The sequence below is a fragment of the Nocardia citri genome, from assembly GCF_054065835.1.
The window spans coordinates 115,344-230,686 of the sequence record NZ_JBSUQM010000004.1 but is presented as its reverse complement, the minus strand read 5'-3'; the positions used below and the strand labels follow the sequence as shown (position 1 = coordinate 230,686).

Genomic DNA, 115,343 nt, shown 5'->3' with positions numbered 1-115,343 from the left:
CACCAGCACATCGGCTTGGCGGAGCTGCAACGGGCCACCGGTATCACCGATATGTTCGACACCGCGACGGTACTCGAGTCCTATCCGCTGGACCGGGAACTGTTGGCACGCAATCTCGCCGACGCCGGATTGCGGCTCGTCGAGATCGACGCACACGATGCCACGCCGTATCCGTTGAGTTTGCAAGTGACCCCGCCGCGGTCGAGTCGCGACGAACGTCCGGATGCCGACGTACCCGGCACCTATACGGTGACACTGAAATTCGCCACCGACCGATTCGAATCGGATGCTGCCCACACATTGCTCGACCGGTTCGAGTTGCTGCTCACACAGATCGTCACCGATCCCGCACGGAAGGTCGCCGCGATCTCCTCCTGCCGGGATGCCGAACGCGCGGAACTGCTTTCGATCGGCGGCACGCAGCCGGCCGCGGAGCTCGTGTTGCGCGACATTCTGTGGGGGACCGCGCGCAGCTATCCGGATGCCGTGGCCGTTCGATGCGGTGACATCACCTGGACCTATCGTGAGCTGGAGCGTCGCGCCGACGCGTTCGCTCGCCTGCTGGCCGAGCACGGTGCTCGCGCCGAGTCGATCGTCGCGGTGACCGTTCCTCGTTCGGCCGAACTGGTCGTCGCGATCTGGGCGGTGGCGAAAACAGGTGCGGCTTTCCTGCCGTTGGATCCCGACAATCCCGCCGCGCGCATCGAGGAGTTGTTGTCCGACTCGCGGACCGGTCTCGGCGTGACGACGAGCGCTGTGGCACAGCGGCTTCCGGATACCGTCGACTGGTTGCTGCTGGACGCTTCGGCTTCGCAGGCTCATGATGGTCCACCTCGTCCGGCCGGGGCCGATCGGCTCTCGGCCGACAATGCGGCGTATGTGATCTATACGTCCGGATCGACCGGCAAACCGAAGGCGGTCCACCTCAGCCATCGCGGTCTGGCGGACCTGGTGGCGGCGCAGGTCGAGGCCTTCGGCGTGCGCCCGGATGCGCTGGTATTGCAGGTCGCGTCGCCGGGATTCGACGCCTGCCTGTCGGAGTTGCTGTTGGCGCATGGCAGTGGCGCCTGTCTGGTGGTGGCGCCGCCGGAAGTGTATGCCGGCGCCGACCTCGAGGAATTGCTTCGGTCGCAGCAGGTTTCGCATGCGATCCTCACCCCGTCCGTGCTGAATACGATGGCTCCGTCCCGGATACCGTCGCTGACATCGCTGGCGGTCGTCGGCGAAGCGACCGGGCCGGACACGGTGCACCGGTGGGGGCACGGACGACGGCTGATGAATCATTACGGACCGACCGAGTGCACGATCTGGGCGACGGGGTCGGATGCCCTCGTACCCGGCGCGCCGCTGACGATCGGTGGCCCGATCCGCGGTACGTCCGCGATGGTGCTCGACACGTGGCTGCGACCGGTGCCGGTCGGTGTCGCGGGCGAACTCTATATCGGCGGGCCCGGAGTCGCGCGCGGGTATGTCGATCGACCGGGCATGACCGCGGCGCGCTTCGTCGCGGATCCGCGATCCACCCGTGGCGAGCGGATCTACCGCACCGGCGATTCCGTGCGCTGGGTACGCGGATCCGCCGGGTTGGCACTGGAATACCTGGGCCGCTGCGATCAGCAGATCAAGATTCACGGCCTGCGGATCGAGCCGGGGGAAATCGATGCCTACGTGGCCCGGCACCCGGATGTGGCGAGCGTCGCGACAGTTGCGGTGCAAGGGCCTGCCGGCGAACCGGTTCTGGTGTCCTATGTCGTTTGCGCGCCGGGCGCTGCCGTGGACGTTGCGGCACTCGGCGACGACCTCGCGGACCGGCTACCCCGCTATATGAATCCCGCGGCGATCGTGCGGCTCGATGAGATGCCGCGCACGCCTACGGGCAAGATCGATCGGAAAGCCTTGTGCGAGCGCGTTTTCGAGTCGCACGCCGCTGCGGCCGGCAGGCCGCCGCAGACGCATACCGAGCAGGTCGTGGCGCAGCTGTTCGCCGATGTGCTCCATCTCGACACGGTGTCCGCCGACAGCAACTTCTTCGCACTCGGTGGGGACAGCATCGTCTCGATGCGGCTGGTGGCGCTGGCGAGATCCGCCGGGCTCACGTTCACGCCGCGAGATGTGTTCGAAGGCAAGACGGTTGCCGCCCTCGCCGCACTGGCGGAGCGCGATGCGGCTGCGGTGACCATCGAGGAACCCCCGCGAGATCGCACCTCGGATTATCCGCTCATCGCGTTGACAGAACAGGACATCGATCGGCTCGAACGGCAGTACCGCGGCCTGTCCGACATTTGGCCGTTGTCGCCCATGCAATCCGGGATGCACTTCGACTCGACGTTCGACCCGGATGCCGGGGACAACTACACCGTCCAGACGATGATCGGATTCTCCGGCGAGGTAGACGGTAAGCGCCTGCGACGTGCCGCCCAGGCCGTGGTCGACCGCCACGATATCCTGCGGGCCGCATTTGTGGAGACGGCGGCAGGGCCGTGCCAGATCGTGCTGGACCATGCCGAAATCCCGTTCCGGGAGATCGATCTCGCCGATAGCGGCGATGCGGAATCCGGCCCGGAAGCGATTGCCGCGGCGGACGCGGCGTCGGGTTTCGACCTGTCGGCTCCACCGCTGCTGCGCTTGACGCTGATCCGTCTCGATGCGAGTTCCTACCGTCTGCTCGTCACGAATCACCATGTGATTCTGGATGGCTGGTCGATGCCGCTGCTGATGCGAGAACTGCTCGACTACTACGGATCGCCCGCGCATATCGACTCCGCCGGACCCGCCCCCTCCTACCGCGACTACTTGTCCTGGCTGGGTCGGCAGGACGGCGCCGCGTCCAAAGCGGCTTGGGCACAAGCCTTTTCGGATGTCGATGCGCCCACCCGGGTGTCCCGCGAGGCCGCCGCGACGGGTTCGATATCCGCCGCCGAGGTCACGGCCGAACTCACGGCGGATCGTTTCGCAGAACTCCGTCGAGTGGCTGCGGAGACGGCCGTCACCATCAATACGGCGGTCGCCGCGGCCTGGGCCTTGAATCTGCGCGTATCGACCGGTGCGACCGATGTGATCTTCGGCGCTGCGGTGTCGGGCCGGCCCCCGGAGTTGCCGCTGGTCGATCAGACGCTCGGCATGTTCCTGACTACGGTTCCGGTGCGAGTCCCGCTCGAACCCACGATGACGGTGCGCGCGTTGCTGACCGACATTCAGGCGCGGCACGCGCGCATGCTGGAGCATCACCATATCGGCCTACCCGAGATTCACCGCAGCGTCGGCCTGCCCGAACTCTTCGACACCGTGCTCACCTTCCAGTCGTTCCCTGTCGACCGCGCGGCGCTGCAGGGACTCGTCGATTCGGCGGGCCTACGGGTGGACGAACTCAGCGGCGTGGACGCGACGCCGTACCCGCTGAGCCTGGTCGTGGAACCGAAGCCGTCCGAAGACGGTGAGACACAGGGGCTGCGGATCATCCTCCGATTTCACGAGAGCGCATTCGACACCGCCGCGGCGCGCCGCATCCTCGACCGTTTCGTCGAGTTGCTGCGCCGGATCGCCGCGAACGCGGACGTGCGACTGGGCGAGCTGCCACTCGACGAGGAACCGGGGCCGTTGTGGCCGGCTTCGGATCCGGCGGTCGCGATTGCGGACACGTTGGATCGCATGCTCGCCGCTTCCGCTGCCGCCGAACTCGACGCGATCGCCGTCCGGTGCGGCACGGCCACCATGACCTACCGGCAGCTCGACGAGCGCTCCGCACGTCTGGCTCGGGTCCTGTTGCGGCACGGCGCCCAGCGGGGACAGGTCGTCGCCTGTGTGCTTCCGCGATCCCTTGCGGCGACGGTGGCACTGTGGGCCGTGACCAGAACCGGCGCCGCCTTCCTGCCGATTGATCCGGCCCTGCCGTCGGACCGCATCGAATTCCTGTTGTCGGATTCGAAAACCATCCTCGGGCTCACCGATACGTCCACCAGGAAGCACCTTCCGGATGGCGCCGACTATCTGATCCTCGACGCGGAGCAGACGCTCGGCGCCCTGGACTCGCTCCCGAGCGCGCCGATCACCGACGCCGAACGCGGCGGGCCGATTCGGCGGGATCAGACCGCGTACGTGAGTTACACCTCCGGGTCGACCGGAACGCCCAAGGGCGTTTTCGTCAGCCACCGCGGTTTGGTCGATATCGTCGCGGCGCAGCGGCGAATACTCGGCGTCGACCCGACATCGGTGGTGCTGCAAGTCGCCTCGCCCAGCTTCGACGCCTCGGTATTCGAGCTGTTGATGGCGCACGGCTCGGGCGGTCGGCTCGTCGTCTCGCCTGCTGATGTCTACGCCGGCCCCGAGCTGGCGAATCTGATCCGGCGAGAAGGTATTACGCATGCCATAGTGACCCCGTCGGCGCTGGCGACAGTCCCGTGCGACGGTCTCGACCGGCTGCGCGTGCTGGCAGCAGCCGGTGAGCCGGTCGGCCCGGAGTTGGTCGAGCGGTGGGCGCCGCATCGCGCCATGGTCAATGTCTACGGGCCGACGGAATGCACTATCTGGGCTACCTCCGGCGACGCTCTGGCGCCGGGTGCCGCCATCACGATCGGCAGGCCGGTCGGACCGGTCGCGGCCGTGGTCCTGGATACCTGGTTGCGGCCCGTGCCGACCGGTGTCGCGGGTGAGCTGTACCTGTTCGGACCCGGCGTGGCCCATGGGTACGTCGGCAGGATGGCGTTGACTGCGGCGCGGTTCGTCGCATGCCCGTTCGGTGAGCCGGGACAGCGCATGTACGCGACCGGTGACGTGGTGCGTCGCACCGTTGATGGTGAGCTGGAGTTCTTGGGGCGCAACGATTTTCAGGTGAAGGTGCGCGGTACCAGGATTGAGCTGGGGGAGATCGACGCGGTGCTGGGCGCGCGTGCGGATGTGGCATACGCCGTCACCGTGCCGCGCAGCGCCGCGGGGCGAGCGGTGCTGCTGGTGTCCTATGTCGTGCCCGCGACCGGGGCTGAGGTATCGGCCGAGGATGTGCGTGCGGCGCTGGCCGAGGCGTTGCCCCGGTACATGGTCCCGTCCGCGGTGGTGGTGCTGGACGAGGTGCCGCTGACCGCCAACGGGAAGTTGGATCGTGAGCGGCTGCCCGAACCGGTCGCCGTCGCCCGCGAATTCCGGGTGCCGGCGCCGGGATTGGAAGAGTTGATCGCGCGGACATTCGAGCAGGTACTCGACGTGGACCGGGTGGGAGTCGACGACGACTTCTTCGCGCTGGGCGGCGATTCGCTGAGCGCCTCGCTGGTGGTGGCGCGCATAGGTGCGGCCATGGACGTGCACGTGCCGGTGCGATCGGTATTCGAGGCGCCGACGGTCGGCGAATTGGCCACGCTCGCAGGCACACTCAGCGGTGGAGGCCGGCTGCCCCTGCTGGCCGGAGTGCGCCCCGACCCCGTGCCGCTGTCACTGGCACAGCAGCGGATGTGGCTGCTGAACCGGTTCGAACCGGACTCTGCGGCATACAACATTCCGGTGATGCTGCGGCTGTCGGGACGGCTGGACACCGGGGCGCTGGCGGCCGCGCTCGCGGATGTGATGGCACGTCATGAGGTACTGCGAACGATATATCCGGAAGTCTCCGGTGCGCCGCGGCAGGTAGTTCTCGACGAGCCCGCGGTACCGGTGGAACCGGTGCGAGTGCCGGTGGATTCGGTCCCGGAAGTGGTGAGCGAGTTCGTGCGGCGCGGATTCGATGTGACGGCCGCAGTGCCGATGCGAGTGGGACTGTTCGAGCTCGACGGTGACACAGGAGAATTCCTGCTGGTGCTGGTGCTGCATCACATCGCAGGCGACGGTCAGTCGATGGGGCCGCTGGCCCGTGACGTGATGGCCGCGTATGCCGCGCGACTGGCAGGGCACGCGCCGGACTGGGTGCCGCTCGCCGTGCAGTACGCGGATTTCGCGTGGTGGCAACGGCAGATGCTGGGGACCGAGGACGATCAGGCGTCGTTGATGTCCACGCAGCTGGAGTTCTGGCGCTCGACGCTCGCGGGCGCACCGGACCGGCTGGAACTGCCGGTGGACCGAGCACGCCCGACCGTCGCGTCACTGTCGGGAAGCCGGGTTCCGGTGGAGATCGATGCCAGGCTGCACGAGCGGTTGCTCGCGCTGGGACGGACGCGCGGGTCGTCGCTGTTCATGGTGATACATGCCGCGCTGGCAACGGTATTGGGCCGTCTCGGCGGCAGCGATGATGTAGTGATCGGCACCCCGGTCGCGGGGCGCGGCGAGCCCGCTCTGGACGATCTGGTGGGGATGTTCGTGAACACCCTCGCATTGCGGACCCGGGTGGATCCGAGTGAACCGTTCGCCGAGTTGCTGATGCGCACTCGCGAGACGGACCTGCTTGCGTTCGAGCACGCGGACGTGCCGTTCGAGCGGGTCGTGGAGGCGTTGAGCCCGGAACGATCGGCGGCACGGCATCCGTTGTTCCAGGTGGCCCTGGCGTTCCAGAACCTGTCGACGGTCGATATCGCACTGCCCGATGTCCGGGTCACCCGAGCGGATGTGGATACCGGGGCGACCCAGTTCGACCTGCAACTGGTGCTGTCCGATTCGTCCGGCAATGCCGGTGTGGTGCAGGGCATCTCGGGAACGATGACCTATGCGCGGGATCTGTTCGACGAGGCGACCGCGGCGGCGATCGTCCGACGGCTGGTGCGGGTATTGGAAGCCGTCGCCGATGATCCGGCCGTGGTGATCGGGGATATCGACTGGCTGGAGGCCGACGAGCGCTCGGCGCTCACGTCGCGGGTGGGGGCGCACACCGTGGCGGTGCCGGAGTCGTCCGGATTGCTGCCGGAGGTGTTCGGCTCGGCCGTCCGGGACAACGGCGACGGACTCGCCGTCATCGCGGGGGATGCCACGTTGTCATATGCACAGCTGGACGAGCGGTCGAGCCGACTGGCGCGGTCACTGATCCGCAGCGGCGCTGGACCGGAGCGTCCGGTGCTGGTGGCGGCAGCGCGGTCGATGGAGTCCGTGGTTGCGTGGTGGGCGGTGGTCGCGGCGGGGGCGGCATACGTGCCCGTGGATCCCGGCTATCCCGCGGCCCGGATCGAACAGATGGTGTCGGATTCCGGCGCGACGCTGGGGGTTACGGTGTCATCGGTGCGTGCCCAGCTGCCCGATTCGGTGCACTGGATCGTGCTCGACGACCCGGCCGACGCCGCGCGGATCGATGCGTCGGCGAGCGGCCCGATCAACGATGACGAGCGGACGCGGCCGCTGCGGGCCGCGGATATCGCCTACGTGGTATTCACCTCCGGATCCACCGGAGTGCCGAAGGGCGTCGCCATCACCCATTCCGGCATTGCCGATTTCATCTCGTGGTGGCGCGCCGACCCCGAGTTCCGGTACCCGTCCAGGGTGTTGCATTTCGCGTCACCGTCGTTCGACGCCGCACTGATGGAGATCCTGATCGCGGTCAGCCGGGCCGCTGCCCTGGTCGTGGCGCCGACGGGGATCTACGGCGGTGGTGAGCTGGCCGAGCTGCTGCGCGTGCAGCGGATCACCCACGCTTTCCTTACCCCGGCCGCGCTCGCGTCGGTGGATCCGGCTGGGCTCGACGACTTGCGGCTGGTGATGTCCGGTGGTGAGGAGGTCCCGGCGGATCTGGTGAGCCGCTGGGCGGGCACCGACATCGCTGGCGTCCGGAAGTTCCAGGTGCTGTACGGGCCGACCGAGGCCACGATCGTCGCCACGGCGACCGGTGCGCTGCGACGGGATGAGCGGCCGACGATCGGTGCCCCGGTGCCGGGAATACAGGCGCTGGTCCTGGATACCCGATTGCAGCCGGTGCCGGTAGGGGTGGCCGGAGAGCTGTATGTGGCGGGCCCGGCGCTGGCGCGCGGATACCTGAACATGGCGGCGACGAATGCGGCGCGGTTCGTGGCGCACCCGTTCGGGGAACCGGGACGTCGCATGTACCGCACGGGTGATGTGGTGCGCTGGAACGCCGCCGGTGCCCTCGAATTCTTGGGGCGCAACGATTTCCAGGTGAAGATCCGTGGTTACCGGGTCGAGCTGGGCGAAATCGACGCGGTGCTGAGCGCGCGAACGGATGTGGCATACGCGATCACCTTGGCGCGGCGGGAAGATACCGGTCCGGTGATATTGGTGTCTTACGCGGTGCCCGAAACCGGGGCGAGTCTGTCGGGCGAACGACTGCGGGCAGCGTTGGCCGAAGTGCTGCCGTCGTACCTGGTGCCGGCCGCGGTGATGATCCTGGACGCGATCCCCTTGTCGCCGAACGGAAAGCTCGACCGCGCGGCCCTGCCCGCACCCGTCGTCCAGGCCAAGCGGTTCCGGGCCCCGGTGTCGCCGGTGGAGGAGATAGTGGCCGGCGTATTCGCCGACGTCCTGGGCATCGATGGTCCGGTCGGCGCCGACGACGACTTCTTCGAACTGGGCGGCAACAGCCTGGTGGCCACCCGTGTCGCCGCCCGGATCGGCGCCGCGCTCGACGCGACCATTCCGGCGTCGATGATTTTCGAGGCTCCGACGGTCGCACGGTTGGCCGCGCGCGCCGAATCCCGAGCTGACACCGGGCGGGTGGCGCTGACCGCACAGCAACGGCCACAGCGAATTCCGCTGTCGTACGCACAGCAACGAATGTGGTTCCTGAACCAGCTCGAACCCGGCTCGACCGCCTACAGCATTCCAATCCTGCTGCGGCTGTCCGGACAGCTGAACCTCGACGCGCTGCGCGCGGCCGTCGAGGACGTGCTGAACCGGCACGAGGTACTGCGGACCATATACCCGTACACCGAGGGCGAGCCGTCGCAGGTTGTTGTTCCTGCCGCCGAGGTGATCGCGCCGGTGACCGTGACCTCGATCGCGGAATCGGAACTGGCCGAGTCGCTGTCGGCGTTCATCTCCACGGTGTTCGATGTGACGGTCGAGGCGCCGGTGCGGGTGCGGTTGTTCGAGCTCGGTCCGAACCAGTGGGTCCTGGCCGTGGTGGTGCACCACATTTCCTGCGACGGGTCGTCGCTGGGCCCGCTGGCCCGGGACATGATGACCGCGTACGCGGCACACCTGCTCGCGCAGACACCGAGCCGGCCGCCGCTGCCGGTGCAATACGCCGACTACGCGATCTGGCAGCGGACGGTGCTGGGAACCGAGGACGATCCAGAATCGCTACTACGCGCCCAGATCGACTACTGGACACTCGAATTGGCGGAACTCCCGGTTTTGCTGGAGCTGCCGACCGACCGACCGCGTCCGCCCATACAGACCTATGCGGGCGCGAGCGTGCCGATAACTGTCGGTGCCGATCTGCATGCGGGATTGCAGCAGATCGCGCGAGCGCACAACACGACCCTTTTCATGGTCTTCCACGCCGCGCTGGCGGCCACCCTGGCCCGGCTGGCCGGTACCGACGATATCGCGATCGGCAGTCCATATGCTGGACGTGGCGAGCCCGAACTCGACGATCTGGTCGGCATGTTCGTCAACACCCTGGTGCTGCGGACCCGGTTGACCCCGGGAATGACGTTCACCCAGTTGCTCGAGCAGGTGCGCGGGACCGATCTGGCCGCGTTCGGGCACGCCGACGTTCCGTTCGAACGGCTGGTGCAGGAGTTGAACCCGGTGCGGTCGCACGCCCACCATCCACTGTTCCAGGTGATGCTGGCATTCCAGAATGTCGGCAGCGCCCAGTTCGAACTGCCGGGGCTCTCGGCGTCGGCCATGACCGCCGATACCGACACCGCACTGTTCGATCTGCTGATCACGGTGTCGGATTCCTACGACGCCACCGGTGCCCCGGCCGGCATCAGCGGCGCGGTGACCTACGCGAGCGACCTCTTCGACGCGACGACGGTGACCACGATCGTCGATCGCTTGCTGCGGTTGCTCGGCGCACTGGTCACCGATGCGGAACAACCGGTGTACGCGGTTGATCTACTCAGCGCCGCTGAACGGGAAGCCGTTCTGACGCAGTGGAATTCGACCGATCGCGCGCTCCCGCCCGGTGAGACGCTCGCGTCGGTCTTCGCCGACTCCGTGCGGGCCTACGCGGACCGGACTGCGGTGACTTTCGGCGAACAGTCGTTGACCTATGCGGAATTCGCGTCTCGCGTATCCCGGTTGGCGCGGTGGTTGATCTCCCGTGGCGTGGGTCCGGAGTCGTTGGTGGCGCTGCGGATGCGGCGTTCACTGGACCAGATCACCGCCATGTACGCGGTGCACGCCGCCGGCGGTGGGTACGTGCCGGTCGATCCGGACCTTCCGGCCGACCGTATCGCGTACATGATGTCGATCGCCGCACCGGTGCTGGAGCTGTCGTCCCTCGATGGGCTCGAGTTGTCCGGATTCGATGACGCACCGGTCACCGACGCCGATCGGCTCGCACCGCTGCGACCGCACAACCTCGCGTATCTGCTCTTCACTTCGGGGTCGACCGGTCGACCGAAAGGTGTTGCGATATCGCATTGTTCGGTGGTGAACCAGGTGCGGTGGGTCAACGATTCCTACGCACTGATGCCCGATGACGTGGTGCTGCAGAAGTCTCCGGCCACGTTCGATATGTCGGTGTGGGAGCTGTTCGCGACACTGGCGATGGGGGCGAAGCTGGTGATCACGCGAGCCGACGGGCATACCGACCCGGCCTATATCGCCGAAACCATTGCCACCCAGGGGGTCACGATCACCGCGTTCGTGCCGTCGATGTTGGCGGTATTCGCGGACGCGGTACCGGCGCGGTCCCTGGCATCGGTGCGGACGCTGCTGGTCGGCGGTGAGGCATTCGGCCCCGAGGTGGTGGACGCGGCGCGGCGAACCGTGCCCGGGGTCGAGTTGCACAATCTGTACGGGCCGACCGAGTTCACGGTGTGCGCGACCGCGCATCGGGTCACCGAAGCCGACAGCGGGAGCATGCCGATGGGCACACCGGTATGGAATGCGCGGGCGTATGTCCTGGACAACCGATTGAATCCGGTGCCGCCCGGTGTTGCGGGGGAGCTGTACTTGGCGGGCGCCCAGCTCGCGCGCGGCTATCAGTCACGTCCGGGGCTCACCGCGGAACGGTTCTTGTCCGACCCGTACGGTGCCGGCGGGCGCATGTACCGCACCGGCGACTTGGTGCGCTGGCGCCACACCGGCGAATTGGAATACCTGGGCCGCACCGATTTCCAGGTGAAACTGCGCGGCCTGCGTATCGAACTCGGTGAAATCGAGGCGGTACTCGCCGAGCACCCCAGCGTCGCCAGGGCGATCGCCGTGGTGCGCTCCACCGGTGCGGTCGACCACCTCGTCGGCTACCTGGTGCCCTCCGCGGGCGCCACGGTCGACACTGCGGCGGTCTTGGCGCACGCGGCAACCCAACTGCCCGACTACATGGTGCCCACCACGGTGATGGTGCTCGACACGGTGCCCCTCACCGCGTCGGGCAAGCTGGACCGCCCCCGGCTACCGGAGCCGGAGCTCGCGGTAGGGAAATTCCGGCAACCCGCGTCGTGGCTGGAAGGGGAGGTCGCGCGGGCCTTCGGAACAGTACTCGGCGTAGATCGGGTGGGCGCCGACGACGACTTCTACGCATTGGGTGGTAATTCGCTGAAGTCGGTGCAAGTGGTGAGCGAGTTGCGCAAGGAACTCGACTACGAGGTGCCGATCAGCTGGATGCTGTCGGATCCCTGCCCGGCCGACCTGGCAAAGCGGATCGAATCCGGGATGCGCTCGGGTCCTGCCGTCGACCGCACCGATTACGGTTTCGACGTACTGCTGCCGATCCGGACCGGCGGTGCGCGGCCACCACTGTTCTGTATCCACCCGGCGGTGGGCCTGTCGTGGTGTTACCGCACACTCGACCGGTACCTCGCCGACGGTCGACCGATCTATGGCCTGCAGGCGCCGCAAATCGGCGGTGAGGTGCCCGGCCCGACGTCGATCGAAGAAATGGCCGAACGCTATTTCGACGAGATTCGCGTGGTTCAGCCGCACGGCCCCTATCACCTGCTCGGCTGGTCGCTGGGTGGTGCGATCGCCCATGCCATTGCCGTCGCGATGCGCGCCGCCGGTGAACAGGTCGCGCTACTGGCCTTGTTGGATGCCGAGGTGGGCGGTGTCGACGAGTCGATGCTCTCCGCCGTCACGGCCGGAGAACTGATCAGCAATCTCGGCCCGGTGATGGGTGTCGATTTCGTGAATCCCGATGCGACCGCCGAGGAGGCCGCCGATCTGATCGAACAGCACCTGGGGCAGAGCCTCGGTATCGACGCGGCAAAAATCGAGCGCCTGACCGATGCGTACAACGTGGCGGTGCGGGCAGCCGGCGCGTGGCGGCCCGCGGTCTTGGACAGCGACATGCTCTACTTCACCGCGACACGGGAAAGGCGATCCGATGCCACGGGTCATGAGGGATGGCAGCAGGTGGTCCGCGGGCAGATTTCGATTTTCGACATCGATGCGACCCACCTGGCGATGACCGAACCGGGTGCGGTTGCCCAAATCGCCAGGATTCTCAACGCACGATTGGCACGATGACCGCGTGTCAACTCGGCGAGGTGGTGGGCGCGCCGGATCCATCGGTTCGGCCGTCCGCTTGCGGGCCGGGCGTGGTGATGCCCATGATCGCGCCGACCGCCGCCCCGAGCGCTCCGCCTAGTATGGCGGCGGGTACGGCGACGACGGCGACGCCGACGGCCGCACCGAGGAGCGGGCCGGCAACCAAGCCGGTCGGCAGGAATGGGATACCGGCGACGAATCCGGCGGCGGCACCCACCAGCCCGATGGTTATCGCGACCGGCGCGGACGCGCCCGCGGCGACGCCGGCACCGATTGCCGCACCGAGGCCCGCGTCGACAGCGGTGGCGGTGCATCTGCCGGGATCTACGGGGATGTGCGCACAGAACGCCTGGATCGGCTCCTGATCCACGGCCGGCGGTGCTTGCGGAGCGTCCACCGCCTGGGCTCGGCTCCAACTGTCGGCGGCGAACGGATTCCCTCGGCCGACAGCTCGATCGCCGCGCTGTGTGCCGAAAGGTACTGCGATGCCGACCGGCGACCGACCCGATAGCGGCTTCTGCGGTAGCCAGCCCGCTGTCAGCGGCGGTGTGGCAGGTATCCGCGCGGTCTCGTCCGGGTATGCGGTGGCTACTCCGGTTCCAAGGACAACCGCAAATGGCAACATGCTCGCAATCAATATCGGACGTGATCGCCGCCAACGACGGACTTCCGGCATTCCGCACCTCCTAGACGTCTGTCTCTCAGAGTTTGTCGACTTCGAGTGTGTGTTTCGTGTTGCGGCGCAGTCAGCTTAAGCGGCGCGCACGGCCGAATCGGTGCAAATTGTTGAACACTCCGGCAAATTCATGGCTGCGCGCGGCCGGTGTGCGACACGCCCGGCTAACTGGAGGCTTTGGGCCGATATCAAGCTACGCTTGCCAGTCATTAGCCAAGTGGGCCTGTGTAAGCGATTTCGCCGCCGTTGGTGTACATCCGATTCGGAAACGGGATCAGGTATGCGACCTCCATCCGTTGTTATCGCGACCGGTGTGGTCGCGGCCGCCCTGGCTGTTGTGGTTCTGCGGCCAGGTGGCACCGAGCCGAGCCATGCCCAACCGCCGCCCGGTGCAGACGTGTCCGGAGCCGGGATTCATCTGATGGCATCGGTAGAAAACGTCAGGGTGGACCCAGCCGGCGACCGAACTCCGAACTACCTCATGACATTCGCGCATGCCGCGCAGTTGTCCGGCGACTACTCGCTGAATGTGGAGGGCGATGGGGTGACGTCCGGTCAGGCCGTCGCAGGGTTTATCCTCGGCTGCGCGGTCAGTGTGGCCGGCGGCGTCACGGTCGGAATCGAACCGAATCAGGGGGTGGTGGGCAACATTACCCCCACTTTCAGCAATTCGAATATTGCCGCCAGCCTGCCGAATGTGACGCCCACACCGGTGCCCACGACATCGAGTGTGACGGTCACGGTGCCCACGACATCGAATGTGACGGTCCCGGTGCCCACGACATCGAATGTGACGGTCCCGGTGCCCACGACATCGAATGTGACGGTCCCGGTGCCCACGACATCGAATGTGACGGTCCCGGTGCCCACGACACCGAGTGTGACGGTCACGGTGCCTACAACACCGAGTGTGACACTCCCGCCGGTGCCCACAACATCGAGCGTCGCCACCACCTCGCCGAGTATCGAGACCACCTCGCCGAGTATCGAGACCACATCCCCGACGAGTACCTCGGCCAGCCCGCCCAGCTTCAGCCTCGGACCGTCTGTCGGCGGGCTCTTGGGCGTGACAGAGGTCCTGGAAGCCACCTTGGCACCCGGCCAGATCACCACCGTCACGACGGTGACGTCCAATCTGGACGAAAAGACCGCGTTCCCTTACCACTTCATTTTCAACAACGCCGCGTTGAACATCGGCCAGTGTGCGTCACCGGTGTCGGCCGTCCCGTTCATCACCGCCTCGGTCGGTACCCCGGTGGGAACTGTGCAGACCACCGCCTACGGCCGCCAGTTCACCTTCTGATTCCAGGACACGAAGGCTCGAGGACGCGCTAGAGGAATTCGAGCTGGTCGGGCCAATACCTGCTGTTGCGATGGGCCCTGGTAAACGTCGAGCGGGGCGGCCGTAGCGCGGGACGCCCCTCGCAATTGCGGACTATCGTCGGAGTATGGGTGTTATCGGTGAACTGTTTCCGGGACAGAAGCTGGCCGATGAGGGCAGTGCGGACAGCGACGGTCAGATGCACCGACCGCGCGTCGAGATCGACCTCGACGCGGGTGTGGTGCGCCTCGGTCCAACCGCGAAACAGACTGCGGATGAATCCGAATAGGACTGTGCCGCAATTAATTCCGCGCAGGTAGCTCGCATCCGTCGGGACCGCAGAGGTCGGCCCCGCCGACGGTCTGGATGACCGGTTCCCGATCAGCCCACGCCCGGTCCAGCGCCTGGGCGAAGACCTCGGATGGTTGTGCCCCGGAGACGCCGTATTTGCGATCGAAGACGAAGAACGGTACGCCGCGGGCGCCGAGTTGGGCCGCTTCCTGCTCGTCGGCGCGTACGGCATCGGCGTAGGCATCCGGGTCGTCGAGGACGGTGCGTGCCGCTGCTTCGTCGAGTCCGGCGGTGACGGCGAGTCGTATCAGGCGCTCGTTATCGGCGAACAGGGATTGTTCTTCGGCGAAATTCGCGTGGTAGAGGGCGTCGAGCAGGGCGTCCTGTTTGCCTTCGGCGAGGGCGAAGTGCAGCAGGCGGTGCATATCGAAGGAGTTGCCGTAGTCGCGACCCTCGGTCAGATACGGCAGGCCGATCGCGGCGGCTTGTGCGCCGATGCCGCGTTCATTGGCGGCGACCTGCGCCTCGGTGATGCCGTATTTGTGCGCGATCTTGGTGATCACCGGGCCGGATTCGTCGGCGGGCACGGTGGGATCCAATTCGAACGAGCGGTGCACCACCTCGACGTCGGCACGGTGCGGGAAGCCGGTCAATGCCTGTTCGAACCGCTTTTTGCCCAAGTAGCAGAAGGGGCAATTGATATCGGTCCAGATCTCGACCCGCACTGTCGACCTCACTCTCGTTGGAACTCCCGAGTTCACAACACCTCGGTTACCGGATGTGTTCCCCGGTGACCGTGCCTGCGAACGAGCCGCCGCGGGCGACGGTGAGCGTGAAACAGGGGCCGGCGAGCGGTACTCGCCGGCCCCTGTTTCGGCGCGACGTCAGGTGGCGCCGACCCCGCCGCGGCGCCAACTGCCGTTACGCGGCCGGTGTGGTCGGTACCGCGATGCGGCAGTCGGCGTCGTTGCGGCGTCGGTCGCGTTCGACGATGCGAGCGTGCAGCAGCACGACCGCCTGGGACAATTCGAGGCCGAGGTCGGCGGCCCGGATGGCGGCGATTTCCATGGCGAGCACGTAATCCGCGGGATCCGGATCGCTGAGGGTTTCGTCGAGGATCATGCCGGTTACGGCCTGCTCCCGGGTCAGCAGTCGGCCGGGCAGCCAGCTCAGTACCCAGCCGCTGCCCGTGTCGTGGGCGGTTTCGGGGGTGGTGTCGCTGGTGATCAACCAGTCGGTTAGCCGCAGTGTCATGACCCCTCCCGTGGTCGATCGAAACCATCTGTCCCGGAATCGGTCTCCGGATCAGATATGACGCTGAAAGCAATGCTATGGATCGCTACTTCTGGATGTCAACTAAGCATAAAAGCTATCCTATGATATTTTTCAATCAAAATTGCTTAGATTAAAGCATATTGATTGCAATATATCTGAAATATGTTCCAATAGAGCAGCTTTGAGTGAGGCGATGTGCGAAACGGGGCGTAGGTATCGGAGCGGCCTCGCGCAATATCCGCCCGTCCGAACGGTTTCCAGCGATCGACCAGAAAACTTTCGCCGCTGCTACCGATGGCTCGCGGCGTAACGTAGCTATGATGACGTCGGATGACACATCGTGAGCATTGAAGAAACCGACCGCAGGGATCAGGAGGCGTGGCATGGCTGGCTCAGGGCCGGACGGTGAGCAGGTCGGGGATCTGGTCCGTCGGCTCCGCACCGAACGCGGGTTCACCCAGGCCGCACTCGCGACCAAGGCAGGTTGTTCGCGCAGCCTGATCCAGCAGATCGAGAATGGGTCTCGAGTGCCGCCGCTACCGCTGCGCGAACGTCTGAGCCTGGCACTCGGCCAGGAACTGCCCGCCACCGACGGTATCGCCGACGATCTCGCCGGCGGCGCGTACCACGATCTGCGGATGCGCTTCAATGTCCTGCTCGGCAAGGACCCTGAACTCGTCGAGCGGGCGCTCGGCATCGCGGGCAGTCTGATCGATGCGACCTTCGCACGGGAGGAGATCGAACCGCTGCGCATGATCGCGGATCGACAGCTGGAGCGGGCCGAGGAGATTTTGGCGCAGATCCCTTCGCGCAGTGCGACCGTCTGGGAATGGAATACCGTCAGCGACTGGTTGATGATCCTCGAGCAGGCGAAGTCGTCTGTCCGCGCAATCCACACCGCCGACCTGGGCACCATCGGCGGCGATGTCGGCGACGACTATCACGCCGCGATCCTGCGCCTGGCCGATAAGACCCATCCGCCCCGAATCGATGTGCGGCGCATGTATGTCCTCGACACGATCGAGGATGTCTGGCCCTATGACGACAAATTGTGGAAACAGGCGCGTGCCGGTGTGGAGAGCGTGCTGGTCAAGCGCGAGCACGCGCGCAATGCGCAGAGCATGTTGATCGTCGACGAAAAGTACGTCGCGGTAGGTGAATACGACTATTCCCGGCAGGCTCGCGTCGCGACCCGGTTCTCGGCGTTGAAGCACGATGTCGGATTCGCAGTGCGCCGGTTCGAGCGCCTGTACGAGCTCAAGGTCGCCGGTTCGGGCATTGTCGTCAGCGATATCGTCGCGTCACCGGAACTGGCGGGTTACGAGCGCCTCACCGAGGGCGATTGCCGTGATCTGTTCCGTGCGGCGCTGGAACAGAGTTGGCGCGAGATGACCGCGCCGGGAGAGCCGCCCGTCGAAAGTGAGGTGTCGTGACTCGGCAAGCTGATACCGATCGGCTGCCTTGGCGGACACCGGCACCCAGCCTTGCCGCGCGCACCAATCGCTCCGAGGAGCGCAAGCGGGAAGTGCGTCGACATCTGGGTGTCCGGCCGCAGTTCGCGGGAACGGGAAATCGGACATATTCGGATGTGCTGGACGCCTACCACGGCGAGACGGGGCTGCCACTGGCCGAAAGTGCCCGCGCCGCACTGGATCTGGCTTGGCGTGAGCTGTTGCACACCCAACCGCCGGACGAATATGCCGACGGTACGCTCTATCACAAACGACAGCCGCTGGTCTTGCGAGAGTTGGCAGCGCACAGGCTGTTCGGGCGCTTGACGGAGCCGGACGACGCGGTGCCGGGCGTTCGGGTGTCGCCGGAGGAGGTCATCGTCTGCCCGTACTCGAGCACCATGCTGCTCGAAGAGGCGGTCGCGACGCTCGCCCGCCCCGGCGGTGTGATCGTGTATCCGGAAGGCCTGTACAAGAGTTCGGGCATTCATGTGGAGAAGTACGGTCTGCGGATGCAGGCGTGTCCGGTCGCGCCGGACGACTCCTTCAAGATCGATCCGGATTTGCTGGCTTCCTGCCTGGACTACTTCGCCGAACGTGGCGAACTGTGCGGGGTGCTGCTCACATTGCCCGGAAATCCGGTATTCACCGATTATTCGGCCGTGGATTTGCTGGCGATCGGCGAGGTGCTCGCGGCGCGGCGGGTGCCGGTCATCTGCGATATGGCCTTCGATTGCCTGGTGGCGCAGCATATTCCGATCGCCGCATTAGAGGTCGCGACCGACACCGGTGTGTGTCGACTCTACGACCAGGTGCTGACCATTACCGGAAACTCGAAGGGCTACAACGCCTTCGGGCCGTGCAAGCTGGGCGCCGCCTGCTCGGGTGACGCCGAATGGCTCGCCAGGATTCGCGAGCGGCTGACCATTTCGTTCCAGCGCGAGTCGACGCATCTGGCGCGGGCGATCGTCGAACACACACCGGAGGATTACTTCGCGAACAACCGCGTACGGATGCTCGCCCAGCTGGAACGCGCGCACGGCCATATCGATGCGATCAATGCGCGCCTCGGTGCGAAAGTAATTCGGCCGTTGGGTAGTCGCCAGGGCATGTTCCTCAGCGTGGTATTCGACCACGCGGTCCTCGACCAGGCGGGCGTGGGAACCAGTGCGGAGATCGAGGATCTGCTGCTCGCCGGTGCCGGGATCGATAGTGTCGCGCTGGATCGGACCGGGTCCGAGCGCCTCGGCGTTCGTTTCAATGTGCTCGCCGCGCGCAAGGCACCGGGGCAGGAGTCGGCGGATCTGGTCGACGAATTATTCGACCGGCTCGAGCGGTTGCTCGAGGAGATCCGGGGTGGGCTGACCTATCCCAAGGTGCTTGCCGAATGTGGCTTGCCGGTGATCGAAGGCGCTGCCGTGCGATGATTATCGGAGTTCTTCGCGAGACGGCCACTGCGGAGCGGCGCGTCGCGCTGATTCCAGACGATGTGCGCGGGCTCGCGGGCGGGCGGGTCATCGTCGAGCACGATGCGGGCAGGTCCGTAGGGTTCGAGGATGCCGACTACGTGGCAGCCGGGGCGCGGGTGGGTGAGCGTGCCGAGATTTTCGCGGGCGCCGATGTCGTGGTGTGGGTTAAACCTCCGGTGTACCGATTGGATTCGGTGCGGCCCGGTATGACCCTTATCGGATTCCAGGATCCGATGCATCGTCACGATGTTATTACTGGACTACGTGCGCGAGGTATCGAATCCGTCGGCTATGAAACCATTCCACATTCGCGCCCCGATATCGACGCGCTCTCCGCGATGAGCCGAATAGCGGGTGCGGTCGCCTACGAGCAGGGACGAGAGCTTTTATCGATCAATGGCCCCGTGCGTGCGCTGATCCTCGGTTGCGGACAGGCCGGACTCTCCGCTGTCACTGCCGCGGCCGTCCATGGTGACGAGCCGACCGCGATGGGCAATCGTCCGGAACAGGAATCCACGGCAGTCCTGCACGGTGCCAAGACATTCCTGCCGAATCCGGATGCGCTTGTTGGGCACTTGGCTGCGGAATCGCCGGCCCTGCTCATCTGCGCCGCCGTGCACCGCGGCGCCCCTGGCCCGCTGCTGCTGGACGCCACCGCACTCGACGCACTCCGCCCCGGCGCGGTGATCGTCGATCTCGTCGCCAAATCGGGCGGCAATTGTGTTGCCACTGTCCCGGATCGCACCGTGACCCTGCCGAACGGCGTAATCGTCACGCATCGCTCGAACTACCCGACCCTGCGTCCGGTGGAAGCCAGCCACGCCTACAGCGCGGCCACCGCAGCCCTGCTGAAGAGTCGTTTCGCGACTGCTTTCAGCGCGCAACCGTGACCGGATCGATGCAGCTGGCTGCCGCGTCGACCAGTGAGCAGGGCTGAGGTGCCCGGGTGGGGCGGTAGTCGCCGGGGACACCATTGTCGTGGGTGAGCGCCGTATAGGCGGGTACCGCGTCGGTGGCCTTGCGGGTGAGCGTGGGATCGGTGAGCACATCGACGGTATAGAGGCCGAAACGCGGTGTGTAGCTGCCCCATTCGTAGTTGTCGGTCAGGCTCCAGTAGTTGTAGCCGATGACGTTCATACCATCGGCCTTGGCGCGCTGGACCCAGTAGATGGTGTCGCGTAGATCGTCGGCACGGGTGTAGCCGTCGGCGCGTGAATTACCGTTTTCGGTGGGCATGCCGTTCTCCACGACATAGAGCGGCTTGCCGGGGAACTGGCGCGAATAGTGTCGCAACGCATAGTAGATGCCCTCGGGCTGCAGCGGGTTGTTCCAGAGCGCGGTCAGGTTCGCCACCTGCACGGTTGCGGTGTCGGGGGTCAGGCCGTAGTAGTAGTCGATGCCGATGTAGTCGAGCTTGGCGGCGACCTCATCGATGAACGGCTTGTCGACCGCATCCTCGGCCGCCGGGATGTAAGCCACGTTGCTGGTGACCATGGCACCGGGCTGCACGTGGTGGATGTGGTCGTAGATAATGTTGTGCGCCTGGGCGACCCGGTCCAGCATGGTGGACAGGTCGGTGATCTGCAGTCCGCCGTGGCGCAGTTCGTTGAGGCCGTAAAAGGTGGGTTCGTTGAAGGTGACCCACAGTGGGTTGTGCGCGGCGTAGCGGTCCACGACCGTGCGGGCATTGGCGAGCCAGTCCGCCACCATATCCGGGTTGCGCCAGCCACCCCGATCGACCTCCCAGCCCGGGAACACCCAGTGATCGAGGGTGATCATCGGCCGCATACCGGCCGCCTCGATCTTCCCGAGCACATTGTCGTAGAAGCGAAATCCCTCGTCCGACCACATGCCTGGCCGCGGCTGCACGCGCGCCCATTCGATGCTGATCCGATATATCTTCACTCCCAAGCCCGCGGCCAGATCGATATCGGAGGCAGAGCGGCTGTAGAAGTCGACCGAATCCCGGTACGGGTCATCGGTTTCGCCGGCCGCGACATAGCGGCTCCAATTGCTGTCCGGCGCATGGCCTTCGGACTGGAAGCCCGAGGCCGCGACACCCCAGAGGAAATCCGGGCCGAGCGGCGCGACCTGCGCGGGCGGCTCGGGCTGTGCGAAGGCGGGTGAACTCGGCAGGAGTGCGGCGGCCAAGGCGGCCACCCAGAGGGCACGGACTCGCATCGGATGGCGCTCCTGTTCGTCGGGGCTTGCCGCGCTGAGCCTCGGCGCGCCAACTATTGTAGGGGTGCACTCGGTGGCGCGGCCGAAATCACACGCAAGCCGCTGTCGCCCGGCTGGTTTCGGTGACGGAGCGATCGGATTACATTCCGGTGTGCGGCGAGTCGTGATCGTGCCGGGTGTCGGGGGCGCCGTTCATCATCCGCAGCATCGGGATTCCTCCGGTGCGCACGAAGATGGTGATCAATGCGGCGGCGAGGGTCAGGAAGGCGATATCGAGCCAGGTGGTGTAGTCCCATCGGATCCCTTCCGCCATCACCATGGCATTGCGCTCGGACGGGATGAGATTTGTTGTGCCGAAGAGGAATTCGACGACATACCCGGCGCCGACCATGGCGGTGTAGAAAATCGCGAGCAGGGTGAGGGTCATGCGGGTGCCGTAGTACTTGCGGTAGATATTGAGGATCGGCAGGATCAGCAGGTCGGCGTAGATGAAGGCGATTACGCCGCCGAAACTGATGCCGCCGTTCCACAGCACCGCGGCCAGCGGCACATTGCCGATAGAGCAGACAAACGACAGGATCGCCACCAGCGGCCCGACGATCGGTCCCCAAATGGCCGACAGCAGTGGATGATCGGTGAGGAAGAAGTTCTGCCAGAACGTCTCCGGCACCCACGCACCGATCGCGCCCGCGATGAGCAGACCGAGGACGAGATCGCGCAGAATCGCGGCCCATTCCATCACGAATACGTGGGAGACCGCGGTCAGCCCCGGCCGCGAGAGCAGCCTTCGCGCGAAGGAGCCTTCGGCGGCGACCGCCATATCCATGGCCGCGTGGCCCTCCATCGATCCGGCGTGTCCGCGATCGGCTTGGCGGCGGGCCTCGTCGACGAGCTCGGACCGCACGAATACTCGGAAAAGCACCGCGAGCAGCACGATCATGACGGGTCCACCGACGAATTCGGCGGCGGTGAACTGCCAGCCCATCAAAAGCGCCAAGATGATGCCGAGTTCGATGACGAGATTGGTGGAGCCGATTTCGAACGCCATCGCGGCGGTGAAGTTCGCACCTTTGCGGAACAGTGAACGCGCCAGGGCCACGGCCGCATACGAGCACGACGAGGAGGCCGCGCCGAGTCCGGCGGAAATGGCCAGGGTGCGCGGCCGATCGTCGCCCATCAGTCGCAGAATCGTCGACTTACGCACCACCGCCTGCACGACGGCCGAAAGCGCGAAGCCGAGAATAAGAGCCCACAGGATCTCCCAGGTCATCGACCCAGCGAGGGACAACGCGTGCCAGATAGCGTTCACCACAACCTCGTCTCGGTGGGATGCGACTGCTCTGGACGCGAAGCTATACCCCTATCGGGCAACTCGAGCTCAGACGCTGCGCAAGACGAGGACGGTGATTTCGCTGGGCGCGAAGACGCGGAATTGCGGACCCCAGAAACCGGTGCCACGGCTGGTATAGAGCTGGGTTTCGCCGTGGCGGCTCAGCCCCGCGACAACGGGTTGTTCGAGCCGGACCAGATAGTGGAAGGGCCAGATCTGCCCGCCGTGGGTATGGCCGGAAATCTGCAACGCCACCCCGGCCGCGGCGGCCTCGGTGACCTGCCGGGGTTGATGAGCCAGCAGGATGACCGGCGCCTGCGGGTCCGCGCCGGCGAGGGCGGCCGGGAGGTCGGGCCCGTGCCCCGGCAGGGCGACGCCGGTGGGGTCGTCGATGCCCGCGAGCACCAGCCGGTCGCCGCCGCGGGTGATCGTCTCGTGTTCGTTGTGCAGCGGTTGCCAGCCGATCGAGCTCATATGTTCGATCCAGCCCGGGGCGTCGCCGAAGTATTCGTGATTGCCGGTGATGTAGAACCGCCCGAGCGACGCCTCGATCTTGCCGAGCGGATCGACCTGCGGATGCCGCTTCGCGACCGAGCCGTCGGCGAGATCGCCCGCATGGCAGGCGATATCGGGCTGCTGGGCGTTCACCACGTCGACCACCTTTTCCGACCAGCGCGATCGGTCGAGCGCGGCGTAGTGGGTATCGGTGATGACCACTACGCGCAAACCGTCGAGTCCGGGTCCGAGCCCGCGGATCGTGACGTCGAGGGTACGAACCCGCGGCACCCGGCGCGCCTCGATGACACCCCGGACCGACAGTGCGGCGGCGACCGCCAATACCCCGGCGGCGACGATTCTGGAGCGCGCCGGATCGTCGACTCCGCTGACCGCCAATCCGAGCCCGATCACATCGCCGATCACCGACCAGCTGAAAACCACCCACATCAGGCCGAGCAATGTGTCGCCGACAATGGCTGCCGCATCGTGCTGGCTCGGCCCATGGCCGAGAAATATCGCCGCGGGCAGACATATGAAACCAGCCAGGAATACTGCCGAGCCGAGCCACAACAGCGGCCCATCTGTCGTGGCACCGATCAAGGTCCACCACGGCACCAGGAAAAGTAGGGCGGGAATCGCCAGAAACAGGACGATACGCGGAACGTATTTCACGAATGTTCATTCCTCGCGGGGGGACGGCGCGGCGCACGGTCCCACCACCCGGAGCACCATGGGCGCTGTCGACGATAACAGCGTTGACGCAACCGTGTCGGTCCCGGTAATCCGCGCAGGTCAGCCCAGGCAGGGGAGTCCGCGATACGACGGATCCAGAGCTTTTTGCACGACGTAGCCGACGGTGGGGGATTCCGGTAGCGCGCCATGGTCGAAATCGTCATCCGGGCACAGGTCCTGCACCCAGACATTGTCGACTATTGCCCCGATTCCGGCGGTGAGAAAGGTGGCCTCGGGCGGGGTGACGACCCGATCGACGTGGCTGGCGATAACCGTGTACTTGACTCCGGGCTCGGTATCACCCCTGGCATTGAGGCTGCGCAGGAATTCACTATCGATCAGTTGTTGCGGCGCGGCCGTGCCCAGATATCTCGCGATCAGGCCGAGGACCGGCGCCTGCGCACTACCGGTCGGCAGCAGAAAACCGAGCCCTTCCGCGGTGGTGCCGTGATTGGTCGCCGCGATGGTGACCAGATGGTCGACCTTGTTATCCGCCGGATTTTCCTCATTCGCGCCGCCCTCGAAACGCATGAAATGCCGCACCAGCGGACCGCCCTGGGAATGCGCGACGATATCCACCTTCGGTGCTCCCGTGGCCGCCCGCACCCTATCGACGAATCCCGCGATTTCTCTGGCCGAGCTGCGCATATCCGCGGTGCCGTAGACGCCGGGTTGCGCACCGCGGATGCTGGAAAGCGCGCGCCCATAGCTCAGCGAGAATATGCAGTAGCCCTGCGCTTTCAACTGCGGTGCGAGCACATCCCAGGAGTTCTGATTGCCCCAGGTGCCGTGCACCAGGACAACGGGTTGCGGATGCGCCGCCGACGGGCGACAGGTCCAATCATTGGCGCCGGCCGGTGGCACGCTCCCGTCCGGATGGGCATCGTCGGCGTGCGCCGGAGCGCGCACGCCGACGAGGGTGCCGATGAGTACCGCGGGCACGATAATCGTTAGGAGAAGAAGCAAATTTTTCGCAAACACTGCAGCGCTCCTTCGGTCGCAAATCGGGACCTGCGAACAAAACAAACCATCAGCTCGGTGATCGGGGCCGAAACGACTGTCAATCGCCCGGTAATAGCACTTCAGCGAATATATAGCAAATATATTTGTTCGGTTGGCGAGTCGCGGAAACCGCGAGCGCGCGGTGTCGCGACGGTCCGTGCGCTCGTTCGAGAGGAACCCGAATTCATGTGCAGCACAAAGTATTCGGCAATCGTACTACTCGCCGCGGCCCTGCTCGTGGCCCCGGCCTGCGGATCCGATAACGCACCGACGGTGCCGCGCGGCGAGGTTGTCAGCACCACGCCGGTCGCGCGGCTGTCGGCGGAACAGACCACGACCTATTTGGCCGATGTGAATACCGGCACTCCCGCACGCAATGGCATCGACGCCTATCGCGTCGTCTACCGAACCGTCACTGCGTCCGGTGACCCGACGACGGCGAGCGGTCTCGTTGTCCTGCCGCGCACCGATACCCGGCGGCTGCGGGTCGTCACCTATGAGCACGGCACCCTGGTGCGCAAGAGCGACGCGCCCTCGGTGAACGACACGCGTGGCGATCGGGCCCATACCATCATGTTCGCCGCGGCGGGCTACGCGGCCGTCGCACCGGATTACCTCGGTCTCGGCGAAGGGCCTGGCACACATCCCTACATCCACGCGCCATCAGAGGTCAGCGCCTCGGTCGATCTGCTGCGCGCCGCCCGCACCATCGCCGCCGGACAGCGGCACGACCTGGACCCGGATGTCCTGGTCGCCGGTTTCTCCCAGGGCGGCCAGGCCGCGACGGCGCTCGGCAAGGCGCTACAGGGTGGCGCCGCCCCCGGCTTCGGGCTGGCCGCGCTGGCACCGATCAGTGGCCCCTACGACATCCAGCACGTCGAGACACCCGGCGCCATCGAGGGACGGGTCCTGCCGGCGTTCGCAGTCTTCTATCTCGCCTACTGGATCACCGCCATGAACCGGATCTACCACCTCTATGACCGGCCTGTCGACGCCTTCCAGGAACCCATCGCCGATCGCATCGAACAACTCTTCGACGGACATCAGAACGAGATCACCATCGGCACCGCGCTGCCCGTGCGCCCCGAACTCATGTTGACGCCGAAATTCCTCGCGCTGACACAAGCTCCGACCGGAGCCGCGCGTGAAGCGGTGGCCGCCAGCGACGGCACCTGCGACTGGACCCCACGCGTCCCGGTCCACCTCTACGCCGCCACTGGCGATCGAGTTGTGCCTTTCGCCAATGCCGAACACTGTCTGCAGGCCATGCGCACGGACCGGGCCACCCTCATCGATCTCGGCGATATCGACCACTCAGCCACCGCCCGCGTCGCGCTCCCACAAATCCTCGACTGGTTCCAACGCGAAATTCCAGCCACCTGAAGGAGGGGTGGTGAGGCATTGAACGGCTCGAATCCCATGGTCAGAGGGGGTTGGGGCCCCAGGCTCACAGCGGACTGACAGGAAACGCAAAGGAGGTCCACCGAGACGGCTGTGATACTCCTCGGGTGACAGTGACCAGTGCCCCGGCGTCCCTGCCCGAAACGACCCCACCCGACACGACGCCGCCAGATACGACCCCACCCGCATCCACGACCGAGTTGCCACCGATCCGACGGTGGGAGCGCGTCGGGTTGGCGGTGCTGCTGCTCGGGACGGCGGCGGCCTATCTATGGAATATCACCGTCAATGCCATGGGCAACGGTTTCTATGCGGCGGCGGCCTGGTCGGGCTCGCGGGATTGGAAGGCGCTGCTGTTCGGCTCACTGGATCCCGGGAATTTCATTACGGTCGACAAGCCGCCGGTATCGCAGTGGGTGATGGGACTTTCGGGTCAGCTGTTCGGTTTCAGCAGTGCGAGCATGCTGATTCCGCAGGCGCTCATGGCCGTCGCGACGGTCGCGCTGATATACGGCGCAGTGACCAGGACGGCACAGAGCCGCGGTGCGGGACTGCTCGCCGGTGCCATCTTCGCGGTGACACCGGTGGTGGCGTTGATGTTCCGTTTCAACAATCCCGATGCGGTGATGGTCCTGCTGATGACGGCGGGCGCGTACTGCACGATCCGAGCACTGCGGCAGGCCGGTGTGCGCTGGCTGATGCTGGCCGGTGTCGCGCTCGGCTTCGCATTCCTGGCGAAGATGTTGGAGGGATTGATGGTGTTGCCCGCATTGGGTATCGCCTATCTGATCGTCGCGCCGACAAGTCTGCGCAAGCGGCTGCTGCATCTGCTGGCCGCGGGAGCTGCCCTGATCGTCTCGTCCGGCTGGTATGTCGTGCTGACCATATTGTGGCCGGAATCCTCGCGGCCGTATCTGGCCGGATCGACGAATAACACCTTCATGGATCTGGTGCTCGGATACAACGGATTCGCCCGCTTCCTCGGCCGAAACCACAAGGGCGGCAACCGCTTCGACCTGCCGCCTGGTTACGAAATGCCGCACGGGCCGCCTGGACAGGGCTTCGGCGGTTTCGGTTCGGGACCGTACCGGCTGTTCACCGGCGAAATCGGCTATGAAATATCCTGGCTGCTGCCTGCGGCGATCCTCGCTTTCGTGCTGGTACTGGTATCCAAGTGGCGCGCACCCCGCACCGATCTGGTCCGCGGCGCGGCATTGACCTTCGGCTTGTGGCTGATCATCGACGGCATCGCCTTCTCGACCATGAAGGGTGGCATGCACGCGTACTACACCCTGGCGATCGGGCCCGCTGTGGCGACAATGTTCGCACTCGGTGTGCACGAAATGTGGCTGCGCCGCGCTCACGCATTCGGTCGAATCGGCTCCGCCGCACTCATTCTCACCGCCGGTGTGTGGTCATTCATTGTGCTGCAGCGGAATTCGGATTGGCAGCCGTGGCTGCGTTGGACGATCGTCGCGATCTCGGTGCTCGCGGCAGTCGGTCTGCTCGTCGCATCGCTGCCGGCGGCCGGGCGAGTACGCCTGCGGAACCGAGCGACCTCGGTGCTGGTGATCGCGGGCGTCATCGCCGGTCTCGGTGGTTCGACAGCCTATGCGGTGGCGACGCTGCCACAGTCGCATACCGGCGGCAGCCCGACGGTCGGTCCGGCCAAGGCGCGCAAGCCCGATTCCCAACAGCAATCCGCGATGGGCCGGATCATGGGCGGCAATATCGCGCAGCCGCGGCTGGTGAGTCTGCTGAGCGACACCGATACCCGCTGGTCGGCGGCTGTGGACCGCTCCTCGACCGCGGCCACCCTCGAATTGGCCAGCCACACCGCGGTTATCGCGATCGGCGGCTTCACCTCCGATGATCCGGTGCCTACCCTCGATCAGTTCCAGGAACTGGTCCGCACCCACCAGGTTCGCTATTACCTGGCACAGGAAGTGCAACTGCCTGATTCCTGGCGAGTGCCCAACCAAGGTGATGCCGCGACGCCGACCCCGGAAGATGAGCCGTGGCGACCTATCGGCCATAAGGACATCGGTGACTGGGTCGCCCAGCACTACCAGGCCACCCATATCGGCGATGTCGCGGTCTACGATCTGGCCGCGACACCGAACTGAGGTGTCCGCGCCGGATACCGCCGCGTCCAGGGTCCGAATTCGACTCGGGCACTGCTGATCACGGTGCTGAGCAAGCGATACCAACTCGCGATGATGATCAGCTCCAGGATCTGATCGTCGGCATCGCGTTCGGCGAGTCGCGTCCAGACGGCATCGGAGATATCCCCGGTGTCGTGCAGTTCGTCGGCCAGCCGAACGAGCACGCTGTCCGCGGCGGTCCGGGCCGGATCATCGGCCGGACCGCGTGGGCGGCTTCGATTTGGGCAGTGGTCAGGCCGACCGCGGGCCCCTGGACTTTCGCGCGTAGTCCGCGAGGACCCGGACTGGCTGAGGCAAGTCGGAATCACCACCCGCGGTGCACTTCTCGTGCGACCGGATCAGATCATCGGCTGGCGTGCGCCGACCACTCCGCCGGATCCGGCCGACGATCTCACTCACGCACTCGCCCGAGTGCTCGGCCGCACCGTCGGCTAACCCACTGTGCTGTTTCGGATCGACACGTCGGGGCACCTTATAGGCATCGGGCATCAGCACCGGTGCCTGACGGCGAAATATGAGGTACCACCATGACAGCGGAAGGGCCGTGGGAAATTCCCCCGCTCGACGACGCTCCGGATATCGCCCGCCCTGCCGAGCCGCAGCCGGGAATCACGTTGGCGGACGACAGAAATTGGCCGGGATTCGTCCTGCTGATCGTCGGCGGACTCGTCGCGATCGCCGCCGTGGTAATCGGTGCGGTCGGCTTTGGCGGCACCGCGTTCATCTTCGCGCTCGCCGCAGTCGCCGCTGCACTGACCGGTATCGCCCTCGTATTCGTCGAGCGACACAGCCGTCGTCCACGGCCGCGCGCTCCTCGGCGACCGCTCGTTCCACCCGGTGCCTGACTTATCCTCGGCATTCGACCGTAACCCCATCGCACTGACGAGAACGCGAAATAGCCTGCGTCAGTGGCCTTTACAGGCATCCTCGGCGACGTTCTTGGTGGCATTGAACTTATCGATCGCGGCATTGAGGGTATCGGTCGGCGCGCGTCGGTCGAGGGTGTCGGCCAGGGCGTTGGTGTCGTCGCGGTAGCTGCGCAGCGGGCCCGCGACGGCCAGCGCCACCTCGGAGGTCACTTTCGAGTCGATGGTGCGCGCATTGTTGCGCAACGCGGTCACGGCGTCATTGGCCTTGGCGTTGGTCTCCGGATCGTTGACGCCCTTGTTGTTGCTCGCGTCGATGTAGTCGTTGAAGGTGTGGATCGAGCTGCTGTTCGCGGTGGTGAAGGTGTCGCAGGCGGCGCCGGTCGCGCGTTCGGCCGCCGCCGCGCGTGAGGAGGATGCGGCCACCGACGATGCCGTGACCTCGGAGGCGTATGCGGCCAGTTCGGTCTGGTCGACCTGCGCACTGCCGTTGATCTGCTTCGAGCACGCGCCGATCGTCAGGACACCCACTGCGGTGGCGGTCGCCGCGGCGACGAGGCCGGTCCGCTCTAGTCGTCGCATGTGGTCTCCTTCTCTCCCCTCCGAACGTCCGGCCGCTGGAGGCGCGAAGGAGGCCGGACGTAAAAGACCGTACTTGTTCGCGACCTTCGACGTCAGCCGACCGAACCGATATCGATGACCAACTGATATCGAAAGGACGAAAAAGCACTGGTCAGGAATCGTGCGGTCGGTGCGGATCACACCGGGAACGCGGCGGTTCCGGTGTGATCCGCACCGCGGTGTCAGCGCTGGCCGAGCAGTCCGCGCATGGTGTCGATTTCGGTCTGCTGCGCGGCGACGATCGCGGTGGCGAGTGCCTTCGCGTCCGGATTGACGCCGCCGGCGAGTTCAGTATCGGACATGCTGATCGCGCCGGTGTGGTGCTCGATCATCATCGCCAACCACTGCCGGTCGAAATCGGCGCCGGAAGCCGCCGCCAGTGCATTCATCTGCTCGGTCGACATCACGCCGGGCATATTCGAGGTGCTCGGCATCGTGGTCATACCGGGCATATTCATGGTGGTGGGCATCTGCATGCTGTGCCCGCCATGGCCGGAGTTGGTGGGCGCGGGTTTACCGAAGCTCTCGAGCAATGTGGTGATCTGCTCCATCTCCGGGGACTGCGCCTTCTCGATATCCGCGGCGAGCGCGCGCACCTGCTCGTTCTGGGTGCGGCTCGGGACCAGTCGTGCCATCTCGACCGCCTGCGCGTGGTGCGGGTACATCATCTGCAGGAAGGTCACATCGGCGTCGTTGAAATCGCTTCGGGCAGCGGGCTTTCCGGAACTCATCGGACTCGATGAGGCGCCGTGATCCGTGCCGGGCGAGGTCGATTCCTTGTCATTGCTACAGCCTGCCGCGAAAAGGGCTGCGGCGGTGGTGGTTGCGGCGATGGCGATGGTGATTCGGTTGCGAGTGTTGAACATGTCTGTACTCCTGAGGAATTGCGAATGAACGGCTTTCGGGCAGGCGGCAGCCGCGACCATGGTTACGGGCGCGGCGGGTCTGTCAGATCCGCAGAATCGACAATTCGGCCAGGGACAGCACGGTCCACGGTGGTGCGCGTTCGCGCATCGGCCGCCACTGGCGCGGTTTCGATATGCCGCCACCCGGTCGATCGAGGGTGATCCAGTAGAGCAGGACGAGCATCAAGGCAACCGCGACGGCGGTCAGGATGAAGACGCAGGCGTGCATGCCGCCGTGCGCGTGGCCGCAGCCGTCATCGGTGCAATCCGGTCCGGCGGCCGAGTTGTGGTCGACGGGCAATGCCATGGTCGCCGTGGCGTGGTGGTCGTCGGCGGGTGTGACCGCGAAAACTCCGGCGTGCATGGCGACAATGCCTGCGAGCAGCACCAATACGCCGAGCATCCGGATGAGTCCGGAGGTGCGCGAAGGCGGCTGCGGTTCGACCACAGCGCCATTCTAGAGCGCACCCCACGCCGTCCGCTGATACCCCCCGCCGTATCGGCACCGGCTAGGTATTCGCGATATCGATGACCAGCCGGGTGGGATCGCGCAGCGTGCTGACCTCGAAGGCCGGGCGATCGGTGTGCACCCCGATGAACGATTGGGTCGTGCCCTCGAAGACGCCGCTGCCGTATACGCCCGCGATTACCGGCGCGCTGGGATCGGTGGCTGGATCGGGACCCGAATACGGCGTCACGCCATTGTCGAACGGATAGGCCGATCCGGTGATCTGGATCTCCAGAATCGAGCGGCCCGCGACATCGACGACCTTGCCGCTGCCATCCTGGACGGCCTGCTCGGTGTACTGCGCGATCCAGCCGGGTGTGCCCGCGCCGCCGAGTTCGTAGACCACGCGATCGAAGCCCGCATGATGCCCGATCCGGATACCGGTCACGGTCAAACCCGCGTCATCGGACGGGGTTCCACGTTTGGGCAGCGCATCACGCGGCGCGGTACCGAGCGCATCGGTGAAGGTGCTGGTCGTGCTCGGCCCCGTGGTCGTGGTGTTCGACCTGGATCCGCCGTCGCCACAGCCGACGAGCACCGTCGCGACGGCGACCAGCAGCACCATCCTGTTACGCATGTGGCTGATGGTATTGGCCGCGCCGCACACCGTCGGGGATTTGCGATGACCCGGTGTTTGGCGCCGCGGTATCGCCGACATGCCGGGGTGGCCGCGATCCGTCGGCAACGATCTAGCACACTTGAGGTGTGGGAGATGTCGAGGACGTACTAGGCCGACTGCGGCGGTACCCGGATGTGGAGGCACTGAACCTCTATGCCGTCGATGCCGCCGATCGGCTGATTCTCGATGTCGCCGCCGATGCCATCGATGCCGCTGGCAGCGGCCGGATCACGGTGATCGGCGATGCCTACGGCGCGCTCACCCTCGGCGCGATCGCCGGACACGATCTGCGCGATATCCGGGTCCATCAGGACCTACTCACCGGCGAACTCGCATTGGCCAACAATGCCCGCGCCCTCGGTCTCGCGGATCGTTATGTCGCACACGCGCTTTCCGAAGATTTGCTCGCCGACGCGAAGGTCGTGCTGCTGCGACTACCGCGCATGCTCGCCGGACTGACCGAGGTCGCCGATGCCATCGCCCGCTTTGCCGATCCGGAAGTGGTCGTATTCGCCGGGGGGCGCGACAAATATCTGACCAAGTCGATGAACGATGTACTGGCTGAATCGTTCTCGCGGGTGCGGGCCAGCCGGGGTCGCCAGAAGTCTCGCACGCTATTGGTCAGCGGGCCGAAATCCGTTGCCGCACCGCCATTTCCGGTGCGCGAGCGAATCGACGATATCGATATCGACGTGGTCGCGCACGGTGCCGCGTTTTCCGGCGCCAAGCTGGATATCGGGACCCGATTCCTGTTGCAGCACTTCAAGTGGATGAAACCCGATGCGCGCGATGCCATCGATCTCGGTTGCGGCACCGGCATTCTGGCGGTCGCGCTGGCGAAGGCCCGGCCCGGCATCCGGGTCGTCGGCACCGATCAGTCGGCTGCCGCGGTGGCATCGGCGCGGGCCACCGCCGAGGTCAACGCCGTCGCCGATCGGGTGACCGTGGTGCGCGACGACGCCATGTCCGCGGCCGCCGACAACAGCGCCGATCTGGTGCTGTGCAATCCGCCGTTCCATATCGGCGCGGCGGTGCACACCGGATCCGCGATCAAGATGTTCGCCGAAACCGGTCGGGTACTGCGGCCCGGCGGTGAACTATGGACGGTTTACAACTCGCATCTGAACTATCGCGGCGTGGTCCAGCGGATGGTCGGCCAGACCGAAGTGATCGGCCGCAATCGGAAATTCACGGTGACGCGGTCCGTGCGTGGACTGCGTGACGTCCAGCGGTAGTAGAGTCCGATTTGTCTGTACCGAAGGGTCGCTCGGGAACTCCACCGGGCCGATGCACGTTGGACAACCTAGTTGGATATCGAGCGACCGGCTCGGCATGAGACGGCTCGACTGATCTTTTCGAGCGACCTGCAAGCAGTCGCTAGCGGCCGGCCACGGCGACGTGAGCCACGACTCAGAAAGGCATTCACGGTGCGCACCACCAGCAATCCGGTTTTCAGACAGCTCCCTCGGCAAGAGGGCAGTGGCTATGCCAGCTTCGGGTCAGGGGTGACGGGCGCGGGCCAGATGAGCCAGCAGTACGGCCAGTACCCGCAGTACCCGCAGTATCAGCAGGCCCCGACCACCCGGGCCATGACCATCGACGATGTGGTCACCAAGACCGCCATCACACTCGGTGTGCTCGCGCTGTCGGCGATCGTCTCCTACGGTCTGACGAACGCGAACAACGCGCTCGCACCGCTGTTCGTCTTCGGCGGTGGCCTGATCGGCCTCGTGCTGGTGCTGGTCGCGACCTTCGCCAGGAAGATGGACAACCCGGTCGTCGTGCTCTCGTACGCGGTCTTCGAGGGTCTGTTCGTCGGCGCGTTTTCGTTCATCTTCACGAATATCCAATTCGGCGGCGTCGGTGGCAAACCGCTGATCGCGCAGGCCGTACTGGGCACCTTCGGCGTCTTCGCGGGCATGCTCGTGGTTTACAAGACCGGCGCGATCCGCGTCACGCCGCGCTTCACCCGGATGATCTTCGGCGCGATGATCGGCATCCTGGTCCTGATCGTCGGCAATCTGATCGCCAGCTTCTTCATCGACGGCGGCCTCGGTCTGCGTGACGGCGGCCCGATCGCCATCATCTTCAGCCTGGTGGCGATCGCGGTCGCGGCCTTCAGCTTCCTGCTCGATTTCGATGCCGCAGACCAGCTCATCCGCGCCCAGGCCCCGGAAAAGGCCGCTTGGGGTGTCGCCCTCGGCCTGACCGTCACCCTGGTCTGGCTGTACACCGAAATCCTGCGCCTGCTGAGCTATTTCAATAACGATTAGTCCGACCGCAAAGGCGGCCACCGGAATCCCGGTGGCCGCCTTTGTCGTATCGCGAAACTAGCTCAGGCGCTCGATGACCATGGCCATGCCCTGACCGCCACCGACACACATCGTCTCCAGACCGAACTGCTTGTCGTGGGTCTGGAGGTTGTTGATCAGGGTGGCGGTGATGCGAGCGCCGGTCATGCCGAACGGGTGGCCGAGGGCGATGGCGCCACCGGACACGTTCAGCTTGTCGAGGTCCATATTCAGCTCGCGGGCGGAGCCGAGAACCTGGACGGCGAATGCCTCGTTGATCTCGTACAGGTCGAGGTCGTCGATGGTCATCTCGGCGTGCTTCAGGGTCTTGCGGACCGCCTCGATCGGGCCGAGGCCCATGATCTCGGGGGACAGGCCCGAGACGCCGGTGGCGACAATGCGCGCCAGCGGTGTCAGGCCCAACTCCTCGGCCTTGGTGTCGCTCATGACGACCAGCGCGGCGGCACCGTCGTTGAGCGGGCAGGCGTTACCGGCGGTAATGGTGCCGTCCGGACGGAACACCGGCTGGAGCTGCGAGACCTTCTCATAGGTGGTGCCGGCACGCGGGCCGTCGTCGGTGGTGACCACGGTGCCGTCCGGCAGGGTCACCGGCGTGATCTCCCGCTCGAAGAAGCCGGCCTTGATGGCCGCTTCGGCGCGGTTCTGCGAACGCACGCCCCAGTGGTCCTGATCTTCACGGCTGATGCCGGTGTACTGGGCGACGTTCTCGGCGGTCTGGCCCATGGCGATGTAGACGTCGGGCAGAGTGCCGGCCGCACGCGGGTCGGTCCACACGTCCGCGCCACCTTCGGCGCGTTTGGCGGTGCGTGTCTCGGCCTCGGCGAACAGCGGGCTGTGGGTGTCCGGCCAGCCGTCGGCGGAGCCCTTCGAGAACCGCGATACGGTCTCGACACCAGCGGAGATGAAGACATCGCCCTCACCGGCCTTGATGGCGTGGAAGGCCATCCGGGTGGTCTGCAGCGAAGAGGAGCAGTAGCGGTTCAGGGTGACGCCGGGCACGGTGTCGTATCCGAGTTGCACGGCCACAGTGCGGGCCATATTGAAACCGCCCTCACCGGCGGGCTGGCCGCAGCCCAGGATCAGATCGTCGATCTGGGTGGGGTCGAGGGAGGGCACCTTGTCCAGGGCCGCGCAGACCATCTGGGCCGTGAGGTCGTCCGGCCGCATGCTCACCAGCGAGCCCTTTCCGGCGCGGCCGATCGGCGAGCGAGCATAGGAAACTATGACGGCCTCAGGCATGAGGACTCCTTTGTCGGACGGTTGGGTGCGCCCGGACAGTGTCCGAAACGCGATCTTCGAACCGTTTATTACTTGTGCGTTCGAATCGAATCTACGTCGCGTTCTGATGGACGGGAAGCCGGGGTCGCCTGCGCGAGTGCCTCGATCAGGACCGGCAGCAGCAGACCGGCCGCCAGTTCGTAACCCGCCGCCGACGGGTGGAATCCGTCCTCGGAGAACAGCTGCTCGGGCGCGGCGAAGAACTCCGAGGCCAGCCGATCACCCATGGCCACCGGGATACCGCCGGCCACCGCGGTCGCGACGGATTGGGCCCTGGCCAAGTGCACGCTCCAGTTCCGCACCACGGTCCGCAGCGGCTGCGGAATCGCCGCGACGGTGCCGAGATTCGGACAGGTGCCGACCACCACGATGCTCTCGGCGCGGCGCAAACGGGCCACCGCGGCGGCGAGGCGGCGCGCGGAGGCGCGGACGGAGTGCTTCTTGGTGACGTCGTTGGCGCCGATCAGAATTACCGCGGCATCCGGCGGCGGCCCGGCGATGAACATGGCGTCGACCTGACCGGCCAGACCCTTCGAAGTCGCACCGGAAATGGCCTTGGTACTCAACCGGATTCGCTGTCCGGTGGCCTCGGCGAGGCCGCGGGCGATACGCACGCCCGGAACTTCCTCGGGTGACACGCAACCGACCCCGGCCGCGGTCGAATCACCGAAGATCATCAGATGCACGTCGGCATGCAGACCGGTGCGCCACGGCTGTGGCGCGAGGCAGCCCGCGGTGTAGACGCCGTCGGCCTCGGGCGGTCTCGAGGTATCACGCCCGATGACCCCGCGCGCGACTCCGGCCTGTGCCATGAGCAGCCGATAGGTTGCCCACCATGCGGTCCCGGCGCCGGAACCGGCTAATACGGTTGCGGCACCCGTCGCAGCTGCGGTCTTCCATACTCCCCCGCCTCCCCGCGCCTTTTGCCGGTCGTTGGGGGTCACGGCAGTCGCGTTCCGGGCTGGCGGTTCAGTGCGCCACGGCTGTTGGGGGTACCCAATGAGTTACCAGTGTGCTCTCTAGAGGCATCGCCGCTGGTCATGGTGTGACAGTACCGCGTGTTCTGTGGCCAATTGCCATTTAGTCGTCGAGAATTCGGCTCATGCGTGTCGGGCGGACTACTTCGTCTGTGTGAGGATGTCTCGGCGAACAGCGGGCCGTTGAGATGGTGGGCCGCATACATCAACTCGTCGCTGAACGCGGCGGTCGCGTCGGTGACCAGATATGCCAATTCCATGGCATGCGGGCGGTGTCCTCGACACGCTCGGTCACACCGTGGCGCACGAAATCATCGACCCACCGATACACGTGATCAGTGCCCGAGAGGTCCTGGGATTGCGCGCGTGGAGATTCCGGGCTTCGCTTCGGTCGGTGTGGCCATGACCACTCCCAAGATAGATTCATATGAATCTATCATAAGATTGCGACATGTCTAGCGGCGATGTGAAGTCGGTTGAGCTGCGTTTGGGGTTGCTGTTGCGGCGGGCGCAGCGCCGAGCTGCGGCCGTCGTGGCGACGGCGCTCGCGCCCCTCGACCTCAGCGGACGGCATTTCGGCGTCATGCTGCTCCTCGCCCGCGATGGCACGTCGACACAGAAGCAATTGCTCACCGACCTGGGCAGCGACAAGGCGGGCATGGTGCGCACGGTCGACGAATTGGACCGCCGCGGATTCGTGCGCCGCACCCAGTCACCGCATGATCGGCGCCTGTACCACTTGAGCTTGACGGACGCGGGCCGGGCCACCTTTACGAACGCCCGCGAGCTGGCTGACACCGCAGCACAGGATATCTTCGCCGGGCTGACGCCCGACGAGCGAGCAACCCTCGCCGACCTGCTGTCCCGAGTCGCCGAGCCGCCCGCGTCCTAGCGCGACGATCCGGTGACAGCGATGAAGCCGGGCGTCGCGCGCGAGGACCTCATCATGAAATATCAAGAGGCGGGGACGTCGAACCATCCGCGCACGGGGACGTTGGCGGTATCGGTGGTGACCGTGACCTCGATTCGCCCTGGACCGGTGTCCTGGAATAGGGCGTACTGAATGCTGCCGTAGAGGCCGGTGACCACGTTGTTCTCGTAGCTGCCCGTTGCGCCGGTGTTCAGATTGCGCCATGCGACGGTGGTGTAGACCTCACAGAGCGGGGCCAGCGGATAGTCACCGGGCCCGAGACCCATCGCCGGATCCGCGCGCACATTCAGTACAGCCCGGCCCGGCCACTGCGGACTGGTGTCGGCCCAGGTGTGGATGGTCGTCCAGCAGAGGCCGCCGTGCGCCAGTGTCGGCACCTGTGGAAATTGCACCGTCGCGGCCTGGGCGGGCGCCGCCCCGACGACTCCGGCGGCCACTGCCGCTCCGGCCAGAACTGTCGCGGTACGAGCGATGTTCGGCTGCTTCATATTTGCGATCCTAAGCATGTGATCACCGTCATGTGCGATTTGTCGGGCCAGACGCGCGCGCACCCACGTGAACCCCTTCTGCAACGATAGAGGCATGCGCATCGCTGATCACGTCGTTGACCTCATCGGCAATACGCCGCTCGTTCGATTGAACTCGGTGGTGGAGCCCAACGCGGGCATTGTGGCGGCCAAGATCGAATATCTGAATCCGGGCGGTAGTTCCAAGGACCGCATCGCCGTGAAGATGATCGAGGCGGCCGAGGCCTCCGGCGCGCTGCGGCCCGGCGGCACCATTGTCGAGCCGACCTCCGGTAATACCGGTGTCGGGCTCGCGCTGGTCGCGCAACAGCGCGGCTACAAATGCGTCTTCGTCTGCCCGGACAAGGTCAGCGAGGACAAGCGCAACGTGCTGCGCGCCTATGGCGCCGAAGTCGTGGTGTGCCCGACCGCGGTGCCCCCGGACCACCCGGACAGCTACTACAGCGTCTCCGACCGGCTGGTCCGCGAGATCGACGGCGCGTGGAAGCCGGATCAGTACTCCAACCCGGGCGGTCCGGACAGCCACTACGAGACCACCGGCCCGGAGATCTGGCGCGACACCGACGGCAAGGTCACCCACTTCGTAGCGGGTGTCGGTACCGGCGGCACCATCACCGGTGCGGGTCGTTATCTGAAGGAGGTCTCCGGCGGCAAGGTGCGGATCGTCGGCGCCGATCCCGAGGGTTCGGTGTACTCCGGTGGCACCGGTCGGCCATACCTGGTCGAGGGCGTCGGCGAGGACTTCTGGCCCTCGGCCTACGACCCCGCCGTGCCGGACGAAATCATCGCCGTCTCCGATGCCGACTCCTTCGATATGACGCGCCGGCTCGCGCGCGAGGAGGGCCTGCTGGTCGGCGGCTCCTGCGGGATGGCGGTGATCGCGGCCATCGAGGTCGCTCGCCGCGATCCGGATGCGCTGGTAGTCGTACTGCTGCCGGACGGCGGTCGCGGCTATCTGTCGAAGATCTTCAACGACCAGTGGATGAGCTCATACGGCTTCCTGCGCGATGAAGTGGACAGCGTGGCAGAGCCCCTGGTCGGTGATGTGCTGCGCGGCAAGTCGGGTGCGCTGCCGGATCTGGTGCACACCCATCCGTCGGAGACCCTGCGCGATGCGATCGAAATCCTGCGCGAGTACGGGGTTTCGCAGATGCCGGTCGTCGGCGCCGAACCGCCGGTGATGGCGGGCGAGGTCGCGGGCAGCGTGACCGAGCGGGATCTGCTGTCGGCGGTCTTCGAAGGCCGTGCGCACCTGACGGATTCGGTCGCCGAGCATATGAGCCCGTCGTTCCCCCTGATCGGTTCGGGCGAGCCCATCTCGGCCGCAACCAAGGCATTGTCCGATTCCGACGCTTTGATGGTCGTCGAAGACGGCAAGCCCGTAGGCGTCATCACTCGCCACGACCTGCTCGGCTTCCTCAGCACAGGCTCCATCTGAGCTCGAGGCCAGGTGGAATCCGTGGCGGCTGTCGAGTAGCCACGGCCACCGGCGCCACCTGATCTCGAGTGCGCTATGCGGTTCGGCGTGGGCGCGAGTTGTCTTGGGGGGCACCGATGATGAGGTCGGTCCAATGGTCGGCGAGTAGGGCCAGGCGGTACCAGGCGGCGTGGACGCGGTCGTCGGAGACTTTTTCGGCGGTATGCAGCGCATGGCTGGCATGGACGTAGGCGGCGGCCATGCGATCGATCGTCGCGCCGATGGATTCGGCGCGGATATGCGCGGTCGACTGCCGCTGCGGAACTCGCCTGATCACCCAGGTATCGATGGCGGAGACGAGTTCGGCTCGGCGGCAATCTATTCCGGCGGTGGCGAGTGGGTCGCCGCGCCGCTGCCGGTGCAGATCGGCGAGCGTGTGCGCCAGCGGAATGAGCGGATGCTCCTGACCAGGCTCGACCGGATGTCCACCGAAGGCAGCGACCAATTCCCGTTGACCCGGCAGTGTTCTGGCGCCCTCGATGATCGGTGCGCGATTACGCACGAACATGGTCGGCTCCCATCGATTCGACAGGGGCCATCCGGTCAGCGGAGTCGAATGAGAGCGCGTGCATCGTGTACCTCCGACGGAATTTCGGTGCAGATAGTTTGCGCCTCTTGCCTTGGCGAATCGGTGACACGCAGATGGCACCGCGATGACAGATAGCAACAAACTTCTCCCCACCGCGTTGAATAGCACGGTGAGAAATACCGACCAGTCTGCGTCGTCAATAATTCAGTCGCACACCATGATTCGGCGATCACCCCCCGAATCCGCAATCACTGAATCAGCACAGTGACACCGGTGTCGCGATGAGGCACGGCACCGCGTAGTTCAGCCACTGCGTCGAAGCCGAAGGCGCAGAGGTCTCCGGTGCGCTGACTGTGCTGTTCCAGAGTCTGCGTGAAAACAGTTGCTACCGAAACGCATTCGAATCGGTCAGTGCCTTTCCGAACACCAACTGGTGCACCTCTGCCGTGCCCTCATACGTGAGCACCGACTCGAGATTGTTCGCGTGCCGCAGTACCGGGTAGTCCAGTGTGATGCCGTTCGCGCCGAGGATGGTTCGGCATTCGCGGGCGATCGTGATGGCCTCCCGGGTGCTGTTCAACTTGTCGGCGCTATTCTGTTCCGCCAGCAGTGCGGGCGGTATCGCGGATCTCGCGCTCGTCCTCGGTCAACAGGGCATCGATCGCGAACAGTTCAATCAATGCTCAGCATGAGTTCAACCTGCCGCCGTCGCCGCGGTGAAAGTCGGGATCGGTGCGGCAATGGACGACGCGGCCCGACCGGCCGATAGCCCGCTGATCGTCCGAGGCTAGGCTGACCCCATGAGCGAGCGCAGCGAGCAACAAATGAACACAGCTGAGCTGGGATTCTCCACCAGAGCCGTGCATTCCGGATACGAACCCGAGGCGCGGACCGGTGCGGTGAACGTGCCCATCTACGCGAGTTCGACGTTCGCCCAGGACGGGGTGGGTGGGTTGCGTGAGGGCTACGAATACGGCCGCACCGGCAACCCGACCAGGACCGCACTGGAGGCGAACCTCGCCGCGCTCGAATCGGGCCGCTACGGACGCGCCTTCGCCTCCGGCATGGCCGCCACCGACTGTGCGCTGCGGGCCACGCTGCGCCCCGGTGACCACATCGTCATCCCGGACGACGCCTACGGTGGCACCTTCCGGCTGATCGACAAGGTCTTCAGCCAGTGGGGCATCGAACATTCGCCCGCGCATGTATTCAATGTCGACGAGATGCGTGCCGCGATCCGCCCGAACACCAAACTGATCTGGATCGAAACCCCCACCAACCCGCTGTTGAGCATCGGCGATATTCCGGCGCTGGCCGAGGTCGCGCACGTCGCGGGCGCGAAGCTCGTAGTGGACAACACCTTCGCCACGCCGTATCTGCAGCAGCCCCTGCTGCTCGGCGCCGATATCGTCACGCATTCGACCACCAAGTACCTCGGCGGGCATTCCGACGTCGTCGGCGGCGCACTGATCACCAACGATCCGGAACTCGATGCGGCATTCGCCTTCCTGCAGAACGGTGCGGGTGCGGTGCCCGGCCCGTTCGACGCCTACCTCACCCTGCGCGGCACCAAGACCCTCGCGGTGCGGATGGATCGGCACTGCGACAACGCCGAGACCATTGCCGAATTCCTCACCCGGCATCCGGCCATCTCGCAGGTCATCTATCCCGGCCTGGCCGAGCATCCGGGCCATGCCATCGCCGATAAGCAGATGAAGCGCTTCGGCGGCATGATCTCGGTGCGGCTCAACGGGGGTCGGGACGCGGCGCAGGAGTTCTGCTCGCGCACCACGATCTTCACCCTCGCCGAATCGCTCGGCGGCGTGGAATCGCTGATCGAACATCCGGCCGCCATGACACACGCCTCCACCGCGGGATCGCAGCTGGAAGTGCCGGATGATCTGGTGCGGCTCTCGGTCGGCATCGAGGACGTCAGCGATCTGCTCAGCGATATCGAACAGGCACTGGCGAACTAGGCCATGGAATCGAAGAGCGGCCGCATCCGTACTTTACGGATGCGGCCGCTCTTTATGGCTCGGGACGGGCTCCCGGCTCGGGATCAGCTGTGGTACGGCTCGGCGCTGACCAATGTCACCTTCATGGTCTTGCCATTCGGCAGCGTGTACTCACGGGTGTCGCCGACCTTCGCATCGATGAGCGCGCCACCGAGCGGCGAATTCGGCGAGTAGGTCTCGAGCTTGGAATCGTTCAGACCCTCTTCGCGGGTCGCGATGAGAAATGTCTCGGTGTCGGATTCGTCACCGTCGTAGTAGACCTTGACGACCGAACCGGGCAGTGCGACGCCGGACTTGGTGGGCGCAACGCCGACCTTGGCATTGTTCAGCAGCTCCTGCAGCTGCCGGATGCGCGCCTCCTGCTGACCCTGCTCTTCACGCGCGGCGTGGTATCCGCCGTTTTCCTTGAGGTCGCCCTCTTCGCGGCGTTCGTTGATCTCGGCGGCGATGACCGGACGATTGGCGATGAGCGCGTCGAGTTCACCCTTGAGCCTGTCGTGCGACTCCGGGGTCAGCCAAGTCACTTGCGTCTCAGTCATCTCGATCACTCCCTAGTAGTTGTTCCCGGCCGAGGCCGGGTTCCCTGATCCGCTGCAGTGCCCACAGGGGGCGGGCACGCACCAGCCGACGGCTAGTGCCATCCTGGGGAAGTTCATCGAACCCCGACAGGCCTCAGATCCGGCAAACTCACACACCCGGAACTGACAGCGCTGGCCGCTGATGCAGCAAACACGGCTCCGAGCCCCGGAACCGTGTATCACGCTATTTTAGCATGAATCACAAACATGCAGGTCGGCGTTCCTTTTGCGGACGGCTTCGGTGGTGTCTCGTCCGGAATCAGCCCGCCCGGAGGTACTTGGGCACGTTGTCGCTACAGCCGTAGATGCCGCTCGAGACCGGCCGTGCGGAGGCGCGGACGGTGGTCGTCAGCTCGATGGTGCCGCTGCCGGACGGTTCGATCAGCACCTCGCGCCGCCCCAATTCGGACCCGTCCCTGGCCATCGCGCGGACGAAACACACCACCGGCTGCTGCGGATCCTTACGGGTGACCTTGAGGTGGACCGAGATGGTCGAGTCGTCGACGACGGTATAACCGAGTTGTTCGGCGTCGATATCCTCTGGTCCGTACTTCTGGAAGCCGAGGTAGGCGACCCCGAGGCCCGCGGCGAGTACGACCGCGCCGAGTGCGAACGGAATCCAGCGGCGCGTCGGGCGTGGCGTGGCTCCGTACCGGTCGGCAGGTCGGTCGATCGGCGTGTCACCGGGCGTTTCACTCATGCCGTTTCACTCCCGGGGGGTACGTCGGAACAAAAGTCTGTCGAATGAAACTATAGGGACAGGTAGATCGGACCCCGGCGGCGGAGAGTACGAGGTATGACGGTGGCTGATGAGGTGAACGAGACGTGAGTGGCTTTCGGCTCATGGCGGTTCATGCGCACCCCGATGACGAATCGAGCAAGGGCGCTGCGACGACCGCACGGTATGCCGACGAGGGCCACGATGTCCTCATCGTCACGCTGACCGGCGGCGAACGCGGCAGCATCCTCAACCCGGCGATGGACACCCCGGGCGTGTTGGAACGGATCGATGAGATCCGGCGCGAGGAGATGGAGGCCGCGGCCGCCGCGCTCGGTGTGCGCCAGACCTGGCTCGGTTTCGTCGACTCCGGCCTGCCCGAGGGCGATCCGCCGCCACCGCTACCCGAGGGCTGCTTCGCCCTGGTCCCGCTGGAGGAGGCTGTCGAGGCGCTGGTCCGCGTGGTGCGCGAGTTCAGGCCGCATGTGATGACCACCTACGACGAGAACGGCGGTTATCCGCATCCGGATCACATCCGCTGCCATGAGGTGTCGATGGCCGCGTTCGAGGCGGCCGGTGATCCGGCGCGCTTCCCGGACGCGGGCGAGCCGTGGCAGCCACTGAAGATCTACTACGACCACGGTTTCACCATGGCGCGCCTGGACGTATTCGCCGCCGAATACGAGCGGATCGGTGAGTCGTTCCCGCTGCAGGAGTGGCTGGAACGCACGCGCGCCTACCGGCGGGGCCGCCCCGACGGCATGACCAGGGTGACCACCCAGATCGAATGCGCCAAGTACTTCCCGCAGCGCGATGACGCCCTGCGGGCACACGCCACGCAGATCGATCCCAACGGTGCGTTCTTCGCGATTCCGATGGAAATGCAGCAGCGGCTGTGGCCCACCGAGGAGTTCGAACTGGCCAAGTCCAGGGTCGACGCCACGCTGCCGGAGACCGATCTGTTCGCCGGTATCGAAGACGAGTACCGGTGATGTTGGCCTTCCTCGCGCAGTCTCCCGGCACGCCCACCGGACCCGAATTCGGTAAGGCGTCGCCGCTCGGCCTGGTGATCGTCCTGGTGTTGCTCGCTGGGACGGTCCTGCTGGTGCGTTCGATGAACCGGCATATCAAGGGTCTGCCCACGACCTTCGAGCCCGAACATCCGGAACCGGATCAGGCGGCCGACGATGGCACGGAACCGGGGATCGCCCGGCTCGAGAACAAGGATGCCGAATCCGACGATGGGCCTGATAAAACCTGATTTCACAGCCGTTGCTCGAAAAGCGCGGCATGCTGGCGCTGGCCGACCTCGGCGAAATCACGCCGGAGCCCCGAGCCCGGCCCGGCCCAGTCCCGTGCCGAACTGCTCACCGACCGGTGACGCGGTGGTGCAGACCCGGCTCGACGAGCCGGTCGCACCGTTGGCCGATATCCAGATCCGCCATCTCGGCGCCGTGTTCGCCAGGGGGCCGTTCACATCTCGGCGCCCCCGATCATGTGCTGCTCAGGAAGGTATCGGCGCAACCCTTTCGGGTCCTCGTCGTGCTGGATTCCGTGATCTGGGCGGCGTTGGATCGAGTTTGGATGTCACCCGGTTGTGCTACATCTTCTGCTGAGTCTTCGAGTGAAGGATGCCCATGGACACTGTGATCGGACAGATCGACCGCGCACTGGATATGGCGGGTGCGATCGTGATCGCCGCCGTCGACGGCGACCGGCTCGCGGCGCCGACGCCGTGTCAGGATTGGGATGTGCACGCGGTGCTCAATCATGCCGTCGGCAATATGCATCGGTTAGCGGCTCAGGTGAGCGGTACCGATGCGGGTGCCGGACTCGAGGATGACTGGCTGGGCATCGATCCGCAGGGCGCGTTCGCGGCGGCCGCCGAAGTCGACCGCGCCGCCTGGCATCGCCCCGACGCCCTGACCGGCACCGTGCACATGGCGCTCGGTGAGCTACCCGGTCCGGCGGCCGCCATGGTCCATCTCACCGACGTTGTCGCGCACGGCGTCGATATCGCGGTGGCCATCGACCGGCCCGACCTCGCCGATGACGAACTGTGCGCCGAAGTGCTGACCACGATGCACGCCATGGGCGGGCTGGACGGGTTCCGCAAACCGGGCATGTTCGACGAGGAGGTCACGGTACCCGCGGACGCGCCCGCGCACCGTCGACTGCTCGGCTATCTGGGCCGCGCCTGGTAACCGCTTGTCGCACGGTGACGAGCGGGAGCCCTCCATCAGCGCGACAGTCGACTGACTCGAAGCGATCGCGGCAGTCGTGCAGGAGATCTTCTGTGAGGCCGGCGTGCGTGGTGGGGTGTCCGTCCGATGTTTCGATTGCGCTGGTGAGGCGGGTTCGGTGCCGATGAACCGGTGGTGCTGGCATCGGTGGTGATGGTGCCGTTGGTGCTGGAGTTCGCTCGGTAGGTGGCGACGGGTCAGTTCGACCCGACCGATCGGGTGCGGGCGTGGGCGGCGGACCGGCTCGGTGGCGTCAGCTCGAGCGATGCGGCGTTCTGCGCGCTGACCGTGAGCGATAACACCGCCCACCATGGGGTCGGGCTGCGCCTATTCCGCGTCGTGGTGGCCGCGACTGCTCTGCGTGCGGCCGAGCCGACGGTCTCGACCTCGGTCATGGGTATGTGGGTGGCACCGTGTGCTCGTCCGATGTGGAAGGCTGGCACTTGTGAACAGACTGGTCAGTGCTACTTCGCCTTATCTGCTTCAGCATGCCGACAACCCGGTCGAATGGCGTGAGTGGGATGCCGGTGCCCTGGCGGAGGCGGTTGCGCGGGACGTGCCGATCCTGCTGTCGATCGGCTATGCGAGTTGCCACTGGTGCCATGTGATGGCGCACGAATCGTTCGAGGATGCGCGGACGGCGGCGCAGATGAACGAGAACTTCGTATGCATCAAGGTGGACCGTGAGGAGCGTCCGGATCTGGACGCGGTCTATATGAACGCGACGGTGGCGATGACCGGGCAGGGTGGCTGGCCGATGACGTGCTTCCTCACGCCGAAGGGTGAGCCGTTCTACTGCGGTACCTATTACCCGAAGGTGCCCCGTGGCGGGATGCCGTCGTTCACGCAATTGCTCACGGCCATTACCGATACCTGGAAGACGCGCCGTGACGAAGTGGACAAGGCCTCTGCTCAGGTGACCGACGCCTTGCGCGCACAGGCCGCCGGGCTGGCCTCGGCCGATGTGACGATTTCGGCCGAATTACTCGATCATGCGGTCGCCGCGGTGCTGCGTGATGAAGATCCGAAGCACGGCGGCTTCGGTGGTGCGCCGAAGTTTCCGCCGTCGGCATTGCTGGAGGGGCTGCTGCGGAGCTGGGAGCGTACCGGCGATGCCGCGACCTTCGATGTGGTGCATCGGACGGCCGAAGCCATGGCGCGCGGAGGTATCTACGATCAGTTGCGCGGTGGGTTCGCTCGCTATTGCGTCGATGCCGCATGGGTGGTGCCGCACTTCGAGAAGATGCTCTATGACAATGCGCAACTGCTGCGCGCCTATGCGCATCTCGCTCGACGGACGCCCCCGCGGGAGCGAGAGTCTTTGGCACACAGGGTTACCCGTGAGACGGTGCACTTCATCCTCGATGACCTCGGCACCGACCACGGGGGGTTCGCATCCGCATTCGACGCCGACACCCATGTGGAGCCGGGTGGACCAGGCGTCGAAGGCGCGACCTACGTTTGGACACCGGCCGAGTTGATCGGGGAGCTCGGCGCTATCGAAGGTGCTTGGGCCGCAGAGGTTTTCGGGGTCACAACCGCCGGGAACTTCGAGCAGGGCACCTCGGTGCTCACCCGGTATGCCGATCCGGATACGTTGTCCGACAACGGGCCCGCCGCCCGCGAGCGCTTCGCACGTGTCCGCGCCACGCTAGGCGAGGCCCGTGCGCGACGCCCACAGCCGGACCGTGATGACAAGGTGGTGACCGCCTGGAACGGTATGGCCATTACGGCCCTGGCCGAGGCGGGTTCCGCACTGCGGCAAGATGATTGGGTCGAGGCCGCGGCCCGCTGCGCCCGCTTCCTGCTGTCCGAGCATGTTGTCGACGGCCGCGTACGCCGTGCCTCGCTCGGTGGTGTGGTCGGCACGTCTCCCGGGGTGTTGGAGGACTACGCCTGGTTGGTCACCGGCCTGCTGGCCTTGCATCAGGCCACCGGCCGAATCGACTGGCTCGAACATGCACAAAGCCTGCTGGACAAGGCAATTCAACACTTCGCCGACCCAGCCGCGCCCGGCAACTGGTTCGACACCGCCGATGATGCCGAAACCCTCGTTACCCGCCCGCGCGATCCCATCGACGGCGCGACCCCCGCGGGCGCGTCCGCCTTGGCCGAGGCCCTCCTCACCGCTGCTGCCGCCAGTGGTCCGGAACCCGCCCTCCGCTACCGCGAACTGGCCGACCAAACCCTCCAACGCGGTGCCGTTGTCCTGGCCCGCGCGCCTCGCTCGGCAGGCCAATGGCTCACCGTAGCCGAATCCGCCCTCCGCGGCCCCCTCCAAGTGGCCATCGCCCTACCCGACAACTCCGCCGCGGCATTGGAATTGATCGCCACCGCCCGCACCGAAGCCCCCGGCGGCGCCGTAATCATCGCTGCCCCCACCAACTCGGTCCCCCTCCTGACCGACCGCCCGCCGGTCAACGGCGCCCCCTCCGCATACGTCTGCCGCGGCTCCATCTGCGACCTCCCCGTAACGGCCCCACCCGACCTGCGCACCTCCCTGAACCGCCGATAGTGGGTGAGGTTCGCCACGATGGCGATCGGCGCGAGCAGTCCGACGCGCGTAATCGCCCGCGGCGACCTCGCCGACTTGATATCGGCGGATACGCTCAGCGCAGTACGAGTAGCCAGATGGCGGCGTAGTGGCAGAGGGCGGCGAGGACGGTTGCGGCATGGAAGAACTCGTGGTGGCCGAAGACGGTGGGCCACGGGTTCGGCCATTTCGTCGCGTAGAGGATGGCGCCGCCGCTGTAGACCAGACCGCCGATGAGCAGCAGGATCAGCGGCGCGATGCCGATATTCGCATCGAGTTGCCCGGCCACCGGCACGATCGCCCAACCAAGCAACAGATAGAGCGGCACCCCGACCCAGCGGGGAGCGGTGGGCCGCAGCAGTTTCAACGCCACACCGGCCAGTGCGCCCAGCCACACCACCAGCAGCAGTACCCGGCCTGTCCGCCCCGGTAGGCCGAGTAATGCGAACGGTGTATAGCTGCCCGCGATGAACAGGAAGATCATCGAGTGATCGGCGCGTTTCATCTGGACGCGCGTTTTCGCGGTCGACCAGGTCACCCGGTGGTAGACGGCGCTGATGCCGAACAAACCGCACACGGCCAGCCCGTAAACCAGAGTGGACCAGCCAGCCGTCGCCGAGACGTCCGCCGCTGTCGAAACCAAGACAACTACCGCGATTGCGGCGATGCCGACCGCCCAGGTATGGATCCAGCCCCGCATCCGCGGCTTGATCAGAGTCGCTGTGCCCGGGACGGCGACCGGTGTCGCATCGGCGGCGTCGATCATTTCGGACACGAGTTACCTCCTAGTGGTACTTGTCAGTAACCTACGGTGCCGTAAGTGCGGTGTCTCGTCACTGTACCCGGAAACCCACGGCGTGTGCGACGCCCGGAGGTGGTGGCGCAGCATGAGCTCGGAGGGCAGTGCGCGTCGCGAATCGAATACCCGCGCGGGGTGCCGTGACGGGTCTGGAGGCGGGATAGCGCAGCGTAACCCGAGGGCTTCGCGGCATGCCGCACATCGAACACAGTCGATGTGGGGCTCGCGCCGCGCAGGCGTAGGGTTGGTCGCCGTGGAGCTTCCGAGTCGGGTGCGTGGATTGCCATACCGCATCTACGAGGCACGGCTGTCCAAGCAGCTGGCCGGCAAACAACATCCTCGGCACGTCGCGGTGATGTGCGATGGTAATCGGCGCTGGGCCAGAGAAAACGGTTTCACCGATGTGAGCCACGGGCATCGGGTCGGCGCGCTGAAAATCGCCGAACTCGTCGGTTGGTGTGCGGACGAGGGCATCGAGATGGTGACCGTCTATCTGCTGTCCACCGAGAATCTGCAGCGCGATCCCGACGAACTGGAGACCCTGTTCGAGGTGATCACCGATGTCGTCGAGGAGCTGTCGGCACCGGAACAGAACTGGAGTGTGCGCATCGTCGGCACGCTCGACGGCTTTCCGGAACTGGTCGCCAAGCGTCTGCGTACCGCGGCCGAACGCACCAGCGGACGCGACGGTGTGCACGTGAACGTCGCGGTCGGCTACGGCGGTCGGCAGGAGATCGCGGATGCGGTCCGCAAACTGGTCCGCCAGGAGATCGCGGCGGGCGAGACGGGCGAGGACCTGGTCCAGTCGATCACCGTGAACTCCATCGGTCAGCACCTCTACACCTCCGGTCAGCCCGATCCCGATCTGGTCATCCGAACCTCCGGTGAGCAGCGGCTTTCCGGGTTTTTGCTGTGGCAGAGCGCATACTCGGAGATCTGGTTCACCGAGGCGTACTGGCCGGAATTCCGGCGGGTGGACTTCCTGCGCGCCTTGCGCGACTACGCCGCTCGACATCGCCGGTTCGGTATCTGACGCAACGGTATTCACGTACAGTCCGGTTTGTGGGTAAGGCGGGCGTGTTGCCGGGGCCGGAGGGGAATAGATGCCCTACGTCGGCTACGAGGACTTCGGTCGGCGCTTCCTGGAGTACGCGGCTTACGAACAGCGCATTTCGGACGCGTTCGCCCAGTTGACCGGTGCCGCCTTCGATTTGGGCCCGATCGGTGTCGGGCCCGCCGAGTTGGCGAAGGTCGCCGCGCAGGTGCGACTCGGTGAGCCGAAGCTGCAACGATTCGTCGACCAGGTCATTACGGCTACAGCTTGCGCAACCGCAGGCGGTTGATGCTGTGGTCGGCGTCTTTGCGCAGTACCAGCGTCGCGCGCGGACGCGTGGGCAGGATGTTGTCCACCAGATTGGGCCGGTTGGTGGAGTTCCAGATCTCCTTGGCGGTGGCCGTCGCCTGGTCGTCGGTGAAGCCCGCGTAGTGGTGGAAATGCGAGTTCGGATCGGCGAAGGCCGTTTCGCGCAGGGTGAGAAACCGTTGCACGTACCAGTTCTCGATGTCTTCGATGCGCGCGTCGACGTAAATCGAGAAGTCGAACAGATCCGAGACCATCAAACGCGGACCGGTCTGCAACACGTTGAGACCTTCCACGATGAGAATGTCGGGCTGGGTCACGCAGTGGAACTTGCCCGGCACGATGTCGTAGGAGATATGCGAATACACCGGCGCACATACCTCGGCCGCACCGGATTTCACCTCGGTGACGAAGCGCAGTAGTTTGCGGCGGTCGTAACTTTCCGGAAAACCCTTGCGGTCCATGATGCCGCGCCGAGTCAGTTCCACGGTGGGATATAAGAATCCGTCGGTTGTGACCAAATCCACACGCGGATGGTGATCCCACCGCGCGAGCAGGGCCTGTAGTACACGTGCGGTGGTCGATTTTCCGACCGCGACACTGCCCGCGACACCGATCACGAATGGCACCTGCTGATCGGGATGGGTCTCCCCGAGAAAGGTCGCGGTCGCGGCGAATAGCCGTTGACGTGCGGCGACCTGCAGGTGAATGAGGCGAGCAAGCGGGAGGTAGACCTCGGCGACTTCTTCCAGATCGATCTGTTCGCCGAGGCCGCGAAGACCGATCAGTTCTTCCTCGGTGAGTACCAGGGGAGTCGACTTACGCAGGGTCCGCCACTGTTTCCGGTCGAATTCCACATAGGGACTCGGCTCGCTCATTCGTGCCACTTACCCGACACTCCGTTCAGACAAACACGCGTAGGTCGCACGCCGACTGTATGAGATTCGGTCCAGCTCTCGCATAGCCGAATTCTGCTCTGCCTCAACATCGTGTGAGACGCGGGGTGCCGATACCGGGTGGTAACCGGTCGATGACGTGGCCATCAGCGGCTAATGTCGGCGGACATGGAAGCGCATCCCCTTGTGACCGAGTACCTGCGACTCGGCTTGGCATTCGACCGGTTGGAGGAAGGTTTCGTCGACGCGTATATCGGTGATCCGGCGCTGCGTCACGAGGTGGAGAACGCGCCCGCGCCCGAGCCGCGCGAGCTGGCTCGGCGGGCGGTGGCATTGCGTGCGGAACTGCCCGCGGCCGGATTGTCGCCGCAGCGGACCGAATTCCTCGATGTGCACCTGCGCGCGCTGGCATGCTCCGGTCGCAAGTTCGCCGGGGACGACATCGGGTTCGTAGAGGAGGTGCGCGCGTATTTCGATGTCGATATCGCATCCGGCGATATCGCGGACTACCGCGACGCGCACCGGCAGATGGACGAGGTGTTGCCCGGCGACGGCCCGCTCGCCGAGCGGGTGACGGCATTCCGCAAGGCCGACGAGATTCCGCCGGAGCGGTTGCGGGTGTGCGTCGAGGCGTTCTCGAGTGCGCTACGGGAACGGGTGCGCGAGCGTTATCCGCTGCCCGACCACGAGCACGTCACCTATGAGGTGGTGGGGGATAAGCCGTGGTCGGGCTTCAATTACTACCTGGGCAACTACCACTCCCGGGTCGCGATCAACTCGGATCTCAAACAGCATATGGCGCATCTGCCCAGCCTTGTCGCGCACGAGTCCTATCCGGGACATCACACCGAGCACTGCCGCAAAGAGGCCGGTCTGGTCGCGAACGGGCAGGCCGAGCAGACGCTGTTCCTGGTGAATACCCCGCAATGCCTGATGGCGGAGGGGCTGGCGGATCTGGCGCTGCGCTCGATCGTCGGACCCGGCTGGGGCAAGTGGGCGCAGGATATCTACGCCGATCTGGGTCTGCGTTTCGAAGGTGAACGCGCCGAACAGCTTTCGAATGCCTCGGCCGAATTGCTCGGGGTCAGGCAGGATGCCGCGCTGCTGCTGCACGATCAACATCGCGACGCCGACGAGGTCGTCGAATTCTTGCAGCGTTGGAGCCTGACCACCCAGGAACGTGCCCGCCAGTCCCTGCGCTTCCTGTCCTCACCGCTCTGGCGCGCCTACATCAGCACCTACGTCGAGGGCTACCGCCTGCTCGGCGGCTGGCTGGACCGCGCCGTCGACGCCGATGACCGCGCCGACCGCTTCCGCCGCCTCCTCGACGAACCTCTCACCCCCGGCGCTCTGCGCGCCATGTGATGCGCACCGAGATGGGGTCGGATTCCAACGCCTTGATCGTCCATGCCGTGGCGGATTCGGCGGCGCGGCCCCTGGCGAAGGTGTGGGCGCGGGCGGCCACATCGTCATCGGGGACGAAGGCCGCGGTGCCGGTATACCAGCGCTTGCCCTGGCGCAGCCGGACCTCCGGATGCACGGCGATATTGCGGGCCCAACCCGCGCGGTGGCCGTGCTGGGAGATCAGCCACGCGCCCTCGTCATCCATGGAGACGGTGACCGGCACGCGGCGCGGCTGACCGGATTTGGCGCCTATGGTCTCCAATTCGGCGAGTATCGAGGAGCGGATGCCGATCCGATCGAGCAGTCCGACCGCGGGATTGACGAGATAGCGGCCGATCAACCGCTCCCGACGGAACTTGCGTGCGGCGGCTGCGGCGGAGCGTTGGCTCATAGCTGTCTCCTTCAGCGGAAGATGACGCAGGTCGTGGAGCCGTGCGCGACCAACTTACCCTGGTCGTCCACGACGCGGCCCTCGGCGGTCGCGGTGGTGCGGCCGACATGGATGGTGGTGCCGGTCGCGATCAAGCGACGGTCGTCGGTGGGTACCGCGCGGATGTAGTTGATCTTCAGTTCCAGCGTGGTGTAGCCGACACCGGCATCGAGCGTGGTGTGCACCGCACAGCCCATTACCGAATCGAGCAGGGTGGCGCAGATGCCGCCGTGCGTGGTCCCGAGCGGATTGGCGAAATCGGGCCGGGTCCGCAGCGCGAAGACCGCCTTGCCGAACTCGAGTTCCTCGACCTGCAAACCGAGCAGATCGCCGATGAACGGTGGCCGCGAGTCCGTCGTCATCGCGGTACGCAGCAGTTCGAGTCCCGACAACTGCGCCGGATCGGTCGGAGCCTTCATTGATCTCGTCCTTTCGATGAACCGATCGGTCCACATCTGTCATGATTGGAGCATGGACCGATCGGTTCACGCAAGCATGGTTAGGAGGATGGCGATGACCTCGGGTCCGCGCGACCGGCTGATCGACAGCGCCATCGACCTGGTGCGCGAACAGGGCGTACACGCCGCCGGGCTCGCCACCCTGCTGGAACGCAGTCGCGTCTCCCGTAACTCGCTCTACCAGCACTTTCCATCCGGTAAGGGTGAGCTGGTCGAGATCGCGACCAGGACGGCGGGTGAGCGTCTCGCCGCGATGATGGACAAGATCACCGGCTCCGGATCGGCCGAGCAATGGATCGTCGCGCTGGTCGGCCGGTGGCGGCGCGCGCTCGAAAGGTCCGCGTTCACCGCGGGATGTCCGATCGTCGGCGCCGCACTCGCCGAATCCGAACCGCGGGTGCAGGCCACCGCGGGCGCCGTCTTCACCGACTGGACCGACCAACTCGCGAAAGGATTGTGCGACAAGGGGCTATCGGCCGAGGAGGCGCGATCGCTGGCCGGGTTCGTGATCAGTGCGCTGGAGGGAGCCATCATTCAATCCCGGGCGCTGAAATCCACGCGGCCGCTCGACGATGCGCAAGTCCATCTCACCGCCCTGTTGCGCTCCGCGGTCCCTGAGGCTTGACGGGTCTGTCGCCGGATAAGATGAGTCCACGCGACTGGCGCACTCGAGGTGGAAGCAACCACCGGGAAGCACCCTCGCCCCGCACCGCGCGCCTGGGTGCCGGGCTCATGGGCTTCGGGGTGCGCGCCCCGGGGCATCCGGACCACGGAGGTTGCGATGCAGACCGAGACACAGAACCCCCTGATCGGCGCGGCGCGGATGGCAAATAGACTCGACCAGGTGACGCAGACGACCGCCTCTGTCAATACTCGATCCCTCGGTGAGCTCGATCCGGAGCTCGCTGCCGCGATGGCAGGCGAACTCGCCCGCGAACGCGACACCCTCGAGATGATCGCCTCGGAGAACTTCGTGCCGCGCGCGGTGCTGCAGGCGCAGGGCAGTGTGCTCACGAACAAGTACGCCGAGGGGTACCCGGGCCGTCGCTACTACGGCGGCTGCGAGCACGTCGATATTGTCGAGACCCTCGCCCGCAATCGCGCCAAGGAACTCTTCGGCGCCGAATTCGCCAATGTGCAGCCGCATTCGGGCGCGCAGGCGAATGCCGCGGTGCTCATGGCGCTGATGGAGCCGGGTGACCGGTTGCTCGGCCTCGACCTCGCGCACGGCGGTCACCTCACCCACGGCATGCGGCTGAACTTCTCCGGCAAGCTCTACGAGGTGCACTCGTATGGGGTCAGCAAGGAAGATCACCGCATCGATATGGATGAGGTGCGCAAGACCGCGCTCAGCTCGCGGCCGAAGGTGATCGTCGCCGGTTGGTCGGCCTATCCGCGGCACCAGGATTTCGCCGCGTTCCGGGAGATCGCCGATGAGGTCGGTGCGAAGCTGTGGGTCGATATGGCGCACTTCGCCGGTCTGGTCGCGGCTGGTCTACATCCCTCGCCGGTGCCCTACGCCGATGTGGTGTCCTCCACCGTGCACAAGACCCTCGGCGGCCCGCGCTCCGGACTGATTCTGGCCAAGCAGGAGTATGCCAAGAAGCTCAACAGCTCGGTGTTCCCCGGCCAGCAGGGCGGTCCGCTCATGCATGTGATCGCCGCCAAGGCCGTCGCGTTCAAGATCGCGGCGAGCGCCGAATTCAGGGAGCGTCAGGAGCGCACCCTGTCCGGTTCGAAGATTCTGGCCGAGCGGCTCGGCGGCGCGGATGTCAAGGACAAGGGCATCAGCGTGCTCACCGGCGGCACCGACGTGCACCTGGTGCTGGTCGACCTGCGCAACTCCGAGATCGACGGTCAGCAGGGTGAGGATCTGCTGCACGAAATCGGAATCACGGTCAACCGCAACGCCGTTCCGTTCGACCCGCGCCCGCCGATGATCACCTCCGGCCTGCGCATCGGCACCGCCGCCCTCGCCACCCGCGGCTTCGGCGATGTCGAATTCACCGAGGTAGCCGACATCATCGCCACCGCATTGGCGGGCGGCTCCGACATCGACGCTCTGCGCGCCCGCGTCACCAAGCTCGCCCGAGATCTGCCCCTCTACAACGGGCTCGAAGACTGGCGCCTGCTCGGCTGAGCCGCTGATTCCGATTCGCCTGGGAATCCAGCTGCGCGTCAACGGCATCCGTTCGCGTGCGGGGATTCCCAGGCGAATTCGTTTGTGGACAAGGCCGAAGCCTTCTCCATCGCGATCTGATGGTTGAAGGCCGGGAGGATGCGCAGGCGCGCGACGGCGCGGTTTCGAGGACAAGGTCTAGGCCTCGATCACCGATCGCGTGCGTATGCCGCTGTGCTACCGGTCCACGCGGGCTTTCGCGCGGACGATGGATTCGTCGAGGTAGCGGGTGATATCGGCGCTCGAGCCCGGGCGGATCATGAGTGCGCGGTTGGCGGGGACCTCGCAGTAGCGCCCGGCCTTGGTATCGATCCAGCGGAGCTTTCCGGTCCGCAGGGGTTCGGCGTTGCGGGGGCCGACCAGGACGGTGGCGGTGCCGCTGGTATCGCAGGGTTGGTGCCAGAAGCGGCGGTAGCGATCCTGGATGGCGCGGGACGGGGAGTTGCCGAAGGGGTCGGGGTGTTCGTCGTTGAGATCGTCGAGGAGATAACTCTTTTCGGCTGCCGTCCCGGGCGGAGAATCGGGGAGCAGTCGAATCAGCTCGGTGGCGAGCTGGTCGACGCGCACGCGCCGCACCTGTACGGTGCCGCCATCCGGTGCCGCCGCCTGCAGTGCGATGACGCCCGGTCCAGTGCGGGTGGCGCAGCCGATCGCGCGCAGTTCGATCGCTCTGCCGGTGTTATCGATGCCGAAGAGTTCGATGCGCCACTCTGGTTTGGCGAGCACACCGATGGCGCGCAGCAGTGGCGCATTGTCTTCGCGGGCCAGCTCCGCACGGAATTGTCGCTGGTAGGCGCGATATTCGTGGAGTCCGGGGAAGCGGCTGGTGAAGCGAAACGGAAAGGGCATGCGATCGAGGCCGGTGCCGAACCAGGCCGCCGCGAACTGCTCGGCGGACAAGGTCCACTGCGTCATCATTGCCCCCCGAGCACGGGCGGTACGGTCTTGTCCACCTCGCCGATGAGGTGCTCGCCGTGCTCCTCGGTGCGCAGGTAGGCCGCCGACTTATGGTCACCGTCCTCGGCCCGCCGGCTACGCGCGCCCGGCGGAAACATCCCGGAGTATCCGGCGGATCCCGTCGCGCCAACCCGACTCGGTGCACTGGTGCCGGGTTGAGCCGCCGTCGGTTCCGGTGTGGTGCCCGGCACCGACTTGCCAGGACTCGGAGTTGCGCCGGTGTCGGACGCGCTGCCGGGGCTCGGGGAGGCAACCGTCGGGCTCGAGGTCACCGGCGTGCTCCCGACCGACGTGATGGTGGTCGGCGAGATCTGCGGGCTGACCGTCGCTGGGGCGGTCGAGGTGGTGGAAATATGCGTGTACGAGCTCAGGGTGGTCGGTGTGCCGCTGCCAGTCGTCGATGAAATTAGTTGCGGGCCAACAGCTTCGGATTGATCCGACTTACTCGTATCCCCGTTCGGCCCGGAGCGCTTACGGGTGTCCACCGACTTCTCTATATCCCCAGCCCCGCCGCTGCCCGTACCCTCGGCCGTACCAGAGTCCCCGCCTGTGCTCTCCGCCTTACTCATTTCCTGACCGGAATCTCCAGCCTTGTCGCTGCCCTCCGGCTTCCCTGTTTCACCACCCGCAGCGGAATTTCGGCCCCTGCTCGAGGAATCGCCGCTCCCACCCAGTGAACCCCCCAACCCTGACACCCCGGAAATCGGATCAACCACCGGCGGCAACGTCGGAATCAACGGCGCGGTACTCCCATACGGCTGGATATAGAGCGTGCTCATATCATCGCGAGCCTGCTCCTCCTGCGCATGCCGGGACTCCGGATTATTCGAGGTATCCATCACCGGCGGCACCGCCACCTTGAACCGCCCCGCCGCACTCGCGGCCGCCGATAGCGGCGTCGACTGGTGAGCCAGCGACTCACCCAGCTCACCGACGCGCGCGGCATACTCCCGAATGCCGCGTACCGCCCGGTCGGCCGCCGTGCCCTCCCAATGTTGATCCACCGCTTGCTGAATCGCGGTTTCGAACTGTTGTCCGGCCTTGGTCACCGCTGCCGCGATGGCGGCCCAGGCATCGAACGCGCTGTTCAGTCCGTCCGGATTCATCTGGTCGGCGGCCTGTTTGATCTCCTCGTGTGAAAAGTTCTGCGCGTTCTCGGGATTGGTGATCGCGCGGCCGTCCATCTGTGCTGTCATGACCGAGCCAGCCCCTTCCGTCAGTGCGGTCTGACCCTATAGACGCACTCGACTCCACGCCGGTTCCCTCGAAAACCAGCCGGTTCCATACGGTCCGCTGACGGGTGTCGGTATCAGTTCGCAGTGGCGGCCGCGACCAGCGCCGGGTAGTCCGGCAGCTCGATGGTCTTGACGTTCTCGGTCATTTTCACCATCTTGTCGAACATCCACGAGTGCAGGAACCAGTTGCGGAACTTGATGCCGAGCGCGGTCTTCGGCGCGAAGAAGCGGCCCGCATTGCTGTAGTCCACGAGTTTGCCGAGCGAGTGCATGAGCTCGTCGTAGCGCGCGAAAGCCGTCCGGTAGTCGCCGTCGGCGAGCGCGAGTTCACCGGCCATGATGTAGGCCCCCTGCACCGCGAGGCCGGTTCCGAAGCCGCCCAGAGTGTTTCCGTAGCCCGAATCGCCGACCAGCGCGACCCGGCCCCGGCTGTAGCTGTTCATCTTGCGCACCATGCTGATCGAGTCCAGGAAGAAGTCGTCGAACTCCGCCATTTCGGCGAGCATGCGGGGGGCCTCCCAGCCGACGTCGGCGAAGGTCTCCTCGATGATGCGTCGCTGCGTCTCGATGTCGTCACGGGCGTAGTCGAGTTCGGGCGAGGCGAAGATGTAGAGCTGCTGTGCCTTCGAGCCGTCGGTGATGACACATTTGCCCGGCTCGTTGTAGCCGTGGGCCGTCATCCGCTCGGGGATGCCTTCGGACTCGGTCGCCCACGGGCTCGCGCCCGCGACGCAGTAATAGTGGCCGAGGTGCTTGACGAATTCCTTTTCCGGCCCGAACGCCAGACGCCGTACCCGCGAATGGATTCCATCGGCGCCGAAGACCAGATCGAAGCCGCGCGGCGCGCCCTTCTCGAATTCGACCCACACGCCGTGGTCGGTCTCGGTGAGCGCGCTGATCGAGTCGCCGAATACGTATTCGCAGTCCTGGTAGGTCTTTTCGTACAGGATCCGCGACAGATCCCCGCGCAGGATCTCCACGTCGCCGCCGGTGAAATCGCCGGAAATGAGCGCCTGCTGCTCGCCCTTGCCGTCGACGATCGCGATATCGGTGGTGCCGGTGCGGTGCGCGTAGATCTCGTCCAGGATGCCCATCCTTTCGAGCACCTTGTGGTGCGTTTCGCCGGTGAAGTCGACGGCCTGACCGCCCGGCCGCGGCTGGGGTGCGCGCTCGACCACCGTGACGGCGAATCCGTAGCGGGTCAGCCAGTAGGCGAGTGCGGGGCCGGCGATGCTCGCGCCGGAGATGAGAACGGTCTCGTTACGCATGGTGTCTCCTGAACGTCGTTATCTGCGTCCGATGGAATCTGTATCCATAGGACACAAATTAGTGTGTGATGTACACAGTTACTTGTCAACATGAAATGCGTAAGGATGTGGAAATGCCTGCACCGACCACCCTCGAACTGCTCTGGGGCACCCAGCGGCGGCCCAAGCGCGGCCCCAAGCCCGCGCTGTCACTGGAGGGGATCGTCGCGGAGGCCATTGCCCTCGCTGATGCCGAAGGCCTGGCGAACCTGTCCATGCAGCGCCTGGCCGAACGCCTCGGCTTCACCAAGATGTCGCTGTACCGATATGTGCCGGGCAAGGATCAGTTGACCGCTCTGATGGTGGACGCCGCGATCGGAAGTCCGCCGGATATCGTTGCAGCGCAACATGGTTCGGGCGATGAGTCGTGGCGAACCGGACTGCGCCGCTGGGCCGAGACGATCTTCGAGCGCTACAGCGCACACCCCTGGTCGATCGGCCTGACCATCGGTGTGCGCGCCATCGGCCCGAATGAAATGGGCTGGATGAATGCCGCGCTCACCGCGCTCGACGGCACCGGATTGACCGGTCCCGAGCAGCTGGACACCATCGTGCTGCTCAACGGGCACATCCGCAGCCTGGTGCAACAGGTGACGACCGTGGACCGGAGGGAGAGCGCGCAGCAGATCGCGGGTCGGTTCGCCGAGATGATGGCCGCCGTTGGCGACCGGTTTCCCCTGGTTTCGGCCGCCTTCGCCGAGGAGGCCGCTGCCACCGGCGAACCACCCGCCGCGGGGGGCCCCGGTGCTGCGCTGAGCTTCGGCATCGACCGAATTCTCGATGGTCTGGGTGTCCTCATCGCCGACCGCCGCCGACAGTAGCGGCTTAGGCTCGGTGCATGAGTGAGCGCAGCGAGCGAACATCGAACACAGCGACAACGTCGGTCATGCTCGAGCCGAGCGCTAGCGAGGCACAGGCATGAGTGACGAACTCGAACTCGAGCAGGACGCGGTTACCACGGTGCGGGAGTTTTTCGCCGCACTCGAGATCGGTGCGGTAGCGGAGGCACTGGACCTGCTGCACCCCGATGTCGTCTGGAAGAACACCTCACTGCCGACGGTCGGTGGGGGCCTCACGCGCAAGATCCTGCGCGGGCTCAATCGCGACACCATCGGCTTCGCCGCCGAAATGCATCACATCGCCACGAACGGCGACTTCGTACTGACCGACCGTACCGATATCCTGCGCGTCGGTCCGCTGCGGATCGCGTTCTGGGTGTGCGGCACCTTCGAGTTGCGCGACGGCCGAATCATCCTGTGGCACGACCACTTCAGCTGGGAGAACTTCCTGCGCGGCACCGCCGTCGGCCTGTTCCGCGCCGCGCTGCCCCAGCGGTGAGGTCAGGCGTGCTTGGCGAGGTAATCGAGGTAGTAGGGACGCAGGACTTCGGCGATCTTGCCGTCGCCGGCGTGGATGTAGTCGTCGATCATCGGCAATACGTATTTGATATCGGCCTCGCTCTCGCCGAGATCGCCCGCGGCGGCTTCGGCGGCGGGGATCGATTTCAGTAGCCGCCACAGATATTTGATGTCGCCGCGCCGCGCCGCGAGCCGGACCGCACGGTCGTGCAGTTCCTTGGACGACAGCTTCTCCAACTCCTCGTTACCGGCCATACCTGCGACTCTATCGCTCCGACGATGAAGGGGTTAACGACAAATTCACGGACGCGCCTACCTGCGCCCGAGCGCGAACCGTGCAGTCGGCGGTAGCGTCGTTGGTGCGGGCCGCGTCGGTGTGGCTCGTACGGGAGGTCCTGAACCGTGACTGAGCTATTCAGTACGAGGGGGCCGGCACCCGGCCCTTGTGGCATCTGACGCAAGTCGGATCCCATCAGGACGGACCGGTCCAGCGAGATCGTTCGTGCGGGTGCCGCGCGGACATAAAGGAGCCCACCGTGACTGCTGCACGCTCCGTTCCCGCTCCCTCGGCGAAATCCAGCTCCGCGAAATGCGAAGCCGCCGCGAAGGGGGCCCGCCCCTCGCATTCCCAGAAATCCTTCGTCATCGACACCTCGGTTCTCCTCTCGGATCCCTGGGCTTTCACCAGGTTCGGCGAACACGATGTCGTATTACCGCTGGTCGTGATCAGCGAACTCGAAGGTAAGCGTCATCATCACGAACTGGGCTGGTTCGCGCGGGAAGCCCTGCGCAACCTCGATGATCTGCGTCTGCAGTACGGCAGGCTGGATCAGCAGGTGCCGATCGGCACCGAGGGCGGAACGCTGCAGGTGGAACTCAACCACACCGACCCCGCGGTACTCCCGGTCGGATTCCGCACCGACACCAATGATTCCCGCATCCTGGCCTGTGCGCTCAATCTGGCGGCCGAGGGCCGTCAGGTGGTGCTGGTGTCCAAGGACATTCCCTTGCGCGTCAAGGCGAGTGCGGTGGGTTTGCACGCCGACGAATACCACGCCCAGGACGTGGTGACCTCCGGCTGGTCCGGAATGGCGGAGATCGATGTCTCCAAAACACTGATCGATCAGCTTTACGCCGAGGCTGTGATCGATCTGGACGAAGCGCGGGAACTGCCGTGCCACACCGGAATCCGGTTGCTCGGCGCAAGCTCCAGCGCCCTGGGTCGGGTCACTCCGGACAAGCGAGTGCAGCTGGTACGTGAGCGCGAGGCGTTCGGACTGCACGGCCGCTCGGCCGAACAGCGCATCGCGCTGGATCTGCTGCTGGACGAAAGCGTCGGCATCGTCTCGCTCGGCGGCCGGGCTGGTACCGGCAAGTCGGCGCTGGCCCTGACAGCTGGTTTGGAGGCGGTGCTCGAGCGGCGCACACAACGCAAGGTGGTGGTGTTCCGTCCGCTGTACGCGGTCGGTGGGCAGGATCTCGGCTATCTACCGGGATCGGAGAGCGAGAAGATGGGCCCGTGGGCCCAGGCTGTCTTCGACACGCTGGACGGATTGGCCAGTCGCGAGGTGATGGAGGAGGTGCTCAGCCGCGATATGTTGGAAGTCTTGCCGCTCACCCACATTCGCGGTCGCTCGCTACACGATTCGTTCGTGATCGTGGACGAGGCGCAGTCGCTGGAGCGCAACGTGCTGTTGACGGTGCTCAGCCGACTGGGCACCGGATCGCGCGTCGTACTCACCCACGATGTGGCCCAGCGTGACAATCTGCGGGTCGGTCGGCACGACGGTGTCGCCGCCGTGATCGAAAAGCTCAAGGGGCACCCGCTTTTCGCGCATATCACGCTGACCCGTAGCGAACGGTCGCCGATCGCGGCGCTGGTGACCGAGATGTTGGAGGAGTACGGCCCGAGCGCCTAGCGCTATCAGCAACCATCCAGGGTGTGTTTCCTATCACAATCAAACGGGTAATATCCGCGTGATACCTGTTCAGTGGCGGCCCGGCGATTCTATAAAGATTCGCCGGGCCGTTGCCTGGCATCGGCCTAGGCTACGCGCGACGTCACCGCGTCCGCGGTGGCATCGGTAGCCACTTTCGAGAGGATGGAAATGCACCACTTCGCTCGACGAACGGCTGGATTCACAGCGGTCACCGCGGCCGCGGCACTGCTGCTGGCCGCCGGCTGCAGCAAAGACGACGACAAGGACAACAACTCCGCCGCGTCCATGACCACCACCACGGCGGGCGCCCACGGCGAGGAGCATATGTCCGGCGCCGCCGAGGAGACCAAGATCGCCACCCAGGGCGGCGATATCACCGTCTCCGGCGTCATCTTCGATAAGTATGTGCAGTCCGGAGGTCCGACCGGTGCGCTCGGCGCCCCGCTGAAGGCGCAGGAGGATGCCGCCAACGACGGCAAATGGCAGGACTTCACCGGCGGTGCGATCGTCTGGAGCAAGGACAACGGCGCGCATATCGTCTGGGGCGAAATCCGTCAGGCGTGGGAGGACAACGACGGCCCCGAGGGCAAACTCGGCTACCCGACCAGCGACGAGAAGGACATCCCCGGCGGTAAGCAGAGCGATTTCGTCGGCGGCACCATCACCTGGGTGGACGGCAATACGACCGTCACACCGAACTCCTGATCCAGCCCCGGCGTCCGGGCGTTCGCGTGCCAGATGCGCGCGGTTCACTCGAAGGACCTGGTGCTTGTACGCTGGGACGCCGGTACTCATTTTCCTATTCGTAGATCCCGCGCATCGCGGGCCCAGCCGCTAGGTTGTGCTAGTGCAAATTCTCTTGACCGATCGCGAACTACTCGCGTCCCTTGCCGATGAGGTGGAGCTGAATCTGCGCCGCCATGTCGCCGCCGCCGACGGGTGGCAGCCCCACGACTATGTGCCGTGGGACGATGGCCGCAATTTCCGGTTCCTCGGCGGGATTGATTGGGAGCCGGAGCAATCCGAGTTGAGCGAGACCGCCAAGCTGGCGCTGACGGTCAGCGTGCTCATCGCGGACAACCTGCCCTCGTACCACCGCGAGGTCGGTAAGTACCTGCGCACGGGATCGTGGTGGCGCTGGGTCGGCCGGTGGACGGCCGAGGAGAACCGGCACGAGATCATGATTCGCAACTACCTCATGGTCACCCGGTCGGTCGACCCGGTGCAGTTGGAGCGGTTGCGGATGGACTACATGACCAAGGGGTTCCGACGTCCCCCACTGCACCTGCTCGACGTGCTCGCCACCTGCGCGTTCGAGGAGGCCGCCGCCGCCATCCGGCATCGCAACACCGCCGCGCTCGGGGAGAACGAGATGGTCACCGCGATCGCCGAGCGCATCGCGATCGACGACGAACTGCAGTCGGTCTTCTTCGCCGATCTGATCAGCGCGGCGTTCGGCCTCGCACCGGATCAGACGATGCGTGCCATCACCGACAGTGTGCTGCGGTTCCAGGTGCCGACGGTGACGCTGCCCGATGGGCGCAGCAGCGACGATGTGCTGGCCGAGGCGGGCATCTACGACCGCGCCAAGGAGGGGGAATCGGTATTCGGTCCGCTGCTGCAGCGGTGGGAGTTCTTCACGCGCACCGATATCGGTGAAGCGGGCGAGAAGGCGCGCGCGGAACTTTCGCATCTGCGGACCGGGTCGCTGGCCTGAGCTGGGAACTGATGCCGGTCGGCGCACGGTCTGCGTGCCGACCGGTTTCCCCGATTCCGGCTACTTTCCGTCCTCGACCTTGGCCATCGACAGCACATCCAAGCGGCGATCGAGTTCTTCCAGGGTGAGCTTCTCGTCGAGCAGACCGCGATCGATCACGGTCTGGCGGATGGTCTTCTGCTGTTTCAACGCCTCTTTCGCGACCGCGGCCGCTTCTTCGTAACCGATGGCGGAATTCAGCGGCGTCACAATCGACGGTGACGATTCCGCGAGGGTGCGCAGGTGATCCTCGTTCGCGACCAGTCCGCGAATGCACCTATCGGCGAACAGCCGGGACACATTGGCGAGCAGCCGAATCGACTCGAGCAGATTGCGCGCCATCACCGGGATGTAGACATTCAACTCGAATGCGCCGCCGGCACCGGCGAAAGCGACCGCCGCGTCATTGCCGATCACCTGCGCGGCGACCTGCGTAACCGCTTCGGGCAGTACCGGATTCACCTTGCCGGGCATGATCGAACTGCCGGGTTGCAGATCGGGCAGCCGGAGTTCGCCGAGACCGGTCAGCGGGCCCGAACCCATCCAGCGAATATCGTTGGCGATCTTGGTGAGGCTCACCGCGATGGTGCGCAGTGCCCCGGACGCCTCGACCAGTCCGTCACGGGCGGCCTGTGCCTCGAAGTGATCGCGCGCCTCGGAGAGTGCATCGATATCGGTCGACAGCACCAGTTCGGCAACGACTTTCGCGCCGAAACCCGAGGGCGCGTTCAGACCCGTACCGACCGCGGTGCCGCCGATGGGCAGCTCACCGAGCCGCGGCAGCACCGCCATAACGCGTTCGATACCCGCTGCGACCTGGCGGGTATAACCGCCGAACTCCTGGCCGAGGCTCACCGGCACGGCATCCATGAGGTGGGTGCGGCCGGACTTCACCACCGTATGCCATTCGGTGGACTTGTCCAGCAGTGCCAGCCGCAGATGGTCCAGTGCGGGGATCAGATCCTTGATCGCGGCCTCGGTGGCGGCGAGATGAGTGGCGGTGGGGAAAGTGTCGTTCGAGGACTGCGACATGTTCACGTCGTCGTTCGGGTGCACGATCACGCCATTGGCCTTCGCGATCGAGGCGATCACCTCGTTGGCGTTCATATTCGAACTGGTGCCCGAGCCGGTTTGGAAGACATCGATCGGGAACTGGTCGTCGTGTAGACCGTCGGCGATCTCATTCGCGGCGGTGATAATGGCATCCGCCTTGGCCGCATCGAGCAGCCCGAGATCCTCGTTCACCTTGGCACATGCGGCCTTGAGCAGGCCGAGCGCCCGGATCTGCGCCCGTTCCAAGCCACGCCCGCTGATCGGAAAGTTCTCCACGGCCCGCTGGGTCTGCGCCCGCCACAACGCGTGCACGGGAACCCGAACTTCCCCCATGGTGTCGTGTTCGATGCGGTACTGCGTCTCCTCGCTCGTCATAACCCGACCCTATGCCCAGGACGACCACCGCGGGGCTACCACGCCTGAGGCGATGCGCACACCCTCACCGCGCGCACAGAGCAAGATCGAGCCCGATCCGAATCGGACCGGGTTCGACACTTTCCGAGAAATCAGGGCAGCGGCGGCACCGCATCCTCGTCGCCGATGAAATCGACCGAGGAGTACTCGCGGAGCTTGGTGAGGCGGTGGTAGGCGTCGATCATGCGGACGGTGCCGGACTTGGAGCGCATGACGATGGACTGGGTGGAGGCGCCGCCGGGGTAGTAGCGGACGCCGCGTAGCAGGTCGCCATCGGTGACGCCGGTGGCGCAGAAGAAGACGTTATCGCCCGAGACCAGATCATTGATGGTGAGGACGCGAGCGAGGTCGTGACCGGCGTCGATGGCCTTTTGGCGTTCCTCGTCGTCCTTCGGGGCGAGCATGCCCTGGAGTTCGCCGCCCATACAGCGCAGCGCGGCCGCGGCGATAATGCCTTCGGGGGTGCCGCCGATGCCGACCAGGATGTCGGTGCCGGAATCGGGACGGGCGCAGGCGATGGCGCCCGCGACGTCACCGTCGGAGATCAGGCGGATGCGCGCGCCCGAGTCGCGGACCTGCTGAATCAGCTCGGCATGGCGCGGCCGATCCAGGATGCAGACGGTCAGATCGGACTTCGACAGGCTCTTGGCCTTGGCCACCCGGCTGATGTTCTCGCCGATCGGGGCGGAGATATCGATCACACCCGCCGCATCGGGGCCGACCGCGATCTTGTGCATGTAGAACACCGCGGACGGGTCGAACATCGCGCCGCGCTCGGCGACGGCGAGCACCGCGATGGCGCCCGGCGAACCCTTCGACATCAGGGTGGTTCCGTCGATCGGGTCGACCGCGAAATCGACCTCGGGACCGGTGCCGTCGCCTACCAGCTCACCGTTGTAGAGCATGGGCGCTTCGTCCTTCTCGCCCTCACCGATGACCACGATGCCGCGCATGGAAACGGAGCTGACCAGCTGCCGCATGGCGTCGACGGCCGCACCGTCGCCACCTTCCTTATCACCGCGGCCGACCCAGCGGCCCGCGGCCATCGCACCGGCCTCGGTGACCCGGACCAGTTCGAGCGCCAGGTTGCGGTCCGGCGCCTCGCGGCGGCTGGGTGCGGGCGAAGATGCCGTCATTACGGTGTGCCTCCTACGGTCGTTGCTACCGCTGATTCTCTCAGAAGCGCGACCGTTCCCGGTCAGGTACTACCCGTAGCGATTGCTCGCGGGTCGCTTGAAATAGTCAGGTCCAGATCTCGGACCACCTCTCCGGGACCGGGCCCGAACGGGCATGGATACTGGGAGCGTGTCGTACCAAAAACCACGCATTCTGCACGACTACCGGGATCTTTTCTGGTCACTGATCCCGTTGGTGCTGATCGCCGTGGTCTTCGCCGGACTCGCCAGTCAGTGCAGTTTCGCCGCGAACGGGCCGACCCAGGGCAATATTCCGAACTTCGACGTGACGGCCGCACTGGCCAACGATGCGAAGACGATGCCCTTCCCGGTCCGCAAACCGAGCCTGCCCGAGCACTGGACGCCGAACTCCGGTAGCCGCGACACGATCACCACGACCGGTGGCGGGCCGGTCAGCACTGTCGGTTACATCACCCCGCAGGGTACGTACATGCGGATGAGCCAGAGCAGCGCGACCGAAGAAGCACTGTCGCGCTTCGTACTCGGCTCCCGCTACGGTACCGGCACCGAGCAGGTCGGCGACCAGAAGTGGGTCGTGTACGCCGAACAGGGCTCCGAGACGGCATGGATCGCCGACTTCGGCCAGTCTCGAGTGCTCATCACCGGCGCGGGCAACCACGCCGCCTTCACGACCCTGGCCGGCGCCATCGCCGCCGCTCAGCCGCTCAGCCGCTAGTCAGAGCGGAGCTACCCACGTCAAACCGGCGGCTTCTGCCGCAAGCACCGAGGCGCTTGTCATAGGTGACGAATGCGATCAGATCAGTGGCTAGTTCCAGTGCGGTGGCCAAGTGTGGCACAAATTTGTGACACAGCGTGGCGCGGCGGATGGTTATTCGTCGGATTCGAGGTCGGTGCGGGACAGGGCGTTCTCGACTCGTTGACGCGCACCCGCCAGATGTTCCTCGCAGCGGATGGCCAGTGCCTCGCCGCGCTCCCACAGCGCGAGGGATTCGTCCAGGTCGAGGCCGCCCTGTTCGAGCATTTTGACGACGTTGACCAGTTCGTCGCGGGCGCGTTCGTAGCCGAAGGTGGAGATCTCGGCCAACTCGTCGTCCTTGCCGGGGTCGGCCAAGGTCAGTTCCTCCCTGTATCGGTCTTGCCCACTGCTCGGGTGCCCAAGGCCGCGGCGGTGATGGCGCCGTCGGCGACTCGTATCCGCAGTTGACTGCCTGCGGGCGCGTCCTCGATCGAGCGGACCACATGCCGCTGCTCACCGCTGACGCGCTGCACGACAGCGTAGCCACGGGCCAGCGTCGCGGCCGGGCCCACCGCGGTGAGTTTTTCACGCAGGTGGCGGGTTGCCGTGGTTTCGGTGCTGATCACATGTTCAGCGGTGCGGCGGGCGGCGGCGCGCAGACGTTCGATCTCGTCGTAGCGGCGGTCGAGTTCGCGTAGCGGGTCGGCCAGCACCGGCCGGGAACGGAGCTGGGCCAATGCCCTGGTCTCGCGGTCCACCCAGCCGCGCAGCGCGGCGGCGGCGCGGGCGCGCATATCGCGCACCCCGGCGAGTTCGGCCGCGGCGTCGGGCACGACGCGCTTGGCGGCATCGGTGGGGGTGGCGGCGCGCAGGTCGGCGACCAGATCACACAGCGGGTTATCGGGTTCGTGTCCGATCGCGCTGACGATCGGGGTGGACGCGGCGACTATGGCGCGGCACAGTGTCTCGTCGGAGAAGGGCAGCAGATCCTCCACGCTGCCGCCGCCGCGGGCCAGCACGATGACCTCGACGGCCGGATCACGATCGAGTCCCGCCAGCGCTTGCACCATCTGCGGTACCGCGCTCGGACCTTGCATCGCGGTATTGCGGATTTCGAAACGCACAGCGGGCCAACGGTTTCGGGCCACGGTCAGGACGTCATGCTCGGCGGCGCCGGCGCGGCCGGTGATCAGACCGATTGTCTTGGGCAGGAACGGGATCGGCCGCTTCAGCCGGGGGTCGAATAGTCCCTCCGCGGCGAGCAATGCCTTCAACCGTTCGATGCGGGCCAGCAGTTCGCCGATGCCGACCGGGCGAATCTCCATGGCGCGCAACGAAATCGTGCCGCGACCGGTGAAGAACGCGAGTTTGCCGTACACCACGACCCGGCTGCCCTCTTGTAGCGGGACTGCGGAGCGACGGATGAGATCCGGATGACACGTCACCGACAGCGACATATCGGCGGCGGTATCGCGCAACACCAGGAAGGCGGTGCTGGTGCCGGGACGCAGATTGATCTGGGTGATCTGGCCCTCCACCCAGATGCTGCCCAGCCGGTCGATCCACTGCGCGACCTTGACGGCCACCGAACGCACCGGCCACGGGTGTTCGGCGGAGTTGGCGGGAGCCGCACGGTCGGGTTGGCCGGCGGATTCCTGGCCAACCGTCGACGAGGACGCGGGAGGTTCGTTCACTGAGCCCGCACGGTGGCGATCCGATTCGTCAGCATGGTCACGAACGGCGCCCTGGCGCGCGTCTGCTGTTCGTAATCGAGCAGGGCGATCAGGTCCTCGACCGTCAGCATGCGCAGGCGGGCGCGCAACTGGGCCAGCGTCATATTGACGTAGTCGTAGCGCGTGGCCACCTCGGGCTCGACGATCTCGGGCTCGACGATCTCGGGCTGGGGTTCGATCTCGGGCTGGGGTTCGGGTTCAAGCCCGGGCTGGGGTGCCACGGAAACCTCGGTATCCGGCACGGCAATGGTCTGGACCGAGGCGGCGTGTCCGTTGCTCTCACCGGCACGGGCGGTATCGGCGGTGAAGTCGGCGGATTCGTCGTCGGTGTACACGTCGTCGGTGTACACATCGAAACGGCTGGTGCGGCCGGGAGCGGTGAACTCCGGCTCGGTGTCCTCGTCGAAGGTGGCCCAGTCGGGCTGTTCGACCGGGGTGTTCGTGAGACGCTCGAATACGCCGTCGCCCTTGAGGGCGAGGCTGGTCACGAACTGCTGGACGTGCATGGTGGTCTGCAATATCTGGCTGATCGCGGTGATCGGGAAATTCACTGCGGCAGTCGGTAGCCGACGAGTTTCTTCGATGACGCATACGGCGGCGCCGACGGCGACCCGGGCCAGGAACGGTGGTCGAAACATGCTCCTAGCCTGCCCGATACAGGATGTTATGCAAAGCACTGGTGTCACAGACACGGAATCTACTTCGGCGCGCGCGGGACCCTAGGTGGATAGGCAGGCAGCATCTTCGGGGACTGACCAAACGCGCCGGTTTCTGCATTACGAGACCACACTTCAGCCCGGTTGCGAGTGTGTCGAGAACGACCTTGTCGAGGCGGCGACCGGCCGCCCGGCATTCATCGGCCGCACGTAAGCTGAGGGGCATGTCTTCGGCCATCTCTTTGAACATCGGAATCGCCCGCTCGGCCGATTCCGGATCCGCCGATGCCGATGGTGGTAAGCGCGTGCTGCTAGCCGAACCGCGTGGCTACTGCGCGGGTGTGGACCGTGCGGTCGAGACGGTGGAGAAGGCGCTGGACAAGCACGGTGCGCCGATCTATGTGCGCAAGGAGATCGTGCACAACCGCCACGTGGTGGAGACACTGCGCGAGCAGGGGGTGATCTTCGTCGACGAGACCGACGAGGTGCCCGAGGGCGCGTTGGTCGTGTTTTCCGCGCACGGTGTCTCACCCGCCGTGCACGAGTCGGCGGCGGCGCGGAATCTGCGCACCATCGACGCGACCTGCCCGCTGGTGACCAAGGTGCATCAGGAGGCCAAGCGCTTCGCCCGCGACGACTACGACATTCTGCTGATCGGTCACGAGGGGCATGAGGAGGTCGAGGGCACCGCGGGGGAGGCGCCCGAACACGTGCAACTCGTCGACGGTCCGGATGCGGTCGAGCGCGTCACCGTGCGCGACGAGTCCAAGGTGATCTGGCTCTCCCAGACCACGCTGAGCGTCGACGAGACCATGGAGACGGTGCAGCGGTTGCGCCAGCGCTTCCCGGCACTGCAGGATCCGCCGAGCGATGACATCTGCTACGCGACCCAGAACCGTCAGGTCGCGGTCAAGGCGATGGCGCCGGAATGCGATCTGGTGATCGTGGTCGGCTCGCGCAATTCGTCGAATTCGGTACGCCTGGTCGAGGTTGCGCTCGGCGCGGGCGCGAAGGCCGCGTACCTGGTGGACTACGCCCGCGAGGTCGACCCGGCATGGCTGGAGGGTGTGCGCACGGTCGGCATCACCTCCGGTGCGTCGGTACCCGACATCCTGGTGCGCGGCGTGCTGGATATGTTGGCCGAATGCGGATTCGGTGAAGTGCAGCCGGTCACGACCGCCAATGAGACCTTGGTATTCGCACTTCCTCGGGAGTTGCGCGAGTCCCGTCGCTGACCTGCACCGGGGATTTCAGCATCCAGCGCAACGTATTCGCGGTGCGCTGGGTGTTTGCGTGAGGTGAGTTGCGCTGCCAGCTGTCACGCAGCGCTGGTGGTCGACGCCTCGCGTTTGCGCCGCTGGACGGTGCCGACGATTTTTACGCGATGTCGGTAGTCGGTGTCTCATACTTGCGGCGACGGCTTTCGGGTACTGGTGTTGGACTGTTCCGCGCCGCAGGGTCGCGTCAACAGCTTTCGGGGCTGTCGCGTGGGAACTAGGTGACGGGCGCCGCAGACACGGCACTGTCCGGCTACAGGTTTTCCGGCCGACGTCGTTCGGTGCGGCTCGAATCGCGTTCGCGGTAGCGGACATTGGGCTGGGGGTGCGGCGGTGGGGCTTCGCCGCGTCGCCTGCTGGCAGCGGCTCGGCTCGGATCACTTTCGGCCCGAGGGGTTGCCGCGGCGGGGCGTCCGGCTCGGCTCGGTTCGGCCTCGCTTCGGGTCGCTGCCGTGGCGGTGCGGGGGTTCGATCTGCGCTCGCGGCCCGGACGCTCGTCAGCCCGAGCGCCGTTGGCGCCGCCGACGCGCGGCGCAGCGTCGGCTACTTTCGAGGTGCCGCGACGGGATGGGCGTGGCAGATGCAGATCGGTATCGCGGTCGGTGGCATCGGCCTGGGGACGGCGGGGGCGCCGGCGCGCGGCATCGGCGAGCGAGCCGCGTTCGGTGCGCTCCGACCTGGTGCGTTTGGTTGCGTTGCCGCGGCCCCAGCTGGTGCCGCGACGGGATTCGTCGGCGCGGCCCGCGGCCTCCTCACGCCTGTGCAGCACGATCCGCCCCGCGCCGATCGCCAGTACCAGCACGGTGGCCAACGCCATGATCGGGAACCGGTTCACCAGCGGGATTGCCAGGTTCAGCAGGATGTCCTTGAGGCCGGTCGAAGCGTGACCGATGAGCTGCTGATAAGCCAGCGGCACCGCGACGAACAGCAGTAGCGGTGGCAGCACCATCGTGGTGAAGATTCCGCGATAGCGAACGGCGAGCACCGCCGCGACGCAGCCGACCACATATAACGTGTTGAACGTCTCGGTCAGCTCGTCGTTCTCGCCGTGGGCATCGATCAGGAACCCCAGAAACGTGCACGCCACCGCGATCAGAACCGCCGCCCCGGCCGGAATACCCGGCACCGAGGGCAGGATCGAACGATGCGGCGCGGGCACCCGGGGTCGCACACGTTGGGAAGCAGCCACCCCATGACACTAACTGCCGGCGCGTTCGGCGGTGTTACGGCACGGCGGTCGCAGGGGCTGATCGTCGGCGTCGGCGAAGCTCACCGCCCGCGGCAATGAATCCACTCGATGGATTGCCGGGACCTCCTGTTCGGCCATTTCCAGATCGTGGAGTCTGCGTGCGGTAACCATTACCCGCGACTCCATCGAGCTGACGGTGTCGTTGAAAGCGTCTACGGCCTTGCCGAGTTGCGCGCCGAGGCGGTCCACATGCCGAATCGGTTGCGGAGCTCGCGACCCAATTGCTGAACGGTTGCCACCTCGCGGGACAGCGCCTCTTGCCGCCAGCCGAAGGCGACCGTACGCAGCAACGCGATCGAAGCCGTGAGAGTAGCGAGGATCACGTTGTGGCCGCAGGCGTGCTTAGCAGACCGGAATCGCAGCGCAACGATGCACGTGGGGGCACCGCGGACTCATATTGTGCGGTCGGTCGCCAGGGGCTATACAACAAACTTGAATGAAACGCCGCCAACACGCCGTACCGGAGCGCCGGAATCCGACACGGCGGGGACGGCAATTGAAGTGTGTCGGTGCCATCGCCTACGGTTTCGCGGCATGCGGATGCTGCACACCTCGGACTGGCACATCGGGCGCACATTTCATGGGGTCGATCTGCTCACCGATCAGGCCGCCGCGCTCGCGGCCATAGCCGAATTGGTGGCCGCGGAATCCGTTGACGTCGTCGTACTGCCGGGGGACGTGTACGACCGATCCATTCCGAGCGCCGATGCGATCGCAGTGTGCATCCGGGGATTCGAGGCCATTCGCGCGGCCGGCGCACACATCATCGCGACGTCGGGCAATCACGATTCGCCGACACGACTCGGCGCCGGTGCGAGTTTCGCGGCCGCGGGCGGTCTGCATCTGCGCACCACGGTCGCCGCTGCCGATCAGCCGGTGCTGCTGTCCGACGAGCACGGTGCGATCGCCTTTTACGGCATCCCGTATCTGGAGCCGGAAATCACCCGCGCCGATCTCGGTGTGCCGCATGCGCGTTCGCACGCGGAGATTCTGGACGCGGCAATGAGCCGGGTCCGCGCCGATATCGCCGAGCGTCCCGGAACCCGCACTGTGGTGCTTGCCCACGCCTTCGTGGTCGGTGGCGAGGCGACCGGTTCCGAGCGTTCGATTTCGGTCGGTGGTGTGGAAACCGTACCGCTCTCGGCATTCGATGGCATCGACTATGTGGCGCTCGGACATCTGCATTCAGCACAGACGCTGTCGGAATCTGTGCGCTATTCCGGTTCCCCGCTGCCGTATTCGTTCGCCGAGACCTCGCACCGCAAGGCGGTATGGCTGGTCGATCTGGACGCCACCGGTCTGCGTTCGGTGCGGCGCCGCGATCTTCCACGTGTGCGCGGTCTGAGTCGTCTCACCGGCACACTCGACGAATTGCTCGGTGACGCCGCCTATTCCGAGGCCGAGGAGCACTACGTCTCGGCGACGCTCACCGACTACGCCCGCCCCGTCGACGCCCTGCGCAAACTGCGCGAACGGTTCCCACACGCAGTGCATGTGGAATGGACGCGTCCGGAAGGCAACCCGGAACTGCGCTACCGTGAGCGCGTGCACGGCCGCCGCGATACCGAAGTAGCGCAGAGCTTCCTGACCGACGTCCGCGGCGAACCCACCCCGGGCGAAATGGTCTGGCTGGAGCGAGCGCTCGCCGCCGCCGTCGCCGAACCCGACCGAGTGGTGCCCGCAGCCGTCAGCCTTGCCGGAGGATTGTCCGCATGAGCGGCGATCGGTCGACCGATAACCCACTCGAGTCTGCGCCTTGTTCCAGAGGATCCGGGCCCGGCATCGGCGGTGCAACAGTGCGTCCCGCGAGCAATAAAACCGATCGCCCCGCCGGGTCGCCGAAATCCGGCCATCTTGCCGCACAATTCGTGACGGCACGCCGGATGGTGTTCGCGGCGACTGGCAGTTGCCGGGAGCTCTGAATGAGGCTGCACCGGCTGGAGATGACCGCATTCGGCCCATTCGCCGAGACCACGGTTGTCGACTTCGACGCGCTCGGCGCGGATGGACTGTTCCTGCTGCACGGGCAGACCGGGGCCGGAAAGACAACGGTGCTGGATGCGATCGCTTTCGCATTGTACGGCAGCGTGCCGGGCGCGCGTGGCGAGAGTAAGCGGCTGCATTCCGATCATGCCGACGAGCAGACACCGCCGCGGGTGGTGCTGGAGGCGACGCTCGGTGGCCGACGCGTGCGGTTGACGCGTTCGCCGGAGTTCCAGCGGCCGAGCAAGCGGGCCAAAAGCGGCTGGGTCAAGGAGAATGCCGCCGCGACGCTGGAATGGTTGGACGGACGCGGCGCGAATCTCGCTCGCCTGACTGATATCGGCGACGAGATCATCCGGCTGCTCGGCATGAGCGCGGACCAGTTCTTTCAAGTCGTGCTGCTGCCCCAGGGTGATTTCGCGCGATTTCTGCGAGCGGAGAACGAGGAACGCGAGAAGTTGCTCGAAAAGCTCTTCGACACTGAACGTTTCGGCAGTGCCGAGCAGTGGTTGGCGGATAAGCGCAGGGCCTCGGCCGCGGATGTGGACTCGCGCAATCAGGGCATAGATCGGTTGATCGCGCAGGTCGCGGTGGCGGCGGGGCAGGCGGCGGCCGAATCGGTCGGGCCCCTCGAGGCGGTCGGCTGGTCGCAGGATCTGCTCGCGACCGCGCGTATCGAACTCACCACGACTGCGGCGGAAGCCGAACGGTGCCAACAGGAATCGGCGCGCATCCGGTCCCGTGCCGAGGAACAGCGCCGCCTGCACGAATTGCGTCGGCGTATGACCGCGGCCCGCGAGCGGCTCGACGAATACGCGGCTACCGCCGATCACCGCGCCGATCTGCAGGCCGTACTCGATTCGGCCCGCCGTGCCGCGCCGGTCGCCGAGGCGATCGATGAGGCCCGCGCGGCAGTTCTGCACGCCAGGCGCAAGTCCGATCAAACCCATGGCATCGCAGCACAATTGGCCGGACTGCTTTCCGAACCCGCTGGCGCGGACATCGCGGGCAATGAGCTGATCACGGTCGAACCCGCCCCGGACGCGACGCCGATCGTCGGCGCCGACGCGGATGTCGACGCGGCCATCAGACGCTGGAGTGCCCAGATCGGCGCGCTCGACGAGGTGCGCGCCGATGCGACCACCGCGACCCGGCTCACCGCCGAACTCGCCACGCTGCGCGAGGAAGGCGCCGCGCTCACCGGCCGGGTGGACGAGCTGACTCGGATGCGTCGGCAACTGCCCGAATCGATCACAACAATCGAGACCCGGCTGCGTGAAACCACCGAGGCCGCAGCCGAACTGCCCGCCCTGAGCGCCGAATGTGAACGGCTGCAGGCTGCGGCGATGGCGGCGGTCGAACTCGCTGGTCGCAGCACAACTCTCGACCGTGCCCGGATCGAATTGGAGTCGGCCCGCGCCGCACATCTCGATGCCAAAGAGCGCGTACTCGATCTGCGTGAGCGCAGACTGGCCGGTATGGCCGCCGAGCTCGCCGGTCAGCTGATCGACGGCGCGCCGTGCGCGGTGTGCGGGTCCGCCGACCACCCCGCACCGGCTCGTGCCGCGGCCAGCGCGGTATCGAAGGAGGCCGAAGATGCGGCGGCCACCGCCGAGCGCGCAGCCGAGGATGTCCGTGACCGCGTGCAGGCTCGAATCACGGATCTGGAACGCGAAATCGATGCGCTCATCGCCCGCGGCGGCGATGCCGATCGCGTGGAACTGGCCGCCGCCCTGCGCGCCGCCACCGACCGCTACGACGACGCCGCCGAACTCGCCACCCTCTCCGACAGCCTCACCGCTGAACTGACCCGCTTGCGCACCGACGAATCACGCCTGCACGACGAACTCCGCGAATCCGATACCCGCCGCAGCACCGTCACCACCCGAATCGCCGCCGCCACGACGCGCCTCACCGAACTCACCGACCGCCTGCGCACCGCCGCGGGCGCGGATGAGACCATCGACCGCCGCCGGGCCCGCCTCGATAGCCTGATCGGCGCCGCCACTGCCCTGCGTGACGCTCGCACTGACGAGTCGGCCGCGGCCGAGCAGGTCACCGTGATCGCCGACCGAGTCGAGAGCCTGGCGCTGGCAGCGGGTTTCGTTATCGAGCAGGCCGACAACTGCGTCGCGTCCGGTCCAGGGGCAACTCCCGCTCGGGTGCCGGGGCCGAATACTTCGCAGGTCACCGACCCTGGGGGCGCAGCCAGTGGTAGCGCAGTCGTCGACGCCGACCGGGTCGGCGCGGGTTCTCATGCGACCGAGGCGCTCGTCGGCGGTGTGGAGACAACCAGGGGCGCAGTCGCTTCGACGTCAGCCGAGGCAGACCCGCGATCACGCGATGACGTCGCCTTGCTGACGGCGTATGCGAGAGTTGTCACCGCTGCGTCACGGACCCCACAGCGGCAGAGCGAGATCGAAGCGGAACTGATCGCCGCCGATCGGTCTCGCGCGCATGCCGAGGCCGTGCTCGCCGAACCCGAGATCCAAGCCGCCGCGTCGACCGAACCCGGCGATCTCGCGGAGTTGGAGTCCGCCGTGTCCGCCGCGCAGACCCAACTGAACGCAGCTGTCGCCGCCCACGCGGAGGCCACGCGGCGGGTGAACCTCCTGGAGAATCTGGGCGGTCAGCTGTGGGCCGCGGTCGATCGGATCGCACCGGTCCAGCGCGCCCATGAGGAACTGGCGGTGCTCGCGGAGGTCGTCGCGGGCCGAGGCGAGAACAATCGTCGAATGTCGCTGCGCTCCTATGTACTTGCTGCCCGCCTGGAGGAGGTGGCGTTGGCGGGCTCGGTCCGCCTGCGTCGAATGTCGGGCGGGCGCTACGAATTCGTGCACTCCGACAAGGCGGGCCCGCGCGGTCGTCGTGGCGGTCTCGGCCTGGATATCCGCGACGACTACACCGGCGTCATACGCCCCGCCAAAACCCTCTCCGGCGGCGAATCCTTCATGGCCGCACTGTCATTGGCGCTCGGCCTGGCCGATACCGTGGCGGCCGAATCCGGCGGTGTGGTGCTCGACACCATATTCATCGACGAGGGTTTCGGCGGACTCGATGCCGACACCCTCGACGCGGTCATGGGGGTGCTCGACGAACTGCGCGCGGGCGGGCGCGTGGTCGGCGTGGTCAGCCATGTCGACGAAATGCGCCAGCGCATTCCGAGCCGCTTGCACGTCATCCGCGGCCGAGCGGGCTCGCAACTTCGCGCCACCGTCGCCTGAGCAGACCATCGCGCGTAGCGAGCGTGACAACCGCGCTGGCCGGCCCGGTGGAGGTCCAGCTTACGGTTGCTCTGGCGGCCGAACTCGGCAGTTCCGCGTAATTCGATCTCCAGTCGGGGTTTTCAGGGATTGATCAGCCAGTCGAACGTGGCACATACATCGGTCGGCGAGGCGTTGACATACAAGACATCGCCCGGGACGGTCAGCTGTCCGTAGCAGCTGACATCGCCGATTTTCGATACCAGTCGCCAGGGTTGTGCGGCTCGGCAATTCGGATCACCCCGGAGTGTTTGTCTTGTTCGCCGCCACAGGGGTTAGTGGCGGATTTCCGCTAGCTTCTGGTGTGGGTTGCTGCCATTGTGGATTACGTGATCACGGCTTTGGACTTCGAACGCTGCTATCGGGCGGTGTCGACCCGGGACTCCCGATTCGACGGTCAGTTCTTCACCGCAGTGCGAACGACCGGAATCTATTGCCGCCCTTCATGTCCGGCGATCACGCCGAAACCGTCCAATGTGACGTTCCTGCCGACGGCCGCGGCCGCGCAGCAGGCCGGATACCGGGCCTGTCGCCGCTGTCTGCCCGATGCCGCACCCGGCTCACCGATGTGGAATACCCGCGCCGATCTGGCCGCGCGGGCCATGCGACTGATCGGCGACGGCGTCATCGAGCGCGGCGGGGTGCCCGCGCTGGCCGCCACGCTGGGCTATTCGCAGCGTCAGCTGACCCGGGTGCTCACCACCGAACTGGGGGCCGGCCCGCTCGCACTGGCCAGGGCGTACCGCGCGCACACCGCGCGGCTGCTGATCCAGACCACGACCATGCCGATGTCCGATATCGCCTTCGCGGCCGGATTCGCCAGCATTCGCCAGTTCAACGACACGGTTCGCGAGGTATTCGCGGTCAGTCCGACCACCATGCGCACCGAGGCGCAGCGGGTGACCCGCTCCGGACACCACCTCGTACCCGCCGCCAACGGCTCGTTGACGTTGCGGCTACCTTTCCGGGAGCCGCTGGACCGGGGCTGGCTCGAATGGTTTCTCTCCGCACATGTTGTGCCCGGTATGGAACTGTGGGAAGACCGCGCCTACACCCGTAGCCTGCGCACCCCGCACGGACATGCGACGACGCGGTTGAGCTTCCAGCGTGATCACATGCGTGCCGAACTGTCCCTGCACGATATGCGCGATCTCGCACCGACCGTCGCCCGGCTGCGACATCTGCTGGACCTGGATGCGGACCCGATCGGCATTGATGACGCGCTCGGCGTGGTGCCCGCCGATACCGACGTCCTGGCGATGTCCGGACGAGATCTCCCGGACGCCGGCGCGGCACCGGCCGAGCATCCGTTCCATGTCGGTGCGGCCACCGCCCGCCGCGCCCAGGACCGCCCGCCGTTCACTCCCGGCATTCGCGTACCCGGCTCCGTCGATGGCCCGGAGTTGTTGCTGCGCACCATGATCGGTCAGCAGATTTCGGTATCCGCCGCCGCCACCCATACCGCTCGGCTGGTCGAGGCGCTCGGTGAGCCGATCGACGGGCCGATCGCACATCTGTTCCCGACTCCGGGCGTGATCGCCGAACGCGGAGCCGAGATACTAACCGGTCCGGCGCGGCGGATCCGCTCGATTATCGGCGCGGCCACGGCACTCGCCGCCGGCGATCTAGTGCTGCACCCGGGCCGCACGGCCACCGATCTGCGCCGCGACCTGCTGGCTCTGGACGGTGTCGGACCATGGACCGCCGACTATGTGACCATGCGGTTGCTGGCCGATCCGGACGTGCTGCTCGACACCGATCTTGTTGTCCGCCAAGGCGCCTCCCTGCTCGGCGTCGATCTCACCGATACCGCGCGCTGGGCACCGTGGCGTTCATATCTATCCATGCATCTATGGAAGGGCGCGCTCGCCGGACGCCAAGCCACGCCGCCAAAAGCCTCCGCGACGAAGTCCGTCGCCGCACCGAAAGCGAAGACCCGCTCATGACAACCGATTTCGCGACCTCCGACACGCCGATCGGCCCGTTCACCGCACTGGTCGACGCCGATGGTGCCGTTCTCGCCGCCGGCTGGACCGCCGACGCCGAGAACTTGCGGCAGTTGATCCACCCGAGTCTGCGGCCCAGCGAGTTACGCGGACGCGACGACCTCGGCGCGGTGACCCGCGCGATCACCGCCTACCATCGCGGCGAGCTGACCGCGATCGATGCGATCGAGGTGCGTCAGCAATCCGGCGAATTCCTCATGCACGCATGGGAAGTGCTGCGCAAAATCCCGGCGGGCGATCCGGTCACCTATACGGAATACGCCGCTCTTTCCGGGCGCCCCGATGCCACCCGCGCCGCCGCCAATGCCTGCGCCCGCAATGCCGCGGCGCTTTTCGTGCCGTGCCACCGGGTCCTGCGCATCGGGGGAGCGCTCGGCGGGTTCCGCTGGGGACTGCCGGTGAAGCGCTGGCTGTTGGATCACGAGCGTGGCGCGACTCAGTCGAGCATCGAATAGGCGTGCGCTGGAATGCTCACCCGGCGATGACCGCGCCAGCACAGCATCGCTGAGTCGCCACGCACGCGCAGTCGCGAATCCGTTTCCCTTCAGCAGCAGCGATTCTGCGGATTGGTATCCGCATCCGCGTGGCGCCGCCGCCAGTACTCGCGCTCCGACGGAATCTCACAACCGGGGTGATTGCGGTGCAGATGGTCTACATAGCGCTGGTAGTCCTGGCCGCCCAGCACGGCATCGAACCATGACGCGAATGCGCGAACCTTTGCGGTACAGACACTTCCGGCCGTCCGCAGACTCCGAATGACGGCCGGTCGAGGTGACCGGCCGTCATTCGGCTGCGCTGCTGTGGTCATCCGGCTGTTTCCACCGCGCCCTTGGCATGTGCGGCGCCCGGTGCTCGGACCTGCCCTGATGCGATCAGGGCATCCCATTCCTGCTGTACCGCCTTCTCTTCGGCGGTGGTGATGAAGCCGCGCGGTGCGAAGATCTTCGACGGTTGCTCCGGTGTTTCGCTGCTCGGTCCGCCGCCCGCCCGCCAGGCACGGACACAGACCACCACGCCGACCACCGCGACGACCAACACCAGCACCGCGAAGATGATCGACAACGTGCCCTGGATGAACGTGTTGCGCACGATCTTGTCCATATCGTCGGCATTCTTGGCCGGTGCCAACAGCTTTCCTGCATCGCGGGCGATACTGTAGTTACCGTGCTGCTTCCAGTAGCCGAGCTTCGGATCGGCGGAGAAGATCTTCTGCCAGGACGCGGTCATGGTCACCGTCAGATCCCAGATCAGCGGCAGCGCGGGAATCCACGCCCATTTCACCAGGCCCTTCTTGACCATAATGGTCAGCACGACGGTGAGCGCGATCGCGGCGAGCAGCTGGTTGGCGATGCCGAACAGCGGGTAGAGCGTGTAGATGCCGCCGAGCGGATCGGTGACACCCATCAGCAGCACCGAACCCCAGGCCGCGACCACAATGGCCGAGCACGCCCACGCACCGGGCCGCCATGACGGATCCTTGAACTTCTGTGCCGGACCACCCAAATTGCCGAGCGAATCCGAGAGCATGAAGCGCGCGACCCGGGTACCGGCGTCGATGGTGGTGAGGATGAACAGCGCCTCGAACATGATCGCGAAGTGGTACCAGAACGCCTTGAGCCCGGAGCCGCCGAGGAATCCGGACATCACCTGGGACATGCCGATCGCCAGTGTCGGCGCGCCGCCGGTGCGCGAGATGATGCTGGTCTCACCGACATCCTTCGCGGTCTGGGTCAACTCACCCGCGGAAATCGGATCACCGCTCAGACCAAGGGAATTGGTGTAGGCAGCGGCCTTGTCCGCAGTGCCGCCGGTGAGTCCGGCGCCCGCGTTCATGGCGAAATACAGGTGTTGGTCGATAATGCTCGCGGTGATCATCGCCATGATCGCGACGAACGACTCCATCAGCATGCCGCCGTAGCCGATCATCCGGGCATGCGACTGCTTCTCCAGCAGCTTCGGCGTGGTACCCGAGGACACCAGGGCGTGGAATCCCGACAGCGCACCACAGGCGATGGTGATGAACAGGAAGGGGAACAGGCTGCCCGCGAAGGACGGACCGTTGCTGTTGGACGCGAACTGCGATACGGCAGGAGCCTTCAGCACCGGCATGGTGAATACGATGCCGAGGGCGAGCAAACCGATGGTGCCGATCTTCATGAATGTCGACAGGTAGTCGCGGGGTGCGAGCAGCAACCACACCGGTAGCACCGAGGCGATGAAACCGTAGACGATCAGCAGCCAGGCGATGGTGGTACCGGACAGCGTGAACAGATCACGGCCCCAACCGGATTCGGAAACCCATCGGCCGGAGATGATGACGAACAGCAGCAGCGCGAAGCCGAGGATCGACACCTCGCCGACCCGGCCGGGGCGCACGAAGCGCAGGTACAGGCCCATGAACAGGGCGATCGGGATGGTCATGCCGATGGAGAACACACCCCACGGGCTGCCGCCGTGCAGGTCGCCGTCCGGCCCCTTGACCGCGGCCAGTGCCTGCACGACCACGATGCCGAGCACCGCCAGCAGGATCATCATGATCACCAGCACGGCGATGATCGCGGCGACACCGCCGATCGGCCCGAGTTCGTCGCGAGCCATCTGTCCGAGGCTGCGCCCACGGCGCTTCGACGAGGCCCACAGCACCAGGTAGTCCTGCACCGCGCCCGCGAGGACAACGCCGACGATGATCCAGATGGTGCCCGGTAGATAACCCATCTGCGCGGCCAGCACCGGTCCGACCAGCGGACCGGCACCGGCGATGGCGGCGAAGTGGTGTCCGAAGAGCACTCGCCGGTCCATCGGCATGTAATCCTTGCCGTTCTCCAATTCCTCGGCGGGCGTGGCCACATCGTCGCGCGGCTTGACGATCCGGTATTCGATCAGCCTGGCGTAGAACTGGTAGGCGGTGACATAGGTACAGATCGCCGCGATCACGATCCAGACGGCGTTGACGTTCTCGCCGCGCGAGATGGCGAGGACGGCCCATGCGATCGCCCCGACGACCGCGATCGCCCCGAAGATCGCCTTCTTCCGTGGCGTGATCGGGGACTGATCGACCACCCCGACGGGTGGCAGATCGGGATCCGTCCGCAAATATTCGATTGTCGCCATCCGCTTACTCTCCTGTAAAACGCGCAGGATCCTGATCAAACACGTGACAACGTAACCGATTGGTGGCGCCGATCGGGCTGGTTTCCCATCGGCTTTGGACAACGTTAAGTTTTGTTCGTGTGTCGGCCATCACGTCGGTGTTGCCGAACGTATGCTGCCATGCGATTCCGCCAAGCTCCACACCCGCCTGGAGGAGGGCTCTCGTTGCGCAGGCGCACGCTGCTCGGCACGGTGCTGGCCGCGCCGCTGCTCTCGGGCACCGGCTGCGGATCCGGCGACAATGCGCTGACTTTCTTCTTTCAGGCCAGGCCGGAGGAGGCGCGGGTCCGGCTGAAGATCATCGATGAGTTCCAGCGGCGGCACCCGGAGATCCGTATTCGCACCATCATGTCCGGGCCGGATCCGCTGCAGCAGATGCTCACCTACTGTGCGGGTGGCAAATGTCCCGACGTCATGATGGCGTGGGAGTTGCTTTATGCCGGACTCGCCGAGCGTGGGGTGCTGCTGGATCTGCGCACGTTGCTCGATCGGGAGCCGGAATTCGCTGCCGCACTGCGTGCCGACAGTTATCCGGCGCTCTATGACACCTTCACCTATCGCGGTGGTCAGTACGCACTGCCGGAACAGTGGTCGGGGGTGTTTGTCTACTACAACCGGAAACTATTCGCCGATGCCGCAGTGACCGCGCCGACCCGGTGGCAGGATGCGTGGTCGTTCGCCGAATTCCTGGATGCGGCAAGGGCACTTACGCGGCCTGAGTCATCGGAACGGACCCGCCAGTGGGGGTTCGCCGACGCCTGGGTGCCGTATTTCTCGGCCGCGTGTTTCGGTATGAACAATGGGGCGGAGTGGTTTTCGCCGCCGGTGGATCCGACCAGGACCAATCTCGATGATCCACGGTTCGTCGAGGGTTTCCAGTTCTACGCCGATCTCGCGGTTCGCCATCGAGTCGCGCCGAAAGTCGCTGACCAGCAGTCGGTTTCGGCGCCCGATCTGTTCCGCAGTGGTCGGGCGGCGATGACGATGGGTGGGCACTGGCTGTATTCCGAGTTCGCGGGGCGCGACGATTTACCCATCGATGTCACGGTATTGCCGGTGGGTCCGCATGGCGGCCCGGGGGCGATTACCGATGTCGGCAGCACCGGATTATCGATTGCCGCAGATAGTCCGCGCATCGAGCAGGCCTGGGAATTCGTCAAATTCGCGACCGGACCGGTGGGGCAGGCCATTATCGCGGCATCCGGACTGTTCGTACCGGTGCTGAAATCCGCGATGGGCTCGCCAGGCTTCGCGGACGCGCATCGCGAGATAAGCAACCTTCGGGTATTCACGGAGGGACCGGAGAATTCGCGCGCGCTGCCGGTTACTCCGGTGTGGGGCAAGGTTTCCGCGCTGTTGGAGCGCGGTGGCAACCGAGTGCTACGCGGTGCCGCGACCGCCGAGTCCGTCAGTGCTTCCCTGTCCGCCGATGTCAATACGCTTTTGGAATCCTCATGAGTTTGCGGCATCGGCACAGTGCGGTTGGTGCGCCACCCGAACGAGGGCGGTTGGCACGGCGGCGTGAGCGGGCGGGCTGGGTTTTCGTGACGCCGAATCTGGCTGCGGTAATGGTGTTCTTGCTGTTTCCGCTCGGGCTTTCGTTGTATCTGAGTCTGCACTCGTGGGACTTGTTCAGCCCGCCACGATTTATTGGGATAGCGAACTATCGGCGGCTGTTCACATCGGATCCGTTGTTTCTCATCGCATTACGCAATTCCGCTGTGTTCACGGTGTCGACGCTGGTGCCGACCGTGATGATCGGATTGGCCGTTGCTGCCGTGCTCAATCGAAAGTTGGCCGGTATCGGGATATTTCGGACCATCGCGTTCCTGCCGCTGGTCGCCTCGACCGTCGCCATGGCCGTGGTGTGGCGCTTCATCTTCACCACCGATGACGGGCTGCTCAATATCATGCTCGGCTGGGTCGGCATCGATCCGGTGCCGTGGCTGACCGACCCGGATTGGGCGCTGGTCTCGCTGAGCATCGTGACCATATGGAAGAGCGTGCCTTTCGCGACGGTCATCCTGCTGGCCGCGATGCAGGGCGTACCCGAGACGCTGTACGAGGCGGCGCGTATCGATGGGGCAGGGGCGCTGCGGCGGTTCTGGTCGGTGACGCTGCCATTGATTCGTGGGGCAGTGTCTTTCGTTTTCGTCATCACCATCATCAACTCGGTGCAGGCCTTCGATCAGGCTTACGCGCTGACCGGCGGTAACGGCGGACCGGAGACCGGAACCTATCTGCTCGGAATCATGCTGTTCCAGAACGCCTTCGGGTTCTATGAGGTCGGCTATGCGGCCGCGCTGGCCTGGGTTATCTTCGCGATTCTATTGGTGCTGACGCTATTGCAGCTGCGCTTCGCGCGCCGGGCGGAGGTGGATTTGTGAATACCTACGACGTGGTTCGAGGGTCGCTTCCGGTGCGGATCGGTGTGCGGGCACGCAGTAACTGCCGGGTGGAGCGGGCCATTCTGCGCCGGACCGTGCGCGGCGTCCTGCTCTACCTGGTACTCATCGGAGTCGCCTGGTGTGCGCTGTTCCCTATTCTGTGGGCCTTGTCGGGATCGTTGAAGCGCGATGGCGAGATCACCGAGCCGACACTGGTTCCGGCGCGTCCGAAGTGGTCCAACTACGGGAAGGTCTTCGATCTACTTCCGCTGGGACGGATGCTGTTCAATACCGCGTGCTATGCGCTATGCGTCACCGCCGGACAGGTCTTATTCTGCTCGCTGGCCGGCTATGCGTTCGCGCGCTTGCGATTTCGTGGACGTGACCTACTTTTCCTCGCCTATCTCGGCACACTGATGGTGCCTTCGACCGTTACCGTGATTCCGCAATTCCTGATCATGCGCGCCTTCGGCTGGGTGGACACACCGTGGGCGATGATCGTTCCCGGCCTGTTCGGCAGCGCTTTCGGTACCTATCTGATGCGTCAGTTCTTCCGGACGTTGCCCGCCGAACTCGAAGAGGCGGCGATCGTCGACGGGTGCACCACCTGGCAGGTGTTCTGGCGGGTGTTGTTGCCGCACACCCGTCCCGCGCTCATGGTGCTCGCAGTGCTCACCTGGATTAGCGTCTGGAACGATTTCCTGTGGCCGCTGATCATGATCCAGCGCAACGACATTGCTACCGCCACATTGGGTTTGGTGCGGCTGCAAGGCCAGTACTACACGCAATGGCCGATTCTCATGGCCGCGGCGATGGTCGTTCTGCTGCCGCTGGTGGTGGTCTACGCGATCGCGCAACGGGCGTTCGTGCGCGGTATCGCGGCGTCGGGTCTCGGTGGTCGCTGACGCCCGCGCCGGTCGACGGCACCTGCTTCCACCGGGCGTTTATCCGCTACTACGAGGAGGGGGCGGAGGCGAGCGCCGCCCCGGACGAACTCGCCGACAGCCTGGACCGCACGCTCGCACGTGGCTTCGGATCGAGTAGCTCTCATCCCGGCCGCGGCGGCGGTGAGATTTCGCACTCGGCGTCGCAAATAGGTGGGGGTTATCGCGGCGTCGGGCTACCTTTAGCGCTTCTAAGGACTTTGGAGGTGTAATGCGGCGGGTGCAATATCAGCGCAGCGGTGGTCCGGAGGTACTCGAGGTCGTATCGGCCGAGGTGCCGACGCCCGGCCCGGGGGAACTGCTGGTCCGGGTCGAGGCGATTGGTGTGACACTGCCGGTGGTGCGCAAGGTGCGTGAGCCGCGGGAGCCGATCGCGCTGGGTGGCGAGATCGCGGGGGAGGTGATCGCGGTCGGTGAGGGCGTCACCAGCTGTATGCCCGGCTACCGCGTCACTGGACTGGTCTTCGGTCACGGATACGCCGACTACGCGCTGGTCTCCGCCGCGATGGCCTCGCCGATTCCCGACGGCGCCTCGGCGGTCGACGCTGTCGCGCTGGTCCGTAGCGGTTTGGTCGCACTCGGTGCCCTCGATGCCGCGAATCCCAAGCCGGACGAGTCCGCCCTGATTACGGCCGCTGCCAGCGGTGTCGGCCACCTCGCCCTGCAATTGGCGCGGGTGCGCGGCGCTGCGCGCGTGGTGGCAGCGGTCTCGGACGTCGCCAAGGCCGACTTCCTCTGTGATCTCGGCGCCGACGAGGTCCTCGTCTACGACCAGCAATCCTGGGGCGAGCCCGTCGACTACGTTCTGGACGCCGTCGGCGGCGACCTCCTGGCCCCGGCCATCGGGGCCGTCGCGCCCGGTGGCCGACTCGTCGCCTACAGCTCAGGCGGCGGCACCATCCAGGCCTACGACTTGCTCGTCGGGGCGAAATCGGTCATCGGCTTCCAAATGGCCCGCATCGCCCGCGACTCCCCAGATCTGTACGAACACTGGCGCCAAGAACTCTGGCAGTACTTCGCCTCCGGTCTGCTGCGCCCGGTCGTCCACGAAGAATTCCCGTTGGAGGACGCCGCCGCGGCCCATGCCGTTATCGAAGCTCGCTCGAATCTCGGCAAGGTCATCCTGATTCCCTGAAGCAGTCAGCGTACGTCGGGATGGGTAACGGGCGAGAGTGTCACCAGATCGTCGAGTCCCACGAAGTCCGACGGGTTGACAGTGAACAGCGGCAGCCCATGCGCAGACGCTATCGCCGCGATCATCAGATCGATCCTGCGCGGCTTCGTATTCCGCCCGGCTGCGAGCACGGCCGCGACGACATGGCCGTAGCGGCGTGCTGCGCGAGTATCGAACGGCAGCGGCTCGAACAATGCCTCTGCGTTTTGAACTCGTTCGATTCGGCGGGCGCGCTCGCCCGGATCGGTCGTGAAGTGCGGCCCGGCGGCGAGTTCGGCCATCGTCATCGAGCTGATGACAATCTCGGCAGGCAGTTCACCCGGGTCGACGCTATCGATGAGGATCAAGACATTGGTATCGACCAAGCCTCGCTCCCGGACGGTAGTCACGAGTCGCTTCCGGGCGCGAATTCCCCGCGGCGGTAGGCGCGGTCATAGGGGTCGTACAACGAGTCATCGACGAAGTCCCAGTCGTCGCTGCCCGATAGCCCGGCGAAAGCGGCGATCGCCTCGTCGCGAGGCACTGCCGTACGCCGCCGCACAGGACGGTGTGGCACCAGATCGGCAACGGCGGTGCCATCGACTGTGACGGTGTACGACTGCCCGGCCCGGACCTCACGCAGGATTCGGCTGGCGTCGTTGCGGAGTTCACGCTGCGGGATCTCCGGCAGCTCGGCGGGTGTGCCCACACTCCCATCGTATCAGCGGTGGCTACGGCTGTGCTACGGGTGCGCTACGCAATCTCGGCGACCGCATAGCGTGTGGTTCCCGAGCCGTCGTCATGCTCCCTCGGCCGCTGCGGAAGGCCGACGTCAGGCCGCGTAGACTCTCTACCTCGTGAGTCTCACCCTCGGAATCGTCGGCCTGCCCAACGTCGGAAAGTCGACGCTGTTCAACGCGCTGACCAAGAACGACGTGCTGGCCGCGAACTATCCGTTCGCGACCATCGAGCCGAACGTCGGGGTGGTTCCGCTGCCCGACCCGCGACTGGACAAGCTGGCCGAGATCTTCGGCTCCCAGCGCATCCTGCCCGCCGTCGTATCGTTCGTCGACATCGCGGGCATTGTGAAGGGCGCGTCCGAGGGCGCCGGACTCGGCAATAAATTCCTCGCCAATATCCGCGAGGCCGATGCCATCTGCCAGGTGGTGCGCGTCTTCGCCGACGACGATGTGGTGCACGTCGACGGACGCGTCGACCCGCTCGCCGATATCGAAGTGATCGAAACCGAGCTGATCATCGCCGATATGCAGACGCTGGAAAAGGCGGTCCCCCGGCTGGAGAAGGAAGCCAAGGTCAAGAAGGACCGCAAGCCACTGCTCGATGCGGCCAAGGCCGCCCAGGAAGTTCTCGACAGCGGCAAAACCCTCTTCTCGGCGCGCGCCCAACTGGATGGCGAACTGTTGAAAGAACTTTCGCTGCTCACCACCAAGCCTTTCCTCTATGTCTTCAACGCCGACGAGTCGGTACTCACCGACGAAGCCAAGGTCGCCGAACTGAAAGCCGCTGTCGCACCTGCGGATTCGGTCTTCCTCGACGCCAAGGTCGAAGCTGAACTCCTCGAACTCGACGACGAATCCGCCCTGGAACTCCTCGAATCCATCGGCCAATCCGAGCCGGGCCTGCACGCCCTGGCCCGCACCGGCTTCCACACCCTCGGCCTGCAGACCTACCTCACCGCGGGTCCGAAAGAGGCCCGCGCCTGGACAATCCACCAGGGCGACACCGCTCCCAAAGCCGCCGGTGTCATCCACACCGACTTCGAACGCGGTTTCATCAAGGCCGAAGTAGTCGCCTACGACGACCTCATCGCAGCAGGCTCCATGGCCGCCGCGAAGGCTGCGGGCAAAGTCCGCATGGAAGGCAAGGACTACGTCATGGCGGACGGCGACGTCGTCGAGTTCCGCTTCAACGTGTAGTTGCGTTTCGGTTCAACCTCGAGGCCTTCTTACGAAGGCGTCGGGACGCTCGAACGTTCAGATGTCGGCGTTCGAGGTTGCTGGTGCGGGCGCGACGCTGCCACTGGACCATGCCACCGCGCTCCCTGCGGCGGCCTCGAACGCGTGCTGCAGCCGTTCGGACACAAGGGGGCGTTCGGGAGCGCGTCGCGGAATGCCGAGGTGAATCTCGCGGAGCTCGTCAATGAGGTCGTCGACGAGGTCCGGAGACTCGGCCAGGATGCGAGCGCGAACGCTCAATGCGTGCGACGTGGGTCGATGATGCATGCCCCAGGTCCCGAGGGCCACCATCACCGGAACCGTCTGAATCCCTGCCTCGGTCAGCGAATACGCCGCCCGCTGCCCCCGCGTCGCATCGTCACGAGAAAGCAGGCCCTCCTCGACCAGATTTCGGAGGCGGTTGGCGAGGATGTTCGACGCGATGCCTTCGTCGCTGCGCGTCAGGAGCTCCCGGAAGTGTCGGCGACCGCCGAAAACGATGTCGCGAAGCACGATGAGGCTCCAGGCGTCGCCCAGCACCTCGACCGCCGCATTGATTGCGCACCCTGATCGGGGCTGTTCTCTCGCCATCTGACCTCCAAAGTGATTGCAGATAGAAATCACTCTACGCTACGATGTAAGTGATTTTATTTTGCAATCACCTGTCTTGGAGCCAATATGTCCCGTACGCGAGTCCACAACCTCTTCGTCTCCGCGGACGGGTATGCCGCCGGCGATCACGTGACGCTCGAAGCGCCGATCGGCGGAGCGGAGGCGCTCTTCGGCAAGTTCGACGGACGCGTCATCCACGGCATTCGCGGAATCGACGAACCGGTGACCGTGGACCGCGCCATGTTCAGTATGTGGGGCCAGGGTGTCGGGGCGGAGATCATGGGTCGTCGCAAGTTCGGCCCGCAGGCGGGCGAATGGCCGGACGACGGCTGGAAGGGGTGGTGGGGAGATGCGCCGCCCTTCCGCACCCCGGTCTTCATTCTGACCCATTACCCGCACGAAGCACTCGAGTTCGACAACGGCACGAGTTTCCACTTCGTGGATGCCTCACCGCAGGAAGCGCTTCGCTTGGCGCAAGATGCAGCCGGCGGGTTGGACGTCCGGATCGGCGGCGGGCCGTCCACCGTGAGTGAGTTCCTCCGGGCCGATCTCATTGATTTTCTGCACGTGTCGATCATTCCGATCGTGCTCGGTGCTGGTGTTCGGATCTGGGATCACCTCACTGGCCTGGAAGAGCGATTCAGTGTTGAGTCGATCAGCACATCCAGCGGTCTGACGCATCAGCTGTGGAACAGGAACCGCAGCGAGTGAGAGCGCGATGGCTCGCGTCGGTGGCTTTGGTCCTGATGCTCGAGCTGGAGTCCCGGTACGGCTGGGTGGATCCGTGACGCAGCCCGATATATAATCAGACATATAACAAACGGGAGGGGCAATCATGGCCGTCACCAGCGTCGACCTGGATCCGCAGCTCATCGAGCGTGCCCGAGCGCTCACGGGCGAGCGATCGAATCGAGCCGTCCTCGACCTCGCGTTGCGCCGGCTCATCGCCTCGAAGCAGAAGGGCGCGATGATCGACGGCGTTGCAGGACTGACCGACCTCGACAACGAGCTCGGCGCGCCGGTGGTCTCTCCGGGCGATTCCCAGTCCTCGTGACCGACTACCTGGTCGACAACTCGGTTTGGGCGAGGCTGGCCACTGGGGACCCGGGTATCACTGCCCGCCTGCGGCGTATCGAGCGAGCGCCGGCCGACCTGTTCGTCACCTGCCCGCCGCAGGTGCTCGAGTTCTGCCACAGCGCCCGGACGCCCGAAGAGCACGCGAACTATCGAGAGCAGATATCCCTCGGATTCCCGCTCGAGCACGCACCCGACGAATCGCTCGTGCTCGATATCCAGGCAGCACTGTGGAACGCGGGGCTAGTCCGTGCGGCCGGCTCACGCGACATCATCATCGCCGGCTACGCCATCGTGAACGATGCGACCGTGCTTGCCGCGGACCACGACTTCGAGCACATCGCGAAGGTATCCGACTTGCAGTGCGAATACGTCGCGCCTTCGCCGTGACGTTGGTTCGTGGCGGAACGCGGTCGAATCCGATTCAACGTATAGCGGATCGGGCGCTGCGAAGAATCAACTCTCAGGCCGCATCGCGGCAGGCAGAGACTCTAGTGAGCCCCATCCGGCGTCTAGTGGCCGTCAGCGTCGGGGCATCCTGACGTGGACACCGCGTTTCCCCGTATCCGGGGAGATTCCCGATTGTTTTCGATCGGAAGCTATTGGCCGACAGTGTGATCCAGCTCCGAATTCTCGGGTGGGACTTCGGAATAACTGAGCGGACAGATATAGTCAGCGCGAAACCTCGCCTCTCGGTCCGTGTTGTAAAGGTTGTTGTCGATGATGTCACTCGGTTGCGCTCGTGACACTGCGCGCGACCGAGTTCGAGGGAGTTTGACCGGAATTCTGTGCGGAGTATTGGCGGTTGCGGCGCACGGATTCGAGGGTGAATTGCCGCATTCGGCCGCTTTGGCGCTGCTGCTGTTGATCAGTGGCGCCGTGGGCGCTGTGGTCGGCTCGTCCGCCGGGCGTGGCCGGGTCCGACTGTTCGCGGCCCTGGGCGCCGGACAGCTGCTCATGCACAGTGCGCTCTGCGTGGACGCTGATCCGATGCATGCCCATGCGGCAGCGGAGGGAGTCGGCGTTGCGGGCGAGGTGATGCTGGCGGCGCACGTCGGTGCCACCGTGCTGTGCGCCCTGATCATCGCCGCGGTGGAACGGGTTTACGTCACCGTTTCGCGGGTGATGTGGACAGTGCTCGGCCAATTCGATCTCCTTCCGGCCGATCGTGATCGGGCTGTTCGCGCGCCCCGCGCGGCCGCGGTCGGAGCTCGCGCCGACCTGCTGGGTGCGATCTCCCTGCGGGGCCCGCCCACCGTCGCCGCTTGGTGAACGCGCTCCGATATCAACGGTATTCGCGCGTCCTCCAAGGCTGCCCTTTGCCCGCCGCGGTCTTCGATTCCGTGGTGGAAGGACCATCAGTGCCCGCGTTTCCGTAGCTGCTCACAGCCGATGTCATTGCGCTGTAAGAATTCAGGCCGGACTCGGTGCCGCATCGGATTGCGGTGGACTGTCGTCGATTGATTGCGCAGTACGCGGTCAGGAATAACTGATCCTTAATTCGTGCTGCGCGCATTGTGAATTCGTGCTGTCCGGCAACCGGAATTCGGTGCCGGGTGGGAAGGAAATGTCGTGTCGAACAAGAAATTCACGTGGCCCGTCGGTGGGCTGCGCTGGCTTCGGACCGTGCTCACCGTGCTGGCCGCAGCACTGGCCGCGGTGGTGGTGCTCAGTACCGGCGTGGCGGATGCGCATTCGCATATCACCCATGCCGAGCCCGCCGATGGTGCCGTCCTGCAGGTCGGTCCGCCGCAGGTGAGCGTCACGTTCAACGAGAAGGTCGACGAACCCGTGCTGACGGTGACGGGTCCGGACGGGAACACCTGGTCCCAGGGTGCGGTCCACGTCGACGGCCGCACTCTCAGTATCGATCTGGTTCCGCTGGGCCCCGCGGGGGTCTACACCACGCGCTTCACCGTCACCTCCAAGGACGGCCACCGCGTCGAGGGGCAGCGCAGCTTCACCCTCACCCAAGCCGGTGACGGCAGCCCGGCACAGCAGTAACCCACTCCACGCCAAGACTTTCGACTATTCATCTCGCGAACCCGATTCGCGAGGAAGGACACCTGATGAAGACCATGAAGTTCGCCGCCGTCGCCGCGCTCGCCATCGCTTCTCTCACCGTTGCGGCCGGCACCGCAACCGCCGATGTGCCCGCCGGCGCGCAGAAGCCGGGCGCGACCGTCAGCACCGACGTGGCCCCCGGCATCCACTACACCGCCAATGTGGTGGACCACTCGGTCGTCCTGCGCACCGACGAGGGCCGGATCAACGTGCGCGGCACTCAGTTCGAGATCCTCGACGCCAACGGCAACCTGGCCTTCGGTATGCCGCTCACCTACAACCTCGACAAGCAGCAGTGGCCGATCGCCGCCCAGGTCGACGCCGACGGCCACGGCGTGACCTTGACCCCGAGCACCAACCCCGCCGACGCCGTCGCGATCGACCAGCCCGCACTGAAGCCGGTCTACTCCCAGGACGACTTCAATGACGCGCTCGGCGTGGCAAGCACCCAGATCGGCCTGGCCACCGCCATCGGCGGCATGGTCGGTGCAGCCATCGGCTTGGCCGGCGGCTGCATCGCCGGTGCGGTCGTCGGCGCCGAACTGATGCCGCCGGTCTTTTTCATCGGCGCGCCGGGCGGCTGCATCGCGGGTGCGGGCGTCGGCGCCGGGCTCGGCACCGCCATCGGCACCCTGGCGCTGGGCGTCCCGGTAGCTGTGGTCAGCGCCATCCAGATGTACAACACCCTTAACGCCAGCCAGAATTGATGCCCGCCCCCGGGTGCCCCGTCGTGGCGGGGCACCCGGGTCGGATCGCGAATCCGGCACCACCTGAACGGATTTCCCGCCATGTCACCATCGTTGCTCGCACGGGCAGCCATCACCGCCGCCGTCGGCACCGCGGCCCTGTTCGCGGGCGCGGGCATCGCCTCCGCCCATGTCACCGTCTCCGCTCCCGGCGCGACCCGCTCCGGCGATGCGGTCCTGACCTTCCGGGTACCCAACGAGTCCGGTACCAACAGCGCGACCACCGTGCTGACCGTGCAGTTCCCCGCACTACTGTCGGTCGATACCCAGCCCCTGCCCGGGTGGAAGTCCACCATCACCAAGGACAGCGCCGGCAAGGTCACCGCCGTGACCTGGACCGCCGACCCCGGCGCGGGCATCGCCCCGGGGCAGTTCCAGCAATTCCAAGTCCTCGCCGACGATCTCCCCGACCAGGACCACCTCACACTGCCCGCCATCCAGACCTACGCCGACGGCGAAGTCGTCAAGTGGGACCAGCCCGACAACCCTGACGGCACCGAACCCGAACGACCTGTCCCCACACTCACGTTGGCACCCAAGGGATCCGACGGCGACCACACGCCGTCCGCGGCACTCGCAACATCCGACACCACCGCCCGCTGGCTGGCCGGAACCGGCATCGGACTCGGTGTCATCGCCCTGGGCGGTGCGACGGTACTCGCCCGCCGTCGCTGAGCACACCGATTTCCCCTGGCCGTACCCGGATTCACCTGAAACCGGGTCCGGCCGGCGAACCTTGCTCTCGGTACAAGAGCTGAGCCCTCATTCGGTGATCTTGGGCTCACTCGCTTCGCCGGCACTGCGCGATGGCCGGTTCTGTCACCGCGGTATGCGGCTAGAGCGGATGGTTACACCAGGGGCAATTGCTCGCCCACAGCGTTGGCCGGCGCAGTGGACTGTGTGCGACTCGGCGTGTCATCCGCTGATTGCCTTCAGTGTCGCCGATCTACGTCAAATGACGGATGTCTCGGTGTTGCGCGCCGAAACGCCTGGCAGCCATGGCATTTACGTGTCCCGTCCCGACGCGGTCGCCGCCATCATCCGAAACGCGACTGAGGCCGTCTGACCCAGCGGTCAGTAATGACGCGCTGTCGGTCGCCCCCTCGTGTGGAGCCGACAGCTTTCGTTCGTATCGAGTGCGGTCATCGGGGCCGTTCCTGGCTGTGGTCGAGGATATTTCAGGGCATACCGGTTGCAGCGGATCGACGTCTGCTGACTGCCGCGTCAACGGCGAGCAACCATGGTTCATGCCATCATCTGATGAGGTCAGACATCCCTGGAGCTTGGATGTCAAGCGGCGAGGTCGTGGTTGTGGTGTGACCAGGCGGTTGTTTGGTCGTAGGGGGTGTGGGTTTTGAGGCAGCCGTGGAGGATGCCGACGAGGCGGTTGCCGACCTGGCGGAGAGCGGCGTTGTGTCCGACGTCGCGGGCGCGTAGTTGGTCGTAGTAGGCGCGGACCTGTGGGTCGTGCAGGATCGCGCAGGAGGCCTGCATATGCAGGGCATCGACGAGCCGGTCGTTGTGGACGAACCGGGCGTGGACGGTCCGCATCTTGCCGGATTGGCGGGTGATCGGGCTGGTTCCTGCGTAGTTCTTGCGTGCTTTCGCGGTGGCGTAGCGGCCGGGGGCGTCCCCGAATTCGGCGAGCACCCGGGCGCCGAGGACGACGCCGATGCCGGGCTGGCTGAGGATGACCTCAGCGTCCGGGTGCCGGCCAAAATGGGCCTCGACCTCGCCTTCGAGGGTCTTGATCTCGGTATTCAACGTAGTGATGACCGCGGCCAGCGCCCGAACGGTCGAGGCGTAGGCGGCCGTGACCAAGTCCGCTTGACCGAGTTGCTCGGACCGAAGCACGTCCTTGATCGCCTGCGCTTTGGCCGCGATGTCGCGGCGGCCCTTGAGCGTGACGCCGATCTGGCTGGTCGTGAGCTTCGCGGCCGACGCGGGAGTGGGAGCCTTGGCCAGCAACTGGAGTACCGCATCAGAGGTGAGACCGAGGGGCTTGTATGCCTGCAGAGCGGCGGGGAAGTAATCCCGCAACGCCACCCGTAACCGGAGCATGTGGCGGGTTCGTTCCCAGATCAGCGTCTGATGCGCGCGGGTGACAACCTTGACCGCTTCGGCGATCTCGGAGTCGCCGGCGACCTCGAGGAGCTGGTGACGGCGGGTGCGGATCATGTCGGCGAGCGCGTGGGCGTCGCCCTTGTCGCTCTTGGCCCCCGAGCTGCCGAGGATCTCTCGATGCCGGGCGGCTTGCTTGGGGTCCACCCCGAACACTCGATAGCCCGCCGCCCGCAACGCCCGCACCCACGGTCCCCGGTCGGTCTCGATACACACCAGCACCTCACAGGGCTGCCCGTCCTCGGGCACGAACCGGCCGAGGAGTTCATGGAACCGGGACATCCCGGCCATCCCCTCGGGTAGCCGCACCCGTTTCAATGTTCGGCCGTGCTCGTCCTGGACCTCCACATCGTGGTGATCCTCAGCCCAGTCATCTCCAACGAAAAGCACCGAACCTCCTGATCGACAACAGTTTTCAGCAGCCCGCAGGAGTCGGTCGGCGACCTAATGGACAAGTGCTCACGCCAATACCCCAGGCGGGCACGACATCCCATCAGCGATCAAGACTCCTGACCACTGGTGAGGGCACGATCTGACCCTAGGACTCGGAGGTCCAGGCAGCGAGAGTGCTCACCCACCAGCGGCTACCAGGCACCAAGTCTGCCCGAACAGCTGACCCGGTAGCTCCCATTAGGCGGCTTGCGGAACTCACTGATCGGCTCGCTTAGCGGTTTCCGGCAATCAGTGTGTGGACTATCGCCACGATCGTGCACGAGGTCCACCACGGCTTTGATGGCCGGCCGGTGCGGGAGTTCGTTGCGCTGCTGGTCGAGCGGGTCGCCGCAGGACAGTTCGTGTCGGCCGTTGCTCACCCGCTACCGCGACGCCGCCGATTCCGCCAGGGATTGTCCGAATAGTCGGCGAATTCTGGGTTTACGGTCCATGGTTAAATGGTTGCTCCCGGGTGCCGCCCCTGCCGATGCGTGCTACCCCTGTCGATACGAGAGCAATGTCCGAGGACCCCGAACTCGCCCAGGCCCGCGCCTTCGTGCGCGAGTTGACGCAGCACGCGCAGGCGCTGGTACGCCGGCGCGAAGCCCTTCCTGCCGAGGCCGCGGTGTCGCGGCACGACGCCGAACTCGCTGCTGTACGCCGCCAGATCACTCAGCTTCACGAGCGCTTTCCCGCCTTGCGTGCCGGGATGACGTCTTCGGCCATTTAGCCCGCGCCCGAACCGCGGCCCCGCCCGGTCGGCGCCGCACGACAGGCGCTGGATCGGACCTGGATTCAGCATTGCGATGCGGCATTCCGAGGTGCCCGCCTGCAGCAGCTCTCGGCCACGCCGAGCCAGTCGTTGCCGCCGGAACTGCTCCCAGGTGGGAGCTGATTGTGATGGAATTGGGTGCGCAGCAGTGGTTTCGAGTGCCAAAAATCCTGTTCACCGACGGTCGTTCGCGAGTTGACTGCAGTTCGCTGATTGATGTCAAGGCGGTCGAGTTCCGGTTCGATGTATAGCGGATCGGGCGCTGTGAAGAAACGGCCATCGGGCCGCATCGCGGCAGGCAGAGGCGGCTCAGGTGGTAGGCGACCTCGTCGGCGAGCGGCCGCTCGAACTGCCTCAACCGCGGGCACTTTCGGGCGTGCGGGTCGCCTGTTCATAGAGCGGGCGATGCATGTGCGGCTCGACGGTAGGCAGTCGGACGACAGCGGCAACGAGCCGCCGCACGGTGTCGGCTGAAAGCGGCTGCTCCTTTCGCAATTGGGATCCTTCGGCTATCAGTTTCTGCCCGCCGTCGCGGAGGTGGCGTTCGGCGAGTGACGTACGGACTTACCTTGCGATTGCTGGTGACTTGCTGGTTCGCGGGACCTCTGCTTCGAGCCGGGCGAATGTGCTACGCGGCAGGAGCGGAGGTCGGGTGGGGTGGCGGCGGGCCAGTTGCTCTTCAGTTCGTGCTCCCACATTGACTAGATCGCCCACATCGGGTTCGATGCCGTGATCGGCCGACACAGCAGCTACGAGGAAAGCGAATGCCGAGTCCAACTCGACGATCACAGGTGATCGCCCACACGATTGGTATCGGTGTCGGTCTGGTCCTGCTGATCGCTGGGATCATTCGGCTTCTGCTTGTGCCGGTGGAATGCTCCGGTCATCAGATGGAACCGGGGCAGGTGTGCGCCGAGACAGATAAAGGCCGCCCCGTGGTCAGAACGTTCGACCAGCAGCAATCTCTACGCAATACAACAGACGGGTTCCTCATCGTCGGCGGTTTCGCGGTGGCAGCGGGTTCTGCCGTCCTGCTGCGCCGTGTCTCACGTCGTTGACCGGGCCGTAACCGGCGAGATCGCGAACCAGTCCGCTGACGGCAGCCGCCGCGGTATTCCACGGCGACTGTAGATTTCGAACGGCTTCGCCCGAATACCTTCGATGGCAGCTTTATTGGAAATCGGTGTGCCGACAAAGCAGATCGAGAATTTTTCTCACTGCTCGGTCGTCGAGCGCGATCACGTGCTGGATTATGCGGACGCTGTTCGTGTGTGGGAATGGGGATGCGCGCGAGTAGGATCATGCTGGTCGGGATGCATTTTATCGGTGCTGGCCGTCGCTGATTGGACGGTGAAAAGGGAGTGATCGGGGTATGTCATCGACTTGGAGGACTGATCATGTTTCGTTTTTGGCGTTTTATATTAACTGCTGCCGCCGTGATTGCTGCGGCGCTTTCTCCGGTGAGTGCATGGGCTGATCCGGGTGACCCTGGTGCGGCATGTGGGGACAATATGGTTGTGAATACTCGTGGCGAGTGTGTTGCCGTCGGGAGTTTTTGCACATTGTCGGACGGCATGGTGATCGGGATGATCGGTCGCGATGGGCGGTGTGTTCTGCCTGGTATGAATACTTGATGTCGTCGAATTCCGCTGCCGTGCCCGATTCTGTTTGGGTGCAGGTGATTTCGTGGTGGAGTGAACCTACCGGGGTACCTGGGTCCGGGTCGGGTGCGGTCAGCGGCCTCGGGGGTATTTGGATACAACGGTGCCGTCGGGGTTGGCGGCTAGGTAGGCGCCGCCATAGTCGTCGGTCAGGTAGACCATGACTGTTGGCTGGTTGTTGTTGAAGGTCCAGGCGGGGTCGACGATTATGTAGCGCAGGGTTGGCGTGGGGATACCGAGGCTTTCGTCGGCGGTGCGGAGGAGGTCGGGGAGAATATCCCAGTTGATCGAGCTCAGCTTCACGGTGGATTTGTCCGAGAGTGGGCCGCCTGCGCCCTTTCGGGTGGCGGTGCCGTCGCGGTAGACGAAGAGATCGTAGAGGCCGGGTTTGCTTTTGACGGGGGCGCCGACATTGGCGTAGGTCGGGTAGAATGTTGCTTCGTTGAATTCTTCACTGCCGGAAATGTTTTCGAGTGCAGTGATGGCCTGGCGGATGCCGTTGGGGGTCAGTAGGTCGACGGGTTTGCCGGTCACGGGTGCATCGGATGTCGCGCTCGCGGACCGGCTTGTGGCGGGGAATTCGTTGGTCACCGGTGGATTGCTCGGCGCGGCTTGGTTACCGGTCGAATCGGGGCGCAGCGCCACTATCACTATCGTTGCGATAACCGCGCCGACGACTGCGACAGCCGCGAGGCCGATGCCGATCCCACGCGAGGGCGGTTTGCGTGCAGGGGGAGTCGTGGAGTGATATGAGTGCGGCGCGGGTGTGGTGTTCGGTGCCGTGCCGCTGGATCCGTGGGGCTCGCCGACCGCACCCAGGCGGATCGTTGCGTTCGGCGTATTGAACGCACCAGGTGCGCCTACGCCGGGTGTGTTGTATCCGCCGGGGGTGTCGATCGTGCCAGGCGTGCTGAATGCGCTGGGTGTGTTGAATCCGGTGTTGCCCACGCCTGGAGTTTCGAATCCGTCTGGCGAGTTGGCTGCACCCGCCGCATCGAACATCCGCGGCGTACCGGCCAACCCAACCGCCTGCGCGAGCATCGAATCCACCTGCTCAGCACTGGGCCGACGATTCGGATCAGGCACCAACAGCGCCATCAAAACCGATGTCAACACCCCGGCCCGCTGCGGCGGCGCAACCGTACCGGCGATGACGGCCGCCAGCGTGGCAACAGTCGAGTCCCGCCGCATCGGGTGAAACCCCTCCACCGCGACATACAGCAGCAGACCGAACGACCACAGATCAGAGGCCGTTTGCCCCTCCTGCCCACTGAGCCGTTCCGGCGCGACATAATCCAGCGAGCCGACCACACTGCCGGTGGAGGTCAGCCCCTGCATGCCGTTGATCGCCGCGATACCGAAGTCGGTCAACACCGGTGAGCCGTCTTCGCGCAGCAGTACATTCGCGGGTTTGATATCGCGGTGCAGCACACCCACCTGATGTGCGGCGCGAAGCGCGGCGAGAATGCCGCGGCCCAGGTGTGCCACCTGGGTGGGCGGCATCGGTCCGCGGGCCAGGTGATCGGCGAGACTCTGTCCGCGAACCAGTTCCATGACGATCCATGGATGCGCCACTTCGGGTGAATCCACGATGTGGTGGATGGCAACGACATTCGGATGACCGATCCGGGCCAGCGCCCTGGCCTCCCGCAGCACCCGCTCGCGGTGCACCTCGGGTGACCTCACCGCATCCGTCTCCGCCCGCACCTCCTTGAGCGCGACCTCGCGATGCAGCGCGAGATCATATGCGCGCCACACCGTCCCCATCCCGCCGCTACCGAGCGGCTCGAGCAACTCGAAACGCCCGTCGACCACTGCACGCTCGGAAACCACGGCGCAAGCCTATGGCATTGCCGCACCCACGCGATATGCGTGTTTCAGATGGGTCGCAAGATCATCGATCGGTACCGACCAACTGCTCGAAGAAGGCGCGGTAGCTGCGCAATGCCAGCCGTAGATCCTCGGTATCGCCGTCCTCCGTACGCGACCACAGCCGTTCCAGCGACTGCTTCCGCTCGGCCAGCGTGGCGGACAACTGCTGAACGGTCGCCATGACGAGGTCATCGGCCTGCGTCACCGCCTCGTGCGGGTTGTCCACGAAACTGCCCTGCAACTGCCGCCATGCGCCGCGCAGGCGCTCGCGGTCGGCGGCACCGAAGAGTGGCTGATCTCCGATTTCCCGCTCGTCCGCAGTCTCGGTGGCGTCCGCGGGCTCACCAGCGGCCGCCTCGTTCATATCGGATTCCGATAGCGGCGACGGTCCATACGAGGCGGCAGAATCGGTCGCGGTCGGCGAAACGCCATCCGGCACTTCGGCTTCCAGATTCCGCTCCGGTTCCGTGCTCATCGTTTCGCATCCTTCTTATCCACCGCCGCACCGGCGAGCAATTCCTCGAACAACTCGCGGTACTGCACCACTGCGAATCGCATGTCCTCGGTGGAAACTCGGGTATCGGAGCGCCGGATCGCGATTTCATGCGCGGCGCGATAGTGCCCCACCGTCGCCGCGTGCTCGACGGACAGATCGGCGAGCTGCTGGTCATAGCCTTCGAGGGGATAGCCGCGCTCGGCCATGATGTCGGCCACCAGCACATCGGCCGCCGTCACCGCATCCGCCGGAGCATCGACGAAGTGCTGCTGCATGTGCGCCCACTCGGTGCGATACCGCTGCTTCTCCTGCTCCGACAGCTCCCGGATATCGAGCTCGGCATGGCGCTGCTCGCGCCCGGTCAGCTCGCGGTCGGTGGCCTTGCGGCTGTCCAACTCCGCCAAGGTCCGGTCGTATTCGGGCCCGAACTTCCTGCGCAGCCGTCGTCTCTGCCGCATCGACCGGACCCCGACCAGCGACCCGACCGCGACCAATACCGCCACGACGACCACTATTGCCACCAGTACGGAAGACACTCGTGCCTCCTAACTCAGACGGTCGTATCGTTCACGTAATGCCTCGCCGGCGGCCATCCAAACCTCAGGAACTCACCTCTACCGGCTGTGGTGTGGGTGGAATTGCACGCGGTGTTGCGCGGCGGGTCTTCAAGTTGTCGCACTGAATCTGATACATGCGCTGTCGGGTTCGCGGCGCACGCTCCCGTAACCGGTGAGCCGTAATCGAGTTCCGGGTTCGATGTCATCGGCGGCGGCGCTGTCGAACGGATGCAGCGCCTCGCCTCGGGTGCCACGCGGTTCGGTGTCCAGCCGGAAGTCGACATCGTAGGACCAGTTCAGGTAGTGCCCCGCATATTCGCCGCTGGTGCCCTCATCGCCTACCGCATCGGCGAACTACTCTGGTAGCGAGCCGATTTCGACATGGGCATCGGTACATTCGAGATCGCCGCAGCCGTGCACTGTTTCGAGTGGTCCGAAGTGGTAGAAATCGACCGCGGTGTAGTTGCACCGTCACCGTCCAGCCGTTCCATTCGTCGGCCTCGGTATCGAGTCCGCAGCCGACGGCGAGCGGCGACGCCACGAACAGTGATGCCGCGACCAGCCCGAACCCGAACCTCGCCGCCGCAGTCCTGCCGGACGCAGCGGGTGCCGCGCTACCGGTCGGCCTACCGGGCAGCGGGCGGGCGCGGCCACGGATTCTCCTCGAGATGCTCGATGGACATATTGAACCGGGAGATGAGCCCGCTCAATTGCGTGATATCGGCGACCGCCCAGTCCGCGACGACCGCGCCGATGCCTTCGTGACTCTGCTCGCGATCGGCGGCCACCAATTCCAGGCCCTTGGCGCTGGCTCGGATCTTGCGGGCAATGCCGCCGTCCGGATCGGGGACGCGTTCGACCAACCCCTGCTTCAGCATCGCGGCGACCTGCCGGTTGATGGTGGAGATATCGAGCTGGAAGGCCTGCGACAGCTCGCGCAGGCTGAGCGGTGCATCCATCTCCAGTCTGGTCAGGATCAGATACGCCGACCGGTCGAGCCGGAATCCCCGCCGCCGCACCAGCGAGGCCGGGAAGTGCCGGGCGAGCAGGGTCAACTCGAAGACGAGGCGGGCGAGCGCATCGTCATCTTCGGGACCTGATTCGAACATGGCCCACACTATGTCGGCTGAATCATGTCGATGACAAATTGTGCACGATACATATGATATGTACCGTACACATTCATGACTGTTGCAGCCGACGCGTCATCGACCGTCACCGCGCACGACGCCCGGCGCCGTCTCAAATCAGGCCTGCTCATCGCGACGCTCGGCATGGTCGGTGTTGTCGTATCGCTGATGCAGACGCTGGTCATCCCGATCATTCCCACGCTGCCGAGGCTGCTGGACACCTCGGCGTCCAATGCCTCCTGGGTGATCACCGCGACCCTGCTGGCCGGTGCTGTGACGACCCCGATCAGTGGCCGGCTCGGCGATATGTTCGGCAAGCGTCGGGTGCTGTTCGCCAACCTGTTGTTGCTGGTCGCCGGTTCGGTGGTGTGTGCACTGTTCTCCTCGCTGGCTCCCGAGATCATCGGGCGCTCGCTGCAGGGCGCGGCGGTCGGCGCGATTCCGCTCGGCATCAGCATCATGCGTGACGAATTGCCCGCCGAGAAGGTGGGTTCCGCGATGGCGATCATGAGTGCCACACTCGGAGTCGGCGGTGCGCTCGGCCTGCCGCTGGCAGCTGCCATCGCGCAGAATGCCGACTGGCACATGCTTTTCTGGACCGCGGCCGGACTCGGTGTCGTCTGTGCCGCACTGGTTTTCGTCTTCGTGCCGGAGTCACCGGTGCGCATGCCCGCGCGTTTCGATTTCGGTGGCGCGCTCGGATTGTCGATCGCGCTGCTGGCCTTACTGATTCCGATCACCAAGGGCGCGGACTGGGGTTGGGGCAGTGCGAGCATCCTCGGCCTGTTCGTGCTGTCGGTAGCGGTATTCCTCATCTGGGGCTACTACGAACTGAAGCAGCGCTCGCCGCTGGTCGACCTGCGGGTTTCGGCGCGGCCACGGGTACTGTTCACCAACGCCGCTTCCATCGCGGTCGGGTTCGCGCTCTACGGCATGTCGTTGACCTTCCCGCAGCTGATGATGGCACCGAAGCAGACCGGTTACGGCTTCGGTCTCTCCATGGTCAATGCCGGATTGGCGTTGGCTCCAACAGGATTCGTGATGATCCTGCTGTCGCCGGTCTCGGCGCGGCTGTCCGCGGCACGCGGCCCGAAGGTCACGCTGGCGCTCGGCTCGGCGGTCATCGCGGTCGGTTATCTGTGTGCGGTGGTGCTGATGAACAGCGTCTGGGAGCTCATAGTCGCGGCGATGATCGTCGCGGGTGGTGTCGGTCTGGCCTTCGCCGCGATGCCCGCATTGATCATGGGTGCGGTGCCACTTACGGAGACCGCGGCGGCCAACGGCCTCAATTCGCTGATGCGCTCGATCGGTACCTCGACCTCGTCGGCGGTGATGAGCGTGGTGCTCGCCCATATGACGATGCAGCTCGGCCCACACGTGCTGCCCTCACGCGACGGTTTCCACACCACCTTCCTGATCGCCACGGCCGCGGCCCTGGTGGCCATCGGGCTCACCCTGATCATTCCGATGCGCAAGGCAGCCGATGCCGCCGATAAGGCCGGGCACGCCTGAGGTCACGCGCTCGAATGGCCGGGCCTGATTCGAACGGTTCCGAGCGTGCACGCGAGAAGTGCACGTTCGGACCCCTTTCCGTCAGCGAGCGGTGACGAACCCTTCCGCCACCATCCAATCGCGAGCCACCTCGGCCGGTTCACGACCATCCACGTCGACCTGGCGATTCAATTCGGTGATCGCTTCATTGGTCAGCTTCTTCGATATCGGTGCCATGATTTCGGCGACCTGTGGATGCGCATCGGCGAAGGACTTCCGCATCACGAGTGCGGCGTTGTATTTCGGGAAGAAGCCCAGATCGTCTTTCAGCAAGACCAGCCCGAGGGCCGGGATCCGGCCGTCGGTGGCGGCGACCGAACCGAACCGGCATTGCTTGGCATCGGCGGTGGCCTGATAGACCACCGGATCCTGCACTATCTGCTTGTGTACCTTGCCGACATCGATTCCGTATTTGCGCGCCATTCCGGGATAACCGTCCTGGCGCACATTGAATTCGGTGCCGACACACGTCGCGGCGGCGGCCGGGTCGGTGGCGATCAGCCGGGCATAGTCGGACAGCGTGACAACGCCGGTCTCCTTCGCGGTGTGCGCGCTCATCACGAGCGCGTAGGTGTTGTTCATGGGGGCCATATCCGTCCACACGATGCCGTGCGCCGCCAGGTCCGCGCCGCGGACCGCCTCGAACTGTCCGACCTCATCCGGAACCGGCGTCTCATTGCCGAGATAGTTGATCCACCCGGTGCCGGTGTATTCGTAGGAGATATCGATCTGACCGTGCAGCTGGGCATCGCGAACACTGTTGGAGCCCTGGATATTCGTCAGATCCCGGACCTGCGCACCGGCTGCGGACAGCGCGAATTCGATGATGTACCCGAGGATGTTCTGTTCGGTGAAGTCCTTGGAGCCCACCGTCATCGGCACGCCGTCGAGCTCCGGCACCGGACGAATGCTGCCGGGATCAACCCGCAGCGGCACCGCGCTACCGGACTGTAATCCGCAGGCGCTCAATACGAATACGGCCGCGAGGCCCAGCACCCACGGGCCCAGCACCCACGCCCTCACTTCAACCCCTTCGGCCCCAAGTACTGTTCGGCCAATGCGCCGAGCCAGTCGACGAGCAGCGCCAGTGCCACCGCGAGGACGGCGCCGACCACCAGCGTGACGTTATCGCGCAGCTTGTACCCCGTATCGATCAGAATGCCGAGACCACCCGCGCTCACCAGGAACGACAGCGTCGCGGTACCGACGGCGAGCACCAGCGAGGTGCGCAGCCCGGCCAGGATGTAGGGAATGGCGAGTGGAAATTCGATGCGGCGCAATATCGTCAGCGCCGACATGCCCTGGCCGCGCCCGGCGTCGATGACGGCGGCATCCACCTGCTGATAGCCCAGGATCGTATTGCGTAGCACCGGAAGCAGCGAATAGAACGCGATGGGCGTGACACCGATCCAGAACCCGGTGGTGCGGGTGGCGAGATAGAACAGCACGATCAGACCGATCGCGGGTGCGGCCGCGCCGATATTGGCGATACCGACGAAAAGTGGTGCCAGCCGCCGATATCCGGGCCGGGTGAGCAGTGTACCCAGCGGTACCGCCACCACGACGACGATCAGCACGACGGTCGCGGTGATCAGCACATGCTGCCAGGTGACGGTCGCGATAGTGGATACACTGATGCTGGCCTGCTGGGTGGCGGTGAGATCGCGCCGCAACGCCCACACCAGCACACCCGCGGTCAGTAAGAGCACGAGCGCCGGTTGGACGAGCAGCCGAATGCTTTCGGCCCGACGCAGTGTCGTCGGCGATGCCGTGGGCGGTGCGGTGGTCGCCGTGGTCATGTCGTCGCGTCCGTCTGCGCGCCCACATGGGTGGCGCGCATCGCCGACAGATGGCCTACGAGCGTATCGATCGTGATCAACCCGGCGTATTCACCGCCTCGACCGGTGACGACCGCCGTCGCGGTCTGCTCGGCGAGCAAGGCCTCCAACGCATCCTGCAGGGTCGACTGCAGCGACAACTGCTCACCGACCGGGGATCCGACATCGTGCAACGAATTCGCCTGTGCCAGTTGCTCACTCGATACCCAACGCCGCGGCCGCCGCTGCGCGTCCAGGATCAGCGCCCACGGCCGATCACGTCCGGCCAGCGCGGCGCGAACGCTGTCGATCGAATCGGAGTCCAGAGCCGTCGGGCAGCTGCCGAGTTCGACATCACGGACCCGGGTGAGGGTGAGTTGTTTGAGCGAGGCATCCGCGCCGACGAAACCGGCCACGGTCTCATCCGCGGGATCGGCCAGGACGGCTGCCGGGCTGTCGTACTGCAGGATCCGAGATCGGTTGCCCAGCACCGCGATTCGATCGCCGAGCTTCACCGCCTCGTTGAAATCGTGGGTGACGAACACGATGGTCTTACCCAGTTCGGATTGCAGGCGCAGCAGTTCGTCCTGCAACAGGGCGCGGGTGATCGGATCGACCGCGCCGAACGGCTCGTCCATCAGCAGCACCGGCGGATCGGCCGCCAAAGCGCGAGCCACACCGACACGCTGCTGCTGGCCGCCCGAGAGTTGCCGGGGATAGCGGTTGCGGTAGGTATCGGGATCGAGGCCGACCAGCTCGAGCATTTCGTCGGTCCGCGTGCGGATCTTCTTGCGGTCCCAACCGATCAGACCGGGCACGGTCGCAACGTTTTTCGCGACTGTCAGATGCGGGAACAGCCCGGCCTGCTGGATGGAATAGCCGATACCCCTGCGCAATTGGTCCGGATTCACGCCGGTGACATCGCGTCCGCCGATCGTGATGGTGCCCGAGGTGGGTTCGATGAGGCGGTTGATCATCCGCATGGTGGTGGTTTTACCGCAGCCGGACGGCCCGACCAGGACGACGATTTCGCCGGCCGGAATGGTCAGCGAAACTCGGTCGACGGCCGGATCGCGTTGGCCCGGATAGTGTTTGGTGACCGCGTCGAGCACGATCTCGACGCCGGATACCGCCGATGCCGTACTGTCGCCGCGGATTTCGGTATCAGTCACGTATTCCCCTCGAGGTGGTGAGACGCCCGGCAATGACGAAGATCCCATCGAGGATCAGCGCGAGCACGACGATCAGGATCGTGCCGACCAGCGCCTGCGGCACCGCATTCGGACTGCCGAGGCGAGCCAGGCCGGAGAAGATCAGATTGCCGAGTCCGGGCCCCTTGGCATAGGCGGCGATGGCCAGAATGCCCATGATCATCTGGGTGCTGACCCGCATCCCGGTCAGAATAGATGGCCAGGCCAGCGGCAGCTCTATGTGCGCGAGGACCCGCAGCCGATTCATACCGACCCCGCGCGCGGCATCCACGATCGCCGGATCCACCGAGGCCAACCCGATGATGGTGTTGCGCAGAATCGGCAGCAGGGCATAGAGCACCAAGGCGGTGATGGTCGGCCCGACGCCCAGTCCGAGAACTGGAATCAGCAATCCGAGCAGCGCGAATGACGGGACGGTGAGTACCGCGCTTGCCAGTGCCGTCGCTACCGAGGATCCGAACGGGCTGCGGTAGACCAGTACGCCGATCAGCACGGCCATGATCGTCGCGAGCAGCAATGACTGCACCACCGCCGAGACATGTAAATACGAATCGGTGATCAGCTGTGCGCGCCGATGCACCACGAATGTCCACAGTGTGTCCAGGGCCTCTACCTCCCCGCCGCCCGGTGTCTTCGGAGACTATCGTGTCGGCCGCTCGACCGCGACGAGATTCGCGCAGTACGGGCAAGTGTCGATTGCCGACCACCGCCATGTCGTCGAGAGACTGCCCGGTACCCGTCCGGTCGAAACTCCCTGAATTTCGTGCTCACGGCCGCGACGGGACCGACGGCCATGGGCGGCAACGAATTCGGCGAGGTCGCGACTCACCACCTCGCACCGGCGCAGGTACCGGGGGTAGCGGGATTCGGTCGTTTGTGCATAGTGTTGGCACTCGGCCGGTCCTTCCAGTGGCTATGCCTTGTCGGCGGGGCCCGTGCCAGCAATTACCATTGACTAGGCGGCGCCCGGCAGCGCCGTCTTCGGTCCCTGTCCTGCTACCCCCTCATCAGCAGGACAGGGACCTCCGGGTTGGGGGAGGTCGGCCCGACCTTGCCGAAATCTGTGTCGCGTACCGTGTGGTTGTCCGTTGAGAGGTGAGGGGTTGCGGAAACTCTGATGCTGCCAATCGAGGAAAAGACCGGTGATCCCGTCTGGATCGACTATGCCGAGTTCGGGGAGCGGTTCGTCACCCACGCGGTGACGCCGGAACGGATCGAAGCCGCGGTCTCCGCGATGACCGATCACGGCGTCACCATCGGCCCGTTCTCCCTCGGACCAGTCGGACTGGCCGGATTCATGGCCGAGGGCAAGGTGGGCAAGCCGGTCATTCTGCGCAGCGGTCCGCACATCACCTTCGAGGTGACCGTGCCGCTGACGATGTCGGTAAAGGTGCTGATCGGCGGGCGGAAACTGCGGCTGGAGGCGGTCGCCGAAATCGATCTCACATTGCATGCGCGCACCGCGGATCCGCTGCTCATCGTCATTGATATCCCGCCGATCCGCGCGCGTGATGCCAGCTTCGTACTGCGTGCACAGGCCATCGAATCGGCCTGGGAATGGTTGCTCGATCCGATCGCCGGGGTGGTGCAGCGCGAGGTCGCCAATCGGGTGAATGCCATGCTCGCCGAACCGCGCGTCCGGCGCGGTCGGGTCTTCGACGTGGCGGCCATCATCAACGGCGTCCGGTCCCAGCACGTCGACCAGAGCGAATTCGACTGGATCGGCTACGACGAATTCGGACGTCAGTTCTTTTCCCGCATCGTGACCCGCGATCGGGTCTTCGAATTCGTCGAGCCGATGGCGGGCCGTCCCATCGAGGTCGGGCCGCTGCGCGCCGGACCGCGTGACTCTGCCACGGTCACGGTAAAGGGCGATATTCGCATGCCGCAGGTGACGGATCGCCCGGACGAATCGGTAGCTTTCGATTTGACCCTGCCGGTGAGCCTGGATATCACCGTCGATGTGCTCAAGGCCAACCGCTATCGCGCTGATGTCGAGATACCGCTGGTGTTGATCGCGCGGGCCGCCGATCCGCTGCTGATCGTCATCGATGTACCGCCGCCCGCGGTCGATGACCTGCGGCTGGAGTTCAAGGCGCGCGGGATGCGGGCCGCCACGCTCGCTGCGCTGGCCGGTATCAAGAAACAAGTCGTCGAGCAGGTGGCCCAGGTCGTGCGCGAGGAACTCAGCGACAGTTCGCGCCGCACAATCGATGTCGCCGCGCGGATCGATGGCATCGCCTAGAACCCTCGCTCGACCTGTGTGGCAAGTGTGAATTGCTGTTTCCAGTGGGACTAGCGATTCCAATGTGAATATGGTGAAATTAGTCCACGTTCGAGGCTCCCGGCGCGCGAGTGGACCTTGGGGAAGGTGCGCCGGGCACGCTGCTACCTGTCCATGTCGGGTTTGCGCGAAGGAGTCCTGCGATGCGCTCCGTTTCTGTGTCTCGCCGCCAGCTGTTCGCCTACTCCGCAGCGGCCGCGGCCGTCGGAATCATCGCGCCCCGCGCCTCGGCGGTCGGTGTGCTCGGCACCCTCGTCGACTACGCGGGTGGCGTGCCCTCCGCCGACGCGATCCGGGACGACGGTCACCTCGGCGTCATCCGCTACGTCTCCGATCGCCGTCCGGGCGCCGAATGGATGGAGGGTAAGCCCTTGCGCGCCAAGGAGGTCGATCAGCTGCACGCCGCCGGGCTGACGATCGTGTCGAACTACCAGTTCGGCAAGGGCCCGACCGCCGACTGGCGCGGTGGCCTGGAGGCGGGCAAGAAACACGCCGATCGCGGCCTGGAACTGCACCTCGCCGCGGGCGGTCCGGAGAACCGGCCGATCTACGCCTCCATCGACGACAATCCGGCCCCGGCCGATTTCGCGACCATGATCGCGCCCTACATCCTCGGTTGGGAGTCGGTGCTCGGCAAACAGAACGTCGGCATCTACGCCAACGCACCGACCATCGAACTGGCAAGCGCCGCGGGCCTGGGTTCCTGGTATTGGCAGCACAACTGGGGTACGCCCAAGGGGTTCGTACATCCGGCCGCACATCTGCACCAGATCGAGATCGACAAACGCGATATCGACGGTATCGGTGTCGACGTCAACAACATCCTCGCCGCCGAATACGGCCAGTGGTGAACTAGCGGCTCGAGATCAGGTGGCAGTGGTGGCGGCTGCTCCTCTGCCCGCCATGGATCCATCTGATCTCGAGCGTCAGGTCTGGCAGTGGCAGGTGGGGGCGAGTCGGAGTTCGGGTTCGTCGTCGGGGACCACGCGGAGGGTGGGTCGGTTGTCGGGGGCCTCGTGGTCGCCGCGCCAGGAGAACAGGGACCAGCGGGAGATGCCGGAGAAGGCAGAGCCGAGGCTACCGAAGGAGAAGGAAGAGATCACCGAGCCGAAGGAGCCGACGGCCCCGATCGACAGCACCGAACCCACGCTGCCGATCGACAGGATCGAGTAGGCGGAGCCGATCGACAGGATCGAGCCTTCCGAGCGGAAGGACAGGATCGATCGATGCGAACGTCTGCTGCGGATCGAACGCCCCGGGTGGATCGCGGGACGGGACCGAAGCGAATCATCGACAGTCGCCATAACTTTGGTCTACCACAGTCCCGTCATGACGGCGCACTATCGCGACGATTCGCACCAAGTGTGTTGACAAGAACGAAGCGCGGTGCCCCACCAAGGGCCACCGCGCTTCGAAAGCACCGACTAGCCGACGGTGAAGAAGCCGAGGGTCGGTAAGAAAGAGCAGGTCCGTGGGTCGGCGTCATCGGCCTTGGTGGTCAGCGAACCGGAGACAACCGCGACGACCCGGCCCGAGCCGGTGTTGACGATCGCCGAGAGCGTAGCCGGGCCGTCCGGGTTGATCTTCGCCTCATCGGTCAGCGGCTGGATGCCGGACTGACGGGTGTCGAGGTTCAGCCACTGGACCGTCATCGGTGGATTCTGCTCCGGCGTCGGCCCCTTGGTGCCGAGTGCGGTGAAGACGAATCCGGTCTGTCCGGCTTGCGGTCCCGGCGGCGGCAGCGTGGCCGGGCCGGGGACGGCGAGTGCGGTGCCGACCGAATCGGCGCCGGGTCCGATGCAGCCCTTGCCGATGGACGGGTAGAGGAACTGCGCGATGGCCGGGCCGCCCTGCGGGACCTCCGGACCGCCGCCGCCGCTGCCATCCAGGAAGGTGATGATCCGTTCCAGCGTGGACTTGATCTGCGGCGGCAGGTTCAGCGTGTTGAGCAGCGCCCGGACCTGATCGAGGATGGCGTTCTTCGGGGCATCCGCGATGGGCTTGGCATCGGCCGGCCCGGCGATGGCGCCGACGATGGCCGGGACCAGCGACGCGACCGCATCGATCGGGACGCCCTCGGGAATCATCGGAATGGTGTTCCTCGATGCGATGGGCGCGGGAGCCGGCGCCGCGACTGCCGTCGACGGCGCGGCGAGTGAAGCGCTCGCGGCGATGGCGAGCGCGGACAACATGATCCGCGATCCTGGGGTGCGAAGCACAGGTCTAGCCGTCCTTAACCTCGGGTACGTCACAGGAGCGATGCAAAAAGCCATCGTTTCGGGGTCACTCTAGGGACATGGGCGTCCTGTTGTACAGCCGCCGCGCCCCTACTTCTGTTGTGGACGATCAGTGTTATCAGACGGTATCGCTTGTCCGCGTGTTACCGGAGTGAAAGGTGATGCGAATGTTACCAGTGATATTCGGCGGTCGGGCCGACTGTGCGGTACGCAAGCTACCCCCTCCGGCTCGACCGCGCATGCCGGGGGCCGGTACGGGGGATTGACGGGACCTTTCGCGGCGGCGGTTAGGCTAGTCGCAGCCTTCCCGGAAACGACTCGAAAGCCTACGAATTGAACCGAAGCCTCCGAATGGCTGTGCCGGTGCTCGGTCTGTCCGTGTTGGCCAGGCTGTTGTGGATGCTGCTGTCGAAGAACGGGATGAATCTCGTCGATCTGCACGTCTATGTCGACGGTTCGGCGGACCTGCTGACCGACCGCCTCTACGACTTCACCTACGCGGAGAAGACCCCGGACTTCCCGCTGCCGTTCACCTATCCGCCGTTCGCGGCGCTGGTCTTCTTCCCGCTGCACTACTTCCCGTTCACCGTGGTCGCGGTGTTCTGGCTGCTGGCCATTGCCGTCGCGCTGTACGCGGTGGTGTGGATATCCTTCGAATTCATCCTCGGCGCGGAGCGGATGCGCGAGTCGCGGTGGCGCACCGCCGCGGTCTGGTGGACCGCGATCGGCATCTGGATGGAGCCGGTGCGGACCACGATCGACTACGGCCAGGTCAATGTATTCCTGGTGCTCGGGGCCATGTTCGCCGTGCGCAGTTCGCGCTGGTGGCTGTCCGGGGGTCTGATCGGTGTGATCGCGGGAATCAAACTGACACCGGCGATTTCGGGGCTGTACTTCGTGGCCCGACGGCGGTGGGGGACCGCGGTCTGGTCGGCGGTGGTTTTCGGCGCGACGGTCGGAGTCAGCTTCCTGATCAACCACAAGGAGGCCGAGCGGTACTTCGGCACGCTGCTCGGTGACGCGGATCGGATCGGGCCGGTGGGCTCGGTGTGGAATCAGTCGCTGCGCGGTGCTCTGAGCCGTCTGCTCGGCCATGACGTCAAAACCGGGCCGTGGTGGCTAGCGGCCGTCGCGATTGTTGCCGTGCTGGCCTTCTTCGCTTGGCGCGCATTGGGTCCCGACGATCGGCTGGGCACCCTGATCATCGTGCAGCTGTTCGGACTGATGGTTTCGCCCATCTCGTGGTCGCATCACTTCGTCTGGCTGCTGCCCACAGTGATGTGGTTGCTGTACGGGCCGCTGCGGCAGGCGCCGGGCGCACGGATCCTGGCGGGGTATTGGCTGGTCACCACGTTGGTCGGCGTGCCGTGGGTGCTGTCGTTCGCCCAGCCGTCGATCTGGACCGTCTCACGGCCAGGGGTGCTGGCCTGGCTCGGCACCGTCGACGTGCTCGGCGTACTGGTGTTCTTTGCCTGGGTGATCTGGTCCGGACGCGTGGTCAATCGGATTGCGCCGCAAGCCGATCTATCTCACGAGCCAGCGATACGTCCAGTGCGGTGAGTCCGCCCGAGTCGTGGGTCGACAGCATGAAGCTCACCCGACGCCAGCGGATATCGATATCGGGATGATGGTTGGCGTTCTCGGCGACTTCGGCGACCTGACGTACGAGTTCGATGCCCGCCGGGAAGGACTTGGCGTCGATCGTGCGGGTGATGGTGTCGCCGGACCGGGTCCAGTCCGACAGTTCGGTCAAAGCTTCGGTGAGTTCTGCCTCGGTTAGTTTGGGAGCGCTCATGCCTGCACCTCGCTGACGCTCGGCTCCGGCGTGACCGCTCGGGCGGCTGTGTTGTTCGTTCGCTCACTGCGTTCGCTCATGCCTGCACCTCGCTGACGCTCGGCTCCGGCGTGACCGCTCGGGCGGCTGTGTTGTTCGTTCGCTCACTGCGTTCGCTCATATCCGAGTTGTACCCCGAGTGCCGCAAAGGCATCACGGAATCTGTCGGCGCGGCGAATTCGTAGATCAGGCGGCTCGGGCCTTCTCGAGGCCCTTCTTCAGGTCCTTACCGCAGCACCCCGCCGCTTCCAGGCGTTTCATCCGCATGATGACGACGGGGCACTTCAGGCATCGCGTCTTCTTGCGGCAGCACTTCTTCTTCGGCTTCAGGCTGGAAACCTTCTTCGCCTTGACCTTGCCCATGGCTGGTTAGCATACCCTTAGCTGGGTGTGTGGTCTGCAAGCTACGGGGATACCGGTACTGTGTAACTGGCCGCAATGTCCGGTGAGTTTCGATTCTCCACCCGATTGCAATGGTCGGCCGGCATCTATACCAACAGCAGGAGGATTGAGGCGTGTCGTCTGCACGCGATTTTCGCAACGTCGCCATCGTGGCCCACGTCGACCACGGTAAGACGACGCTGGTCGACGCCATGCTGCGCCAGTCCGGCGCCTTCGCCGAACGCGCCGAGCTCGTCGATCGCGTGATGGACTCCGGTGACCTGGAGCGCGAGAAGGGCATCACCATTCTGGCCAAGAACACGGCGGTGCACCGGCACCACCCGGATGGTTCGGTCACCGTGATCAACGTCATCGACACCCCCGGCCACGCCGATTTCGGTGGTGAGGTCGAGCGCGGTCTGTCCATGGTCGACGGTGTCGTGCTGCTGGTCGACGCGTCCGAGGGCCCGCTGCCGCAGACCCGCTTCGTGCTGCGCAAGGCGTTGGCCGCGAAGCTGCCGGTCATCCTGGTGGTGAACAAGACCGACCGCCCCGACGCCCGCATCGAAGAGGTCGTCGAGGAGAGCCACGATCTGCTGCTCGACCTCGCCTCCGATCTGGACGACGAGGCCGCCGAGGCCGCCGAACTCGCGCTGGATCTTCCCGTCCTCTACGCCTCCGGCCGGGAGGGCAAGGCCTCCAAGGAACGTCCCGAGAACGGCAGCGCGCCGGACGCGGAGAACCTGGATGCCCTGTTCGACGTGCTGATGGAGAACATCCCGGCGCCCAAGGGCGATTCGACCGCACCGCTGCAGGCGCACGTCACCAACCTCGACGCCTCGGCCTTCCTCGGTCGGCTCGCGCTGGTCCGCATCTATAGTGGTGAGCTGCGCAAGGGCCAGAACGTCGCGTGGATGCACGCCGACGGCGTCAAGCAGGTCAAGATCACCGAGTTGTTGCAGACCATCGGTGTCGAGCGCCAGCCCGGCGAGGTCGCGGTGGCCGGTGACATCGTCGCGATCGCGGGCATCGCGGACATCATGATCGGTGACACTCTCGCCGATGTCGACACTCCCGTTGCGCTGCCGCGCATCACGGTGGACGAGCCCGCCATCTCGGTCACCATCGGCACCAACACCTCGCCGCTGGTCGGCCGGGTGCAGGGCCACAAGCTGACCGCTCGCATGGTGAAGTCGCGGTTGGACTCCGAACTGGTCGGCAATGTCTCGCTGCGCGTGCTCGATATCGGCCGTCCGGATGCCTGGGAGGTGCAGGGCCGCGGTGAGCTCGCGCTGGCCATCCTGGTCGAGCAGATGCGTCGCGAGGGCTTCGAGTTGACCGT

At 65.5% G+C, this 115,343-nt stretch carries 107 protein-coding genes, 1 pseudogene and 1 riboswitch (2 of these 109 cut by a window edge); of the genes and pseudogenes, 55 read left to right on the top strand and 53 right to left on the bottom strand.

From position 1 onward, the window contains the following. A protein-coding gene (locus ACW2Q0_RS09015) for an amino acid adenylation domain-containing protein (protein ID WP_457188121.1) crosses the window boundary here: on the top strand, positions 1-12,504 show its 3' portion. The gene continues 5,685 nt to the left of window position 1, outside the view; the window shows 12,504 of its 18,189 coding nt (coding positions 5,686-18,189); its start codon lies off the left edge, out of view; its stop codon occupies positions 12,502-12,504. 7 nt (positions 12,505-12,511) lie between these two features. Here the strand turns inward: ACW2Q0_RS09015 and ACW2Q0_RS09010 are convergent, their stop codons facing one another. After that, on the bottom strand, positions 12,512-13,150 hold the full coding sequence (locus ACW2Q0_RS09010) for a hypothetical protein (RefSeq protein ID WP_457188119.1): 639 nt from the start codon (positions 13,148-13,150) through the stop codon (positions 12,512-12,514). Positions 13,151-13,481: 331 nt separating this feature from the next. Between ACW2Q0_RS09010 and ACW2Q0_RS09005 the strand changes: the two genes are divergently transcribed. Continuing rightward, on the top strand, positions 13,482-14,504 hold the full coding sequence (locus tag ACW2Q0_RS09005; protein WP_457188117.1) for an MspA family porin: 1,023 nt from the start codon (positions 13,482-13,484) through the stop codon (positions 14,502-14,504). Positions 14,505-14,649: 145 nt separating this feature from the next. Then, the gene (locus tag ACW2Q0_RS09000; RefSeq protein WP_457188115.1) at positions 14,650-14,811 is read left to right on the top strand and encodes a hypothetical protein; all 162 of its coding nucleotides are present in this window, start codon (positions 14,650-14,652) and stop codon (positions 14,809-14,811) included. 13 nt (positions 14,812-14,824) lie between these two features. Here ACW2Q0_RS09000 and ACW2Q0_RS08995 read toward each other — a convergent pair whose 3' ends face one another. Both ACW2Q0_RS08995 and ACW2Q0_RS08990 read right to left on the bottom strand, forming a co-directional pair. After that, the gene (locus tag ACW2Q0_RS08995) at positions 14,825-15,538 is read right to left on the bottom strand and encodes a DsbA family oxidoreductase (protein ID WP_457188113.1); all 714 of its coding nucleotides are present in this window, start codon (positions 15,536-15,538) and stop codon (positions 14,825-14,827) included. A 196-nt stretch (positions 15,539-15,734) separates the two neighbouring features. After that, entirely contained in the window at positions 15,735-16,067 is a 333-nt protein-coding gene (locus ACW2Q0_RS08990) for a hypothetical protein (RefSeq protein ID WP_457188112.1), read from the bottom strand. A 404-nt stretch (positions 16,068-16,471) separates the two neighbouring features. Here ACW2Q0_RS08990 and ACW2Q0_RS08985 point away from each other — a divergent pair, with 404 nt between their 5' ends. Genes ACW2Q0_RS08985 through ACW2Q0_RS08975 form a run of 3 tightly spaced genes read left to right on the top strand, consistent with a single transcriptional unit; the run spans position 16,472 to position 19,898 of the window. After that, positions 16,472-17,521 (top strand): helix-turn-helix domain-containing protein, encoded by a 1,050-nt coding sequence (locus ACW2Q0_RS08985; protein WP_457188110.1) that lies wholly within the window; start codon positions 16,472-16,474, stop codon positions 17,519-17,521. Continuing rightward, positions 17,518-18,966, top strand: a complete 1,449-nt coding sequence (locus tag ACW2Q0_RS08980) for an aminotransferase class I/II-fold pyridoxal phosphate-dependent enzyme (protein WP_457188108.1) — start codon at positions 17,518-17,520, stop codon at positions 18,964-18,966. The genes ACW2Q0_RS08985 and ACW2Q0_RS08980 overlap by 4 nt, the downstream gene beginning before the upstream one ends. Continuing rightward, entirely contained in the window at positions 18,963-19,898 is a 936-nt protein-coding gene (locus tag ACW2Q0_RS08975) for a hypothetical protein (RefSeq protein ID WP_457188106.1), read from the top strand. Before ACW2Q0_RS08980 ends, ACW2Q0_RS08975 begins: the two co-directional genes overlap by 4 nt. Here the strand turns inward: ACW2Q0_RS08975 and ACW2Q0_RS08970 are convergent. The 4 genes from ACW2Q0_RS08970 to ACW2Q0_RS08955 form a co-directional block, all read right to left on the bottom strand. Further along, a complete protein-coding gene (locus ACW2Q0_RS08970) occupies positions 19,882-21,189 on the bottom strand; it encodes a family 1 glycosylhydrolase (protein ID WP_457188104.1) in 1,308 nt (435 codons plus the stop codon). The genes ACW2Q0_RS08975 and ACW2Q0_RS08970 overlap by 17 nt on opposite strands. A 139-nt stretch (positions 21,190-21,328) precedes the next feature. Further along, positions 21,329-22,501: a permease gene (locus tag ACW2Q0_RS08965; RefSeq protein WP_457188102.1), complete on the bottom strand. Its 1,173-nt coding sequence runs from the start codon at positions 22,499-22,501 to the stop codon at positions 21,329-21,331. Positions 22,502-22,567: 66 nt separating this feature from the next. After that, positions 22,568-23,689 carry a metallophosphoesterase gene (locus ACW2Q0_RS08960; RefSeq protein ID WP_457188100.1) on the bottom strand — a complete coding sequence of 374 codons (1,122 nt, stop codon included), beginning with the start codon at positions 23,687-23,689 and terminating at the stop codon, positions 22,568-22,570. Positions 23,690-23,809: 120 nt separating this feature from the next. Beyond that, positions 23,810-24,691: an esterase/lipase family protein gene (locus ACW2Q0_RS08955; protein WP_457188098.1), complete on the bottom strand. Its 882-nt coding sequence runs from the start codon at positions 24,689-24,691 to the stop codon at positions 23,810-23,812. Positions 24,692-24,937: 246 nt separating this feature from the next. Between ACW2Q0_RS08955 and ACW2Q0_RS08950 the strand changes: the two genes are divergently transcribed. Together ACW2Q0_RS08950 and ACW2Q0_RS08945 are read left to right on the top strand one after the other, a co-directional pair. After that, the gene (locus ACW2Q0_RS08950; RefSeq protein WP_457188096.1) at positions 24,938-26,134 is read left to right on the top strand and encodes a lipase family protein; all 1,197 of its coding nucleotides are present in this window, start codon (positions 24,938-24,940) and stop codon (positions 26,132-26,134) included. Positions 26,135-26,259: 125 nt separating this feature from the next. Beyond that, positions 26,260-28,278 (top strand): ArnT family glycosyltransferase, encoded by a 2,019-nt coding sequence (locus ACW2Q0_RS08945; RefSeq protein WP_457188094.1) that lies wholly within the window; start codon positions 26,260-26,262, stop codon positions 28,276-28,278. Here ACW2Q0_RS08945 and ACW2Q0_RS08940 read toward each other — a convergent pair. Continuing rightward, complete coding sequence (locus ACW2Q0_RS08940; protein ID WP_457188092.1) at positions 28,251-28,481, bottom strand: hypothetical protein; 231 nt, start codon at positions 28,479-28,481, stop codon at positions 28,251-28,253. The two genes, ACW2Q0_RS08945 and ACW2Q0_RS08940, sit on opposite strands and share 28 nt — an antisense overlap. On the opposite strand from ACW2Q0_RS08940, the gene ACW2Q0_RS08935 reads away from it, so the two are divergent. Continuing rightward, positions 28,447-28,752, top strand: a complete 306-nt coding sequence (locus tag ACW2Q0_RS08935) for an aromatic-ring hydroxylase C-terminal domain-containing protein (protein ID WP_457188090.1) — start codon at positions 28,447-28,449, stop codon at positions 28,750-28,752. The genes ACW2Q0_RS08940 and ACW2Q0_RS08935 overlap by 35 nt on opposite strands. A 92-nt stretch (positions 28,753-28,844) precedes the next feature. Continuing rightward, on the top strand, positions 28,845-29,162 hold the full coding sequence (locus ACW2Q0_RS08930; protein WP_457188088.1) for a hypothetical protein: 318 nt from the start codon (positions 28,845-28,847) through the stop codon (positions 29,160-29,162). 60 nt (positions 29,163-29,222) lie between these two features. On the opposite strand, the gene ACW2Q0_RS08925 is transcribed toward ACW2Q0_RS08930, so the two are convergent. The 4 genes from ACW2Q0_RS08925 to ACW2Q0_RS08910 all read right to left on the bottom strand — a co-directional run bounded on the left by ACW2Q0_RS08925 (position 29,223) and on the right by ACW2Q0_RS08910 (position 31,794). Further along, positions 29,223-29,765: a hypothetical protein gene (locus ACW2Q0_RS08925; protein WP_457188086.1), complete on the bottom strand. Its 543-nt coding sequence runs from the start codon at positions 29,763-29,765 to the stop codon at positions 29,223-29,225. 221 nt (positions 29,766-29,986) lie between these two features. Next, positions 29,987-30,670, bottom strand: coding sequence for a DUF305 domain-containing protein (locus ACW2Q0_RS08920; RefSeq protein ID WP_457188084.1), 684 nt, complete (start codon positions 30,668-30,670; stop codon positions 29,987-29,989). An 82-nt stretch (positions 30,671-30,752) separates the two neighbouring features. Beyond that, positions 30,753-31,157, bottom strand: coding sequence for a DUF6153 family protein (locus ACW2Q0_RS08915; protein ID WP_457188082.1), 405 nt, complete (start codon positions 31,155-31,157; stop codon positions 30,753-30,755). A gap of 61 nt (positions 31,158-31,218) precedes the next feature. Further along, the gene (locus tag ACW2Q0_RS08910; protein WP_457188080.1) at positions 31,219-31,794 is read right to left on the bottom strand and encodes an AMIN-like domain-containing (lipo)protein; all 576 of its coding nucleotides are present in this window, start codon (positions 31,792-31,794) and stop codon (positions 31,219-31,221) included. Between the two features lie 128 nt (positions 31,795-31,922). On the opposite strand from ACW2Q0_RS08910, the gene ACW2Q0_RS08905 reads away from it, so the two are divergent. Together ACW2Q0_RS08905 and ACW2Q0_RS08900 are read left to right on the top strand one after the other, a co-directional pair. Next, entirely contained in the window at positions 31,923-33,071 is a 1,149-nt protein-coding gene (locus ACW2Q0_RS08905) for a class I SAM-dependent methyltransferase (RefSeq protein WP_457188078.1), read from the top strand. Between the two features lie 192 nt (positions 33,072-33,263). Continuing rightward, positions 33,264-34,109: a Bax inhibitor-1/YccA family protein gene (locus tag ACW2Q0_RS08900; RefSeq protein ID WP_457188076.1), complete on the top strand. Its 846-nt coding sequence runs from the start codon at positions 33,264-33,266 to the stop codon at positions 34,107-34,109. Positions 34,110-34,166: 57 nt separating this feature from the next. On the opposite strand, the gene ACW2Q0_RS08895 is transcribed toward ACW2Q0_RS08900, so the two are convergent. Then, positions 34,167-35,387 carry an acetyl-CoA C-acetyltransferase gene (locus tag ACW2Q0_RS08895; protein ID WP_457188074.1) on the bottom strand — a complete coding sequence of 407 codons (1,221 nt, stop codon included), beginning with the start codon at positions 35,385-35,387 and terminating at the stop codon, positions 34,167-34,169. A 68-nt stretch (positions 35,388-35,455) separates the two neighbouring features. Beyond that, on the bottom strand, positions 35,456-36,370 hold the full coding sequence (locus tag ACW2Q0_RS08890) for an SGNH/GDSL hydrolase family protein (protein ID WP_457188072.1): 915 nt from the start codon (positions 36,368-36,370) through the stop codon (positions 35,456-35,458). Positions 36,371-36,854: 484 nt separating this feature from the next. Here ACW2Q0_RS08890 and ACW2Q0_RS08885 point away from each other — a divergent pair, with 484 nt between their 5' ends. After that, complete coding sequence (locus tag ACW2Q0_RS08885) at positions 36,855-37,295, top strand: MarR family winged helix-turn-helix transcriptional regulator (protein WP_457188070.1); 441 nt, start codon at positions 36,855-36,857, stop codon at positions 37,293-37,295. A 62-nt stretch (positions 37,296-37,357) separates the two neighbouring features. On the opposite strand, the gene ACW2Q0_RS08880 is transcribed toward ACW2Q0_RS08885, so the two are convergent. Next, positions 37,358-37,822 (bottom strand): hypothetical protein, encoded by a 465-nt coding sequence (locus ACW2Q0_RS08880; protein ID WP_457188068.1) that lies wholly within the window; start codon positions 37,820-37,822, stop codon positions 37,358-37,360. A 94-nt stretch (positions 37,823-37,916) separates the two neighbouring features. On the opposite strand from ACW2Q0_RS08880, the gene ACW2Q0_RS08875 reads away from it, so the two are divergent. Next, on the top strand, positions 37,917-39,299 hold the full coding sequence (locus ACW2Q0_RS08875) for a cystathionine beta-synthase (protein ID WP_457188066.1): 1,383 nt from the start codon (positions 37,917-37,919) through the stop codon (positions 39,297-39,299). A 73-nt stretch (positions 39,300-39,372) separates the two neighbouring features. Here the strand turns inward: ACW2Q0_RS08875 and ACW2Q0_RS08870 are convergent, their stop codons facing one another. After that, complete coding sequence (locus tag ACW2Q0_RS08870; protein ID WP_457188064.1) at positions 39,373-39,846, bottom strand: DUF4254 domain-containing protein; 474 nt, start codon at positions 39,844-39,846, stop codon at positions 39,373-39,375. 406 nt (positions 39,847-40,252) lie between these two features. Then, positions 40,253-40,468: pseudogene (locus tag ACW2Q0_RS08865) on the bottom strand (acyl-CoA dehydrogenase family protein); the annotation flags it as partial. Between the two features lie 199 nt (positions 40,469-40,667). Here ACW2Q0_RS08865 and ACW2Q0_RS08860 point away from each other — a divergent pair. Continuing rightward, positions 40,668-41,843 carry a cystathionine gamma-synthase gene (locus ACW2Q0_RS08860; protein ID WP_457188062.1) on the top strand — a complete coding sequence of 392 codons (1,176 nt, stop codon included), beginning with the start codon at positions 40,668-40,670 and terminating at the stop codon, positions 41,841-41,843. Between the two features lie 83 nt (positions 41,844-41,926). Here ACW2Q0_RS08860 and greA read toward each other — a convergent pair whose 3' ends face one another. Continuing rightward, a complete protein-coding gene (gene greA, locus ACW2Q0_RS08855) occupies positions 41,927-42,421 on the bottom strand; it encodes a transcription elongation factor GreA (protein ID WP_040695247.1) in 495 nt (164 codons plus the stop codon). 298 nt (positions 42,422-42,719) lie between these two features. Next, a complete protein-coding gene (locus tag ACW2Q0_RS08850) occupies positions 42,720-43,160 on the bottom strand; it encodes a DUF4307 domain-containing protein (RefSeq protein WP_457188059.1) in 441 nt (146 codons plus the stop codon). Between the two features lie 125 nt (positions 43,161-43,285). On the opposite strand from ACW2Q0_RS08850, the gene mca reads away from it, so the two are divergent. The 4 genes from mca (at position 43,286) to ACW2Q0_RS08830 (ending at position 47,936) form a co-directional block, all read left to right on the top strand. Beyond that, on the top strand, positions 43,286-44,170 hold the full coding sequence (gene mca, locus ACW2Q0_RS08845) for a mycothiol conjugate amidase Mca (RefSeq protein ID WP_457188057.1): 885 nt from the start codon (positions 43,286-43,288) through the stop codon (positions 44,168-44,170). Beyond that, a complete protein-coding gene (locus ACW2Q0_RS08840; RefSeq protein WP_457188319.1) occupies positions 44,170-44,439 on the top strand; it encodes a hypothetical protein in 270 nt (89 codons plus the stop codon). The genes mca and ACW2Q0_RS08840 overlap by 1 nt, the downstream gene beginning before the upstream one ends. 376 nt (positions 44,440-44,815) lie before the next feature. Further along, positions 44,816-45,382: a TIGR03086 family metal-binding protein gene (locus tag ACW2Q0_RS08835; protein ID WP_457188055.1), complete on the top strand. Its 567-nt coding sequence runs from the start codon at positions 44,816-44,818 to the stop codon at positions 45,380-45,382. 484 nt (positions 45,383-45,866) lie between these two features. Continuing rightward, the gene (locus tag ACW2Q0_RS08830) at positions 45,867-47,936 is read left to right on the top strand and encodes a thioredoxin domain-containing protein (protein WP_457188053.1); all 2,070 of its coding nucleotides are present in this window, start codon (positions 45,867-45,869) and stop codon (positions 47,934-47,936) included. 94 nt (positions 47,937-48,030) lie between these two features. On the opposite strand, the gene trhA is transcribed toward ACW2Q0_RS08830, so the two are convergent. After that, on the bottom strand, positions 48,031-48,720 hold the full coding sequence (gene trhA, locus ACW2Q0_RS08825; protein ID WP_457188317.1) for a PAQR family membrane homeostasis protein TrhA: 690 nt from the start codon (positions 48,718-48,720) through the stop codon (positions 48,031-48,033). Positions 48,721-48,967: 247 nt separating this feature from the next. Between trhA and ACW2Q0_RS08820 the strand changes: the two genes are divergently transcribed. Together ACW2Q0_RS08820 and ACW2Q0_RS08815 are read left to right on the top strand one after the other, a co-directional pair. After that, positions 48,968-49,786 (top strand): isoprenyl transferase, encoded by an 819-nt coding sequence (locus ACW2Q0_RS08820; RefSeq protein WP_457188051.1) that lies wholly within the window; start codon positions 48,968-48,970, stop codon positions 49,784-49,786. 70 nt (positions 49,787-49,856) lie between these two features. Continuing rightward, a complete protein-coding gene (locus ACW2Q0_RS08815) occupies positions 49,857-50,096 on the top strand; it encodes a hypothetical protein (RefSeq protein WP_457188049.1) in 240 nt (79 codons plus the stop codon). Here ACW2Q0_RS08815 and coaA read toward each other — a convergent pair. Then, positions 50,068-51,000 (bottom strand): type I pantothenate kinase, encoded by a 933-nt coding sequence (gene coaA / locus ACW2Q0_RS08810; RefSeq protein WP_457188047.1) that lies wholly within the window; start codon positions 50,998-51,000, stop codon positions 50,068-50,070. The two genes, ACW2Q0_RS08815 and coaA, sit on opposite strands and share 29 nt — an antisense overlap. Positions 51,001-51,177: 177 nt before the next feature. Here coaA and ACW2Q0_RS08805 point away from each other — a divergent pair, with 177 nt between their 5' ends. Then, positions 51,178-52,374 carry a DUF885 domain-containing protein gene (locus tag ACW2Q0_RS08805; RefSeq protein ID WP_457188045.1) on the top strand — a complete coding sequence of 399 codons (1,197 nt, stop codon included), beginning with the start codon at positions 51,178-51,180 and terminating at the stop codon, positions 52,372-52,374. On the opposite strand, the gene ACW2Q0_RS08800 is transcribed toward ACW2Q0_RS08805, so the two are convergent. Beyond that, positions 52,346-52,804 carry a nitroreductase family deazaflavin-dependent oxidoreductase gene (locus ACW2Q0_RS08800; protein WP_457188044.1) on the bottom strand — a complete coding sequence of 153 codons (459 nt, stop codon included), beginning with the start codon at positions 52,802-52,804 and terminating at the stop codon, positions 52,346-52,348. The genes ACW2Q0_RS08805 and ACW2Q0_RS08800 overlap by 29 nt on opposite strands. 11 nt (positions 52,805-52,815) lie before the next feature. Further along, a complete protein-coding gene (locus ACW2Q0_RS08795) occupies positions 52,816-53,262 on the bottom strand; it encodes a PaaI family thioesterase (protein ID WP_457188042.1) in 447 nt (148 codons plus the stop codon). 94 nt (positions 53,263-53,356) lie between these two features. Between ACW2Q0_RS08795 and ACW2Q0_RS08790 the strand changes: the two genes are divergently transcribed. Further along, a complete protein-coding gene (locus ACW2Q0_RS08790) occupies positions 53,357-53,926 on the top strand; it encodes a TetR/AcrR family transcriptional regulator (protein WP_457188040.1) in 570 nt (189 codons plus the stop codon). Between the two features lie 20 nt (positions 53,927-53,946). Next, a riboswitch (ZMP/ZTP riboswitch) is annotated at positions 53,947-54,031 on the top strand. 93 nt (positions 54,032-54,124) lie between these two features. Further along, positions 54,125-55,441: a serine hydroxymethyltransferase gene (gene glyA / locus ACW2Q0_RS08785; RefSeq protein WP_457188315.1), complete on the top strand. Its 1,317-nt coding sequence runs from the start codon at positions 54,125-54,127 to the stop codon at positions 55,439-55,441. A gap of 216 nt (positions 55,442-55,657) precedes the next feature. Here the strand turns inward: glyA and ACW2Q0_RS08780 are convergent, their stop codons facing one another. The 3 genes from ACW2Q0_RS08780 to ACW2Q0_RS08770 all read right to left on the bottom strand — a co-directional run bounded on the left by ACW2Q0_RS08780 (position 55,658) and on the right by ACW2Q0_RS08770 (position 58,940). After that, positions 55,658-56,395, bottom strand: coding sequence for an ESX secretion-associated protein EspG (locus ACW2Q0_RS08780; RefSeq protein ID WP_457188038.1), 738 nt, complete (start codon positions 56,393-56,395; stop codon positions 55,658-55,660). Beyond that, positions 56,395-57,633: a hypothetical protein gene (locus ACW2Q0_RS08775; protein WP_457188036.1), complete on the bottom strand. Its 1,239-nt coding sequence runs from the start codon at positions 57,631-57,633 to the stop codon at positions 56,395-56,397. Before ACW2Q0_RS08775 ends, ACW2Q0_RS08780 begins: the two co-directional genes overlap by 1 nt. Before the next feature lie 113 nt (positions 57,634-57,746). Then, positions 57,747-58,940: an FAD-dependent monooxygenase gene (locus tag ACW2Q0_RS08770; RefSeq protein WP_457188034.1), complete on the bottom strand. Its 1,194-nt coding sequence runs from the start codon at positions 58,938-58,940 to the stop codon at positions 57,747-57,749. Between the two features lie 113 nt (positions 58,941-59,053). Here ACW2Q0_RS08770 and ACW2Q0_RS08765 point away from each other — a divergent pair, with 113 nt between their 5' ends. Further along, the gene (locus ACW2Q0_RS08765; RefSeq protein WP_457188032.1) at positions 59,054-59,800 is read left to right on the top strand and encodes a TetR/AcrR family transcriptional regulator; all 747 of its coding nucleotides are present in this window, start codon (positions 59,054-59,056) and stop codon (positions 59,798-59,800) included. A gap of 97 nt (positions 59,801-59,897) precedes the next feature. Beyond that, positions 59,898-60,317 (top strand): limonene-1,2-epoxide hydrolase family protein, encoded by a 420-nt coding sequence (locus tag ACW2Q0_RS08760; RefSeq protein ID WP_457188030.1) that lies wholly within the window; start codon positions 59,898-59,900, stop codon positions 60,315-60,317. 2 nt (positions 60,318-60,319) lie between these two features. Here the strand turns inward: ACW2Q0_RS08760 and ACW2Q0_RS08755 are convergent, their stop codons facing one another. Then, complete coding sequence (locus ACW2Q0_RS08755; RefSeq protein ID WP_457188028.1) at positions 60,320-60,592, bottom strand: hypothetical protein; 273 nt, start codon at positions 60,590-60,592, stop codon at positions 60,320-60,322. Between the two features lie 389 nt (positions 60,593-60,981). On the opposite strand from ACW2Q0_RS08755, the gene ACW2Q0_RS08750 reads away from it, so the two are divergent. From ACW2Q0_RS08750 to ACW2Q0_RS08740, 3 genes are all read left to right on the top strand, one after another. Further along, positions 60,982-62,256 carry a PhoH family protein gene (locus ACW2Q0_RS08750; protein ID WP_457188313.1) on the top strand — a complete coding sequence of 425 codons (1,275 nt, stop codon included), beginning with the start codon at positions 60,982-60,984 and terminating at the stop codon, positions 62,254-62,256. Positions 62,257-62,445: 189 nt separating this feature from the next. After that, a complete protein-coding gene (locus ACW2Q0_RS08745) occupies positions 62,446-62,982 on the top strand; it encodes an LGFP repeat-containing protein (RefSeq protein WP_457188026.1) in 537 nt (178 codons plus the stop codon). Between the two features lie 142 nt (positions 62,983-63,124). Next, on the top strand, positions 63,125-63,994 hold the full coding sequence (locus ACW2Q0_RS08740; protein ID WP_457188024.1) for an acyl-ACP desaturase: 870 nt from the start codon (positions 63,125-63,127) through the stop codon (positions 63,992-63,994). 60 nt (positions 63,995-64,054) lie between these two features. Here the strand turns inward: ACW2Q0_RS08740 and ACW2Q0_RS08735 are convergent, their stop codons facing one another. Continuing rightward, positions 64,055-65,461 (bottom strand): class II fumarate hydratase, encoded by a 1,407-nt coding sequence (locus ACW2Q0_RS08735; RefSeq protein WP_457188022.1) that lies wholly within the window; start codon positions 65,459-65,461, stop codon positions 64,055-64,057. 131 nt (positions 65,462-65,592) lie between these two features. Further along, positions 65,593-66,636: a class II fructose-bisphosphatase gene (gene glpX, locus ACW2Q0_RS08730; protein ID WP_457188020.1), complete on the bottom strand. Its 1,044-nt coding sequence runs from the start codon at positions 66,634-66,636 to the stop codon at positions 65,593-65,595. Between the two features lie 169 nt (positions 66,637-66,805). Here glpX and ACW2Q0_RS08725 point away from each other — a divergent pair, with 169 nt between their 5' ends. After that, positions 66,806-67,372, top strand: a complete 567-nt coding sequence (locus ACW2Q0_RS08725; protein ID WP_457188018.1) for a DUF4245 domain-containing protein — start codon at positions 66,806-66,808, stop codon at positions 67,370-67,372. Between the two features lie 153 nt (positions 67,373-67,525). On the opposite strand, the gene ACW2Q0_RS08720 is transcribed toward ACW2Q0_RS08725, so the two are convergent. The 3 genes from ACW2Q0_RS08720 to ACW2Q0_RS08710 are packed head-to-tail and all read right to left on the bottom strand — an operon-like array spanning position 67,526 to position 69,764. Then, positions 67,526-67,768: an exodeoxyribonuclease VII small subunit gene (locus ACW2Q0_RS08720; protein ID WP_457188016.1), complete on the bottom strand. Its 243-nt coding sequence runs from the start codon at positions 67,766-67,768 to the stop codon at positions 67,526-67,528. Positions 67,769-67,770: 2 nt separating this feature from the next. After that, positions 67,771-69,087, bottom strand: coding sequence for an exodeoxyribonuclease VII large subunit (gene xseA / locus ACW2Q0_RS08715; RefSeq protein WP_457188015.1), 1,317 nt, complete (start codon positions 69,085-69,087; stop codon positions 67,771-67,773). Then, positions 69,084-69,764 (bottom strand): lipid droplet-associated protein, encoded by a 681-nt coding sequence (locus tag ACW2Q0_RS08710; RefSeq protein WP_457188013.1) that lies wholly within the window; start codon positions 69,762-69,764, stop codon positions 69,084-69,086. Before ACW2Q0_RS08710 ends, xseA begins: the two co-directional genes overlap by 4 nt. A 242-nt stretch (positions 69,765-70,006) precedes the next feature. On the opposite strand from ACW2Q0_RS08710, the gene ACW2Q0_RS08705 reads away from it, so the two are divergent. Further along, entirely contained in the window at positions 70,007-71,017 is a 1,011-nt protein-coding gene (locus tag ACW2Q0_RS08705) for a 4-hydroxy-3-methylbut-2-enyl diphosphate reductase (protein ID WP_457188011.1), read from the top strand. A gap of 295 nt (positions 71,018-71,312) precedes the next feature. Here the strand turns inward: ACW2Q0_RS08705 and ACW2Q0_RS08700 are convergent, their stop codons facing one another. From ACW2Q0_RS08700 to rmuC, 3 genes are read right to left on the bottom strand one after another with little or no spacing between them, the layout of a single operon-like run. Further along, entirely contained in the window at positions 71,313-72,248 is a 936-nt protein-coding gene (locus tag ACW2Q0_RS08700; RefSeq protein ID WP_457188009.1) for a DUF6542 domain-containing protein, read from the bottom strand. 9 nt (positions 72,249-72,257) lie between these two features. Next, on the bottom strand, positions 72,258-72,497 hold the full coding sequence (locus ACW2Q0_RS08695) for a hypothetical protein (protein WP_457188007.1): 240 nt from the start codon (positions 72,495-72,497) through the stop codon (positions 72,258-72,260). Further along, a complete protein-coding gene (rmuC, locus tag ACW2Q0_RS08690; protein WP_457188006.1) occupies positions 72,461-72,631 on the bottom strand; it encodes a DNA recombination protein RmuC in 171 nt (56 codons plus the stop codon). Before rmuC ends, ACW2Q0_RS08695 begins: the two co-directional genes overlap by 37 nt. Before the next feature lie 211 nt (positions 72,632-72,842). Here rmuC and ACW2Q0_RS08685 point away from each other — a divergent pair, with 211 nt between their 5' ends. From ACW2Q0_RS08685 to ACW2Q0_RS08670, 4 genes are all read left to right on the top strand, one after another. Continuing rightward, positions 72,843-74,024 carry an exonuclease SbcCD subunit D gene (locus ACW2Q0_RS08685; RefSeq protein ID WP_457188004.1) on the top strand — a complete coding sequence of 394 codons (1,182 nt, stop codon included), beginning with the start codon at positions 72,843-72,845 and terminating at the stop codon, positions 74,022-74,024. A 206-nt stretch (positions 74,025-74,230) separates the two neighbouring features. Continuing rightward, a complete protein-coding gene (locus tag ACW2Q0_RS08680; protein ID WP_457188002.1) occupies positions 74,231-77,515 on the top strand; it encodes an AAA family ATPase in 3,285 nt (1,094 codons plus the stop codon). 359 nt (positions 77,516-77,874) lie between these two features. Further along, positions 77,875-79,500, top strand: a complete 1,626-nt coding sequence (locus ACW2Q0_RS08675) for a DNA-3-methyladenine glycosylase 2 family protein (protein WP_457188000.1) — start codon at positions 77,875-77,877, stop codon at positions 79,498-79,500. Beyond that, positions 79,497-80,015, top strand: coding sequence for a methylated-DNA--[protein]-cysteine S-methyltransferase (locus tag ACW2Q0_RS08670; RefSeq protein ID WP_457187998.1), 519 nt, complete (start codon positions 79,497-79,499; stop codon positions 80,013-80,015). The genes ACW2Q0_RS08675 and ACW2Q0_RS08670 overlap by 4 nt, the downstream gene beginning before the upstream one ends. 89 nt (positions 80,016-80,104) lie before the next feature. Here the strand turns inward: ACW2Q0_RS08670 and ACW2Q0_RS08665 are convergent, their stop codons facing one another. Next, positions 80,105-80,368, bottom strand: a complete 264-nt coding sequence (locus ACW2Q0_RS08665; RefSeq protein WP_457187996.1) for a YbdD/YjiX family protein — start codon at positions 80,366-80,368, stop codon at positions 80,105-80,107. Continuing rightward, the gene (locus tag ACW2Q0_RS08660; protein ID WP_457187993.1) at positions 80,365-82,671 is read right to left on the bottom strand and encodes a carbon starvation CstA family protein; all 2,307 of its coding nucleotides are present in this window, start codon (positions 82,669-82,671) and stop codon (positions 80,365-80,367) included. Before ACW2Q0_RS08660 ends, ACW2Q0_RS08665 begins: the two co-directional genes overlap by 4 nt. 159 nt (positions 82,672-82,830) lie before the next feature. On the opposite strand from ACW2Q0_RS08660, the gene ACW2Q0_RS08655 reads away from it, so the two are divergent. The 4 genes from ACW2Q0_RS08655 (at position 82,831) to ACW2Q0_RS08640 (ending at position 87,176) form a co-directional block, all read left to right on the top strand. Continuing rightward, positions 82,831-84,168 (top strand): ABC transporter substrate-binding protein, encoded by a 1,338-nt coding sequence (locus tag ACW2Q0_RS08655; RefSeq protein WP_457187991.1) that lies wholly within the window; start codon positions 82,831-82,833, stop codon positions 84,166-84,168. Positions 84,169-84,218: 50 nt separating this feature from the next. Beyond that, positions 84,219-85,097, top strand: coding sequence for a carbohydrate ABC transporter permease (locus ACW2Q0_RS08650; protein ID WP_457188310.1), 879 nt, complete (start codon positions 84,219-84,221; stop codon positions 85,095-85,097). Positions 85,098-85,165: 68 nt separating this feature from the next. Beyond that, complete coding sequence (locus ACW2Q0_RS08645) at positions 85,166-86,002, top strand: carbohydrate ABC transporter permease (protein ID WP_457188308.1); 837 nt, start codon at positions 85,166-85,168, stop codon at positions 86,000-86,002. 250 nt (positions 86,003-86,252) lie between these two features. Next, positions 86,253-87,176, top strand: a complete 924-nt coding sequence (locus tag ACW2Q0_RS08640; protein ID WP_457187989.1) for a quinone oxidoreductase family protein — start codon at positions 86,253-86,255, stop codon at positions 87,174-87,176. Between the two features lie 5 nt (positions 87,177-87,181). On the opposite strand, the gene ACW2Q0_RS08635 is transcribed toward ACW2Q0_RS08640, so the two are convergent. Continuing rightward, entirely contained in the window at positions 87,182-87,604 is a 423-nt protein-coding gene (locus ACW2Q0_RS08635) for a PIN domain-containing protein (protein WP_457187987.1), read from the bottom strand. Continuing rightward, positions 87,601-87,903, bottom strand: a complete 303-nt coding sequence (locus ACW2Q0_RS08630) for a type II toxin-antitoxin system Phd/YefM family antitoxin (RefSeq protein ID WP_457187985.1) — start codon at positions 87,901-87,903, stop codon at positions 87,601-87,603. Before ACW2Q0_RS08630 ends, ACW2Q0_RS08635 begins: the two co-directional genes overlap by 4 nt. A 148-nt stretch (positions 87,904-88,051) precedes the next feature. Here ACW2Q0_RS08630 and ychF point away from each other — a divergent pair, with 148 nt between their 5' ends. Next, positions 88,052-89,131 (top strand): redox-regulated ATPase YchF, encoded by a 1,080-nt coding sequence (gene ychF, locus ACW2Q0_RS08625; RefSeq protein ID WP_457187983.1) that lies wholly within the window; start codon positions 88,052-88,054, stop codon positions 89,129-89,131. A gap of 57 nt (positions 89,132-89,188) precedes the next feature. Here the strand turns inward: ychF and ACW2Q0_RS08620 are convergent, their stop codons facing one another. Beyond that, the gene (locus tag ACW2Q0_RS08620; protein WP_457187981.1) at positions 89,189-89,689 is read right to left on the bottom strand and encodes a winged helix-turn-helix transcriptional regulator; all 501 of its coding nucleotides are present in this window, start codon (positions 89,687-89,689) and stop codon (positions 89,189-89,191) included. Between the two features lie 138 nt (positions 89,690-89,827). On the opposite strand from ACW2Q0_RS08620, the gene ACW2Q0_RS08615 reads away from it, so the two are divergent. From ACW2Q0_RS08615 to ACW2Q0_RS08585, 7 genes are all read left to right on the top strand, one after another. Continuing rightward, positions 89,828-90,472, top strand: coding sequence for a dihydrofolate reductase family protein (locus ACW2Q0_RS08615; RefSeq protein WP_457187980.1), 645 nt, complete (start codon positions 89,828-89,830; stop codon positions 90,470-90,472). 124 nt (positions 90,473-90,596) lie between these two features. Next, a complete protein-coding gene (locus ACW2Q0_RS08610) occupies positions 90,597-90,815 on the top strand; it encodes a type II toxin-antitoxin system VapB family antitoxin (RefSeq protein WP_457187978.1) in 219 nt (72 codons plus the stop codon). Beyond that, positions 90,812-91,225: a PIN domain-containing protein gene (locus ACW2Q0_RS08605; protein WP_457187976.1), complete on the top strand. Its 414-nt coding sequence runs from the start codon at positions 90,812-90,814 to the stop codon at positions 91,223-91,225. Before ACW2Q0_RS08610 ends, ACW2Q0_RS08605 begins: the two co-directional genes overlap by 4 nt. A 330-nt stretch (positions 91,226-91,555) precedes the next feature. Beyond that, complete coding sequence (locus ACW2Q0_RS08600) at positions 91,556-92,107, top strand: hypothetical protein (protein WP_457187974.1); 552 nt, start codon at positions 91,556-91,558, stop codon at positions 92,105-92,107. Positions 92,108-92,407: 300 nt separating this feature from the next. Continuing rightward, on the top strand, positions 92,408-92,839 hold the full coding sequence (locus ACW2Q0_RS08595) for a copper resistance CopC family protein (protein ID WP_457187972.1): 432 nt from the start codon (positions 92,408-92,410) through the stop codon (positions 92,837-92,839). A 65-nt stretch (positions 92,840-92,904) separates the two neighbouring features. Next, complete coding sequence (locus ACW2Q0_RS08590) at positions 92,905-93,606, top strand: hypothetical protein (protein WP_457187970.1); 702 nt, start codon at positions 92,905-92,907, stop codon at positions 93,604-93,606. An 81-nt stretch (positions 93,607-93,687) separates the two neighbouring features. Then, entirely contained in the window at positions 93,688-94,320 is a 633-nt protein-coding gene (locus ACW2Q0_RS08585; RefSeq protein WP_457187968.1) for a YcnI family copper-binding membrane protein, read from the top strand. A gap of 615 nt (positions 94,321-94,935) precedes the next feature. Here ACW2Q0_RS08585 and ACW2Q0_RS08580 read toward each other — a convergent pair. Next, a complete protein-coding gene (locus ACW2Q0_RS08580) occupies positions 94,936-96,156 on the bottom strand; it encodes an IS110 family RNA-guided transposase (RefSeq protein ID WP_457187892.1) in 1,221 nt (406 codons plus the stop codon). Between the two features lie 290 nt (positions 96,157-96,446). On the opposite strand from ACW2Q0_RS08580, the gene ACW2Q0_RS08575 reads away from it, so the two are divergent. From ACW2Q0_RS08575 to ACW2Q0_RS08565, 3 genes are all read left to right on the top strand, one after another. After that, positions 96,447-96,623, top strand: a complete 177-nt coding sequence (locus ACW2Q0_RS08575; RefSeq protein WP_457188306.1) for a three-helix bundle dimerization domain-containing protein — start codon at positions 96,447-96,449, stop codon at positions 96,621-96,623. Between the two features lie 92 nt (positions 96,624-96,715). Next, on the top strand, positions 96,716-96,928 hold the full coding sequence (locus ACW2Q0_RS08570; protein ID WP_457187966.1) for a hypothetical protein: 213 nt from the start codon (positions 96,716-96,718) through the stop codon (positions 96,926-96,928). Positions 96,929-97,761: 833 nt separating this feature from the next. Continuing rightward, on the top strand, positions 97,762-98,028 hold the full coding sequence (locus tag ACW2Q0_RS08565) for a hypothetical protein (protein WP_457187964.1): 267 nt from the start codon (positions 97,762-97,764) through the stop codon (positions 98,026-98,028). Between the two features lie 675 nt (positions 98,029-98,703). Here the strand turns inward: ACW2Q0_RS08565 and ACW2Q0_RS08560 are convergent. The 4 genes from ACW2Q0_RS08560 to ACW2Q0_RS08545 form a co-directional block, all read right to left on the bottom strand. Next, complete coding sequence (locus ACW2Q0_RS08560) at positions 98,704-100,464, bottom strand: protein kinase domain-containing protein (RefSeq protein ID WP_457187962.1); 1,761 nt, start codon at positions 100,462-100,464, stop codon at positions 98,704-98,706. Between the two features lie 61 nt (positions 100,465-100,525). Continuing rightward, positions 100,526-100,978 carry a hypothetical protein gene (locus tag ACW2Q0_RS08555; RefSeq protein ID WP_457187960.1) on the bottom strand — a complete coding sequence of 151 codons (453 nt, stop codon included), beginning with the start codon at positions 100,976-100,978 and terminating at the stop codon, positions 100,526-100,528. After that, entirely contained in the window at positions 100,975-101,535 is a 561-nt protein-coding gene (locus ACW2Q0_RS08550) for a hypothetical protein (RefSeq protein WP_457187958.1), read from the bottom strand. Before ACW2Q0_RS08550 ends, ACW2Q0_RS08555 begins: the two co-directional genes overlap by 4 nt. Positions 101,536-102,182: 647 nt before the next feature. Next, positions 102,183-102,665, bottom strand: coding sequence for a MarR family winged helix-turn-helix transcriptional regulator (locus ACW2Q0_RS08545; RefSeq protein WP_457187956.1), 483 nt, complete (start codon positions 102,663-102,665; stop codon positions 102,183-102,185). Between the two features lie 75 nt (positions 102,666-102,740). Here ACW2Q0_RS08545 and ACW2Q0_RS08540 point away from each other — a divergent pair, with 75 nt between their 5' ends. After that, on the top strand, positions 102,741-104,198 hold the full coding sequence (locus ACW2Q0_RS08540) for an MFS transporter (RefSeq protein ID WP_457187954.1): 1,458 nt from the start codon (positions 102,741-102,743) through the stop codon (positions 104,196-104,198). An 81-nt stretch (positions 104,199-104,279) separates the two neighbouring features. Here the strand turns inward: ACW2Q0_RS08540 and ACW2Q0_RS08535 are convergent, their stop codons facing one another. Genes ACW2Q0_RS08535 through ACW2Q0_RS08520 form a run of 4 tightly spaced genes read right to left on the bottom strand, consistent with a single transcriptional unit; the run spans position 104,280 to position 107,869 of the window. Next, a complete protein-coding gene (locus ACW2Q0_RS08535) occupies positions 104,280-105,260 on the bottom strand; it encodes a glycine betaine ABC transporter substrate-binding protein (protein WP_457187952.1) in 981 nt (326 codons plus the stop codon). Continuing rightward, on the bottom strand, positions 105,257-106,036 hold the full coding sequence (locus ACW2Q0_RS08530; protein ID WP_457187950.1) for an ABC transporter permease: 780 nt from the start codon (positions 106,034-106,036) through the stop codon (positions 105,257-105,259). The genes ACW2Q0_RS08535 and ACW2Q0_RS08530 overlap by 4 nt, the downstream gene beginning before the upstream one ends. Next, the gene (locus ACW2Q0_RS08525; RefSeq protein WP_457187948.1) at positions 106,033-107,226 is read right to left on the bottom strand and encodes an ABC transporter ATP-binding protein; all 1,194 of its coding nucleotides are present in this window, start codon (positions 107,224-107,226) and stop codon (positions 106,033-106,035) included. The genes ACW2Q0_RS08530 and ACW2Q0_RS08525 overlap by 4 nt, the downstream gene beginning before the upstream one ends. Further along, the gene (locus ACW2Q0_RS08520; RefSeq protein WP_457188305.1) at positions 107,219-107,869 is read right to left on the bottom strand and encodes an ABC transporter permease; all 651 of its coding nucleotides are present in this window, start codon (positions 107,867-107,869) and stop codon (positions 107,219-107,221) included. The genes ACW2Q0_RS08525 and ACW2Q0_RS08520 overlap by 8 nt, the downstream gene beginning before the upstream one ends. A gap of 513 nt (positions 107,870-108,382) precedes the next feature. Here ACW2Q0_RS08520 and ACW2Q0_RS08515 point away from each other — a divergent pair. Further along, complete coding sequence (locus ACW2Q0_RS08515; RefSeq protein ID WP_457187946.1) at positions 108,383-109,510, top strand: hypothetical protein; 1,128 nt, start codon at positions 108,383-108,385, stop codon at positions 109,508-109,510. A 182-nt stretch (positions 109,511-109,692) separates the two neighbouring features. Continuing rightward, entirely contained in the window at positions 109,693-110,400 is a 708-nt protein-coding gene (locus tag ACW2Q0_RS08510) for a DUF1906 domain-containing protein (protein ID WP_457187944.1), read from the top strand. A gap of 75 nt (positions 110,401-110,475) precedes the next feature. On the opposite strand, the gene ACW2Q0_RS08505 is transcribed toward ACW2Q0_RS08510, so the two are convergent. Continuing rightward, a complete protein-coding gene (locus ACW2Q0_RS08505) occupies positions 110,476-110,853 on the bottom strand; it encodes a hypothetical protein (protein ID WP_457187942.1) in 378 nt (125 codons plus the stop codon). Positions 110,854-110,973: 120 nt separating this feature from the next. Continuing rightward, positions 110,974-111,741 (bottom strand): Rv1157c family protein, encoded by a 768-nt coding sequence (locus ACW2Q0_RS08500; RefSeq protein WP_457187940.1) that lies wholly within the window; start codon positions 111,739-111,741, stop codon positions 110,974-110,976. Between the two features lie 396 nt (positions 111,742-112,137). Here ACW2Q0_RS08500 and ACW2Q0_RS08495 point away from each other — a divergent pair, with 396 nt between their 5' ends. Further along, positions 112,138-113,346 (top strand): mannosyltransferase, encoded by a 1,209-nt coding sequence (locus tag ACW2Q0_RS08495; protein WP_457187938.1) that lies wholly within the window; start codon positions 112,138-112,140, stop codon positions 113,344-113,346. Here the strand turns inward: ACW2Q0_RS08495 and ACW2Q0_RS08490 are convergent. Both ACW2Q0_RS08490 and ACW2Q0_RS08485 read right to left on the bottom strand, forming a co-directional pair. After that, a complete protein-coding gene (locus ACW2Q0_RS08490) occupies positions 113,285-113,581 on the bottom strand; it encodes a 4a-hydroxytetrahydrobiopterin dehydratase (RefSeq protein WP_457187936.1) in 297 nt (98 codons plus the stop codon). The two genes, ACW2Q0_RS08495 and ACW2Q0_RS08490, sit on opposite strands and share 62 nt — an antisense overlap. A 225-nt stretch (positions 113,582-113,806) precedes the next feature. Continuing rightward, positions 113,807-113,983: a hypothetical protein gene (locus ACW2Q0_RS08485; RefSeq protein ID WP_457187934.1), complete on the bottom strand. Its 177-nt coding sequence runs from the start codon at positions 113,981-113,983 to the stop codon at positions 113,807-113,809. Between the two features lie 152 nt (positions 113,984-114,135). Between ACW2Q0_RS08485 and typA the strand changes: the two genes are divergently transcribed. Continuing rightward, a protein-coding gene (gene typA, locus ACW2Q0_RS08480; RefSeq protein WP_457187932.1) for a translational GTPase TypA crosses the window boundary here: on the top strand, positions 114,136-115,343 show its 5' portion. Its footprint extends 691 nt past the window's final position; the window shows 1,208 of its 1,899 coding nt (coding positions 1-1,208); its start codon is at positions 114,136-114,138; its stop codon lies off the right edge, out of view.

Bases quoted from the DNA above. Each gene is read 5' to 3' on its own strand.
- ACW2Q0_RS08925 (WP_457188086.1), bottom strand. From the start codon at position 29,765: ATGCGACGACTAGAGCGGACCGGCCTCGTCGCCGCGGCGACCGCCACC.
- ACW2Q0_RS08765 (WP_457188032.1), top strand. From the start codon at position 59,054: ATGCCTGCACCGACCACCCTCGAACTGCTCTGGGGCACCCAGCGGCGG.
- ACW2Q0_RS08770 (WP_457188034.1), bottom strand. From the start codon at position 58,940: ATGCGTAACGAGACCGTTCTCATCTCCGGCGCGAGCATCGCCGGCCCC.
- ACW2Q0_RS08680 (WP_457188002.1), top strand. From the start codon at position 74,231: ATGAGGCTGCACCGGCTGGAGATGACCGCATTCGGCCCATTCGCCGAG.
- ACW2Q0_RS08590 (WP_457187970.1), top strand. From the start codon at position 92,905: ATGAAGACCATGAAGTTCGCCGCCGTCGCCGCGCTCGCCATCGCTTCT.
- ACW2Q0_RS08665 (WP_457187996.1), bottom strand. From the start codon at position 80,368: ATGACCACAGCAGCGCAGCCGAATGACGGCCGGTCACCTCGACCGGCC.
- ACW2Q0_RS08920 (WP_457188084.1), bottom strand. From the start codon at position 30,670: ATGTTCAACACTCGCAACCGAATCACCATCGCCATCGCCGCAACCACC.
- ACW2Q0_RS08505 (WP_457187942.1), bottom strand. From the start codon at position 110,853: ATGGCGACTGTCGATGATTCGCTTCGGTCCCGTCCCGCGATCCACCCG.
- ACW2Q0_RS08870 (WP_457188064.1), bottom strand. From the start codon at position 39,846: ATGTTCGTGCGTAATCGCGCACCGATCATCGAGGGCGCCAGAACACTG.
- ACW2Q0_RS08885 (WP_457188070.1), top strand. From the start codon at position 36,855: ATGTCTAGCGGCGATGTGAAGTCGGTTGAGCTGCGTTTGGGGTTGCTG.
- ACW2Q0_RS08495 (WP_457187938.1), top strand. From the start codon at position 112,138: ATGGCTGTGCCGGTGCTCGGTCTGTCCGTGTTGGCCAGGCTGTTGTGG.
- ACW2Q0_RS08950 (WP_457188096.1), top strand. From the start codon at position 24,938: ATGTGCAGCACAAAGTATTCGGCAATCGTACTACTCGCCGCGGCCCTG.
- ACW2Q0_RS08555 (WP_457187960.1), bottom strand. From the start codon at position 100,978: ATGAGCACGGAACCGGAGCGGAATCTGGAAGCCGAAGTGCCGGATGGC.
- ACW2Q0_RS08710 (WP_457188013.1), bottom strand. From the start codon at position 69,764: ATGTTTCGACCACCGTTCCTGGCCCGGGTCGCCGTCGGCGCCGCCGTA.
- ACW2Q0_RS08615 (WP_457187980.1), top strand. From the start codon at position 89,828: ATGTCCCGTACGCGAGTCCACAACCTCTTCGTCTCCGCGGACGGGTAT.
- ACW2Q0_RS08515 (WP_457187946.1), top strand. From the start codon at position 108,383: ATGCTGCCAATCGAGGAAAAGACCGGTGATCCCGTCTGGATCGACTAT.
- ACW2Q0_RS08485 (WP_457187934.1), bottom strand. From the start codon at position 113,983: ATGGGCAAGGTCAAGGCGAAGAAGGTTTCCAGCCTGAAGCCGAAGAAG.
- ACW2Q0_RS08500 (WP_457187940.1), bottom strand. From the start codon at position 111,741: ATGTTGTCCGCGCTCGCCATCGCCGCGAGCGCTTCACTCGCCGCGCCG.
- ACW2Q0_RS08975 (WP_457188106.1), top strand. From the start codon at position 18,963: ATGATTATCGGAGTTCTTCGCGAGACGGCCACTGCGGAGCGGCGCGTC.
- ACW2Q0_RS08545 (WP_457187956.1), bottom strand. From the start codon at position 102,665: ATGTTCGAATCAGGTCCCGAAGATGACGATGCGCTCGCCCGCCTCGTC.
- ACW2Q0_RS08655 (WP_457187991.1), top strand. From the start codon at position 82,831: ATGCGATTCCGCCAAGCTCCACACCCGCCTGGAGGAGGGCTCTCGTTG.
- ACW2Q0_RS08670 (WP_457187998.1), top strand. From the start codon at position 79,497: ATGACAACCGATTTCGCGACCTCCGACACGCCGATCGGCCCGTTCACC.
- ACW2Q0_RS08775 (WP_457188036.1), bottom strand. From the start codon at position 57,633: ATGACAGCACAGATGGACGGCCGCGCGATCACCAATCCCGAGAACGCG.
- ACW2Q0_RS08805 (WP_457188045.1), top strand. From the start codon at position 51,178: ATGGAAGCGCATCCCCTTGTGACCGAGTACCTGCGACTCGGCTTGGCA.
- ACW2Q0_RS08985 (WP_457188110.1), top strand. From the start codon at position 16,472: ATGGCTGGCTCAGGGCCGGACGGTGAGCAGGTCGGGGATCTGGTCCGT.
- ACW2Q0_RS08860 (WP_457188062.1), top strand. From the start codon at position 40,668: ATGAGCGAGCGCAGCGAGCAACAAATGAACACAGCTGAGCTGGGATTC.
- ACW2Q0_RS08930 (WP_457188088.1), top strand. From the start codon at position 28,845: ATGACAGCGGAAGGGCCGTGGGAAATTCCCCCGCTCGACGACGCTCCG.
- ACW2Q0_RS08970 (WP_457188104.1), bottom strand. From the start codon at position 21,189: ATGCGAGTCCGTGCCCTCTGGGTGGCCGCCTTGGCCGCCGCACTCCTG.
- ACW2Q0_RS08570 (WP_457187966.1), top strand. From the start codon at position 96,716: ATGTCCGAGGACCCCGAACTCGCCCAGGCCCGCGCCTTCGTGCGCGAG.
- ACW2Q0_RS08745 (WP_457188026.1), top strand. From the start codon at position 62,446: ATGCACCACTTCGCTCGACGAACGGCTGGATTCACAGCGGTCACCGCG.
- ACW2Q0_RS08705 (WP_457188011.1), top strand. From the start codon at position 70,007: ATGTCTTCGGCCATCTCTTTGAACATCGGAATCGCCCGCTCGGCCGAT.
- ACW2Q0_RS08990 (WP_457188112.1), bottom strand. From the start codon at position 16,067: ATGACACTGCGGCTAACCGACTGGTTGATCACCAGCGACACCACCCCC.
- ACW2Q0_RS08685 (WP_457188004.1), top strand. From the start codon at position 72,843: ATGCGGATGCTGCACACCTCGGACTGGCACATCGGGCGCACATTTCAT.
- ACW2Q0_RS08735 (WP_457188022.1), bottom strand. From the start codon at position 65,461: ATGACGAGCGAGGAGACGCAGTACCGCATCGAACACGACACCATGGGG.
- ACW2Q0_RS08640 (WP_457187989.1), top strand. From the start codon at position 86,253: ATGCGGCGGGTGCAATATCAGCGCAGCGGTGGTCCGGAGGTACTCGAG.
- ACW2Q0_RS08835 (WP_457188055.1), top strand. From the start codon at position 44,816: ATGGACACTGTGATCGGACAGATCGACCGCGCACTGGATATGGCGGGT.
- ACW2Q0_RS09010 (WP_457188119.1), bottom strand. From the start codon at position 13,150: ATGTTGCCATTTGCGGTTGTCCTTGGAACCGGAGTAGCCACCGCATAC.
- ACW2Q0_RS08895 (WP_457188074.1), bottom strand. From the start codon at position 35,387: ATGCCTGAGGCCGTCATAGTTTCCTATGCTCGCTCGCCGATCGGCCGC.
- ACW2Q0_RS08840 (WP_457188319.1), top strand. From the start codon at position 44,170: ATGTTGGCCTTCCTCGCGCAGTCTCCCGGCACGCCCACCGGACCCGAA.
- ACW2Q0_RS08815 (WP_457188049.1), top strand. From the start codon at position 49,857: ATGCCCTACGTCGGCTACGAGGACTTCGGTCGGCGCTTCCTGGAGTAC.
- ACW2Q0_RS08660 (WP_457187993.1), bottom strand. From the start codon at position 82,671: ATGGCGACAATCGAATATTTGCGGACGGATCCCGATCTGCCACCCGTC.
- trhA (WP_457188317.1), bottom strand. From the start codon at position 48,720: ATGATCGACGCCGCCGATGCGACACCGGTCGCCGTCCCGGGCACAGCG.
- ACW2Q0_RS08850 (WP_457188059.1), bottom strand. From the start codon at position 43,160: ATGAGTGAAACGCCCGGTGACACGCCGATCGACCGACCTGCCGACCGG.
- ACW2Q0_RS08755 (WP_457188028.1), bottom strand. From the start codon at position 60,592: ATGGCCGGTAACGAGGAGTTGGAGAAGCTGTCGTCCAAGGAACTGCAC.
- ACW2Q0_RS08600 (WP_457187974.1), top strand. From the start codon at position 91,556: ATGATGTCACTCGGTTGCGCTCGTGACACTGCGCGCGACCGAGTTCGA.
- ACW2Q0_RS08510 (WP_457187944.1), top strand. From the start codon at position 109,693: ATGCGCTCCGTTTCTGTGTCTCGCCGCCAGCTGTTCGCCTACTCCGCA.
- ACW2Q0_RS08820 (WP_457188051.1), top strand. From the start codon at position 48,968: ATGTGGGGCTCGCGCCGCGCAGGCGTAGGGTTGGTCGCCGTGGAGCTT.
- glyA (WP_457188315.1), top strand. From the start codon at position 54,125: ATGGCAAATAGACTCGACCAGGTGACGCAGACGACCGCCTCTGTCAAT.
- ACW2Q0_RS08610 (WP_457187978.1), top strand. From the start codon at position 90,597: ATGGCCGTCACCAGCGTCGACCTGGATCCGCAGCTCATCGAGCGTGCC.
- ACW2Q0_RS08760 (WP_457188030.1), top strand. From the start codon at position 59,898: ATGAGTGACGAACTCGAACTCGAGCAGGACGCGGTTACCACGGTGCGG.
- ACW2Q0_RS09005 (WP_457188117.1), top strand. From the start codon at position 13,482: ATGCGACCTCCATCCGTTGTTATCGCGACCGGTGTGGTCGCGGCCGCC.
- ACW2Q0_RS08540 (WP_457187954.1), top strand. From the start codon at position 102,741: ATGACTGTTGCAGCCGACGCGTCATCGACCGTCACCGCGCACGACGCC.
- ACW2Q0_RS08780 (WP_457188038.1), bottom strand. From the start codon at position 56,395: ATGACGCAGTGGACCTTGTCCGCCGAGCAGTTCGCGGCGGCCTGGTTC.
- ACW2Q0_RS08880 (WP_457188068.1), bottom strand. From the start codon at position 37,822: ATGAAGCAGCCGAACATCGCTCGTACCGCGACAGTTCTGGCCGGAGCG.
- ACW2Q0_RS09000 (WP_457188115.1), top strand. From the start codon at position 14,650: ATGGGTGTTATCGGTGAACTGTTTCCGGGACAGAAGCTGGCCGATGAG.
- glpX (WP_457188020.1), bottom strand. From the start codon at position 66,636: ATGACGGCATCTTCGCCCGCACCCAGCCGCCGCGAGGCGCCGGACCGC.
- ACW2Q0_RS08875 (WP_457188066.1), top strand. From the start codon at position 37,917: ATGCGCATCGCTGATCACGTCGTTGACCTCATCGGCAATACGCCGCTC.
- ACW2Q0_RS08910 (WP_457188080.1), bottom strand. From the start codon at position 31,794: ATGCGTAACAGGATGGTGCTGCTGGTCGCCGTCGCGACGGTGCTCGTC.
- greA (WP_040695247.1), bottom strand. From the start codon at position 42,421: ATGACTGAGACGCAAGTGACTTGGCTGACCCCGGAGTCGCACGACAGG.
- ACW2Q0_RS08795 (WP_457188042.1), bottom strand. From the start codon at position 53,262: ATGAAGGCTCCGACCGATCCGGCGCAGTTGTCGGGACTCGAACTGCTG.
- ACW2Q0_RS08490 (WP_457187936.1), bottom strand. From the start codon at position 113,581: ATGAGCGCTCCCAAACTAACCGAGGCAGAACTCACCGAAGCTTTGACC.
- ACW2Q0_RS08790 (WP_457188040.1), top strand. From the start codon at position 53,357: ATGACCTCGGGTCCGCGCGACCGGCTGATCGACAGCGCCATCGACCTG.
- ACW2Q0_RS08585 (WP_457187968.1), top strand. From the start codon at position 93,688: ATGTCACCATCGTTGCTCGCACGGGCAGCCATCACCGCCGCCGTCGGC.
- ACW2Q0_RS08530 (WP_457187950.1), bottom strand. From the start codon at position 106,036: ATGACCACGGCGACCACCGCACCGCCCACGGCATCGCCGACGACACTG.
- ACW2Q0_RS08800 (WP_457188044.1), bottom strand. From the start codon at position 52,804: ATGAGCCAACGCTCCGCCGCAGCCGCCGCACGCAAGTTCCGTCGGGAG.